Origin of the sequence: Priestia sp. YIM B13490 (assembly GCF_042787735.1) — a bacterium.
GTDB lineage: Bacteria > Bacillota > Bacilli > Bacillales > Bacillaceae_H > Priestia > Priestia megaterium.
Map to the genome: position 1 here is coordinate 1 of NZ_JBHZOT010000013.1, position 94541 is coordinate 94541.

The following is a 94541-nucleotide window of genomic DNA, read 5'->3' on the forward strand; positions in this document are numbered from 1 at the left end:
CGAACACGGAAGTTAAGCTCTTTAGCGCCAATGGTAGTTGGGACTTTGTCCCTGTGAGAGTAGGACGTTGCCAGGCAATGAATAAGACCCTTATGAGCCTCTTATAAAAGAGCATAGGGGTTTTTTATTTGAAATATTCTATTATAAGTAATGAAAATAACGCTTATCAAAGCGCTTATATAGATTTTTTTGGAGGATTAGCTCAGCTGGGAGAGCACCTGCCTTACAAGCAGGGGGTCGGCGGTTCGATCCCGTCATCCTCCACCAGTTTTTCGAGCCATTAGCTCAGTTGGTAGAGCATCTGACTTTTAATCAGAGGGTCGAAGGTTCGAGTCCTTCATGGCTCATTTTAAGAAGCGCCCGTAGCTCAATTGGATAGAGCGTTTGACTACGGATCAAAAGGTTAGGGGTTCGACTCCTCTCGGGCGCGCCATGAACGGGAAGTAGCTCAGCTTGGTAGAGCACTTGGTTTGGGACCAAGGGGTCGCAGGTTCGAATCCTGTCTTCCCGATCAGAAGTATCATAGGACCTTAGTTTAGTTGTTTAGAGTAGAAGGTTCATCAGTTATAATATCGGAGGAATACCCAAGTCCGGCTGAAGGGATCGGTCTTGAAAACCGACAGGGGTGTCAAAGCCCGCGGGGGTTCGAATCCCTCTTCCTCCTCCATTTATTTTTATCATCATCGCGGGTTCAATTTCCGTCATGACTGCTACTTTTTGTAGGGGCATAGTTTAAAGGTAGAACTACGGTCTCCAAAACCGTCAGTGTGGGTTCAATTCCTACTGCCCCTGCCAATTTAGATACATATGAGTATTAATTAGGGGCCTATAGCTCAGCTGGTTAGAGCGCACGCCTGATAAGCGTGAGGTCGGTGGTTCGAGTCCACTTAGGCCCACCAGTATAACAAACCGTTAAGTTAAACTTAAAAAACAATCACGGCCCGTTGGTCAAGTGGTTAAGACACCGCCCTTTCACGGCGGTAACACGGGTTCGAATCCCGTACGGGTCATCGAAAGAGCAGTTTGCAAATGCAAACTGCTCTTTTATTTATGTTAGATAACTACAGATTTTGATTGAGACTGTATAAAATTCTAATGTGAAAACTTCAAAATTTTTGAGTCTAATCTCTGAAATTTGAACATAACGATACTAGTACTTTAAGAATAACACTAGGATAACGTGCTATAATGGATAAAACTGAATACTAGGGGTAATGAATAATGGAGGAATTAAAGCGAAAAAACCAAGGTGCTGCGGAACTAGACGAAAAGGGATTTAAGTGGATGCGTTTCGTCAGCTTCTTTATGATTGTGAACCTCATTTTCACCGTAGCTTTAGTAGCAGTTGTTCTAATAGTTCCACAAATTCAAGAAACTTTTCAATGGGTAGCATTTGGTGTATATGGGTTTACAGTTCTTTATCTCATCTTTATGCGTGAAGTAGCCTTTAAAAAGACATATGGTTCTTTAGCAGTTTGGATGCGTACTGTATGGAATTTTAGTTTTATCGCTAGTGCGTTTGGGGCCATTAGCATGTTTATAGGGAACACTCACTGGACTTTATTTTAAAGGAATCTGTCTTCTTGTGTTGAAAGTGAAAGTAAGGGAGGAATTTATATGAATCCATATGAACAATTACAATTAAACAAAGAAGTAGAAGCGATTGCTAAACAACGAATTGAAATTCATAAACAGCGAATAAAGCTATCTGAAGAGTTAGAGCAAGACTTTGATAATACAGAGCTCCAAAATAAAATTATTGAGTTAGAAGAAGAAAGTCAAAAACTAAAGAAAAAGAGTGAAGCTTTACAAGCTAACTATTAAACATCCTCTCAGGGTGTTTTTTTAATCAATGTATTTTAAAAAAACTGTGATTTTATTGAAGCTATAAGCTTGATTATGAACAAACTGTTGAGTCACTTATTTTGTTAGGACGTCCAATAAAATTATGAAGCGAAGAAAACTTTACTTCCTTGCCTCGTATACTTTTACCTTATTGTAAAATGTCTCTTTCTTCATGACTACTTCTGATTTAAAAGAAAAAGTGGAAGATAAAATACAGTCCAAGACAGAGTAGCTGCATTCGAGTATGTAGTTTGGCTATGCTTTGAATGGGATTCACAATGCTAATTCTAAATAAGTTTGCTTTGATCCCCATGTAGACTACATTTAAAAGGGAAGCACCTATCAAGAATATGAGAGAAAACGTTGGAATAGCCAATAATGTTATAATAATAAACGAGTTGGTATAAAGGAGTTGGTACTATCACCATACAAAATCTTATTGACTCAAAAGATTTAGAATTGCCATTTGTTTTTTATTATGACGGGGATTTCGTACGTCAATCAATTAAAAATGGAACGAACATACTAGAAAGATATGATTACGTCGGAGAAGCTGAATTAGAATTACTTCAAGAAACTGGATTTATTGAAATTTGTATAGAGGGTTATGGTGGGATGAGAATAGGTGATAAAATTGATGTCTCTGTTGGTAATTTAGAAACTAAAAATGTTACCGAACCATTTGTTTTAGAAAAACTTGATAAGCGATTTTATTTTTTAATACCCTTTCATCCTTATTGGGTGAGTACAATGGAAGATGGGGGTATCCTCATCTCATATTCTATAAAAAGTGTACTAAATATGACTACTTATAGTTCTGAAACAGTACGTTTTCATAAAGATATTCTATCTAGCTCAACTGTATATTAAAATAAATATAGTAGCTTAATCGATTGCTTGTTAATATGCCGTTAGATATGTATCTTTTTAGAAAAAAATAAAATAACTTACTGAAATAGTCTTTATATAGAGCAGAACAAGCAGATTCTTAATTATTAAGAGCCTGCTTGTTTTACTTTATACCCAGCATTAGATTCTTTATTTAACAGCTTCTTTAAATTCTTTTCCTGGCTTAAAGGCTGGAGCCTTTGTAGCATCAATAAATTCAGCTTTATTCATATCTAAATACCTCATTCCTTACTGTGTATAGTCTGTGTAGACAAAAAATATATCATAGTTTCCTTATAAGGATCAAACCTATGTTCTTTTAAATGCATCTGCTAGAAAACTCTAAAAAAAGTTAACATTGCATGTTTTGTTTCCTTTTTGTTAGGGAAATGGAAATAAAAGAAAGATAAAAATGATTAAAAATGAGGAGAAGGAGTGTAAAAAAGTGGTATATAGTCAAGTAGTAAGAAAACCTGAGTTTCAACAAGCGGAATCGGAAGGGTTAAATGAAGCCATTCACGAGTACATAACTCGTCGTACACGTCACAATGCACCGGTTGTGGATGCGCTTCGATATATTATGACCATTGAACATAAACATGAACGCATGCAGGTAGCAGCAGAACTGTTCGGATCAGCTATTCAGCGTGTAAAAGATCAAGATATTATTCAATATCTAAAAAAATGCGGAAGCTACAAAAGGATTTCTGATACGATGGAATAAAAACGTTTTCTTTGAAAAAGCGCCTTTAATGAGAGGGGGCTTTTTTTGTTTCCGCCATTTAAAAGCGAGGGTAAATACATAGAATTCTTCCAATTTGTGCATAGTAAATGAAGCAGAATTAATTGAGGAAGAGACAGAGTTGTGTATCTGACTGCGGGGGCGAATGTTAAGGTCTAGAATAAAGTCTTCATTACAGATACCCACTCTTGAATAAATGAAGATTTACGTATGTATCCCTAGCAGGAGGTTTAGTGCATGAGTCAAGAAATACCGTTAAGTTCAAGTGAAATTGCTACTCTTTGGATGACCTATCAGCAAAAAACAATGACCCAAAGAATTTTGGAATATTTTATTGCACAGGCAGAAGATGACGGGGCAAAGGAAATTATGCAAGATACGCATAGGCAAGTGGTGAACTACATTGAAGATATCAAAACAATTTTACAGAATGAAGGGGCTTCCATACCAGTAGGATATACAGAAAAAGATGTAAATATAGGCGTTCCTAAGCTCTATGATAAGATGTTTGATATTATGTTTCTTCGCCTTTTAAAAGAAATTAGTATGGGGCTACATACGCTTCATTTAACCATGTCCTACAGAAAAGACATAATCTCTCTCTATAAAGAACTTACCGCTTTCACGCAAAGTGGCTATGACAAATGTGTAGATTATCTTCAGGAAAAAAACGTGCTTCCAAGGCCTCCAGCTGTTTCCGTACCTAAAAAAGCGAAGTTTGCTGAAGGTACAGATTACATGAATGGAATCCATTTATTTTCGAGTAAACGGGCATTAAATACTGTAGAGGTAGCACATATTTATTACGCAATTGAAAGCAACATTTTTGGCATGCAAATGATCACAGGGTTCGCTCAAGTAGCAAGTGAGCCTGAAGTGAAGAAGTACTTTGTAAAAGGAAAAGAGCTGGCTAAAAAAATTGTAAGTGATTATAGTAAAATTCTTTTGGAAAGCGATATTCAGACGCCTGCGACGTGGGGAGCGAAAGCGACCGAGTCAAAAGTAGCACCCTTTTCAGATAAACTAATGATGTACTGCGTGAGTTTATTCTGCAGTTTCGGACTAGGAAGCAACGCTTTAGGCACTGCGTTTAGTTTACGTGGAGATCTTCCTCTTACTCTTGTCAGTACCGCCAAAGACATTTTAACATACGGGCAAGACGGGGGAAAAATCATGGCTAAAAACGGATGGCTTGAAGAACCGCCAAGTATGGAAGACCGAAATGATTTGATTAAATAGAAAAGCATAATACATTACGAAAACTTCTTTTTTTGAAAGAAGTTTTTTCTTTTGCATAAAAAATGTCGTTATTTGTTCGTTTAACGGTTTGTTTTTTGAATAAAAAGGATATATAAACTATAAATTTACAATTTTATACTAAAAAAGGAGGGTGTTGCATATGAAGTGGTACATAAAAGTGTTGAAAAATTACGGGACGTTTTCGGGCAGAGCAAGCCGAACTGAATACTGGATGTTTGTATTGGTCAACTTTGTTATTTCATTTATTCTTTCTTTCATTCAGCTCGTTATTGATAAGCCTCTTTTTCTGCCGGTAATCTATTCGCTATTGATTGCAGTCCCTTCGTTAGCGGTAGGAGCAAGAAGACTCCACGATACGGGAAAAAGCGGATGGTGGCAGCTCATTACATTAGTTCCATTAATCGGAAGTATTTGGCTGATTATTTTATTCTGCCAGCCTAGCGATCCAAAAGAGAATCGTTTTGGTACAACGGCTAAAGCAGCATAAATAGAACTCCCCCTTACACAAGGGGGAGTTTATTAGTGCACAGGTTCTACTATAGCACCATCATACGCCGATTGGTAAATAGCTCGGATGTCTTTTTCAAGAAGAGGCAAAGGACTGCGAGCGAGAATTCGTTTTTGCTGGACGCCATCTTCTGTCAGCTTTTGAAGGGCACTTTCTGGAATATCAAATCCGCGAAGAGTTTGAGGAATGCCTACGTCTTTGACAAGTGACTGCAGCTGTTTTACACACTGATAAGAAGCTTCTTCTGTTGATAAAGAGTTAGCGTTTCCGCCCAGTGCTTCAAAAATATCCCGCATCTTTTCCACGCAGCTGCTGCGTATGTAACCCATCACATATGGAAGCAATACGGCGTTTGATTCACCGTGAGAAATATGAAACTGTCCACCTAACGGATAAGCAAGCGCATGAACACCAGCAACACCAGCGTTAAAAAAAGCAAGTCCCGCTAAATAGCTTCCGTAGCTCATCTGAGTTCGCGCTTCTTTATCTTTGCCATTTTCTACAGCTGTTCGTAAAGAAGAGCCAATCATGCGTATAGCCTTTAGTGCTAAGGCATCGGTTGCTGGATTTGCATTTACTGATACATAAGCTTCAACGGCATGAGTTAATGCATCAACCCCTGTAGCCGCCGTTACTTTAGAAGGCACGCTCAGCGTAAGCTCAGGATCTACAATCGCAGCGTCTGCAAGTAAATAGTCGTGGGTCACAACATCCTTGGTGCTTTCAAGAGATAATACAGAAATATTCGTTACTTCTGAGCCCGTGCCGGAAGTTGTGGGAATTAAAATTTTAGGAAAACCTTTTTTTGAAATTTGTTTTGTACCAGTTAAGTTCAAGTATTCTTCTACAGCGCCGTCGTGAACGGCTAAAACGGCCGTAAGTTTTGCTAAATCTAATGCGCTGCCGCCGCCAACCCCAATGACTAAATCAAATTTTCGGCTTTTTGCGTAGGATACGAGTTTTTCACCGAGTGCTAAAGGCGGTTCTGGTGCCGTATCTGCGTATACATCTACTTCGTATCCATTTTTAATGAGGGGAGAACTCACTTTATCCACAAGTCCAATGTCTTTTAAAACAGGATCTGTGACAATTAAAATATGAGCAGGGTGATATTTTTTTACTTCTGGAAGCAGTTGCTGAAGTGATCCCCATCCTGTATAGCTAAGAGGGGTAAAAACTAGTTTTGACACAGTCATTCTTTTATCCTCCTATAGGCACTGTTTTGTTGGCGGTTTCAAAGATGTGGTTTTGCTTCTACGTATATTATAATGAAGTATCGCAAATTTTTCATTGAATACAAATTAGCTGTCACGAAAAAATTGAGCTTTACTTCACAGAGGCAAAGGATGAGGAAATGTTGAGATACGTAACAAAAGAATTAGCTCAGAAAATTGTGTGTAGAACGATGGAGATTATTGATTGCAACATTAACGTGATGAACGAAAAAGGAGTCATTATTGGTTCGGGTGACAAAAAGCGAATGAATCAAATCCACGAAGGAGCGTTGATGGTATTAAAAAGCGGCAGTTCCTACGAAATTACTCAACAGCAGGCTGACTCGCTGCGCGGGGCCAAACCGGGCGTGAATTTCCCTATTTTCTTTAACGGAGAAATTGTTGGAGTCGTGGGATTAACAGGACTGCCAGAACAGATTCGTAATTACGGAAAACTCGTGCGCATGGCGGCTGAAATGATTTTTCAAGAAATGATTTTAATAGAGGAAATTCAATGGGATGAACGATTAAAAGAAGAGGTGGTTCATCAGCTTCTTCAACAAGAAGAGCCGTTTGACTCTTTATTTTTTGACCGAGCGAACCGCTTTGATATTAATTTATACCTTCCACGAGTGGCACTGATTGTTACAGCGGACAATCGCCATGAAGTTATGAAGCTTGTAAAGAAATATATAGCTAACAATGACCTATACGCTATGCTTCCAGACGGAGTGGTCATATTAAAATCTACAGATGCAGGCAGCGCTAGCAGCTATGCGGAACAGATGGAAAAACAGCTTCGGGCGTCTGGTATGGTGTGTAAGTTAGCGGCAGGATCTGTTCAAGCTGACTTTAAAGGCCTTCATGTATCTTATCAGCAGGCAAAAGATACGCTTGCTGTCGGCTCAAAGCTTCACCCAGAAGCTGTTTTCTACTGCTATTCGGATTATCAAATTCCCGTGCTGTTACGTCAAAGCGCCGGTTTTCAAGAAAATCATGATCTGTTGCATCACTATGAAAAGCTGAAGGAATACGATAAGAAAAAAGAACTTATCGAAACGTTAACGGTCTACATAGAAGAAAATGGCGAAGGAAGTACGGCAGCTAAAAAGCTTTTTATACATCGAAATACGCTAAGCTACCGTCTAGATAAAATCCAAAGCATTACGGGAAAAGATCCAAGAAAAGTCAAAGACCTTCTTGAACTGTATGTAGCGCTACTGCTATCTAAAATTTCATAACTGTGCACGTGCATAAAAGATCTTGCGATAGTGAGGTCTTTTTCTGTTGAAGTGACTAATGAAAGAATATAAGATAACGCTTACAATTAACATTAGGGACAGGAGAAATAAGAAAGGGGATGGCTTTATGGACGTTCAAGTAAGCGCGTTAGGCGCGATCTGTGCATTAGTAATTGCTATTATATTAATCTTAAAGAAAGTGGCTCCCGCATACGGAATGATAGCCGGAGCTTTAATTGGAGGATTGATTGGCGGAGTTAATATTGCTGATACCGTTAATTTAATGATTGAAGGGGCACAAGGCATCATTCCCGCAGTGCTGCGGATTCTTGCAGCTGGTATATTGGCCGGGGTATTAATAGAATCGGGTGCTGCAGCGGTTATAGCAGAAACCATTGTAAAAAAACTAGGGGAAACAAAAGCGCTTTTAGCTCTAGCGCTAGCCACACTCATTCTTACGACAGTAGGTGTGTTTGTTGATGTGGCTGTGATCACAGTGGCGCCTATTGCTTTAGCCATTGCTAAACGTACGGGTATGTCAAAGCCTGCTATTTTATTAGCAATGATTGGAGGAGGAAAGGCAGGAAATTTAATGTCTCCTAATCCTAACGCTATTGCTGCTTCGGATGCATTTAATATTCCGCTTACATCCGTGATGGCTGCAGGAATTATTCCCGCTGTATTTGGCGTAGCGGTCACTTATCTAGTAGCCAAACGATTAGTGAAAAAAGGAACAATGGTTCAAGCTGAAGAAATAGATACAGTGGATGCAAGCAGCTTGCCGCTGTTTTTAACAGCCATTATAGCACCCATTGTTACCATCGTGCTGCTGGCACTGCGACCGCTTTTTGACCTTAATATTGATCCAATGGTTGCGCTTCCTGCAGGAGGAATTGTTGGTGCTATTGTGATGAAAAAAGGAAAACAGCTTAATACATATGCTATTTCTGGATTAGGAAAAATGTCAGGTGTAGCCATTATGCTACTTGGAACGGGGACGCTAGCAGGTATTATTGCTAACTCTCAGCTAAAAGACGTTATTATTCAAGGCTTGTCTGCCATTGGATTGCCCGCTTATGTTTTAGCTCCGGTTTCTGGTATTTTTATGTCAGCGGCAACCGCTTCGACAACGGCAGGAACAGCAGTCGCAAGCCAAGTTTTTGGATCGACGATTTTAGAGCTAGGCGTTTCTGCTTTAGCCGGAGCTGCTATGGTTCATGCTGGGGCGACCGTACTTGATCACCTTCCGCACGGAAGCTTTTTCCACGCAACGGGCGGAAGTGTAAATATGAAAATAAAAGAACGTTTAAAATTAATCCCTTACGAATCGCTTATTGGACTCATTATGGCAATTGTATCCACGCTGATATTTGGTGTATTAAAGCTATATGGCTAAAAACTAAAAGGAGTGTTTACGCATGAAAATTGTGATTGCACCGGATTCATTTAAAGAAAGCTTAACAGCTCTGAACGTTTGTGAAGCGGTTGAAAAAGGAATAAGAACTCATTTTCCTAACGCGGAGATTAGTAAAGTACCTATGGCAGACGGAGGAGAAGGAACCGTTCAGTCGCTTGTGGACGCGACGGGCGGACAAATCATACAAGCTAAAGTAACGGGACCTTTAGGTAAAGAGGTGGAAGCTTTTTATGGAATTCTTGGAGACGGCAAAACGGCTGTTATTGAAATGGCAGCCGCTTCAGGCCTTCATCATGTTCCGGTGGATAAACGCAATCCGCTTATCACAACAACGCGAGGAACCGGTGAGCTCATTCTCAAAGCGTTAGATCATAAAGTGAAGCATATCATTATTGGCATCGGAGGAAGTGCTACAAATGATGGAGGAGCCGGTATGGCAAAAGCTTTAGGGGCAAAGCTTCTTGATGCTAACGGAGCAGAAATAAAAGAAGGAGGCGGCAGTTTAAACCAGTTAGCTGCTATTGCTCTGACAAACTTGGATTCCCGGCTTGCTGAAGTCAAAGTAGAAGTGGCTTGCGATGTAGACAATCCGTTAACGGGTGAAACCGGAGCATCCGCGGTATTTGGCCCTCAAAAAGGCGCAACTCCTGATATGGTTAAACAGCTTGACCGTAATCTAGCTCATTACGCAGCAGTTATTGAAAAAGAAATGGATATTCATATTCAGAACGTTCCTGGTGCTGGGGCGGCAGGAGGAATAGGAGGGGGCCTGCTGGCATTTTTATCTGCGGAGTTAAAGCCAGGTGTAGACATTGTCATTGAGGCAACTCAGCTAGAAAGTTATATTAAAGATGCTGACCTTGTCATTACCGGTGAAGGAAGAATAGATGGACAAACCATTTACGGAAAAACTCCCATTGGCGTAGCAAAAACAGCAAAAAAGCATAGCGTTCCCGTGATAGCGATAGCAGGGAGCATTGGAACGGGAAGCGAAGCTGTATATGAACACGGTATTTCTGCGTTATTCAGCGTCGTGCCCGGAGCGGTCGATCTATCAGAAGCACTGGAAAAAGCCGGTGAAAACATTGAAAGAACGGCTAAAAACGTAGCGTCAGTTATACGCTTATGCATCAAGTGAAGGAGTTACAGTTTTTATTGTTCTCTTTTTAATAAATGGTAAAAGGTCTCTTCCATCAGAAGAGGCCTTTTTTTCGTTTAGTGCTAAAGTAAGCTGCTATCATTCTTTTGAATTTTATATAGGAAATAGAACTAAACGTTTTCTGAAGCGTCATAGTAAGTAAGCAGTTACAAAGATTCGCTAGCATGGGCATCTGCTTGTTAAATGCTACTTACGGAAAGGAGAGGTAAACGTGCAAAAAAAGTTTAGGTTCTTGAGAATTTTACGAAACATGATAGTAGCTATGTTAGGGATATGTATCATTTGGATTGTAATGAATCAAGTTATAACGGCAGTAGAAAAGAAAAAGTACCCGCCTATTGGTCAATTAGTAGAGGTTGATGGCAGAGATATTCATGTATATACAAAAGGTAAAGGGGAAAATACAATTGTACTACTAAGCGGCTTGGGAACGACTGCGCCTGCACTCGATTTTGAACCTTTAGTAAATGAACTGTCGAAGGATAATAAAGTTGTGGTAGTAGAACCATTTGGATACGGATGGAGTGACATTACGAATAAAAAACGTACCGTAGAAAATAGTGTATTCTTCTAAATTTGTTAACATAAAAGCGGACCTCCGTGTAGACGCATTTTTACATAATTATAGCAAAAAAAGAGCTGAAACTATTTTCAGCTCTTTCTTTTTACAGCCCACTCCTCCACAATTTCCGTAAATTCACTTAGGTGTTCTTCAAATATTCGTTTTCGATGTCCGTTTGCTCCTGATGGATGTGGAAAGCCAAATAAATACGTATGCTGAGAAAGCGAAGATTCACTTGAAAGTTTTCTTAAAACATTTTCAACTGCTTTTCCTAGCGGAACGATTAAGCACGGATTCTTTATTTCGCTCAATTCATGTGGAAATACTTCAAAGGCATAGCGAGAAAGAAGCGCTGATCGTTCGATTGGTGGCTGATGTCCCGTGTAGTTTTTTCCTTTATAAAACACAGGATATTTCAGTACGGACGTTGTATGCAGCAAGTCTCTCTGTGAAGCAAATAGCTCAGCGGCACCGTTAATGCCCATGACTTTTGCAATTCCGCATTGATCTAACATGTCTATTAAATTGACTCTCATCGTTCCGCTAAAGCTAGCTGCTTTTTTTGTTTCGTACAGGACTTGTTCAAGCTGATGATGATGAGACAGGCTGGAAACGCATTGTGTAAAAGCAGTTTTCATTTGAAACCAGCCTGGTGTGATGCCGGCAATGATAATATGAGCATCTGGATTTATGTAATCGTTATGAGGCGAGTAGTACATGCTTAATTCCCGTTCTTGAGCGATTAAAAAGTCTTTTTGCAACAGCTGTTCTTTCGTAAAATTCATATTATGCAATTGTTGAATGGCATGCAGACATTGTTGAAAATAAGAATGTTGGCTAATCATAGGCTCTCTCTTTCCTTATCAGTATTTCTCCTTTTATTTTCCCCAACAAACCGTTTTATATCAAATATGAACAAATTCTTACGAAAATTAATGTTTACTAAAAGTTTACTTAAGTTTTAGTTCGGTGTGATAAAAATAAAGTAGTAATAGCGGCTTTTTTGTCATTTTAACGGCGGAACTAACAAAAGAAATGAAGGATTTTAGAGAATATTTTAATAAATTTACTGAAATTTTAAAATTATTTATTGAAAGCGTTTTATTAATGTGCTATTCTTCCAATATAAGAGATAAATATTTAGTAAAAATAGAAGATTATAATAGAGAGGTAAAAAGATGGCAACTTTAAAAGATATAGCGGCGTACGCTAAGGTTTCCAGTTCAACTGTATCCAGAGTACTAAATAATGATCATACGCTTTCTGTATCTGAGGTTACTCGTGAACGTATTCTCCATGCAGCCAAAGAGCTGCAATATACGCCCGTGAAGATACGAAAAGGAACGGCAAACGGAAAGGATATAGAAGCTCCTCGAATAGGTATTATTTTTGCTCAGTCCCTTGAAGAAGAGTTAGTAGACCCTTTTTTCTCTTCTATTCGCCATGGAATAGAGAGTGAATGCTCAGAAAAAGAAATTTTTACAGTAAAGTCATTTAGGCTAAAAGGCATGAAGCAAGAAGAGCTGCTGCAGGATCTTGATGGAGTGATTGTAGTGGGAAGAGTTAGTCCAGAAACGGTTCAAGAAGTGAGCAATCATTTAGATACTATTGTTTTTATTAATCACAAAGCGGATGAGGATTTGTACGATTCGGTCATGATTGATTTTGAGAAAGCTACTAAACACGCATTAAATCATTTATTTGACCTCGGTTATAAAAGAATCGGCTATATCGGAGGGACAGAAAGAGAACATTATATCAATGGAAGTTCTATTATTGAAGATCAGCGTCAAACGGTTTTTGAACGCGTTATGCATGAAAAAGGCCTGCTCGATTCTGAGAAAGTTTATATAGGAGAGTACTCAATGACTGAAGGCTATGAGCTGATGGGACAAGCGATTAAGCAAGGAAATCTTCCTGAGGCATTTTTTATCGCAAGTGATGCAATGGCGATAGGAGCAATGCGTGCCCTGCAGCAATCAAATATAAAGGTTCCTGAAGACGTAGCGATTGTAAGCTTTGATGATGTAGATATCGCAGCATTTGCGAGCACGCCGCTCACAACGGTTAAAGTATATACTGAAGAAATGGGAAGGCAGGCTGTTAAAATGCTAGTAGATCGGTTAAGCGGCAGATCCGTTCCTTTAAAAGTCATGGTGCCGACTAAATTAATTTATCGTGAAAGCTGCGGAGCCTTACTCAAAAAACAGTAGCCTAAAAGTTATAACTTGAAAGGGGGTGATAGAAAAGAAGAATTCATACATAAAGAGTGATAAGGGGGAAGAAAAATAGAAAAAACCATAGAAAAAGCAGGTTAAAAAGCCCTAGAAACTACATACTTATTGGCAGATAAGTATGTAAATGAAAAAACTTTTTCATCTCTAGGACTCTTTGAACCTTTGTAAAAGTATAGGATTAAATTATAAGTGACTTTATTTCGTTGTGCAATGAATTTGTCTATGTATAAATAACTGAATATTCAGTTATTTATGTCTTGATAGAGTATAAGGAGGAAAAAAGATAAATGAAAAAGCTTACGTATCTTTTCGTTCTATTACTAGTCTTTTCTGTTGTGGCAGCGGGCTGCGGAAATAAAGAAGCGGCAACAGGCGGAAATGGGAAAACAACGCTAACGCTTTTTTCTACGATGAGTAATAAAGGGGAGAGAAAAGCGCTTCAAAATGCGATTGCAGAATTTGAAAAACAAAATCCAGATATTAAAATTGATGCGAATTTTCCGGGTAACGGCTATGAAGATATGCTTCGTGTGAAAATGGGTGCAAATGATATGCCGGATTTATTTGATACGCACGGCTGGTCTCAGCTTCGCTACGGGGAATATGTAGCAGATTTAAAAGATATGGATTGGGTTCAGCATTTGGATCCAGCGCTAAATCAAATTTTAAAAGATAAAAGCGGCAAAGTGTATGCATATCCTTTAAATCAAGCAAAAGACGGAATTAGCTATAATGCGACGCTGTTAGAAAAATACGGAATAAAGCCTCCTAACACAATGGATGAATTTATAACAGCATTAGAAACAGTAAAAAAGAAGAGCGAAGGAGAAATAGCGCCTCTATGGATCCCAGGAGGGGAAAATGGCAATATTGCTCAAGTGTTTGATCAGCTGGCTACACCTCAGCTTATTACAGCAAAAAATAAGAACTACACTAAGCAGTTGGAAAAAGGAACATTTAATTGGTCAAACTACACGCCGCTAGCGGAAACAATGGCAGAAATGAAGAAGAAAGGGCTGCTGAATGAAGATGTATTAACCGCAAAAGTATCTCAAGCAACGGAATTAATGGCTCAAAATAAAATTGCTTTCACATTTGTGGGCGGATCTCTTGGACCGGATGCAACAGAATTAAATCCTGAAGTAAAAGTAGGAACAGTACCGGTGCCTGCTATTCATAAAGGCGGTACGCAAAGCTGGATCGGCGGAGAGCGCTTTACCCTTGCTGCGTGGAAAGATTCTAAGCACCTTAAAGAAGCCAAGAAATTTATTGAATTTGTGTCACAGCCGGAAGTTGCCAAAAAGATTGCCGAAGGAACGTCTTCAGCATCGGCTCTGAAAAACAATAAAACACAAAACTACTACTCTGAATACTACGATAAGTATAGCGATATTAAAGTTGAGCCATACTTCGACCGAAAGTATTTACCGAGCGGTATGTGGGCAGTGATGTCTTCTACAGGTCAAGAATTGCTAGCGGGAAGTTTAACGCCAAAGCAATTATCAAAAGAGATGGAAAAAGAGTACAAGCGTCTCAGTAAACAATAAAATAGTGTGCAAAAGTTCCTTGTTCGCCGAGAAGCAGGGAGATAGGCTTCTGCTTCTTTTCAACACAAGCTGAAATAGGAGTGAACACGATGAATGAATTAGTCCGGAAAGAGCCGGTTTCTGTAGTAAGAGATACGAAAAAACGAAAGAAAAAATTAAAAACAGAGTCCTCTTTATGGTGGATGTATCTTCCCGGCTTAGTAATTATCACCGTTTTTATTATCTATCCTTTTATTAACGGAATTAGACTTTCCTTTACTAATTGGAATGGATTTTCACAAACATATGATTGGATTGGGCTCCAGCAGTATAAACGTTTGCTTGCAGATCCAACGACTTGGCTTGTGATAAAAAATACGCTGCTCTACGGAATAGGCAGTACTATTTTTCAAAATATTATTGGCTTGTTATACGCTTTACTTCTGAATCAAAGCATTAAAATGAAAGCTGTAACAAGAACAATTGTCTACCTTCCGGTTATTATCAGCCCAATTATTATGGGGTATATCTGGTACTTCTTTTTTGCCTACCAAGGAGGCGCTTTAAATGACCTTCTTGTATTTTTAGGTTTTGAGAAGATTAATGCTTTGGGAACTCCAGAGCTTAACTCTTGGATTATCGTGTTCGTCAATACGTATCAATTCGTTGGAATTGCGATGATTATTTATTTAGCGGGGCTGCAAAGTATTTCAAAAGATTATTACGAGGCAGCGCAGCTTGACGGAGCATCTGCTCTTCAGCAGTTTAAAAACATCACGCTTCCATTGCTTATGCCTTCGATTACAATTAATGTCGTTTTAAATATTATCGGAGGTTTAAAACTGTTTGACGTAATTGTTGCGCTGACAGGAGGAGGGCCTGGAGATGCATCGCAGTCAATGTCTACTTTTATGTATGACTTATATTTTAGAAGACAGGACGCCGGCTATGCTGCAACTCAAGGTGTGTGCATGGCGCTCATTATCTTAGTCATTAGCTTATCAGCACTTGTGTACTTTAAGCGAAAGGAGACAGAAGCGTGATGGACTATACAAATAAACGGAAAAAGCGATTTTTTACCTTTCTAGCTCTTTGTATAACGCTCGTTCATATTGTCCCTTTTTATATTCTTGTTACGACTTCTTTAAAAGCAACCGGGGATTTTAGTTCCAAATGGGTATTTCCAAAAAGCATAAACCTTGAAAATTTCACAGCGGCTTGGGAGCAAGCGAATTTAGGCAGTTCTTTTATGAATACGTTTATCATTACGTGCGTTTCGGCGGTTCTGCTTATTTTTTTAGGATCAATGGCTGCGTATCCTCTAGCGCGCCGCCAAACGAAACTAAATAAGTACGTCTATTTTATCTTTATCGCCGTGATGGTAATACCGCCTTTAACAGCGTTAGTTCCGCTGTACAAAATGGTTGTGAATATGGGGATGATGAACACGTACCAAATTGCTATTTTAAATAATGTCGCAGCCTTTTTGCCGCTAACGATCTTTTTGTATGCGGGCTTCATTCGCTCCACTATTTCTAAAGAGCTCGAGGAAGCAGCAAGAATTGATGGGGCCGGCACGTTAACGATTTTCTTTAAAATCGTATTTCCACTGCTAAAGCCTGTCACTGCGTCTATTTTAATTATTGCGAGCGTCTATATTTGGAACGACTATCAGTTTGCAATTTTCTTCCTTCAAGATAAGGAAATGCATACATTAACCGTTACGTTAGCAAGCTTTTTTGCCGAAAATCAAAATAATCTTAGCTTAGTAGGAGCAGCTGCGATTATTGCGATGCTTCCAATGACCATTTTATTTTTAGTGCTACAAAAATACTTTATTGCAGGGATTTCATCAGGATCTGTAAAAGGATAAAACCAATACGAGGAAGGAAGATGACAATGTCTAAAATCACATTTATCGGAGCGGGAAGTACAGTTTTTGCAAAAAATATTTTAGGAGACTGCATGTTTGTGCCTGCTTTAGCTGGCTTTGAATTTGCGCTATACGATATAGATGCTGAGCGTTTAAGAGATTCGGAAAATATGCTAAACAATCTAAAAGAAAACTATAAAGTGAATATTACGGTTAAAGCCTATTTGAACCGCAGAGAAGCTTTAACAGGAGCGAAGTATGTGATTAACGCCATTCAAGTAGGCGGTTACAAACCAAGCACCGTCATTGATTTTGAAATTCCTAAAAAATACGGCTTGCGTCAGACGATTGGAGATACAGTAGGAATTGGAGGAATCTTCAGATCACTGCGCACGATTCCGGTCCTGTTTGATTTTGCAAAAGATATTGAAGAAGTATGTCCAGATGCGCTGTTTTTAAATTACACCAATCCAATGGCAACACTAACGGGTGCAATGCTGCGCTATACCAATGTAAAGACGGTAGGCCTTTGTCACAGTGTTCAAGTATGTACAAAAGATTTATTTGATTCTCTCGGAATGAATCATGAAGGAATACAAGAGAAAATCGCAGGCATCAACCATATGGCATGGCTGCTAGAAGTAAAAAGAGATGGGCAAGACTTATACCCAGAAATCAAGCGTCTGGCAAAAGAAAAACAAAAGACAAAGCATCACGATATGGTGCGTTTTGAGCTAATGGATAAGTTCGGTTATTATATTACCGAATCGTCTGAGCATAACGCAGAGTATCATCCATACTTTATTAAACATAAATATCCAAATCTTGTTGATCAGTTTAACATCCCTCTGGATGAATACCCGCGCCGATGCGAAGAGCAAATTAGCAATTGGGAATCAATGAGAGAAGAAATGGTTAACAACAGTCAGTTAACTCATACACGTTCACATGAGTACGGCTCTAGAATCATTGAAGCAATGGAGACAAACGTGCCGTTTAAATTTGCCGGTAACGTATTAAATACCGGGGGCTTAATTAGTAACCTGCCGACAAAAGCGTGCGTAGAAGTTCCATGTGTTGTAGACCGAAGCGGCATTATGCCGACTTATGTAGGAGACTTACCTGAGCAGCTTGCGGCGTTAAATCGTACGAATATTAATACGCAATTGCTAACAATTGAAGCAGCGGTCACTAGAAAAAGAGAGCACATCTATCAAGCAGCGATGCTAGATCCTCATACAAATGCGGAATTATCTATGGATGACATCATTCGTATGTGCGATGATTTAATTGAAGCCCACGGCGAGTGGCTGCCTGATTTTACAGGGAAAGTGAACCAATACGTGTAATAAAAGAATCCTCGGCTTTGATCGGCTGAGGATTTTTTTGTGAGTAGTAAAAGAAGGGAATATCATCCAAATGGATATTGACATTTAAAAAACTTCATCATACACTGTAAGAAGCAAGTCATTTTATACTAAGAAAGGAAAGGTACCGTAGACAATGGATAAGTAATCCTATTTTTTTAGACATTCTTTTAAAACTTTATTTTAAATGAACATTTGTCTAGATAGGATTAGTCTGTACATTTTTAGGTGCCATTTCTATATGTCTTATATGAAGTGATTTCTCCCTTTTTTTACTCTATAAAAAGGGTGCATATTTGCGTATGCCTAATTATGACCTCTAATCCTCTCTAGAAATCCTAGGGAGGTTTTTTTATGTTATTGTTAGAAGCTATAAATATTGAAAAAAGCTATGGAGATCGCCTGCTGTTTCAAGCAGAGAAACTTCAAGTACATCGCGGAGAGCGAATTGGAATTGTGGGGAAAAACGGAGAAGGCAAATCGACGTTGCTTCATATTTTAATGAAAAAAATGAGTCCAGATCAAGGGATTGTACAAACATATGGCCGTTCCTCACTGATTCCGCAGCTTGATGTTCAAGCTACAGGAGCTGTTTCTCCTGAGATGAAAAGTCAGTGGAGTGTGCCAACTGAAGCGGACTTTCTTAGCGGGGGAGAAGAAACAAGAAAAAAAATTGCAGCTGCTCTTTCATCAGGCGCAGAACTGCTTGCAGCCGATGAGCCAACGAGCCACTTAGATGTAAAAGGCGTAGAGAAGTTTGAAGAAGAAATGAAGTCTTTTACAGGCAGTCTGCTGCTGATTTCACATGACCGAGAATTATTAAACCGCCTTTGTACGTCTATTTGGGAAGTAGAAGACGGCAAAATTAACTGCTATGAAGGCAATTATCAAGAATATGTGACGCAAAAAAAACACGCAGTTGAAAGACAGCAGTTTGAATATGAACAGTATGTAAAAGAAAAGCAGCGGCTTGAACTGGCGTCTGAAGAAAAAAGCCAAAAATCAAAGTCGCTTAAAAAAGCGCCGAGCCGCATGGGCAACTCTGAAGCGAGACTTCATAAGCGAGCGGTCGGAAAACAAAAAGCGAAGCTAGACAGAAGCGCAAAAGCGATTGAAACAAGAATTGAAAAGCTGGAGAAAAAAGAAAAGCCAAAAGAAATGGAAGAAATTCATTTTGACCTATCGCAGTTTCATCAAGTGCACAGCAAGCAGGTACTAAGCTTTGACAAAGTCTCAGCATCAGCTGGTAATCATATCTTGTTTCAAAACCTAAAAGGCGGTGTGAAGCCGGGAGCGAAAGTAGCGATTGTCGGCAAAAACGGCGCCGGAAAATCTACGCTGCTGAATATGATTGAGCAGCGAGCAGAAGGCATCACGGTTGCGAAGCCTGTAAAACTCGGCTTTTTCCATCAGCGTCTTGAAAATCTAGATCCCGCTAAAAGCATTTTAGAAAACATTAAAGAAGACAGTCCGTACACCGAGCATTTTATTCGTACGGTACTATCGCGCTTACTTTTCAAACGTGAAGACGTGTATAAAAAAGTAGAGATGCTAAGCGGAGGAGAACGAGTCAAAACGGCATTAGCAAAAGTCTTTTTAGGAAATTATAACGTTCTTCTTTTAGATGAACCGACCAACTATCTTGATCTTCATACAAAAGAAGCGCTGCAGGAAGTATTAAAAGCTTATCCAGGGACGATTTTATTTGTGACGCACGACCGCTATTTTGTTAAAAAGCTTGCGACGCATGTTTTGACGTTAAAACAGTCTAAAGCGGAGCTCGCGGCGATTGAAGACACGGGTAAAAGCAAAAAAGCGTCACAGCAGCAAAATGAAGCGGAGAAACTTGCGCTTCAATTAGAATTAACAAAAGTGATTAGCGAGCTTTCTATCACGCCAGAAGGAAAAGACAAGCAGCGGCTTGAAAAAAGATATGAAGAGCTGTTAGAAGAAAGAAAACGATTAAATAGAAAGGAAGGATAATATCACTTCGCCTAACAATGAATACAATGATGTTACTGAACATCAAAAGCATATTGAAGGAAAAATAACGGATATGAATGTAAAAGGAACGCCCAAAAGAATAAAATGGATTGGGTATGGCATCATTATTTTCTTTGTGATCCTTATTTTAACGATGATCATCGGCGTATTTATCAATTAAAACAAAAAGCAGCCGCTTCAATGTTGAAGCAGCTGCTTTTTTAGTTGCCTACTTTTGTAACAATGGCATCTCCGTTTTTTCCAACTCGTACAGTAGCAAAACGAGCTTCGCTTTCCACTTTGCTGCCGGTTCCTTCTGGAATAAAGTAATGCTCAATTCCGTACTGAATTCCCCAGTCATGATAGCTGCCCGTAATGACAACGTCTTTCTTTTTAGAAGCATACGGCTTATTCCAGTCATCATCCGCTTGGTAGATTTTTGCGTATTTATACACGCCTTGTTTGTCAGGGCGAAGAACGAGCTTCACTTTTTCTCCGTCTTTTACATGAGGTAAGGTAACGTGCGCAATGTCGTAATTCAGCTCAACATAATCGCCTTGCAGCAGCGAGCGCGGATCGATCGGCTGTAAAGCGAGCTTAATTTCTTTTCCGTTTTGAAGAAGCACTTCGTTTTTAGTGAAAATGCCGCCCAGCATAATAAGCTGAATAAGAATGATGATCCATACAGCGGTTCGGCTGCGGTCAAGAAACGACGGCTGCGGCTGATCAGGCGTTGACAGGTCCCATTTCCTGCTTAGGAAAAGAAAGATCAGACCTAAAATAACGAGCACAAGTGATTTATTAAATAAATCCCACACAAAGTCGTAATATTTCATCGCTAAAAACACAAACCAGAAAATCATGCCGACAATAAAATCGTATTTTGGCTCTTTTCGTACCGTCACAAATAAAAAGACGGTCGAAATCACAAAAAACACCGTGCAGTAAATGATATTTAAAAAAGACGGTTCGCTTAATTCAGTCAGCGACAGTAAAAAGATAAAAGCAAGAAGCAGCGCTGCTTTTTTAAACGCGTGGTGTACGTTTATCGCGTACATAGCGGCATTTAATAGAAACAAAGCGAGCAGCACATAATCTATTTTGATAGTGTCATAGTAAGCAGTCGGAACTTTTATTAACAGAAGCCCTTGCACTAGCACAAAAAGCAACAGGCGAACGGGCGTATGCTTCGTGAATACTAAAAGCGCTACAAGTGAGATGACGTAGATAAAAAACAGAATGTCGTTCACAAAAAAAGAAGCGCCGCCGCTAATTAATACGCCCATCATTAAAAGCGTATATTTTACCGTTGGAATATCTGCTTTAATTAAATAACATGCCACAATCAGCAAAACGCCAATCACAAGCATTCCGTTTGTTGGGTACGTTCCTGTAATAAGTGTGACAAGTCCTCCTAAAGAGCTGCTGCCGATCACCGATGCAATGGCCGTAATCCCAATCACCGCTATTCGTTTGATTACGCGGAGCGAAGTTTTTTGTGCTGACGTGTTAGCAGTGAGCCATTTGACAAACCATACGCTTGCACCAATAAATACAATCACGAATCCTAAAGCTAAGAACAGTGACCATTCAGCGTAGTGTTTAAAAATAAAAGAGAAAAACTGTTCAATAACAAATAAAGCAAATGCCACAATGGAAATCCCTAAAAACGACCTTTGTGGCTTCACTTTTGAAAAATAAAAAAAGAAGCTTAGTAAAAACAGCAAATAAAAAATAATAAGACCAATCCGTAAGCTAGAGCTGCCTGTGAAATCCGGCAGGGAAACAGTTAAAAAAATGTAGTGAAACAAACAAAACGCTGCATACATGATCACAGGAGACGAGCGCTGTTTCTTTTTTATGATCCAAAAGATGAGTAAGTTCACAAACGCCATTCCTGCGTAAAGTAAAAGCGTCTCGTGTTCGCCTCGCTGTGAAACTGCGCCTGTTGGTGAAATAAAAAAAGCCATGGTGAATTGAAATAAAACAAACGATAACACGTAAAACGGCTGATACTTTGTAAAAAAGCTAAACAAAATAATCGGCACAAGCCAAATTAAAAACAGCCAGTACGATTCAGCGTGCGTGTTGTAAATTTGAGAAAGAAGCGCGATGCTTAATCCAAATGAAAGAGCCCCGGCCAAAAGCGTCCAGTGACTTAAAAACGCCTGCTGAGGAAGGAGCTTTCGCACTACAAACGCACTTCCGTAAAACAGCAGCATCAGCCCCACGCTCAGCGCAATTTTAATGTAGCGGTCAAAGCCTTGCCAGTTCGATGCGAAAAAATATAAAATGCCGGACAAAACAAGAGCCAATCCCAGTAAATAACCGAGTCTTACGAGCTTTTCTCTCATACTCAACCTCCTCTTTATATTATGTATATACTAGCGCATGTTTAAATATTTGGAAATAGAAAGAATGAATGCGTTTTAACAAAAAAATTGTGTAAAAAGGCCTTTTAGTGGCGCGGAAATAACAAGTGAAGTAGTCCAAAAATCTTGATAAATTGTCAATAGTAAGATAGTTTTGGTTATTTTATCCTGAAGAGTGGGTATTGAACTAAAAACCTACATTATTCCCAAAAAATATAAGAAAACGTGCCGATGTGCTCTCTTTCTTTATTTGATAAGCTGTAAAAGGGAATTAATGTTAGAAGATCCAAGAGATAGATATAAAGGAAGTGTCATCATATGAATGAGATGTTTGTTGCTCATCTGTATACCCAAGTGAAGCAGGCACATGAAGATATCCAGCAGCTTACGACTAGTAAAAACACGTTAACGGAAGTCAAAGGAGAGCTTGAACGTGCAAAGGAAAAGGTAAAAGAACCAGAGCTCACTTCCGCCACTTGGTCAGGCAGCCTTGCTGTTGGGTTTGAAGACATCCGCACCGCTATGTTAGACGAATACGATGATTTGCTGACCCGTCAGCTGACGGATGCCCTTACGACAATTGATGCAAAAATTACGGCGCTTCAATCAGATATACAAGGGATGGAACGCGCCATTAAAATGCAAGAAGACGAAGCAAAAGATAAGGTGTGATGCAATATGGCAGACGAAATTAAAGTAATAGATGGTGAAATTAATAGAACGCTTAGTGACCTAAGCGCTGCTGCGCAGCAGTTTCAGCCGCTTTTTCCGTTTCACGTAGGAAGTGGACAAGAACTAGCGGTGCTCGATGAATTAAACCAGTTGAACCAGCAGCTTCAAACGTTAATTGTGGACTACAAGCAAACGCTCCTCGATGATTTGAACGCCACTAAAAAATCCGTGCAGTCCATAAAAGAAGCAGATGAAAAAGCTGCAAACGCCGCTAAATAATGTTCATATTTTATATAAAGCTATCAAAAACAACCTTTCAACCAGCATAGATTTGGCATTCAAATAAAAAGGTTTTCTACATCGATACAGCTAGGAGGTTACAGGTTATTGAAAACACTTGATGTCGATGCTTTTCACGAAAATATTCAAGCTATCTTAGACTCTATTAAAAGTCAAAAAGAACAAATTCAGGGCCTGATTTCACAGGTTCAGGCATTTTCAAGCTTAGATGATGCGTTTAAAGGAAAAGGAGGAGAAGCGATTCGGTCTTTTTACGAAACGGGACATGCTTCTTTTTTAACGCTGTATCATTCATTACTCACTTCCTATGAAGCTCGACTAACTCAAATCACACATGCGCTGCGCTCATTCGAACCGAGCGAAGACGGCTACATCACGCAGCCCTTTCTGCAAGACACTATTCCCGCGCATTTAAATCAAACAAGAAATACAACCGTCTCGCTTGTCGATCAAGCGAATGCAGCGATTCAAAAAGTCAGTCACCTTGCTTCTGTTTCAGCGCTTAACGACCAAGGTTTTTTAACAGAAGTAGAACAAGCAAAAAACAAAGCGGACAAAACGATGAATGATTTAGTCCGTTTTGACGAACAGCAAACGCAAAGCCTTTCAGCCATTCAAGATCAGCTGACGTCTTTAAACTCGCTGCTTTCTAAAGTGAAAGCTGGGTTTCACAATGGTTCCATTCAGCCAGGCAATGTAAGTGAGCTGAGCGCGTTGGCGAAAAAAGCGATGACCGATTCAGGAGGCGTCTCGGTTTTTGAAAAAGGCATTCCAACAACCTTGACAAGAAAAGAAAAACAAGAGAAAGTGATAAAGGAAGTAGGTCTTGAAAAACTGATTCAGCTTCAGGCAATGACGCCTGCTGAACAGTTAAAAGAAATTCACAAGCTTGAAAAAACCTCGCCTTACATAAGAGAAGTGCTAACGCAAATTCAGCAGGATACAGCACCTGCTAACATGAAAAAACTAGCGGAACTGTCACCTGCAGAGCAAGCAGTGGAACTTGAAAAAAGCCCATACCTGCAGGCGCTCAACGATTCTTCAACTGTGGGCATGCTAGCGTCTCAACAGATTCTTCAAAACGCTACGGGCGTTGAGGGAATGCTTATGCAGTCGGTGGTGCGTCAGGGGCAGATTAGAGATGTGACACCTGAAAAAACTGCTGAATCCTTTGACTTTACAGAAATCTGCGAGAACCCTGCGGCTAAAAAAGAAGAAACTGGTATAAAAGCTGTAGTCAAGGACGTAGGAGAAGGTGCTATAACTTTAGCAAAAGGTACAGTTACGGGTACTAAAGGCGTAGCACAAGACGTTTGGGCCGGTATGGGAGAGAGAGCAGATAAACGGTACAACTCCTTGTATGACTTTGGAAACTATATAACGATGGGCGGATTTGATGGCGCTGTTTCCTTCAAAGAAGGCTTAATTGAGCGAGGAGAAAAATCGTTTGATTCACCGTATGACTTTGTCAATCACGCAACGATGGGACTCTTAGATGTAGGGCAGCAGGCACTTAATCCGGACAAACCTCTTTCAAAAGAGCACTGGGAAAACAGCATGTTTCTGTTTGCGAGCGTAATTGGAGGAGCGAAACCCGCAGGAGCCGTAAAATCCGTTCCAAAAGTAACAAACGTTCCGCGTGTACCTGCCCATAAAGCGACCAAAACACTAAGCGATATGCGAAATGTCGTCAGCCCAAAAGCAGCAAGCAATTGGTCGAAGAAGGTATATGAACCTGTTCAGAAGAAGCTTCAACCTTTATTAGATGCTGAGATACCGACTTTACGTCCTCAACCTCAACTGGTAGGGATAGGAGAGGCTTTGCCTGGAAAGACCTTTGGTGAAGCGTTAATTGGATTAACGACGTATAAGATGGGGAATGTTTCGAAAGGTCAGTCCAAAGCATTGGAGAAAGTGAAAGAGCCTGGTGGTAAGAGCAAGAGGGATGTTGAGGAGATCAATGATCAAAGGGCAGTGGTTAAGGGTAGAGGAAATGGTGAAAAAGATGATTACTTTATAGGAACGTTAAAAGGAGAGAAAATTCATTTAAATGGTGTAAAGGTAGAAGAAATCATTTATACTAAAAGACTTCCTGAAGAAACAGCTAAGCTTAGGAAGAAATTTAATAGTTCTATTAGGAAAAATTTCCTTAAAGAATTTGCTAACGACTCTGTAAGAGTTAAATATCTTAGAGAAGCTGGTCTGGGTGAAGGTGATATTGCTAGAATGAAAGATGGACTTAATCCTAAAGGATGGCAAGTGCATCACAATTTACCTTTAGATGATGGTGGTACAAATGCTTTTACTAACTTAGTATTAATAAAGAATGATCCTTATCATAAAGCGGTTACTAATCAACAAAACTCTTTAACAAGAGGTTTGGCACCAAAACAAAGTAAAACTATAGATTGGCCAATGTTTGAGGATGATGTTTATCCCCTAAAACCTTTTAAAAGAAGGGAAGAGTAGATATGCCCGAGTGGAAAGATTTGTTGAGGGAAATAGAAAAGGTTGAAGAAAAATACGGAAGTTCACTTAGAAGTCCAGCATCAGATAGAGATATTATGAAATTAAATCATAATATTCAAGAGAAATTAGGGAGTATGACATTACCCGAATCATATATTGAATTTTTGAAAAATGTAAATGGATTAGATTTTAATGGTTTAGTAATATATGGTGTTGATAAAGCTTTACTAGATAAGGAAGTAGATGAAGACATTTATGGTTTTATTGAAGCAAACGAGCTTTGGTACGAAAATGGTTGGCAAAAGCAATATATATTTTTGGGGGATTCTGATACAGCATGGTACTGTTATGATTTAACAGAGAGTTTATATGTTGAACTCGATAAACCTTCAGGAACTTTAATTCAGTCATTTGAAAATTTTGATTCCCTGTTAGGTGATGCATTTGAAACAGTTCTTTTGTGATGAAATCCTTAGTATGATTTTTTATAGTTCCGTATTATTGATTGAACTTACTGGACTGAAATCGCATCAGACTTTTACATGATGAATTTATAGAAACAAAAAATGATTTTTAAATTATTCCTTGATTGGCTATAGGCCTTTCAAGGTTTATTTGTTTTTTTATAAGTTTTTTTAAAATTTCTTTGTCATAAAAGTTAGCTGCATCACTTAAATCCCATATATAGTGAAATTAAAATTAAATAAGCATCTATTCATCTATTATAGATATATACGAATGATAAAAAGCCTGAAATTGCAAGAAGTGTATATGAGGAGGAAGCCAAAAAGCAACAAAAGGACGGTCTAGGAACTGTTTCTTTTGCATTAGATATGGTGCCTTTGATTTCCAATGTAAAAGGTGGATAGGAAGTAGGTACGACCCTGTTACTGGCGATGAACTCTCTCATTTTGACCATTCTGTTTCTGGAGCAGGAATTGTCTTTGGCGGCTTTGCGAGGGTGCCAGGGAAAGTGGTGAAATACGGAAGCGAAGGAGCAGAATACGTACTTCGTGTAAACAAAGCAGAAAAGACCGTAACCAAGCATAAGGTTAAAGATGTTTCCAAGGGTGAGTCAGAAGCTGTGGAGAAAGTGGAAAGGCCTGGTGGTAATGCGGGTGTTGAAGGGGGACATGATCAGGCGGCTGTTTCTAAGGGTACGGTTAAATTTGTCAACAATGCTGATGATGTTGTATTCAAACAAAGTTCAATAGATAAAGCTTTCAGTAAACACAGAAATGATTTTGGAAGTTATCCTGATGGTAGCAAATCTAGTGTGGAATTATTCAAAAACGATGTTTCAGAGCTGATTGATACTGGAGTTCAAAAACAAGGTAAATATAGAAACGTTGAAGGAACGCATATTTACAACGAAACTACTAAACAATGGACTTGTATTAACTTAGATGGAACTATGAATACAGTTTTCAAATTAAGTGATTCACAATACAAATATTTAATTGAGAAAGGAGTTGTAAAATAGTGAGGTTAGTTAATACCCTTCTCTCAGAACATGAATTAAAGAAAGAAGATATTGAAGTGATTTGCAATATATTTAAGAAACAATATGATAAAAATATAGAAGTAAATAGCTATAAATATGATGATCGTAAATATTATGAAACTGATTTTGATATAATTGACATAGAATTTCTAAAGGGAAATATATACATAGAAATTGATAAGTTGATTAAGATTCATGAAAAGGTTATTCAATTAGTTAACCAAAATGTGGAAATGATTGTAGCTAATGATGAAACAGATACGGAAATCCAAGTATTTGAAAAAAATTGTAACGATATATCAGGATTTGGATTGTTTATTACTTCAAGAAAAATTCGAGAACTTGAACCCTATTATACTTCTGATATTTGCAACGCATATTTGAATTTTGAAAATGTTAGTTTTGGTGTAATGTTTGAATAGTGTTAATTAGGAAGAGACGGTTCTTCCACTTTAGGATGGATGAATGATTTGCTGAAATTTTCATAAAAGAAAAAATTATGAAATTCATGCTGGGAAATGAGATTTTACGAACATAGACAAGAAAAATATTTATGTTAACATTTCTTATTACTACCTTGATTGGCTAAACGCCTTTCAAGGTTTTTTTATAAAGTTGGATTCGATAAAAAGGTATCCAAAGAAGAATAGATGTAGTGATCAAGAAGTAATGAGAGTAGCTAACTAGGAGTAAGCCTGGATTTAACTAACCTTGACAAGAAAAGAAAAACAAGTGAACGTAATAAATGAAGTAGGTCTTGAACAAATGATTTAGCGCACAAGCAGCAAGCAATTGGTCGAAGAAGGTGTATGAACCTGTTCAGAAGCAGCTTCAATCTTTACTAGATGCTGAGATACCGACTTTACGTCCTCAACCTCAACTGGTAGGGATAGGAAAGGCTTTACCTGGAAAGACCTTTGGTGAAGCGTTAAATGGGTTAACGACGTATAAGATTGGACGTGTTTCAAAAGGGCAGTCGAATGCGTTGGAGAAAGTGGAAAAGCCAGGTGGTAAGGGTAGGGGTAACCCTGAAAAATCAGATGGGAATTTTAAAGAATATAGAAATGCTAGTCTAAATGAAATAAAAAAACAGTTAGGTATACCAAGGACACAACACCCTATAAGTCAAAAGATGGTTCCTTTAACTGATGGAGCAGGAAATAGAATATTAAATGAGATGAAACAGCCTGTAATGACAAGAGAATTGACATACGAAATAAATGGTCAAACAGTAATAATACAGGATCATTCAGCAGGTCATAAGTTTGGAGAAGGGGGGATTGGTGATCAGCCATCTCATTACAATGTAAGGCCTCCAGAGAATACAAGAACTGGTAAAGTAGAAGGAATGGAGGATCATTATTATTTTAATAAAAGAAATAAAAAATAGGTTATATATTTCATGTAGATATGTATTGTATTTATATCAGAGATATAGTCTTGATTAATTATAAAGCGTGTAAGAGATAGACAACGTATTAATAGAAATAGAGGAGTGTATATATGATTAACTCGAGTAGGATAATGAACCCTCAAGCAGTTACAGGCATTTTTGGTAGGATGCCAATATTTAACAATTCTGAATTATTGAGTGTTCAAATAAAAAGAGATGGTCCGACATTATTTATTCAATTATCTACTAAAGAGATTGTAAAAAATAAGCCTAAACGGTGGGGGGAATGGGACATAGTATATATTGAAATGTCATTTTTGGGTGTGAAAGAATTGGAAATCAATTCATTTGGAACTATTAATGAAATTGAGGAATTCGAAATTGAAGATATTGGGGAAGGGGGATCTATAAAAATTCAATGTACTAATAGAATGTCTATTACGTGTTTATTTGACTGGGCAAGGATTGAACAAATAAATCCTGGTTTAATAGGTACACCATAAGAATTTATTAAAAAAGGCATAAGTATAAGAACAAAAAAACTTTGTATTTGCATTCAGAGCGCACGATAGATAGAATAATTTATTTAGATGAATATGGACAATGCCAAGGTTGTTTCTGGTGCCACAGAGAATCATTTGAACGGAAATATTTCACCAGGAGAAAAACAAAGCGGTATTGCAACGTTTGATATACCAAAAGAAGGCGATTTTAAGTTTGAATTTAGCGGTTTTAGTAAAAATCGTGGTGTTTGGACGTTTACACAAGATGATATTCAACCAGCTCAATAAGAATTAAAAATAAGTCACGTGCTAATCGTGGCTTATTTTAATTGAACTCAGCCACAACCATGGCTCATAAATAAAGTAATTAAACAAATTTAAAATAAAAGGAGCACGTAAATTACTGTTAAGTATGTCCTATGTAAAAGTCAACATACATGTTAGGTTTTATAACATAAATTTCTGAATAATCATTTACTTATTCACTTATTTCATGGTATGTTATATGACATAGATATTGTAACTTGCAATATGAGCTGAAAATTAGCCATTGCAATATATACTTATTTTTCTAAATATGCACCTGGACGAGCCGGTGCTCTATACATATATACGTCTACGTATAACTAGTCAAAAAGAATGAAGGCATTTCTAATTATAGTGCTGTTTGTTCTTTCAAATGAGTATAGTTATAGTAGGTGAAATTTTCAAGACAGTTATTTTGGTTTTTAAGCTGAATTTTTGGAATAGTTTGTTATTTTATTAATCAATGCTTTGCCACTTAGAAGTAGGTATAAAAGTTTACTAATAAAAGAAAATGCAGACGGAATTTAATAAGTTTTTTGGAATTTGTGGGCGATTTTCTCACTTTTTTATCATTTTTGAATAGTTTATAATCATCAGACAATTATACTGTGATATAGTTATAAGTGAGACAGAAAAAGGTGTGTTCTTAGGTCGCACCTGAATTTTTTTACTACGTAAGCAGGAGCGCCTACATCTTTTTACAAATATAGGGGATGAGGAAGGTTATAATGAGCAACGTACAGAAAAAAACAGACGTTATCTTAATTGGTGCCGGAGTCATGAGCGCAACTTTGGGATCATTACTCAAAGAGTTAGCACCTGAATGGGACATTAAAGTATTTGAAAAACTCGCAGACGCAGGGGAAGAAAGCTCGAACGAATGGAATAATGCAGGGACGGGCCATTCTGCGCTGTGCGAACTAAACTATACATCAGAAAAAGCTGATGGATCTATAGATATAACAAAAGCGATCCGAATTAACGAGCAGTTTCAGCTGTCAAGACAGTTTTGGTCTTATCTGGTAAGCAGCAAGTTGATTCGCAATCCGCAAGATTTTATCATGCCAATTCCGCATATGAGTTTGGTACAAGGGGAAAAAAATGTATCGTTTCTGAAAAAGCGTTTTGAAGCGCTGTCAAACAATCCGTTGTTTCAAGGAATGGAGTATTCCGACAGTCCTGACAAACTAAAAGAATGGCTTCCGCTAATCATGAAGGGGCGCACGTCAAATGAACCGATTGCCGCAACTAAAATTGATTCGGGAACAGACGTAAACTTCGGTGCTTTAACACGCATGTTGTTTGACCATCTGAAGAATAAAGGGGTTCACGTTCATTACAAACGAAGTGTAAAAGATATTAAACGTAAAAGTGACGGTATGTGGGAAGTAAAAGTCGCAGATGTAGACAGCGGCAAAGTTGAGTACCACACGGCAAAGTTTATCTTTATCGGAGGCGGAGGCGGAAGCTTGCCTTTACTTCAAAAAACAGGTATTCCTGAATCCAAGCATATTGGAGGCTTCCCGGTAAGCGGATTATTTATGGTATGCAATAACCCTGAAGTCATTGCGCAGCATCACGGGAAAGTATATGGAAAAGCCAAAGTCGGAGCTCCGCCAATGTCAGTTCCGCATCTTGATACACGCTATATCGATAACAAAAAGACGCTGTTGTTTGGCCCGTTTGCCGGCTTTTCACCAAAGTTCTTAAAAACAGGTTCAAACTTGGATTTAATCAGTTCTGTAAAACCGAATAATATTTTAACCATGCTAGCAGCAGGCGTCAAAGAAATGGCGTTAACGAAATACCTGATTCAGCAAGTGCTGTTATCAAATGAAAAACGTGTGGAAGAACTGCGTGAGTTTATCCCGAACGCTAAAAGCGAAGACTGGGATATCGTTGTAGCAGGCCAGCGTGTTCAGGTAATCAAAGACACGGAAGCCGGAGGAAAAGGAACGCTTCAGTTTGGTACAGAAGTTGTAAGTGCGGCTGATGGTTCTGTTGCTGCACTTCTTGGCGCTTCGCCTGGTGCATCAACGGCGGTTCACGTTATGCTTGAAGTATTGGAAAAATGCTTCCCAGAAAACATGAACAAGTGGGAGCCAAAAATAAAAGAAATGATTCCTTCCTATGGCATGTCATTAGTTGATCATCCAGACTTCTTTAACGAAATTCATGCGTCCACTTCACAGACGCTTGGTTTAATTAAAAAAGAGTCTGTTTATAGCTAAAGATTTTACGCCGTAACAAACAGCACATGCGTATGTGAAGAAATCTACAGGCGTGCACAAACACCACCTTTTCTTGAGGTGGTGTTTTAATGCTCTTTATTTATGTAGAGTTTGATTTAAGAGTGGTATTGATTGCTTCCAGGCTGAAGTTTCAAATGCTTCCACGCTACAATTGCATCATCGCGGCTTTTTCCTTTGTTTTTCGGATCGTTAAAAAAATCGCGAATAAAGCGGTTGTACTCAAACTGAGGCGCAATTTCTTTTTGATAAGAAGGCTGCTTTTTTCGTTCTTCTTCTTCATGCCACGCTTTTACCACATCTCGATAGGTTTTCCCTACATTTTCTTTAAGGTAGTTTTGAATATACGTGGAAAAATGAAACGTAGGATGAATGGCTTCTTTAAAAAAAGCCCGTACTTCTTGACTGCAGCGGTGGTTTTCCCCAATGACGGTATCTAATGTTAGCGGCGCTTGTGTTTTAGAGGACGAGCGTCTTTTAGAAGGTGCTCCTGAGTGTTGAGTGTCACCGGTTGTTAAAAACACTTCAATTCTTTTTGAAAGTTCCATGTTAGATCCAGAGGGGCTCATGTTGTTTTCACGGCAAAATTTCTGCAGCTCGGTTTTGAGCCAGTAAAAATCCGTGAAGTCATTGATAGATAAATTTTTTGTAAGTTCGGGTCTCATTGTTTTCACCTCCATATATTTACAAAGTAATCATAGAACGTTTGTTCTTGGTGGTCAATTGTTTTAGAGAATTATGAAGGGATGTCTTTATATTTCTTCCTATTTTATAAAGAAGAAAAAGCATCTAGGCAAGAGATCTCTTGCAAATTCCAAAATCAAACAATTACAATAAGAAAAAGGAGTTGATTGCATGACGCTACATAAAGAAGTCCTTTCTACGATTCTAGGAGGAGCTGTTGGAGACGCTTTAGGCGTTCCAGTTGAGTTTAAAAAACGCGATACATTTCGGATCACAACTATGACAGGCTACGGTACATACAACCAGCCTAAAGGAACGTGGTCAGATGATACATCTCTGACGATGTGCTTGATTGATAATCTACTAGACAAACAAGATGAATATGATTTGATGCAAAAGTTTGCGAGCTATTGGGCGAATGGCTACTGGACGCCGTACGGAGAAATGTTTGATATTGGCATTGCCACAAGCGAAGCGATTCGCCGCTATAAAAGCGGGCTTCCTAAAGAAGAGTGGGGAGGAAGTGCTGAATACGACAACGGAAACGGAGCGCTTATGCGTATTGCTCCGCTTGCGTTTACACTACGTCAGGAACCTAGCTTTATAAAAAGAAAAGAAGAAATAGAAAGAATTGCTCACGTCACGCACCGCCATGTGCGCTCTACGCTTGGCTGCATTATATACGTGGAGCTGCTTATTTGTCTTCTTGACGGCGACCAGCCTTTTGAAGCATATGAAAAAGCGGTAAATCTTTGTCAAAAGCAGTTAACAGGTACGGAGTATGAAGCAGAGTTCACTGCGTATGAACGAGTGTTAAACCTAAGCTTGCCGCACGCAGCGAGAAATGAAATCGGGTCAACTGGATACGTCGTCAGCTCGCTAGAAGCATCTCTTTGGTCTTTTCTGCAAAGCGATGACTACGAAGAAGCTGTACTTACTGCTGTGAATTTAGGAGAAGACACAGATACAATAGGCTTTATTACAGGTACTATGGCAGGAGCATATTATCAGCTGGATGGTATTCCTGAAGAGTGGGTTTGTCAGCTTGCTAAAAAGGAAGAGTTAGAGAAAGCGTGTAAGAAGTTTGCGGATATATGTTAATAGATCATAAAAATTACTTTAAAGAGCAGAGGAGATAAAATGAAATTTTCTATGAATTTTGGCGATACCAATTTTATTGGAGTGGCAAATGCAAAAGACTACCAATCATTTGTCGATGAGGACTGGGAGCTAGATCAGCTCCTGAACCATTTCGGCAGTGAAATGAAAAAGAGAAATATCCTAGTATGTCAAATGACAGAAGAAGGAATTGAACACTCTTGGAACGTAGAAGTGAAGATTGGAACAGAGTCGGATATAGATACATACTTTAGGAAAGCAACAGGTTATATAAATGTAACTAATCATCAGCTTTATCTCGTAGATTATGACTGCCTTACGATGGCCGCCCAGTTTGAAGATCAGTTAGTGCCTGATGAAAACTGTTCTAAGTATAAAATTGATATTAAAAACGGTATGTACAAGGTGGAGCTTATTCAATTTTATAATGTTGACAAAAATGAGTATACAGGAAATGACCGAACTGACCTTTTATTGAACTTTATTAAGGTGGAGCACGTTGAAGAAACGGTCGATGAGGTATTTTGGTGTACGTATTAAGTAGTAAACGTACCGTAGGCTACTAACTTAGAAATGGGGTGCGCCGTTCTAAGGCAACTATCTTATTTATATATTGACTGAAACCCTCTGGCTTTGCGTCAGAGGGTTTTTATGGGCAAAATTATTTATAGTATACTTTACATACAAACTAAACATCAAAGAAAGGTGATCACAGTGCCAAATACATGGGATGCAGAACAAATCGTATCAGCACCGCTTGCCAAAACGCTAACCGAGACGCAGTTTCCAGAACTTGCGCCCGCTAAAATTTCGCTGCTTGGCTACGGCTTTGACAATACGGTTTATCAAGTAAACGACCGCTTTGTTTTCAGGTTTCCAAGACGAGAACTCGCAGTAGGACTATTAAAAACAGAAAATCAGCTTTTACCAAGCCTTGCTTCTCAGCTGCCGCTATCCATTGCAGAGCCCATTTTTTTCGGTAAGCCGAATACAGCAGGCTATCCTTGGCCTTTTACGGGCTATCACTACGTGCAAGGAACTCCGCCTGCGAGATTAACAGAAGAGAAACGCATACAATCTGCTTCTGTATTGGCAAGGTTTCTTCGTACGCTACATCACTATCCGTATTCAAAAGCGCAAGAACTTTGTGTGCCGTTTGATGAATTAAATAGGCTGGATATGATGAAGCGAAAGCCGGCGTTAGAAAAGTATGTTAAGCAAATGAAAGAGCGTAACCTTTATTCTAACCAAGGGGTTCTTGAAGACTATGTAAATGACATACAAGAAATTCACTATCAAGAAAAAAACGTACTTGTTCACGGAGATCTTCATATTAAAAACATGATTGTTGATCAAAACAATATGGTCTCAGGCATCATTGACTGGGGAGATGTTCATATTGGTCATCCGGCAGTTGACCTAGCGATTGCCTACAGCTTTTTACCTCCTAAAGGAAGAGTACGTTTTTTTAAAGAATACGGAAAAGTAGACGAAGAAACACACAGACTGGCAAAATGGAAAGCTGTATTTACAACTGTAGTCTTAGTGGCAAACAGCTACGATCAAGGAGACAAACAAACACTAGAAGCGGCTCTTGAAAGCTTGAACCTGATTTTTCAAGAGTAATAAAACTGTAATAGAATTTTTGTTAAATTCCTGTATAGTTAAAAAAGGATAAAAATAAAAACAACAGGTGAAGCAAACAATGAATACAAGCCACTGGAATGAATCAGCAGCGCAGCTGCTAGAAGCATGGATACAGCTATATAAAGAAAAAACATCTCTTATTGGAGAAACGGAATCTTTAAACATGCTAAAAGAAGAAGTAGAGGGGATGGATAAAGAAAAATTTCTCTCCATAGTAGAACGTCATCTGCAGAAAGTGTATGACGAACTGGAAAAAGAACGTACAGAGTACAACATGAACAACAGTGAATATACAATGGTGACGTTTCTTTCAAGCGACTATCCCGAGTACATAAAAAAGCGTCAAAGCAATACGAGACAGATTGAACAATTAATAAGCATACATAGGAATGTGACAGAGCTTTTCGGAAAAGAACTTTTTTCTGAAGCGGATATGATAGCGTTTAGAAACGACTTTTTTCAACTAACAGAAAAACACGCTAACACGTCATGGTTAAAAGAAATGAAGGAAAGCTGGAATGCTTATTTGCCCGCGTTCGTTGACTTTCAAAAAAAGCATGAACATGTAAAACAAGCGATAGCCACAGTACTCGAAGAAGACAAGAGTTTAAAGCAAGAATGGCATCAGCTAAGTAAAAATAAAGTAGTGACCAAACAAAAAGCGACCGCTTTTCGCACAAAGCAGCATGAGCTAAATGAAATTATTCGAAAAGCCACGACTGCACAAAAACAGTTACTCGAACTTCACTGGCCTGATGTTCACAGTCAGTTTGATGCCTTGCAAGAAAAAATGAGTAAGCGTCTTTCTACTGTGCTGAAAGAAACGCAACGCAGTATGGAAGTCATTAGCCAAAACGATGCAAATGAACACGCCAAGTTAAAGCAATCGCTTAACGACCTACATGCCGTCCACAAAGTCGACGTTCATCAAACGTGGTTAGCGGCTTTTATTAAAAAATCACGACCATTTTTTAACGAACTGAGTGAGGATATAAAGGATACTAGGTGTCAGGAACTGTGGAATCGAATTTACGGCATGTATAAAGGAATAGCAGTAAACGAATTTATTGTTACCTACGAAGAATTTTTAGCACTTCAGCCGCTTGGGAGTGTAAAAAGCATGGAAATACCAAAGCCGTTAGCTCGGTTAAAGGTAGATATAGAGCCTGTTACACTGCCATCCTACGCAGACTTTCCCGTGCTCAAAAAGCAGCAATCATCACGACGCACTTTTCCTATTTTAATAGGAGGAGCTATCGTCCTTGTCTTATTACTGACGATTGTATATATGAATCGTGACCATCAAACGGCGGAAACAGACGCAGACGTAAAAGCTACGGCCAACACCAAGCCGTTAAAAAATGAAGAACCTAAGCCAGCTGACGTAAGCAAAACAGAGCTTGAAAACTTTTTTATCTCCTATAAAGCTGCTTACTTTTCAAGCTTAAACAGCGGAGACTTTAGTGGGATGGCACCCTATATCGACTCGGATCAGCCAGTGTATAAGCAGTTAAAAAGCTATATTACATCCTTAGCCGGAAAAAACGTATCGTTTGCTAACAATCAATTTTTAGTGACAAAAACAGAGTCACATGATGACCGAACCTACAGCATTTATACAAACGAAGTGTACACATTCACCGACTCATACGACGCGAGCACGCAGTTTAAAAAAGAACGAATTTATCATGTGAAAGTCGCTGGCAAGGACAAACTTCAAATTACTAAAATTGATACGTTAACAGATGAGCAGAAGCCGGTGGAAGAGTGAGCGGTTTCTGAGAGGTTATGAATAACCGTTAGTTCCTTTTGGGGACTAGCGGTTGTTGTGGTTGGAGTCGGTTTTTTCTTTTTTATAGAGTGGTAGGAACTATTTGTGAGTCTTTCATTGATTGTGTTCATGTTTCTTCTAGTAGAAGTATGGTAGTATCGAACGTGTATAAAATATAGGTCGTAACATAAGTAAAAGGAGGTACTATGCTGAAAAAACGTATCAAAACAGTTAGTGCAGTCATTGCTGGAGCTACTATTTTAATAGGAGGTATATGGATGATAAATGAAATCAGTTATCCAAACGTCCCCGCTTTTAATGATCACTTTACACGAGAATTCTTAGATAAAGGCAAAAAAGCAGATAACGAGTTTTACGAGTTTAAGTCAAAGACAGGGCAGTATACGATGTGGTTTCCAGAGGAGTATCAGTTAATTCATGAAAATAAAGAAGACTATGCTATCAACGGTCAGTTTTATGAGCGATGGGTGGCTTCTTCCGAAAATTTCTTTAATAATAAAAATGAAATTTCATACATGAACGTAGAACTGGCAGAGAAGGTAAAAGAAAATGAGGAGGTAAATGTAGAGAGTCTGTTCAAAAAGAACCTACATGTGAATCAACCAAAAAAGATAGAAACAGCGTATATCAGTATATATTACGATTCAGCATATACATATTTTAAAGGAACTGAAGAAAAAGTTGTAAAGAACAATATTAAGTATGTTCCAAATACCTACGTAGCATATATAGCAGATAAAAATACGGATAAAGTAATCGAGCTTTATTACAAATACACTGGAGATCATTTAACAGAGAAACAAGGGGAAAAACAAGAAAAATTCATTTTTAAAATGCTGAAAAGCGTAAAGTTCTAATATCTAATAGGGGAAGCAGGCAAAAATGAAGAAGGAATTTGTGTTCATAAAACAACAAATTCCATGTTTCAATCCTCTCCTTAAAAAATATTAGCAATTCCAGTTTTTTTCAATGAAATGAAACGCAGGCCGTAAATTCGTTTTATTAGCAATTGAAATAAGAGCGGGTACCACAGAAGGATCCGTTTTAGAGAAATTAGGAATCCGCGGATTTAACCGGAAAAACTGATCGCCTAAAAGCTCAGAGCTGACCATTGATTCATAATAGCTCGATCCACCAGAGATAATCTGAAGAAACGGCAGCAACGGTTCATTAGGCGATCGGTCTAAAAGCACTCCCCAATTTGGCGGCAGGTCCTCCATATCTTCAGGACGTATGTTATCAGCACTTACCATTCCCCATCCCTTTGTATCTCTTCTTAATTGAGTTGGCTGTTCACCTGTTCCGATGGATAATACGGAAATTTGATCCAGCGGCTGCTTTGCTTCTCCCACTGCAAACGCGATACTAGCTGTACTGGTGTTAGTTGCTACTGTATACCCATCCACGTAGTTTTGATAAGCTCTTTGTGTTGCGGGTGCAGCGCTGCTCCTAAGTATTACGTCACTTGCTTTTTCATTAAGATAGGGAGAACCAGGAAAATTATGAAATAACACAGGATTCCAACGATTCAGCTCCGGTGAAAATAAGTGAAAGGATGGCACAACAATTCGTTTCTCTAAGTCTCTAAGACGAAGGTCTCGGGGGAAAAACGTTCGTATGGCTTTAATAAAACCAGAATAGGGTAGTTGTTGGTTAAAAACAGGTCCGCCCGGTCGGGAAACGCTGAACGCCGGTAAGATGTAATCTTTGAAAAACTGAAACGTCTCTTCTGGTGATCTTCCGCTTGCTAACGCAAGAGCAGTGAATGAGCCAATGGAATTTCCTGAAAAAACATTGGTTTCACTAATTAACTTTGGATTTTGATGAGCTAATCTATTCAAAAGCTGTAAACTTAAAGCACCTAAAGTACCGCCTCCATCAAAGGTTATAATTCTATATTTTGTCAAAGGTTATTTCTCCTTTCGAATCCCAATAGAGGTATCATTCTGTATATGTTTATTTGATGTGTTGGAGAGGTATGAGTATCTCTTTTACTAATTATGTAGAAGTTAGGTTATAGAGGTGAGAATTGCCAAAAGGAACTTCATCAAGTATAAAAAAATACGAGAAAGACAGTTTTCGTTAATTTTCTGCAGTGTATAGTCAGAGTGTAACAAGCATTTCTAGAGTGAATATAGCTTTTTTGGTAGAATAATAGGATGGTATACTGTAAATTAGCTTTCGGATTAGAGGGGTTTGTAAGAAAGTAATTAGAAACAATGCGATCTAATGGTTAAGTAAGGTATTTTTGCTTAGCATTCAAACTGAAAATAAATATTTATACCTATGACTATTATCTTTTATTTTGAAGTTATATCCTTTTTAATGAATCAACTAGCTTACAAAAGGGATTATTATCCTATTTAGATAGTGTATTAGCAGTTTTATAATGGATAATAGAGGAAAAACTCAAACCAGAGATATATTAATCATAAAATAAAAGAGGGTATTTAATGGGAAAAGTATATGAAGACAGTACGCTTTTAGCTTATGCAAAAGACAGAGTGGAGGCTTACAAAGCATTTGATGAACAGCTAGATGTATTAAAAAAAGCCCTTCATGCCGTGGCTACACTCGATCATGAATTTCAAGGGAAAGGTGCCGACAGTATAAAAGACTTTTATGCATCACAAGTAGATATGGTTACGCATTGGAAAAGCCTTGTATCTTCACATCAATCCTATTTTAATAGTATTGCAGATTATGCGGAACAAGCTAAATTAAAAGGTGATACGGTTGTAGACGTATCATTTTTAGAGCAAGAGCTGGCTGTTGCTAATGATCGCTCTAAGCAAATGGTCGAACAGCAGCACACTGAACTTGAAGCGATTTTAAGCAATATTGAAGATATTATACATATTACACCCTTTCCCACAGAGGCCTTTGAAGATGAGTTAAGCGCTGCTGAGAAAAAAAGAACAGAAACTATTACCGCAGTAGAAGAACTGGATAATCAACTTTCAAGTGAATATGAAATGTTAAATTCTTTCTATGAATCCGTTCAATTTAGCGTAAATGGTTTAGAACAACTGACTTCTCAAGGTGGCAGCGCTTATCAGCTCACTTTTGATGCCAAAGCTTACAAACATAGTGAAGCATACAAAACACAGCAGCAAATTGATAAAGGCGCTTCAGGTTATGTAGAAGGAAAAGCTGAACAAAAACAAGAAATTAAAGAAAGAAAAGCAGCCATTGAAGCCGAAAGGCAACGACAAATTCAGGCCAATAAACCATGGTATGAAAAAGGACTGGACATTGCAGGAGAACTTACTGGATACTATGATTATAAGCGAGCCGTAGAGGGAGTCGATCCCGTTACGCATACAAAGCTTTCTACAACGCAGCGAGTGACGGCTGGAGCCATGGCAGCGGCTGGATTTATCCCGTTCGTAGGCTGGGCGGGACGAGCGGTAAAAGGAGCCAGTGTCGTCTACAAAACCGCAAAAAGCATGAGTGCCGCGCACCATGCGATGGCTCTTTATCAAACACCTAAAGCTTTCAAAGCGCTTGAACAAACAGAAAAAGGGCTGTACGGACTTGTATTAACGAATGGAATGTACGAGTATACAACAGGTAAAGATGTATTAGGAAATAAGCTTACAAAAAAGCAGCAACAGGCTAGTTTGTTTCAATCGTTTGGGATTGCGGCAGGTGGTGTACTCGCTTCAAAAGCATCCACTCAGCTTGTTGAAAAAGGTGCACAGACAGTCACGAAAAAGTTCAATGATATGCGCAACGTAGTTCGTACGACTAAAGTGACTAAATACGGAAAAGACATCCAGCGGGCAATGCGAAACATGCCGGCAGCTGGTGTTGATAAAGCCAAGAAAATGTATGATGCTGTATTAGATGCAAAAGTACCGAGGTTTTTACCGCAGGAAGCACCAGTGGGTGTGAGTGTAGACTTTGCGCAGCAAACTGTACGGGATGTGTTGAAGAGTACGGCTAAAGATACGATGCATTTTATAGGAAAAGAGTCCTTTGATGGAAAACGTTGGCGTGATGGTAATGGAAGGTTTATAAAGGAGCCGAATGGTGTTAGTAAGGTGGAGAAGAGAAAGGTTGATTCGTTTAAAAAATCAACGGTCGATCTGTCAGTAGATAAGCAACATCTTCATTTAGATAGATGTGTAACTAACAACAAGGAATCATTTGATATTCCTAGATGGAGTAATGATGGAAAATATGATCAAATTCGAGGATATAAAGGCAGAGATTTAACAGATTATGATATAGAATATTTAGTTGATCCTAGACTTGTAGTTGAAATGAATTTTAAAGGTAAAGGTAATGCAGGAACTAATGCTGCGGGATGGGAGAGAAATGCAAAAAAGTTTTTTAATACATTGCTTAAAAGTAATCCTGAATTTTGGAGTCCAGAAAATACAGCTATGATAAAAAGGGGGAGAGTTCCTGTGGTTGATAAACAATTCATAGAATATTTTCCTCAGTACGGTGATTATATAAAAGATTCTATGAGGCATCATCATATAGGAGAGGGTGGCCAAGCGGCAGCTTTACCGAAAAGCTTGCATCCAGGATATGGTGGTATTCATAATGTTGAAAAGGAGTGGGGAATTACTGGAATAGATGATAAAATTGCAAATAGATTGGAAACTTTTATAAATAATTCAGGAAGGTGAGAAAATGATTTTACCAGAAGAGTTTAATAAGAAATGGAATGTTGAAAAAGACGGGCCCCTAATAAAATTTGAATATGATGCTTTAGTAAACACAGGTTTTTCTGATGAAGTAAAACAGTTTTTATCTATAGGAGGTTTACCTGAAACTCCCGCACCGTATCTGGATTTTACTTCCTCACAAGGGGTATTAAATTCTATTACAAGTATATTCAGTATGCCAGAAGAGTTTCAAAACTATTGGTTTTTAGGGTCAACTGGTTCTGGTGATCCAATATGTATAATAAAAGAAACAGAAAATGTGGTGTTTCTTAATAATGGTAATGACTATAAAGAAGTATTTATTAATTCTTCCATAAATCAATTTGCCGAATGTTTATTAGTATATTCAAGAATGATTGATAAGGCAATTCAAATAAATGGTGAAGATGCTTTTATCGATAACGATATACCAGAATCCGTAATTAATTGGTTAAAAGAACAATTAAATAAAATTGACCCTAAATGTATGGGAAACGGGTATTTTTGGCCTATTGAAGTTGAGAATTTTTATGAATAAATCATGCTAAAAAACTTCATATAGAAAAGCGGTAAAGTATGTAGCTGGATGATTTAATACATTAAAAGGTTTATATTTTAAACTTTTTATAATTAAGGAAATACTTTTGGATTTTGTGCAAAAACATCACTTGAATTTCACGAGTGATGTTTTTTGTTTTAGAGAAATGGTTATTACAACTGAAAATTAGCAATAGTCGTTTTAGATTCGTTACATCTATGTAGTGTAAAGGGTTATGAAAAAAGGAAATTAAAGTGATGGAAAGATTAATGAAGGAGACTTAAGAAAGTAAAAGGTGCAATGACGAATTATTTTGAGAGATTACTAGATTATTGTAATGACAAATATAATGGAGTCCCAAAAGCTCCGTGGGATGGAGACATAAATCCGGTACTATATTTAAGTGAGCCTGACGAAGAAGAGTATATTTTTGGAAGCCAATAGAAAAAAGAGATGTTGAAGACTTTGACACAATTGAAAGTGTAAAATACGCTTGCATGAAACAATCAAAGAATATTTCAATAGTTATTTATTTTTAAGCTTAGAGGGTTTTTATCATTCAAATTATATATACCTTGAACCTGTTGAGCCAGATAAAGATTTATTGACTTATTTTAAAAACTTGAAGAGCTATGAAGAAAGCCGAGGCAATGAATTCAGATATATACAGATAGGTTTTATTTCTCCAGATGAGAGGGCAATTAACGTAGATAACGAGACAGGAAAAGTTTATATAGAGGATTACGAGACGAATGAATTGAATTTAGCGGCACATTCTCTTCAAGAATTAATAGAAGAAATAAAATTGAAGAATAAATAGAGGAGAAAACTATATGGAACTAAATAATGCCGTAGTTGAAGCGATAACATCTAATAATTGGCTAGAATACTGTGGAGTTGAAACTAATCTTCCAAAAGGAAGTAATTATTCTTATTTATCAAATAAAAAAGTAGTTAATAAGAATGTAAAAGGAGTGAAATGGGAAAATATTTGTCTTGAAGAGAGAAATAATTTAACGGGTTATTTAGCCAAGAATAAACCGGAGCTGTATAATAAAAATTGGAATGTATTAGTGAGAGAAGTTAAAACAGAGGTATTACCTAAAGTTGTTGATAAAATCGAAAACCAAGTAAGCATATTAGGGTTATCAAGTGATATAGTGAATTCTGTTAAATTTGATATTATCAACATCATTATGGTGCTTACATATGAGAAATATTATAATTCAGATTTTTATACTAGTATGTTAGACATCTATTTAAGTGGTCATATTCCTTGTGGATGGGATGGAGATTATCCAAATGGAAAGATATTAGTATATTAAGAGGAAAAAATGGAGCGTAATTTAGCATATTATAGCGAGATGAAAAAGGTGGTTAATCATTTTTTAGAAATATGTCAATTACCCCCGGAAAATTTAGATGAACAAGAAAAACAAGTTGTATCGACATTTTGTTTCGGTATGATAAACGGCTATTCTCTTAAAGAGAAAAAAGATGCTATACAGATTCAGGGAGCTACCATAAATATACTTATAGAAGTATTTTCTTATTCTCCCCCAGCTAGTGCAGAGTTTTTTGATTTTTTAATTGAGTGTACAGATAAGTCGTTTCATCCTACTATGAATGCTATTATTCATAGGGGAATTCAGGCATATCATCAGTATAAAGAGAATAGGAATCAAGAATTAAAAGAAAACATTCATAATATAATAGATATAATTAAAAGTGGTTCCTAAAGAACTTTTATCCATTAAATATTAGTAAGCTATAATCTGAAAAGAGCCTTAAGTTTTGAAGTGATCCCATAAAGTTAGACAGGTTATTTTGGCAGGCAACTTGCAGGGCATGAGTTCGGTATTGGACTGGACTCATGCCTTTTAATGTTGTTTTGATCCCTCTATGCTTATAGTAAGTACACTTCTTCAATTCCTTTTTAAAATGTTCAACACTTTCAAATTGCTTAAAAGGTTCAGACTTCATAATTCCAAAGAAGATTCGACTATACCATTGTCACAACAACTCCATTTTCGTGACATACTCTGTGTAATTCCTTGTTGATTTAGGGAATAGGGGATTTCTTTATTACTATATCATTAAATACGAAAGTGCTGAGGCTGTTACCGTAAGAAACACTAGCTGGGTTAAGTGTAGATTTTGATTAGCGGTTTATGATACATTGATAAATATGTTTAAGAATATAATACACTTTATTGGATAGTCTACTGCACTATATAGAGGTCTCAAAAGAACTTATTGTAGAGGATTTTAATGAGGAGAGAAATAATTTGAACCAAAAAGAAATCAGTGAATTTATTCAATTCAATTCTAAGATTAACGATTTTACTGGAGGAGTCTTAGACGAAATTATTAAAGAAGTTGAAAAAGCACTTAAAGTGAAATTTCCGGATAGTTATATCTGGTTTCTTGAAAATTATGGTTCTGGAGGACTGTTTGGAGTAGATATACTTGGCTGGGGGAAATCCGCAACTCCATCTGTAATAACAAACACTGAAAGATTTCGGAACATTGGATTGCCAATTCAATACGTAGTTGTTGAAAACTGTGAAGAGTTTGTATATTGTTTAGATACTGAAAACCTAATTGACGCTGAATGTGTAGTTGTGTCGTGGGACAGAATTGATGGATATAGTGGCAAAAGAGCAGATAACTTTTATGAGTTTTTAACAAATAGACTTCTTGATGCCAAAGAAAATTGGGACGAAGACTTTTAAAATTAATCTATATGGTTGTTAAGTTATTTACCCTTGATTGGCTCTATACCTTTCAAGGTTTTTTATTATGTTTAAATGTATAGAGGGATGTCTGAAACTTTAAAACCTATGGTATAAACAAGATGAACATTTCAAAAAGTTATTCTATTAATTATTAGAAAACGCCAAGAGAAAAACTTTAAGAGGAAATTAAAAGGAGAAATTGAGCAAATTTCAGTCGGTAAGTTTAAATAAAGGAGACTTAGGATGAGTATAAAAGGGATAATGACGGATTATTTTGAAAGACTGCTAGATTATTGGAATGAAAACGATAATACATTTCCAAAGGCACCGTGGGATGAAGAGATAAATCCAATGCTATATGTAAGTGAGCCTGATGAAGAAGAGTATGTTTTTTGGAAGCCAGTAGAAAAAAAGGCTGTTGAAAACTTTAGTATGATTGAAGCTGAAATTGAAATGCCTTTGCATCATTCAATTAAAGAGTATTTTAACAGTTATTTATTTTTAAGCTTAGAAGGTCTTTATCATTCGAAATATATATGCCTTGAGCCTGTTGAACCGGGTAAGGATGTACGAAGTTATTTTAAACATCTTGCGCATTATGATGAAAGTCAAGGAAAGGAATTTAGATACATACAGATAGGTTTTATTTCTCCGGACGAAATGGCCATTAACATAGATAATAAGACCGGAAAAGTTTATATAGAAGATTATGAAACGAACGAATTAACATTATTGGAGCATTCCCTTGAGGAATTAATAAGAAAAATAAAGCTGAAGAAATCATAATTTATCGAGAAGATGAGGAAAGGAATAGTAAATGTGAAACAAGCAACGGAAATATACTTTACCAAATTACTAAAAGAGTGGAAAGCTTTTAATGGTACGTTGCCTATGACTGAGTGGATGGAAGAAACAGAACAGTTTATTTTTGAAGGTGAAAAAGATGAAGAAGGCTATATAGCTTGGAAACCTTTGAAAAAAGAGGTGGACAGTAATTTTGAAGATGTAGAAAAGGAACTTAACGTTCAGCTGCATCCCGATATTAAGGCTGATTTTAATTCCTACTGGTTTTTAGAACTGGCTGGAACCTACAATGGATATGACTTAGTATTAAATCCTGTTGTACCGGGGGTAGAATTACAAGATTTCAAACAAGAAACAAAGCTTTATAAAGCAGCTCATCATCATCACCTCGTCAACATTCCTATAGGGATAGAATCTAACGGTTTGCTGTTAGTGGTAGACAATAAAAGCGGAGAGGTAAAGCTAGAAGATTATGAAAGAAAATCATTTAAAAGGATTAGTAGAAATCTCTCGGGGTTGATTAAGGGTTTATGATACAAGGCTTCATTCGGAAAAAAGAAAGAATCACAATTTGGAAAGGCGGCTCCATAAGTAATGAATAATGGTGGTAAGTTTAATACTTTAGTAGAAGAGGTCATTGAGCTATCAAAAAATTATGGCCAGGTTTCTCTAGAAAAAGAAGATGTAGATAAAATACAAGTAATATACGATTATGGTAAGGCTGAATATCTTGCATATGAAGAAGTATATGGTGAAGAAGAATACAGTTGGAAAGACATTAGAGAATTAAAAATGAGTGACGTATGGGAGGGATATTATGATTTAACGGACGCTGAAAAACCTCGTGAGTTAGAAGAAATAGTAAAAGTTATAGCTAAAAACTTACGACAGAGCCTAAAAGATTATGACGCCTTTTTTGAAGACATCGTAGCAGATTTAAACAATTGTGCAATTAGTAGAGCGGTTAATGGTACTAAAAATAACTTCTTTGAAAGCATATTTAAATTACATAGATCCGGGTATTTGCCTTGTGGATGGTGTGGGGATTATCCAGACGGTGGAATTATTGCATATAGAGGGCGACTTCAATAGCATCATGGAAGAATTAGAGGATGTTAGTGATGCTTTTGCTTTGTCTGATGAGGATTAAGTTAAGCAATGTGTAATGAGTGTACGTATGTGTAAGATCTAAAGGAGAGGAAATGATGAGGTACGACTTTGTCGCGGATCAAAAAGATAATCAATTTTACCCCGTATATGAAAGTGATATTAAAGAAGTAGAAGGAACGTTGGGCTTAAAGTTTCCTTTTGAGTTAAGCAAGTTTCTTTTAGAGGTGGGGTATGGCTTCCTTCAGGGTTCAGAATATAATGTAAACCTTATCATGGGGCCTTCTTCAATCAGGGACGCTAGATTAAAAGTAAACGATTTTGAATTTTACACTGATATCGAACTTTACGAAGATCTTGAAGCAGGCAAATTAATATTTTTTGAAGCAAATGAAAGTGCCTTGCTGTTGATAGAAATAAGTGAAGAACAGAACAATGCGATTTATTATGATGATATAAAAATTGCCGATTCTTTAGAAGAGTTTTTGAAGAAGATGGTGGAGGATGATAGGTACTATATTGATCTAGCAGGATACGATATCTGAATAATAGATAAAATAAAGAACCCTAAAAAACCGTTGGCTAAGCTCAATGGTTTTTTTAGCAGATATAATTAAGAAGTTTCATTTTTGGAAGGCGAATCATTCATTTAAAGAATATAAATTGCCCTATACTCAAATGGAAAAAATCTGTGATATAGCACTTTTAAATAATTTAATAGGAAATAAAAAGTACTTCAATTTATGCGGTTTACAACACCGCCAGGAAAGCTTTAATCTATAGCAAAGATTTGTTCAATTGAAAACTTATCTACAACAAGAGAGTTGATGCATCAAAAATAAATGAGCACACTTGTCCAGAACCTCTCCAGTAAGTTTTCTATTCTCTGTTTCCTCCCTTTAAACTGTGTGTCTTTTTTGAAGAAAATTCATAGGATAGAGCATCTTATCTGTATTATGTGAGAAAGGGGTTATATCGTGGAGGAAACAAAGCTTACTGGACGAATCGTTACACCTGATGATGCGGAATATGATCAGGCTAGAACAAATAATAATTTAGGTGTGCCTAAATTTCCAAGAATAATTGTATTTTGTCAGAATACAAACGATGTAGTAAATGCATTGAAGTGGGTAAAGGAAAATCATGTCCCATTTCGAATAAGAAGCGGTAGGCATAGCTATGAAAATTTTTCATTAGTAAACGGTGGATTAGTGATTGATGTCAGTGAAATGGATAGAATCACGTTCAACTCTAAAGACATGACAGCGAAAATAGAAGCAGGAGCTAATCTAGGGAAAGTATATAATGAATTATGGGAAAAAGGAACGACTGTCCCTGCAGGTACGGAAAGCAGTGTTGGTCTTGTAGGCCTTGTGCTTGGCGGAGGAATTGGGATGTTATCAAGGTTGTTTGGGCTTACCTGTGATAATTTGGTTGAAGTTGAAATGGCCATAGTAAATGAACAGAGAGAAGTTGAACTCATTAAGGCAAATAAAAATCACAACAGTGATCTCTTTTGGGCTTGTTGTGGAGGCGGAGGCGGAAACTTTGGTATTGTTACGTCCCTTACATTCAAAGTGCAGCCTATCTCAAAGGTGTCAATCTTCTCAATTACATGGGAATGGGAAGATTTCGAAGCTGCTTTTGATGCATGGCAGCACTGGGCCACAAATACCGATAAGCGTTTAACTTCGGAGATTGAGTTAAAATCCAAGGAAGCAAATCAGATTATCGCTCAAGGTGAATTCGTTGGTTCATCATTCAAGTTAAAGGAACTCCTGCAGCCTTTAATAGATGTTGGGTGTCCTAAAAAAGTAGTAATAAAGGAAGTTTCATATATTGAAGCTGTACAATTTTTTGACGATCCGAGCGGAAACCAACCTGCCCCTCGAAAAAGGTCAGGTTCTTTTCTTAATAAACCTTTTCCAAAAGACGCTATTTTAACAATGAAGCATTTTTTAGAAAATGCTCCGAATGAAAAATCTAGTATTTGGCACCAGTCTCTTGGAGGAGCAGTGGAGGAGGTTGGCTCTAATGAAACGGCCTTCTATTATAGAGATGCTATTATCGCACAGGAGTACCTTGCTACATGGAGCCATCCTTCAGAAGAGCGAGCAAACATTCGATGGATTGAAGAATTAAGAAATGCTTTATCGAGATATACAACTGGAGATTATGTGAACTGGCCGGACCGGTTCATCAGAGATTGGCCAACAGCTTATTATGGAGAGAATTTTAAAAAGCTTCGAGAAGTGAAACGAGCATATGATCCGTGCAATCTATTTCATTTCCCTCAGAGCATCCCGCCGTTTATTAACTGGTTTTAAAGATCATCTTTCAAGTGGTAGATGCAAATAATACCCACCCTGAATGAGGTGGTTTTTTGTGTACATTGCCTTTTCCTGAGAGCGCGAAAAAGGCAGCAAACAGTGGTAAGCAGTTATTTTATCAATAGACGGCTGTATTATAAGAAGAAACATACATAAATATCATAAACATTGACATTCCCTTCCAAAATGCATACAATAGCTACTAATAAAAGCACACAAATTCGTTGAAGAGAATCAGTACGCTGCAAGTTTGTTCCACAGAGAGCTGGTGATAGCTGAAAGCCGGTGTTCAAGCTGCAGGGGAATATCCTCTCTGAGAAGTCAAACTGAACGATAAGTAAGTTTGAACGGTAGTCTACCGTTAAAAAGAACGCGTATGATTGTACGTTGCTGAGTGCTATTGATGAACGGATCAATAGAAGCCAGGGTGGTACCGCGGTTAAAACCCGTCCCTAGTCATAGGGACGGGTTTCTTTGTGTGCTTTTAACTTTAAAAGGAGTGGTATCACATGAAAGAAGTGAATGTAAGGGAGTCTTCGCAAGAGCGCGAACAGCGTATCCAGCAGCAGTGGCAAAAAGGAAATGTGTTTCAGCAGTCGGTTCAAAACCGAGAAGGGCAGCCGTCGTTTGTATTTTATGAAGGACCTCCCACAGCAAACGGTTTGCCTCACGTGGGGCACGCGCTAGGCCGGACGATTAAAGACGTTGTGGCCCGTTATAAAACGATGACGGGGTATCAAGTAATTCGAAAAGCAGGCTGGGATACGCACGGACTTCCGGTTGAGCTCGGTGTTGAAAAGCAGCTCGGAATATCTGGGAAGCATGACATTGAAAAATACGGCGTAGAAGCTTTTATCAATAAGTGTAAGGAAAGTGTGTTTGTGTATGAAAAGCAGTGGCGCACGTTCACGGAGCAGCTTGGCTATTGGGTTGATATGGAAGACCCTTACATCACCTTGGAGAATTCATACATTGAAAGTGTATGGAACGTGCTTGGCACGATTCATGATAAAGGACTTCTTTATAAAGGCCACCGCGTATCACCTTACTGCCCGAGCTGTCAAACATCATTAAGTTCGCATGAAGTGGCGCAAGGGTATAAAGATGTAAAAGATTTAACGGTAACGGTGAAATTTAAAGTGAAAAACCGCGATAATGAGTATTTTTTAGGCTGGACTACAACGCCTTGGACGCTTCCGTCAAACGTGGCGCTCGCGGTGCATGAAGAGATGAGTTATGTCCGCGCTGAGCAAGTCGACAGCGTGTATATAGTGGCAGAAGCGCTCGCAGACAAAGTGTTAAAAGGAGAGTATACGGTTTTATCTCAACATAAAGGAAATGAGTTAAAAGGGATGTCGTATGAGCCGCCGTTTCATTTTGTAAAAGTGGAAAAAGGGCATGAAGTCGTAACGGCTGATTACGTAACGGATCAAAGCGGAACAGGAGTTGTTCATTTAGCACCTGCATACGGCGAAGATGATTACAGAGTTGTAAAAGAAAACGACTTTTCATTTGTGAACGTAGTGGATGAAAAAGGACAGTACACGTCTGAAGTGCCGCTTTTTCAAGGACGTTTCGTGAAAGACTGCGACGTTGATATCGTTCGTTATTTAGCCAATCAAGATGTGCTGTATCATAAAGAAAAGCATGAGCACAGCTATCCGTTTTGCTGGCGATGCGACTCGCCGCTTCTTTATTACGCAAATGAAAGCTGGTTTATCCAAACGACGGCGTTGAAGGAACAGTTTTTGAAAAACAATGAAAGCGTGACGTGGTACCCGGATCATATCAAGCACGGTCGCTTTGGCAATTTTTTAGAAAATATGGTGGACTGGAACATCAGCAGAAAGCGCTACTGGGGAACGCCCCTGAACGTGTGGGAATGCGGAGCATGCCAGCATCAAGTAGCGCCAAAAAGCATCAAAGAGCTTCAGGAACATGCGTCTCATTCCGTGGTTGACAGCATTGAACTTCATAAGCCGTATGTAGATGACGTGCAGTTGACGTGTCCGGTCTGCAGCGGAGAAATGAAGCGAACGCCGGAAGTGATTGACGTTTGGTTTGACAGCGGCTCGATGCCGTTTGCACAGTATCACTACCCGTTTGAAAACAGCGAACTGTTCCAAAAACAGTTTCCAGCAGACGTAATCGCAGAAGGAATCGATCAAACGCGCGGCTGGTTTTACAGCTTGATGGCAGTTTCAACGCTGTTTACAGGAAAAGCACCGTATAAGCGCGTTTTGTCTCTTGGTCACGTCTTAGATGAAAACGGTCAAAAGATGTCTAAAAGTAAAGGAAATGCGCTGGACCCTGTTGATCTTATTCATACATTTGGTGCCGATGCGCTTAGATGGGCGCTTTTAGCTGACAGTGCGCCTTGGAATCCGAAGAAATTTTCAGAGCGTGTCGTGCAAGAAGCGAAGTCAAAAGTGATTGATACACTCGTGAACGTGTACGGCTTTTACGTGCTGTACGCCAAGCTTGACGGCTATGACCCGAAGCAAACGTATGAATTGAAAAAAACAAAATTGGATGAATGGATTCTTTCGCGTTTGCACAGCACGGTCAAGCGTGTAACAGCACATCTTGAAGATTACGGGTTTACAAGCGGGGCTCGTGAAATCGCGGTATTCATTGAAGAGCTAAGCAACTGGTATGTGCGACGTTCCCGCGATCGTTTTTGGTCAGAAGGAATGGACGGAGAAAAAGCAGCGGCTTACGATACGCTTCATGAAGTACTAGTGACGTTAAGTCAGCTATTAGCGCCGTTTACGCCGTTTGTTGCGGATGATGTTCATGAAAATCTCACAGGGAAAAGCGTTCATTTAGCAGACTATCCTGTTTGTGATCAAACGAAAGTGAACGAAAAGCTGGAAAAAGAAATGGCAGCGGTGCTTCAAGTAGTGGAACTAGGCCGAAGCATCCGAAATACGCATTCGTTAAAAGTAAAGCAGCCTCTGCAAAGTCTTTCACTTGTGGTAACGGAAGAAGATGTAGAGTGGAAAGCATATCGTGATGTCATCAAAGATGAGCTTAATGTAAAGAACTTTAACGTGGAGCAAGACGACGACAAACTTGTTTCATACGTATTAAAACTTGATTTTAAACAGGCTGGACCAAAGTTTGGAAAACAAGTGAATGAGGTCAACCAAGCGCTGAAAAACCTTTCAGAAGAGAAAGGGAAAGAGTTTGTTGAGCAAGGTAAGCTAAGTGTTACGCTTGCTTCAGGAGAGAACCTAACGCTTGAAACGGAAGACGTACTTGTTGAAAAAGTGCCAAAAGAAGGTTTTGCGGTTGCATCAAACGGCACGTATACTGCGGTGTTGGATACGGCGTTAACCGAAGAACTCGTGCAGGAAGGAGTCGCTCGTGAAGTAATTCGAGCGGTTCAAGATTATCGCAAAAAGCTGGATTTACCCGTGAATTTACGTATTGATTTAGAGCTTAGCGGAGACAAAGAAGTGCAGAAAGCCGTGGCGAAGTTTGAAACGCTGCTTCAAGAAAATCTTCTGCTGCACAGTCTTCATGTGACAGAAACTATCGAAAACGGAGAGACGGTAAAGGTCGGAACAAAGCAAGTTACGCTTCGTGTTTTAAATCAGAGCTGATAAAGAGAGGCAAGGATAAGTTGAATTAATGTACGAACGGTTTATCTATTAACCGTTCGTTTTTTCTGTTTTTATAGTGAACGTAGCAGCTTCTAGCTGTGGATTGGAGGGCAAGACGAAGACTCCTGCGGGAAAAGCGGAACAGGTGAGACCCCGCAGGAGCGAAAGCGACGAGGAGGCTCACCGGCCGCCCGCGGAAAGCGAAGTCTTGCACGGAAATCAACAGCGGGGTAACAAACAATTCATACTAATCGTTCACCCGGTTTGCTCGTCTTTAGGTGAGATGAATTTCGGTATTTCTAACTCTCTCTTTTACCTTTAATCAAACTGCCCGAGAACGTTCTTAAGACTCGGCCAGACAATTTCAAAAGGAGCCGCTAACACATACTCTTTTCCGTTTTCATCTTTAAAGTGTTGAACAAAACGATATTTTCCTACTTTGTAGTTAGGAGTTGCGATATCTTGTTTGAAGGATTTCCCTGGCTTCAGCGTGACATTTTTATCAGGAAACTCTAATCCGTTTAGCATAACTTCGTACCACTTTCCGTCTTTTAAGTGATCCGCCGTATTTTCATAAGGAATCGTTAAGGTATGCGTCGAATTGTTTTGAATAACAAAAAAGCCAAACTGAGTTTTATCGTATTTTTTACTGACAGCAGATAGCGTAATGGTTCCTCCGTCAGTGTTAATGGAAGGTGGGATGTTTTTTTCTTGTTTGGCTCCTAGCTCCATTTTTTGACCGTTATAATCGATATAGCCAAAGATACAAAACAAGATAATAAAAATGCCTAGTATTAGTAAAAGTGTTCGTACTATTTTCAAAAGCTTTACACCACCTTTTTTTTACTCTTCCATTATACGGAAAACCATCTATTGAAAATAGTATGAATTTCCATTTTTCATATCACTTTTTTGAAAGGGAGAATTGAAATGAGACAAATTATAGCCATGGGCGGCGGAGGCTTTTCAATGGAGCCGGATAACCTGCTGCTGGATCAATACATACTTTCACAAGCTCATACGGACGTACCGAAGATCTGCTTTATCCCTACAGCAAGCGGAGATGCGGATAATTATATAGAAAGGTTTTATGAAGCGTTTGGGAAGTTGGAATGCAAACCGGCTCATTTATCGCTGTTTTCTCAAAACTTTATGAATTTAAAAGCATATGTGCTGCAGCAGGATATTTTGTATGTAGGCGGCGGTAATACAAGGAATATGCTTCTTTTATGGAAAGAATGGGGACTGGATACGATTTTAAAAGCGGCTTATAAAAAAGGAATTATTTTGGCAGGAATAAGCGCAGGTTCACTTTGCTGGTTTGAAGAAGGCGTCACTGATTCAATGAATAACAAACTGTCTAAACTAGATTGTTTAGGGTTTTTAACGGGGAGCAACTGTCCTCACTATGACGGAGAAAGCAATCGCAGACCCTCGTATCATGAATTAATTGCAAGCGGGGAAATGAAAGAAGGTTACGCTGTAGATGACGGAGTCGCGCTGCATTTTAAAGACGAAAAGCTGTCTGCATCACTTAGCTCAAGACCTACAGCAAAAGCGTATGTTGTTAATCGGAAAGAGGAAGACGTAATTGAACGTGAGCTTCCGGTGACCTATTTGGGTGATCGCAAGCAATAAATGGCCGCTTCTCATGTTTCTCTGTATAAATCTCTGTATAAAATGAAGCTTATTTGTACATACATAAGCAGAGATTCTATCTAGGAGGGTACTTCAGTGAGCTATAAACAATACTGGGGAAACATACATGAACAAAGCGATAAGCTGCAGGAGTTATTATCTTCGTATTGGCATCAGTATTCAGATTTTGGGAACTGGCAGTTTTGGGTGGTACTTGCTTCGCTCGTTCTTCCTCTTGTGTTGTTGTATTTTATCGCAGACCGAACACGGATCTTTGAGGTGTTTTTCTTTGGGTATACGGTGCATGTGCTTTGGGCATATATGGATATTGCACTGGGAAGAACCGGTTATTTAACACACACATTTTTCTTAACGCCGCAGCTTCCAAACGCAACGAATATTACAGCTTCTATTTTGCCAGTAGGTTTTCTCCTGCTTTATCAATATTGCACGAATCATCAAAAGAGCTTCTATCTGTATACCATTCTGTTGAGCGCTGTTTTTTCATTTGGATTGGCGCCTCTTGAAGACTATTTTGGGTTTATTGATTCAGGAAAAGGAATGAGTTTGTTTTATATTTTTCTTATTGATATAGGAATAACGCTAGTAGCGTACTGGTTTACAAGGCTGCTTGTAAAAGTAAAAGCCGCGGCCTATCGTAAAGCGGAAAAAGAACGTTGAAAAAATGTTTGAAGGTTATTAGTTAGGGGTATACATATATTTAAGATAAATTGAGGTGAAAAAATTGTATTACTACCGCATTTCAGAAGGACAAGATGAAACGTACTCTGAGACAATTGTTGTTCATGAAGAACAGTTTGATCAAGGTACATTTGAAAAAATGGTGAAAGAAGCGATGGTCGATAAGCCTGGCAAAATTGATCAAGTGGATATTGTGAAATATTTAATTGGACATTATCATTTCCAAGTTGCATATATTGAAGCAGCCTTTCATAGTACATATACAGACTAATAATGTTATGTATTCAACAAAAAACCGTTGCGTTGGCAGCGGTTTTTTTGTTTCTACCAGTACCGATAGTGATAGGGGCTTTGAGGGTGATAGTAGGGATTCTGAGGCGGAGGATACATATAAGGAGACGTGTGATAGTAGGCTGGGCCAACTTGTTTTTCCTTTTTATAGTGTTCTTTTTCTCCGCATTCGTCTGTTGGTCCAATCACGATGGTTTGATTTTTTAACGGAGCCAGCGTTTTCTTTAGTTGCTCCGGATCTAAGCAGTACGTGTGAGCAAGGACTTCAATAGGCGTCTTATTTAAAATGTCCGATCCAAAAATGTATTCCGGGTAAGGGGCGTCAAAAATGGCAAGTAAATGCGTATTGTCTTCAGACGCAATCTCCCAGTGCCACCAGCCTTGAGGGATATTGGCTACTTGACCGGGAGTAATTGGAATATTTGTGACTTCGTTGTTAAACGGATTGATTAATGAAACGACGGCTGAGCCTGAAATGCAGTAAACAAGCTCAGCGGCATTTTGATGATAGTGCGGTTCGACCACGCGGCTTTTGCTTAAGTAAATATCGAGTAACGATACGTTTCCAAGAGTATTTAGCACATCTCTTCCTAGCCGGTTAATATAGTTTTCATCATTGCGCGTATTAAGTCTGTTTTTGTTCAAATCGGAAAAGTATTGTACGTTTGGATTATTGTAATCCATATAAGACGTTGACAAGGGTCTTCAGCTCCGATCCTTGAATTTTTTATGATGCTGTATCGTATGTGAAGCGTTGTATTTCGTGACAGAAGCCTAGAAGGATATATAGGTAAGGGCCTCTTTTTGATAAGGTGTACAATCATTTGTCCACTGATTTTCATATACTGTAACAGGTTCTTTTTTTTAAAGAGACATGATCAATGTCCGACGCATACGACAGATCATTTTAAGGAAAGTGAGTTGCAGAGCTGTTGCTTGATCAATATGAAAAAATAACTAGTACGTATGAGAAGCTGGACGAACTTCAGCTGCCGTTTAATAAGCCCGTTTTAGTCGCGGTTGAGTGGAACGGAGTGCTGTTTGAGTTTTTAGTGAGATTAAAAAAAGAGTCTTCTCATTTGCTTGTGTTTGGTTCAGGAGGAGGGGCAAGTCAGGAAATGCCTGCAGGCCCTCCATATTTTCAGCGCCATTCGTGGATGAATGAATTCCAAGATTCCATTATTTATTACAACGACCCCACGCTTTATTTAGGAAAAGTGTCGCTTGCGTGGGGACAAGGGACAAGCGATCGTTTTTATTTAAAAGACATTGCGGTTGTAATTGAAAAGTTCATGAAAAAAGTACAGGTGAGTTCGTCTAATGTGCTATTTTACGGATCATCGGGCGGCGGCTTTATGTCGATGTTTTTAGCGGGGTACGTAAAAGGAGCAAAAGCGCTTGTCAACAATCCGCAGACTTGCTTGACCAAGTGGCTGAAAACGCCGGTTCGGCAAGTGTTTAATTTATCTTATCCGAACTTGACAGAAGATGAAGTGATAGCCTTATACGGTGAGCGAATTAACGTAGTGAAGTTTTTTCGCCATATTAACTATGTGCCGAAGGTGTATTACTTGCAAAACGGGGCGTTTGAATACGATATGAACAATCACTTGCTGCCATTTTTAATGGATTTGCAGGATATGCCAGATGACTGTGAAATCAATAATATAAAAGTCGAGCTCTATTATAATCCAAAGCTGAAGCACGCGGCTGTTAGCAAGCAAGAAACGATTGATTATGTAAATATGGCAAAGAAGATATAATAAAAAAGGCAAGAGTTCAAGCTTAAAGGAACTCTTGCCTTTTTTATGTCGAATTTTCCAACTCAATAGATACAAGTAGGAAGTTATGTTGCTTTTTCTTTTGAATATGATAGTGAAGATGAGGTGTAAGGAGGGAAAGTATGGCCGATCAAGATGAGAGAAAAAGATACTTGATGGAAGTTCAGACCTGGCTTGAACAAGTATGTGATCCTGTATTTGAAGAAGCCATTACAGAAGTAGATATAACGTCATATATAACGCGCACGCAAGAAGACGTTCTTGAATATTTAAGCGAAGAAGATGTCAACGAATATACGTTAGAAGAAATCAATAATGCAGTGCGACATATTGATAAAGTTTTAAAAGAGCGGCTTGGAGACGACGGAAGGGAGCGAGAATCAATAGCGCCAGGACAGCACGAGCTGCCGCCGCTTGGCTATAGCTATTCAGCTCTCGAACCGTATATTAACCGGGAGATCATGCGTCTTCATCACAGCAAGCATCATCAAAGCTATGTAGATGGATTAAATAAAGCAGAGCTCATGCTGCAGCAAGCCCGTAACACAAACAATTTTGACCTCATAAAACATTGGGAACGGGAAGCTTCTTTTCATGGCTCAGGTCATTACTTGCATACAATCTTTTGGGAAATTATGAGTCCAGAAGGAGGAGGGAGGCCGAAACGACAGCTGCTGCAGCAGCTTCAAAAAGACTTTGGCAGCTATGAGAAATTTATGATGCATTTTTCTCAAGCTGCAAAAAAAGTGGAAGGTGTGGGCTGGGCTATCTTAGTATGGTCGCCGCGTTCGCGAAAGCTTGAAGTCTTGCAAGCTGAGCGCCATCAGCTTCTCACGCAGTGGGATACGATTCCGCTGCTCGTATTAGACGTATGGGAACACGCCTATTATTTGCAGTACAAAAATGAACGTGATCCGTACGTTGATAATTGGTGGAAAATAGTTTACTGGCCCAATGTAGAAAAAAGGTTCGAGGCAGCTAAAATGCTTCAGTGGCAGCCATATTAACAAGGAATGCAGGCATTTTAATTTCAAATAAAAAGGCTATGATAAAAGTATTTTAGTTGAAGAAAGATCCGAACGATGAATTGAGATTCTTGATGGAGAATCCAACTCGTTCGGATTTTTTTATTGTTATGGCGATCATGTATGTATGCGTTTCTAGCAGTTAATTGGAGAGCAAGACGAAGATTCCTGAGGAAATAGTGGAATAGATGAGACCCCGCAGGAGCGCAAGCGACAAGGAGGCTCATCGGCCACCCGCCGAAAGCGAAGTCTTGCACGGAAATCAACAGCGGTGTAAAAAGTGATGTATATTAAGCTCCTTTAACGCATTTATTAATTTTAAATAAACTATGTTCTAAATAACCAATATAAAACAAAGTATAAGCCTCTAGAACCAGTGAAATGTTACAAATGAAATAATCCAGTGTAAATGTGTGTAAAAGCACCGTCATATACCTAAATATGTATGTTTTTGAAGAGTAAAGGTGATTAATTTACTAGTTTAAAAGGAAGAATCTTTATTTTTACTGTAACTAAACTATCAAACTATTGACATGATACTGAAATATAACTGTAATATTCATGTGTTATTTTTTATGTATTGGTAGATAAAGGGGAAATCAATTACATGAAAAAGGCAATGATTACGTTCAGTTTAGTTCTAATGTCACTGTTCGGAGTGGCAAGTGGTGCATCAGCTGCAACAAATACATATACAGTAAAAAGCGGAGATTCGCTATACAAAATTGCAAAGACATATAAAGTATCGGTTAGTCAGCTGAAACAGTGGAATAACTTAAAGTCAGACAGCATTCATCCGAAACAAGTATTAAAAGTATCTCAAGTAAAATCAAGCACGCCTGCTAAAGCAGCGCCTGCGAAGTCTTCAAACGTTGTGAAAGAATTTAAAGTAACAGCAACAGCGTACACAGCGAACTGCAAAGGCTGCAGCGGAAAAACAGCGATTGGAATTGACTTGAAAAAGAATCCAAATCAAAAAGTGATTTCTGTCGATCCAAAAGTGATTAAGCTTGGTTCAAAAGTATACGTAGAAGGTTATGGCACGGCAATCGCAGCTGATACGGGCGGTGCGATTAAAGGAAATAAAATTGACGTTCTTCTTCCTTCTCAAAAAGAAGCGTTAAAATGGGGAAGAAAAACAGTAAAAGTTCAAATCTTAAAATAAGTATTTCTTAAGGGAATGAGAGCCTTCGTTGAAGGGCTCTCATTTTTTTCTTCATTAAAGGGCATGCTACTTTATATATACTGATGGAAAAGTTTTACGAAAATGATCATATTTGTTGACAAATATTTCGGAAACGGATATATTTATCCGGTATATAATTAAGTTCATTAAATATTCGTGACATAAATTAATAGAATGAACACATAAAATATATTCTTAACCTGTTTGTCATCTGAAGATTTACATACAGATAATTTTAAAGGGAAAGGTCTTGTTAAAATGAATACACAAACACAACAGTCCGATCAAGCCCGAACTCGGTCTATTTTTGGCGTAATGATAATGGGAGCGCTCGTCGCTTTTTTAAATCAAACGCTGATTAACATTGCGCTTCCGCAAATGATGGATCATTTCCATGTAACGGCGGCTACGGGCAACTGGTTAACAACCATCTTTATGTTAGTAAACGGAATTGTTATTCCGATTACAGCATTTTTAATGAATCGATTTACTACAAGGCAGCTGTATATTACAGCAATGAGTCTGTTTACAGTAGGAACACTGCTTTGCGGTATTGCACCGACATTTTCCGTTATTTTAGTGGGACGCGTCGTGCAAGCAGCAGGAGCAGGGATTTTATTTCCGTTAATTACCAACGTTATCTTTACATTATTCCCGCCTGACCGACGCGGTTTTGCGATGGGGATTTTTGGTGTAGCGATGAACTTCGCACCGGCAGTAGGGCCGACGCTTTCTGGTTTAATAGTTGAGCACTACTCATGGCGCGTTTTATTCTTTATGATGTTTCCAATTGCACTTATTAACGTAATTGCGGCTATTATTTTAGTGAAAAACGTGACAGAAACAAGCCGACCTAAGCTAGATGTGCTTGGCGTTATTTTGTCAACAATTGGATTTGGCGGCTTGCTTTATGCGTTCGCTACGGGCGGTACAAAGGGCTGGACCAGCACTGAAGTATTAGCCATGTTCATTGTAGGCGGTATTTCAATTCTGTTCTTTATTTTCCGTCAGTTAAAAATCGATCAGCCGCTTCTTGAATTCCGTATTTTCCGTTACCGTATGTTCACATTAACAACAATCATTAACGTGATTGTGACAATGGCAATGTTTTCAGGTATGATTTTAATGCCGATTTATATGCAAAACGTACGCGGTTTTTCACCGTTTCTTTCAGGCTTGCTGTTACTGCCAGGGGGAATTGTAATGGGGATTATGTCTCCGATTACAGGACGTCTGTTTGATAAGTTTGGCGCAAGATGGCTTGCTGTTATTGGTTTAGCGATTACCGTTGTAACAACATATGAACTAACAAAACTTGAAACAACAACAACATTTATGTATGTAATGATTGTTTATACTGTTCGTATGTTTGGTATGTCGCTGCTCATGATGCCAATCTTTACAGCAGGATTAAATGAGCTTGCGCTTAGCTTAAATAAATACGGCACAGCGATGGTTAATACGCTTCGAATGGTTGCTGGAGCTGTAGGAATGGCGTTCTTTGTATCTATTATGATGAATCAAGGTGAAAAACACGTGAAAAACATCGTCACGAATCAGCAAATTTTGCCGACAGATAAAGGCAGTATGGCTGAAGCTGTGAATCAAGGTACGGCAATGGGTATTAACGATGCGTTTATGATTGCAACGATTTTAAGTGTGATCGCGTTTGTTTTAGCCTTCTTTATTCGTAAAACATCACCAAAAGAAGATACCATTACAAATCGTGTAAAAAAAGCAAGCTAATAAAAAATCCGTGCCTTTTGGTACGGATTTTTTTTATGAGTTAAATTTGTCTTTTTTATAGTCAATGTAAAGCGATCCGTCGGACTGAACCTCAGCGTAAAAGACGTCATCAATTGAGTTGACTCCCGCTTTTTCTAGCTGTTTATGCAGCCAATTATTATCTACATGCAGGTCCTTCAAGGCATCTTCATTCGCTTTTCCATCGTAAATAACGCCTGTTGAAGTGGGGAATAAAAGCGTTTTTGACCACGAGTTCGGCTTTTTATCTTGTTTTTGCATAACGGAAAGGTTTCCGTTGATTTCTAATATGGCGTATTCTACATCTTTTATGGAAAATACATTTTGCTGCCTCAGCATGCCTAAAAGAGATTCAATATCTAGCCGGACTTGTTTTAACGCCTTTTCCATCACTTTCCCTTGCTTAATCACAATTTTAGGCTCACCGGTAATAAGATGCCGCGCTTTTTTCGATTTCATTCCAAGATAGCCCATAGCGATCGTTAAAAATGTCCATCCTAGCAGAGAATACACTCCTTTATCAATCTCTACTCGCTTATCAGTGGAGAGGGAAGAAGCGATATTACCAATCGTAATCGCCGTAATGAATGTAAACACATTTAGCTGGCTGATTTCTGTTTTTCCCATGAGCCGCGTTAAAAGAAGCAGCACAAAAAATGAACAGGCGATTCGAAACGTCGATTCAGCATAGCCCATACATTTCACCCTTCCTTCATTTCATTGTTTTATGTTGTGAAAAAATAGAAATTTTATGCAGTTAAAAGGATAAATTCCATGCTTGTCTCCCAATCGCTTTTGCTTTTGCGCTACAATAAAGAAGCAGCGTGTTTAACTAGACAAAAGAAGGTGAAAAGATGAAACCGTTTAAAGCATCCGCATTATTAGATGTCATCAGTGAATTGTTCTCCGATGAAGCGTCGATTGCCGTTTCAGATCTAGAAACGTACGTGTATTACCGAGCAAGCAAACGAATTAACTTAAAAATCAGCCCTGGAGATCAAATAAAAAAAGGAACGATTACATATAAAGCATTAGAACGAAAGCAAAAAGTGTCGGAATTTATTCACCGAGACGTATTCGGCACACCTTACTATGGCATGGCCGTGCCTTTTTTAGATGAAGGAGAGGTTCAAGGGTGCGTGACGGCGATTTTTCCCGCGTTAACGAGCGGAAAGTCAGTTGTGACGTTAAAGGTGAACGAGGGATGGATACCGGTTCCTTTCTCAAAAATTATCTACGTAGAAGCGCGTGACCGAAAAACATATGTGTACGCACAGAAGTATACGGGTACGCATAAATACACGTTAAATGAATTTGATTATGTGCTTCCAAAAGAAGAGTTTGTGCGCTGTCATCGTTCTTTTATCGTCAATGTGACGCAAATTCAAGAAATTTATCCTGATACACATTCAACTTTTTTATTAGTGATGAACAACGGAGAAAAAATTCCGGTCAGTCAGTCGTACGCCAGCTATTTTCGAAAACTCCTTGGGTTTTAACCGTCATTTTGCTTAATTATCATCAAATATGCTGTTTTATCGCTATTTTTGTCCATTTCATTCCAAAAACTCTTGTGTACGCTCGCTTTACAGTAAAATGGTAAAAAAGAGCAAAAACAAGGAGTGAACAGAATGGAAAACGTTTGCAGTCGAATTAAGGATGAAGCACTAAAGAATCGAGTTGTCTCTGCTGAAGAAGCAGCGTCTTGGATTCAAGATGGAATGACTCTTGGTCTAAGCGGTTTTACACGCGCGGGGGATGTCAAAGCTGTCCCGTTTGCGCTAGCGAAACGAGCAGAAACAGAACCGATAAAAGTAAGCGTGTATACCGGTGCTTCACTTGGATCAGATGTGGATAAGCTATTTGCAGAAAAAGGCATGTTAAACAAGCGCCTGCCGTTTCAAGCGGACCCAACCATGCGTAAAAAAATTAATGAAGGTGAATTTCAGTTTATTGACCAGCATTTATCGCATACTTCTGAATGGGTGCGTTCAGGCGTGTTAGATTCAATAGATTTCGCTATTTTGGAAGCGGTTTCTATTACGGATGACGGAATAATGATTCCAACAACCTCAATCGGCAATTCGATGGTGTTTGCCGAGCATGCAAAATCTATTATTATTGAAATTAACACAGCGCAGCCAGAGCTGTTAGAAGGCATTCATGACCTATATGATCCGGGCGTTCAAGGACAAAGAGATGCAATTCCTTTGAAAAAATCTGATGATCGTATTGGTTCATTAGGCATACCAATTGATTTAGATAAAGTAAAGGGTATTGTGTTTACAAATCAGCTAGATTCACCGTCTACGATTGTAGCACCTGACGAAGAAACGGTTGTGATGGCTCAAAATCTGATTTCATTTTTACGTGAAGAAATTAAAGAAGGGCGATTAACTGAATCGCTTGCTCCTTTACAATCTGGAATTGGATCTGTGGCAAATGCCGTTTTCCACGGTTTGTTAGATTCAGAGTTTCATGATTTAGAAGTGTATTCAGAAGTATTGCAAGACGCCGTGTTTGATTTATTTGACGCAGGAAAAGTTACGTTTGCTTCCTGCTGCTCAATTACGCTTTCAGCGGATAAAATGAAACAAGTTTTCTCTAATTTTGAAGCCTATCGAGATAAGCTCATTCTTCGCCCGCAGGAAATTTCAAACCATCCAGAAATCATTCGTCGCTTAGGACTGATTTCTATTAACACTGCCCTAGAGCTAGACATTTACGGAAACGTCAATTCCACGCATGTGATGGGAACAAAAATGATGAACGGAATCGGAGGCTCAGGAGATTTTGCCCGAAATGCGCGTCTCGGTATTTTTGTAACAAAATCTATTGCCAAAAACGGCGATATTTCAAGTATAGTGCCGTTTGTTTCACACGTTGATCATACGGAACACGATGTGGATGTGATTGTAACAGAGCAAGGATACGCAGACCTGCGCGGACTCGCTCCAAGAGAACGAGCAAAACGAATCATTGAAAATTGTGCACATCCAATGTACCGCGACCAGCTTATGGCGTATTACGAAGAAGCGCTCACGCGAGGCGGACAAACACCGCACGTTCTTGAAAAAGCCTTTTCTTTTCATATGTCTTATCAAAAAAATGGAACGATGCGAGAAGTTGTAGAGCAAACAAAGTAAAAGAACGCTTTATCTCCTTAGGAGACAAAGCGTTTTTCCCTTGAGTCAGAAACTTGTGTTTGTTATCTCTTTGAATTACGATGAAAGGGAATACATAAAGAAAACGAGGTAACTTATATATGAAAGCATTAGTGTTTGAAAGATTTGGAGGACCTGACGTTCTCCACTATCAAGATATACCGAACCCCTCTATTGGTCCAACAGACGTATTAGTAAGAACAAAAGCAATTGGACTTAATTTTGCTGATGTGTACCGAAGAAAAGGGAACTACCACTTAACGGGTACACCTCCGTATATTTTAGGATATGAAGGAGCAGGTGTGGTAGAAGAAGTAGGAGCAGAAGTAAGTCACGTTAACGTAGGAGACCGTATTGCGTTTGCTGACGTCCCTTTTGCAAATGCAGAGCTTGTTGCCGTGCCACAAGATAAAATCATTGCCGTACCTGACGATATTTCGTTTGACGCAGCTGCTTCTGTGCTTTTACAAGGGTTAACGGCTCACTATTTAACACAAGACAGCTACAGCATTCAGCCCGGCGATTATGTACTTGTTCACGCAGCTGCTGGAGGTGTAGGTCAGCTTTTAGTTCAAATTGCCAAGCTATTAGGCGGACAAGTCATTGGCTTAACGTCATCTTCTGAAAAAGCAAAAGCAGCGGCTCAAGCAGGTGCTGACTATGTCTTTTTATACGAAGATAACTGGGTGGAACAAGTGAAAGAAGTAACGAAGCGAGGCGCAGATGTTGCCTATGAATCTGTAGGAGTTACACTAGAAAAAAGCTTTGAAGCCGTAAAAACAGGCGGAACCGTGGTATTTTACGGAATGGCAGGAGGCGATCCGGCCCCGGTCGACCCGCGTATGCTGATGGACACCTCTAAAACGCTTACAGGTGGAGACTTATGGAACGTGCTCGTATCTTATGAAGAACGTAAAGTACGTTCACAGCAGCTGTTTGAGTGGATCAGTAAAGATCAGCTTGTGTTAACTGATCCCGTGGTGTTCGATTTAAAAGACGGAGCAAAAGCGCATGAGCTGCTTGAAAGCCGGAAAAGTACAGGGAAAATTTTGTTAAGACCGTAAAAGAAAGGCCCTTTAGTCAAGGGCTTTTTTCTGTTAGTAAAGGATAAACTAAGGAGCTGTCTAATATATATAGTAGATAAGTAGAGTGAAAGAGGTGAAGGTAGATGAAACATGCATTGATTACAGCGGGTCATAAAGGTATTGGCAAGAAGGTAACAGAAAATTTTTTAAAAAAGCAGTATTCCGTTACCGTCCATTTTCGGAGTGATAAAAATAAAGTGCGAGAACTGCAAGAAGAATGGCATCAATATAAAGACAACGTACAGTTTGTAGAAGGGGATATAACGAATAAAGCAGATATTGAACACGTCGTTGCGCAGGCTATGGAGCGATTTGGACGTATTGATGTTTTAATTAATAATGCAGGTCCGTATGTATTTGAAAGAAAAAAATTAATAGAATACACAGACAGTGAATGGTATGAAATGCTGGAAGGAAATTTAAGCTCCGTTTTTCATTTTGTAAAAGCGGTTGTTCCAACTATGAAAAAGCAGCAGTTTGGAAGAATTATTACATACGGTTTTCAAGATGTAGAGCACACCCCTGGATGGATGTATCGCGCGGCTTTTAGTGCCGCTAAGTCAGGACTAGCTTCTCTGACCAAATCGCTTGCTCTAGAAGTAGCCGAATACGGGATTACGGTCAATATGGTCTGTCCCGGAGATATTGTAGGGGACATGAAAGAAAGTGACATTATAAAAGCAAGATTACTAGAAGACAAGGAAACGCCTGTCGGTCGATCAGGGACAGGAGAAGACATTGCGCGTATTATTGAGTTTCTTTGTGATGAAAACTCAGATATGATTACAGGCAGCATTATATCTGCTTCGGGCGGAGTAGATGTTGTTCATAAAAGTAAAAAAACAAGCCCCTGACGTTGACGCAGGGGCTTGTACGTTACAGCAGTGATTCTCCGCCGTCGATAAACATTTCACTTCCGGTAATATGTTTGGACGCGTCAGAAGCTAAAAAGAAGATTAACTCCGCTACTTCTTCGGGCTTAGCTGAGCGCTTAGCAAGCGGCTGATTGCCATTTGGATATTCAATTGGAATCGCCACTTCTTTTAATTTGTCTTCTTGACGGAATGTATTGCTTTCAATATTTGTATCAACTGCTCCTGGACAAATGACGTTTACCCGTATTCCGTATGTAGAAAGTTCAAGAGCTGCCATTTTGCCGAACGCCATTTGGCCAGCCTTTGAGGAACTGTATGCGCTCATGCCGATATTTGAAAATGTACGGTTGCCGTTAATTGAGCTAGTAATAATAATGCTTCCTCCCTGAGCTTTCAAATAAGGAATAGAATGCTTCACAGTTAAAAAAGTGCTTGTTAAATTTGTATCAATCGTTTTTGTCCAATCTTCTGGTGATAGTTCTTCAATAGAAGAGAACGTACCGTTGATGCCTGCGTTAATAGAAACAATATGTAATTGACTCCATAAGCTGCGGATCGTTTCGATACTCTCTTTTATACTTTCAGAGTCAGATACGTCTGTTTTAATGGCTATACACTCTCCGCCGCTCGACATGATGGTCTCTTTTACTTCATGTAATTTTTCTTCCTCTAAATCTAAAAGAGCAACGCGCGCTCCTTGTTCAGCTAGTGTAATGGCTGAAGCGCGTCCAATTCCAGACGCCGCTCCCGTCACAAGCGCAACTTTTCCAGTTAATGCAATCATTTGGAACCCCTCCATATAAAAATGTTGTTTCCTTTCTTTAGCCTATACGAAGGAAATAAAAACCTCTTTTAAAATATTTGTGTTTAAATTTTCTAAAAGATGCCAAAAGGAAAAGAGAAAACAGCGGCGAATTATTAATATGACGCCAGAACATGAAAAAGCTAATGTCAAATGGGCCTACTTGAGCAGCTAAAGATTATACCCTGTCTTTTCAGAAGAATGTTTATATAAAATTTTACATCAGAGGGACTTGCAAATCGTTCCTTGAAAGCTTACACTAGTAAAGCACAGAAAAAGGACGGTGTTTTATGAAGAAGAAAGATAATGTGATTCCATTCCCGCAAAGAAGGGAAGCGGCTGCTTATGTTCCCGCTTCTATTAGTTTAGATAAGGATATTGTGGAATTTTTAGAAATTATGAATTTTGAAGATCGCAATGATTTTTTAAATGAAATGATTGATTCATTTTTTAAATATGTAAAAGGTGAAGAAGACGAAGTAAGATAAAAGGTAACGTTAAAGACATCCAACGAGATGTTTTTTATTTTGTGGCCAATTGCTTAAAAGGCATGCTTAAGCCTCGTATAGTTATTTATGGTATAGTATACATTAGATACTATCTAGCAGGTGCAAATGCGAGGAGTGATAAGATGAGTGGATTTAAAAAAGACATTCGTGCCGGATTCGAAGAACCACACTCACTAGAACAATTAAAGCATGAAATGGAGCAAAGCCTGTGGAATTTAAGAAAAGATTTGCGAAATGAAAATCGCTCGGAAACGGAAATGGCAATGATTAAAATTTCGCTGCTGTCACTATTTGAGGAACAGGCAAATAAATTGAGTAAAACTGAGCTTTCTGACTACCTTGCTGATTACCACAAAAGAGTCGAGCAGTTATTCGACAGGTATAGCTATAAATAAGACAAGCATCCTTGCGGGGATGCTTGTTTTTATTTGAGCAAAATTCGCTTGTATTCATTGCGCTTCAGAGGTTTGGATACATACCCGTCGGCTTCTAGCTGATAAATAATGGTGGCAGCTGCATACACGCTAAAGGCATGATCAAGACCAAAGTAGTCTTGCAAAGCGGCGACGCTCACTTCCTCTTGAAAGATTTTACTGCGATTTGATAAGACAATAGGGTAGACGTTTTTAACGATTTGCTTTGAAATTTCGAGTGTTAACATATAAAATCCCTCCTGTGTGAGTGTACATAACTAAAGGTATTCAGCACGGTGTACATTCATGAAAAAGGGAGCGATTACATTTTTAAAAGATAAAGAAAAGAGGAGTAAATGCCCATAAAATCAAAGGTTTTATCTCTTTGTGGGGCATGTTTGAAAAACGCAGTATTTTTAGTTTATGACAAACATTTCCAAAAGTTCTATGGAATTATTAGGAGCAATTTAACTAAATCCACATATCTTAAAGTATAGCAAATGGAGGTGAAACACATGGGATACTACGGAGGTTACGGATACGGTTGTGGTTATGGCGGCGGTGGCTGCGGCGGCGGTTTCGCTTTAATCATTGTACTTTTCATCTTATTAATCATCATCGGCGCTTCTTGCTTCGGCGGCGGCTGGTGCTAATTATTAAAAAATGATGACGACGCAACATCCACACTTTATTTCTTCAACTATTTCTTCCACAAAAGGTCTCTTCGGGATGAAGAGACTTTTTTAGTTTATTATTTATAATAACGTGTACAAACTGCGCGTTAAAAAGGTTTTATGCGTGGTTCTACATAAAAAAAAGACTCTGAAATCAGAGTCTTTTTCTACTTATGCTTTTTGAACGTTAGCAGCTTGAGGTCCGCGTTGACCTTCTTCAACGTCGAATGTTACAGCTTGACCTTCGTCTAAAGATTTGAATCCTTCGCTTTGGATTGCTGAGAAATGTACGAATACATCGTCGCCGTTTTCGCGCTCGATAAATCCGAAACCTTTTTCTGCGTTAAACCATTTTACTGTACCTTTTTCCATGAATGTTGCCTCCTCGTGTGCTATGCACACATTGTATTACTATCCTTGCTCATGATCAAAATCTTTAAGACGAAAGTATTCACCTATCGATTGTTGCCGAACAAAAATAATTCTTCTTATAGAATAGCAAAAGTTAATGATAATTGCAAGGAATGAAGAAAATTTAACGAAGACGATCATTCATTTAATGAAAGAAAACGAAAATTATACGAGTGAAAATAAGTAAGAAAGAGCGTATCAGGTCACACTATCTCTATATATAAGAAGAAAGGGGTCAGTCATATGTTTAAACAAAAAGCAGGGGAAAAACTGATTGAACTGTTAATTGAATGGGGCGTTGATCATATTTACGGAATGCCAGGAGACTCCATTAATTCAATTATTGAACCGCTTCGCAAAGCCCAGGACAAAATTAAATTTATTCAAGTGAGGCATGAAGAAGCGGGAGCTCTCGCAGCGGCTGCATATGCAAAGCTAACGGGTAAAATCGGTGTATGCACGGCTATTGCCGGACCGGGAGCGATTCATTTATTGAATGGTTTGTATGATGCAAAGTTAGACAAAGCTCCCGTTTTAGCACTTACGGGGCAAGTGGAGTCTGATCTTATCGGAAGCGATGCGTTTCAAGAAATTAATTTAGAGCGAATGTTCGATGATGTGGCTGTATATAACCAGCGAATCATGTCCGCTGAACAGCTTCCCACTGTTGTCAATCAAGCGATTCGAACAGCTTATGCTAAAAAAGGTGTGGCTGTGTTAACCATTCCCGATGATATCCCTCGTTTTGAAGTCGGATCAGAGGCACGAGAAACATCAAGCATAATCGTTAAACAAGACGTCTTTCCTCACAGAGAAGACCTTGAAAAAGCAAAAGATTTGATTGGTAAAGCAGAAAGTCCGGTTATTTTAGCCGGTCGAGGCACACATGAAATGAGAGAAGAGCTGCTTGCGTTTGCCGAAAAGATCGCAGCACCTATTGTTCTTACGCTTCCTGGAAAAGGCGCAATACCGGATGAACATCCATATTGTCTCGGAGGACTTGGATTAATCGGTACAAAGCCAGCGTATGAAGCGATGCAAGAAGCGGATACGCTCATCATGATTGGAACGTCCTATCCGTTTACAGGATTTTTGCCAGACCATGCGAAAACGATTCATATTGATATTGATCCCGCACAAATTGGTAAAAGATATCCTGTAGATGCAGGGCTTGCAGGAGAAGCAAAAACAACCATTCAGTGGTTCTTAGAAAACGTTGGCCGCTCAGAACATCGCCAGTTTTTAGAGCAAAGTCAAGAACGTATGAAAAAGTGGTGGAGTCAGCTTGATACCCAAGAAGCAAAAGAAAGTCTACCTATCAAGCCACAGCGAGTGATTCGAGCGCTTCAGCACGTAGCGGCTGATAACGCGGTCTTGTCCGTAGATGTAGGAAACGTCACAGTATGGATGGCGCGTCATTTTCGTATGACAAATCAGCAGTTTGTGATTTCAAGCTGGCTAGCGACTCTTGGATGCGGGCTGCCGGGCGCACTTGCTGGAAAAATTGCTTATCCCGAGAAGCAGGTGTTTGCGGTCTGTGGAGACGGCGGCTTTGCGATGACGATGGCAGATTTTATTACAGCTGTTAAATACAATCTTCCGCTAGTTGTGGTGCTATTTAATAACCATAAAATCGGTATGATTAAATTTGAACAAGAAGTAATGGGAAATGCTGAATTCGGAACAGACTTAACAAATCCGAACTTTGCTAGATATGCAGATATTTGCGGAGGTGTTGGCTACCGAGTAGAAAAAGAAGAAGAGCTGCTGCCGGCTTTTGAAAGTGCTGTTAGGCAAAACAAGCCGTGTATTATCGATGTAATCGTTGATGCAAACGAAGCGCCTATGCCAGCTAAGATTACGCTAGGACAAGCAACGGGTTATGCCAAGCATATGGTGAAAGAATTGTTTCAAGAAGGCAAGCTAGATTTACCGCCTCTATAAAAAATAGGCTGTGACAAAAGTACTTTAGTAAAGATCCAAACGATGAATCGAGACTCTTAATAGAGAATCAACTTCGTTTGGATTTTTTTGTTGGAATGGTGAAGGTAATTTAATTAACTATAAAATTATTATGTAAATTTAAATGTCGGCAAGTAAAAAGAGGTGATATTATTTATTTTATAAAGTGGATGGGCAAAAAAACACCAAATTGGATGGTCTTTTTTTATAAAACTGCTTTAAGATAAGAGAGATAAAGGATAAACTACTAATAAGAAAGTTTAAACGTAAGGACTGACGCCGCATGAACTGGAGACCAGATCGCGCTAGCAAAAAAGCGATTTATAAACAAATTGCAGAATATATTGAAAGCTGTATTTCATCGGGAGCGTTTCCGCCGGATTCTATGCTGCCATCAGAACGAACGCTTGCTGCTGAGCTAAACGTGAACAGAAGCACGGTAGTAGCTGCTTATGAAGAACTGCAGGCACTTGGAATCGTAGAACGTAAAAAAGGAAGCGGCACGCGAGTTAGTTCGAGCATCTGGGGAATTTCCCGTAAACGTATTCCAAACTGGGGAAGATATGTAGAAGACGGTTCATTTTTGCCTAATTTACCGCTCGTACAGCGAATAAGAAGCGAAGCTTTGCGAACAGACTTTGTAAACTTAGCGAGCGGAGAATTAGCGCCTAGCTTATTTCCAAGTGAAGATTTTCAGCGAATATTAGCGGGCATGCCGTTTAATGAGCATTTAGGCTATGATCATCCTCACGGCAATGAACGTCTGCGTGACGCTATTGCTGCTCATGTTCATGAGTACCGGAAAATCTCCACCGATGCTAATTCCATTTTAATCACATCAGGTGCACAGCAAGCACTTCATTTGATTGTTCAGTGTTTGTTAAAACCAGGAGATGCAGTAGCGATTGAAGATCCGTCCTATAGCTATTCACTGCCGCTTTTTCAATCAGCAGGTTTACGAACGTTTTTGCTGCCTGTAGATAAAAATGGAGCCAACCCGGAGGACTTAGTAGAATTACATAAAAAGCATCGCATTCGTATGGTTTTTTTAAATCCGTATTATCAAAACCCGACTGGTATTGTGTTATCAGAAGCGCGTCGAAAGCGGTTTTTAGAGCTTTCTTCAGAATACGGCATTCCGCTTATTGAAGATGATCCTTATTCACTCACGGCATTTGACGGAAATGTACATCAAACGCTGAAATCGATGGACGAGAACGGAAATGTCCTCTATATCAGCTCGCTTTCTAAAATTGTGGCATCGGGCCTTCGAATTGGCTGGATAGTGGGGCCAGAGCAAGTGATTCAGCGCCTGGCAGACGCTAAGCAGCAAATTGACTTTGGCCACAGCATCTTTCCGCAGTGGATTGCTTATCAATTCTTAGATTCTCCTACGTTTTCTTCGCATATTGAAAAGCTTAGACAAGAGCTCAAAAAGCAGGAGTATGCCCTGTCGTCGAGTCTGAACGAATTGCTCGGATCAAAAGTATCTTTCGATTCGCCTCAAGGCGGGATTCACTTATGGTGCAAAGTGAATCAGCCGGTCGATGACTATCGTCTATTGGAAGAATCGCTTAAAAGAGGAGTGGCTTTTGTACCAGGAAGCGTGCTGAGTTCTCAAAGCGGAGCTATTCGCTTTACGTTTGGCAGAGGGGAAGAAGAGGTCATTCGAGAAGGAATTAAACGATTTGCGAGCGCCCTAGAGAGTCTGGAATAGCTATAATCATAGGTAAACGTACCGGATGAAAGTTTTATTTTATTATTTCGTATAGATTGTTATGATCTTGTGCTATACTAAGAGTACCATTAACTTTACTTCTGTATTTGTACCGACTGGCCCTGTTGAAAAACAGGGCTTTTTTTATGTTTGTACACAAAAAAACAGATCCTTTAAAGGATCTGTTTCTGATATGTTGTGTTTCTTATGCTTTTTGAACGTTAGCAGCTTGAGGTCCGCGTTGACCTTGTTCTACGTCAAATGTTACAGCTTGACCTTCGTCTAAAGATTTGAAGCCTTCGCTTTGGATTGCTGAGAAGTGTACGAATACATCGTCTCCACCTTCGCGCTCGATGAATCCAAAACCTTTTTCTGCGTTAAACCATTTTACTTTACCTTGTTCCATAATTGTTGCCTCCTCGTGCGGACTCGCACATTGTGGTACTATTCTTGCTCAAATCTAAAGACGAAAAGTGACAATACTCATACATCCCCACCGAACAAAAATAATTCTCTTACATCTTAGCAGAAATTTCCTATGTTTGCAAGCGCTTTATTTAAAAACCATTCGTATTTTTTAGACAAGTTTTTTATAAATCATGTCTAAAAAATGTCACATTTTGAACATTATAGAAAGGCTATTCTTTGTATTCGCTTTTACTGTAGTTATATAATAATGAAAATATGCTTTTTCTAAAGATAGACGACAAGCATAAGAAACGTACATACTGAGTGCTGAAATGGAGTGGTAAAGATGAAGGTGGGTTTAATTGGTTTAGGAAATATGGGATTACCGATGGCGGAAAATATGATAAAGGCGGGTCATGAACTTGTTATTTATAACCGCACTGCTTCGAAGGCGGAAAGTCTTGTGAAAAAAGGAGCAAAGGTTGTGGAGACACCTGCTCAAGCAGCACAAGAAGCGAATCTTGTCTTTACGATTCTTTCAAATGATGAGGCTTTAGAAGAAGTAACGCTTTCAGAAGCCGGTGTACTTGCAGGCCTTCAAGAAGGTGGTATTCACGTCTCTGTGAGTACTATTAGCGTAGATTTATCGGAAAAATTAACAAGCGCACATGCTGCATCAGGACAGCATTTTGTTGCAGCGACTGTTTTAGGTCGACCCGACGCAGCAGCAGCCGCGGCTCTCAAAGTAATAGTTGCAGGTAATAAAGAAGCAAGAGAGCACGTTTGGCCGCTGTTTGAAGCGATTGGTCAAACTATTTTCACTGTAGGAGACGAGCCTTACTTATCAAATGTAGCTAAGCTTGGCAATAATTTTTTATTAGTATCGATGTTAGAAGCTGTTTCTGAAGCAGTAGTCATGGTAGAACAGTATGGCATGCAAGCGGAGGAGTTTCTTGAAGTGGTTAATAGCTTATTTGCATCTCCTGTGTATAAAAATTACGGCAATTTAATTGCTAAAAGAGACTTTGATCCGGCCGGGTTCAAGCTGGAGCTTGGACTAAAGGATGTAAACCTGGCTATTGATGCAGCCAAAAAAGTGTCCGCTCCGCTTCCGTTAGGAGAGCTTGTGAAAGGTCATTATGAACAAGGAATCGAAAATGGCTGGGGTCATTTAGACTGGTCCGCTTTACTAAAAACAGTTGAAGCTCTAAAAAAAGATAACTAAAAAGATGAAAAGGAGTGCAGCCAGTGAAAGCGAAAGGAAAGTGGGTATGGATTGTATCCTTGATTTCGATTATTTCGTGTCTGCTGTTTGCAGCGGGGCTTGGAATGTCTATTTATGATTATGTTAGCGCCTCAAAAGCTACTGTAAAAGAAATGCCAAAGCCGAAGCAAGAAACAAGCAGCAGTAACAAAAGTACAAAGAATTATACGATTGTCGCTTTAGGTGATTCACTGACAAGGGGAACAGGAGACGCAGCGGGAAAAGGGTACGTTGGGTATTTAAAAGATAATCTTGAAGAAAAAACGAAGAAGAAAATTCTCTTAAGCAACTTTGGAATAAAAGGTCAAACGTCTTCGCAGCTGGCAAGTCAAGTAAAGCAGCAGGAAATTCAGCGGCAGGTTAAGTCGGCAGATACCGTGCTGATCACCATTGGAGGAAATGACTTATTTCAAGGCGGACAAACGCTGCAAAACTTAAATAAAAACAATATTCAAAAGCTAGAAAATGACTATTTAAAAAACGTAGACAGCATCTTAAAAAGCATCCGGTCGGCAAATAAAGACGCGACGATTTTTTTAATTGGTTTATATAATCCGTTTAGTAACCTGCAAGATGCAAAAACGACAACGGCTATTGTACGAGAATGGAATTACAAAAGCAGTGAATTAAGTGCTAATTATAAGCAAACTGTTTTTGTTCCGACCTTTGATTTGTTTCAGCTAAAGGTAGATGACTACTTATATACTGATAAGTTTCATCCTAATGCAAAAGGCTACAAGCTGATCGCAGAACGTGTAGCATCGCTTATTACGTGGTAAGGGAGGGAATGATATGAGTGAAGTAACGCTTTCAGTAAAAGGACTGAAAAAAGTAATAGGAAAACGAGAAATTATCAAAAATATTGATTTTGAACTAAAAAGAGGCGAAGTGTTCGGCTTTTTAGGACCCAATGGAGCCGGTAAAACGACAACGATTCGAATGCTTGTCGGCTTGATTCGCCCGACGGCTGGTTCCATTTATATTTGTGGATACAGCGTATCGAAGCAGTTTACAAAAGCGATGGAGCATATCGGCTGTATTGTTGAAAATCCTGAGCTGTATCCATACTTAAGCGGCTGGGAAAATCTGCAGCACTTTTCACGCATGATTCCTTCTATGACAGAAGAACGCATTCATGAAGTGGTGGAATTAGTTGGCTTGCAAGAGCGTATCCACGATTTAGTTCGCACGTATTCGTTAGGTATGAGGCAGCGTTTAGGAATTGCGCAAGCGCTTCTCGGAAAACCAAAAGTGCTTATTTTAGACGAGCCAACGAACGGACTAGACCCTTCTGGAATTCGGGATATGCGTAAATTTATTCGCTTTTTAGCTGAAAGTGAAGGTCTAAGCGTCTTAGTATCGAGTCATTTACTGAGCGAGATTCAGCTAATGTGTGACCGAGTAGCGATTATCGCAAAAGGAGAAGTTATTCACACAGAATCGGTGAAGACCCTGTTAACTCAGCAAGAGCGCTTACTGTGGAAGCTAGATCCGCAGCCTGCAGGAATAGACGTTTTAAAACAAGTGACGGACTTTGTGCAAGTGCAGGGGGAGTACGTCACGACGTTTTATGAAGAAGCTGAAGTGGGAGAGTGGAACAAACAGCTCATTCAAGCAGGAGTAACGGTAAAAGAAATGAATCGAAAGCTTCCAACTCTTGAAGATTTATTTATCGAAATGACAGGAGGCGAATCGATTGATTAGTTTGGTTCAAAATGAAATGATCAAGCTCGTTCGAAAAAAGCGCCTGTTAATCGTTACCCTTATTATGGGCGTTTTGATTTCTATGTTCACCTACGCTCAGCTTCGCGAAACACAGCGCCTTCAAGAAAAACTAGGAACGACCGATTGGCGCAGTACGCTGCAGCAAGAAATTATCGATACGCAAAACCGGCTGAGCGGAAGCCAAATTTCAGATGATTGGCGCAAGCAGCTTGAAATTCGCGTGGCGCAGCAACAGTATTATTTAGATAATGATATCAATCCTTCGGAACCAGGGGCACCAACGTTTGTGCGAGGGTTCATTGAAAACGCCATTCAGCTTTTGCTGCCGCTGATGATTATGATTATTGCAGCGGATTTAGTGTCTTCAGAGTACAGCTTGGGATCCATCAAGGTATTGTTGACGAGGCCTGTGAAACGGTGGAAAATCCTGCTTAGTAAATATATCACGCTCGTCATGTCCGTCTCGTTTTTAATTTTAATGTTTGGCGTTTTGTCGTACCTCATTTCTGGCGTTGTATTTGGATTTAAAGGCTGGACAGCCCCGATTCTTACGGGATTTAGCGTGCAGGGAAATGACTTAAATACAGCGGACGTTCATTTAATTTCGCAGTGGAGATATATTTTAATGGAGTTTGGTCTTGCTTGGTTTGTCTCACTTGTCGTTGGAACGCTTGCTTTTATGCTGTCTGTTTTAATTAAAAGTACAGCTGCGGGTATGGGCGTGATGCTTGCTTGTTTGATTGCAGGTACAATTTTAAGCAGCATGGTTTCTTCATGGCATTCGGCTAAGTATTTGTTTATGGTTAATTTAAACTTAACTTCTTATCTGCAAGGAACAGCTCCTCCGACTGAAGGAATGACATTAGGGTTTTCCTTGGGTGTTTTAACCATTTGGGGACTTGCCGGGCTGCTCGTGTCGTTTCTGGTATTTACCAAAAAAGACGTGTACTAATTCCGTATAAGTTGACGATAATCAGGAACGTGCGTTATGATTGTGTTAACAAAAAATGCTGTTTTGCTCAAAGGGGAGTAGCTCTTGCAGTAAAGTCGTCATTTCGAGATTATTATCTCCGGCTTTATTGACAATGCAAATTGTTAGCGAGACCTTTGCCAATGTTGCCATTGGTAAAGGTCTGGATACAAACACCTTTACCACATGTGGTAAAGGTGTTTTTTGTTATTTCAAAATGAGAGAGGAGCTTAAAAATGTCAAAACTATCGAGACTGTTAAAAAGCCCCGCTGTAAAAAAAGGAATAAAAAAAGCTGTACCCATTATTATGAAAGAGTTAAAGAAACGAAAATCGAAAAGAAGATAGCAGAAAAGAAAATAAGAAAGGTTGAGTGCTAAGTGAAAAAGTGGATGCTAGTCATATCAACTGCTGTTCTTTTTATGGTCGGCGGCTGTTCTTTTCTTGAAGATACAAGCAGTACGCTGAACTACGCAAACGATGCGAAAGATTACGTGAGTGAAGCACAAAAGTTTGCTGAAGAAATACCGCCTCTGGCGGAAAAAGCTGTTAATGACGACGAGGCAATAAAGAAGCTAGAGCAAAAGCTGCAGGAAATGAAAGGGAAAGCTGAAGAATTTAATCAAACAAAAGCTCCTGACATCGCTTCTGATGTGCACGATCAGCTTGTGCAACAAAACGAAAAAATCATTAGTGGAATTGAAGCGTATGAAGCCAATATAAAGAATGGCAGCTTCAATCCGGAAGCGCTAAAAAACAGTGAATTGTTTCAATCAATTCAAGATGTATCAAGTATTATGAAACAAATTAAAGAATTAGGTCAGTAAGAAAACGCGGCTGAGAAAAAAGTATGTTAACTAAAGAACATCCGAACGATGAATCAAGATTCTTGATGGAGAATCAACTTCGTTCGGATTTTTTTATTTGTAGGTGAACGTAGGTTTCATGTAGGTATGTCTTATGACTCAACCTCGTTTCCCTGTTGTAAATGTAAAATTATATAAATATATCTATTTATTAGAAGACAAAAACCTCCTCTTTCTTTTTTATATCTACGAAATTTTGTTAGAAGCTGTGACAAACTTAATGTCTGCTTTTCATATCCTATGTATAGTACATATATACACACCGCTTGAAATAAATTTTTTTTGAATGAAAAGAGGGCGTGGGAACGTTGATGTATTAGGTAATAAGACTCATTTTAAAAGGAGGGTTCATCCAATTAATAAAAACTATAGTCCTTGGTTTTGAAGAGAGAAACTAAAAAAAATTTTTCCGTTTACAAAAAGTTAATAAAACGCATACAAATGGTTTACTAAAAAATCAAAAAATTTACATCCTTTATAAATCTTTTCTGCTATACTATTTTTGAACAGTTGCTAGATTTATAGCGATGATAACTTACTTGAAAGGTGAATGGTAGATGAAAAAGAATACTCGCAGTAAAACGAAGAAAATCCTATCCACATCACTGGCACTTTCTCTATTATCTATGCCTCTTTTAACTACACAGGCAGGAGCGGAAGAACGTCATCCTGGACAAAGCTCACAGCAAAGCAAGCATCAAGGCCACAATAAAAAAGATGCGCTTGTGAACATACGCCTGATGGAAACAACCGACGTTCATACGAATCTATTAAACTATGATTATTTCAAAGACGCCCCTTATGAAAAAGTAGGTTTAGCTAAAACCGCTACCTTAATCAAAAATGCTCGAAAAGAAGTAAAAAACAGCTTATTAGTAGATAACGGAGACCTCATTCAAGGAACGCCTCTAGGCACGTATAAAGCCAAGATTAACCCGCTGAAAAAAGGTGAAGTTCATCCTGTATTTAAAGCAATGAATCAGCTGGATTACGATATTGCAACGCTTGGAAATCATGAGTTCAACTATGGATTAGACTTCTTAACAGAAGCGTACAACGATGCAAATTTCCCTTACATAAATGCCAATGTCTACGTTGATGATCATGACAACAACCCGAAAAATGATAAAAATAAATTTACGTCTTATAAAATTATGAATAAAAAAGTCGTCGATGAAAATGGAAAGAAACGAACGATTAAAGTTGGTTTCATTGGCTTTGTGCCTCCTCAAATTAACGATTGGGATAAAGCAAACCTTGATGGAAAAGTCATTACAAAAGGTATTGTAGAAACAGCCAACAAATATATTCCGGAAATGAAGAAAAAAGGTGCAGACGTAGTTGTTGCAATGGCTCACTCTGGATTTAGCAGCAACAAGCAAAACACGGAAGATGTCATTTACTCATTAAGTGAAGTAAAAGGCATTGACGCTATTACGTTTTCACACACGCATAAAGTCTTCCCTGCTAAAACGGAAGCTGCGCTAGACGGTTTGTTCCTTGGAGCAGATAAAAAGCCTCTTCCTGGCGTTGATAATGCAAAAGGAACGATCAACGGCGTTCCCGCTGTTCAAGCAGGTTACGGCGGAGGATCACTTGGCTTAATTGACTTAACGTTAAAAGAAGAAAAAGGAAAATGGAAAGTAGTAAGCTCTCAATCGTCCACGCGTGAAACGTATAAAGACGTAAAAGACGCGTCAGGGAAAACGGTTACGCAAAGTACGGTAGAACCGGATAAAGGTGTTATTAAAGCGGTTCAAAAAGATCACGATGCAACGGTTAAATACGTGAACACACCAATCGGTAAAACGACCGATGATATCCACAGCTATTTTTCTCTTGTGCAAGATGACCCGTCTATTCAAGTTGTGACAAACGCACAAAAAGATTACGTAGAAAAATACGTTTCTCAAAACAAGCCGGAATATAAAGACCTTCCGATTTTATCAGTGGGAGCGCCTTTTAAAGCAGGAAGAAACGGCGTTGATGAATATACGGAAATTAAAAAAGGTGACTTAACGATCCGAAGCGCTGGCGACCTGTATCTCTATGACAACACGTTAAAAGCGGTTAAAGTAAAAGGTTCTGTTGTAAAAGACTGGATTGATATGTCTGCCGGTAAATTTAATCAAATTACACTGAACAAAACAGAAGAGCAGGAATTATTAAACCCAAGCTTCCCTGTTTATAACTTCGACGTAATTGACGGCGTTCAATACCAAATCGACGTCACAAAACCAGCAAAATACGATGTGAATGGAAACGTGATTCACGGAGATTCAAGCCGCGTTGTTAACTTAACGTATAACGGCAAGCCGGTTGATCCGAACCAAGAGTTTATCGTTGTGACAAATAACTACCGAGCTGGCGGAGGCGGAAACTTCCCTGGTCTAAAAGGAAGCGAGCTCGTGGTGGATTCAGCGGATGAAAACCGTCAAATTCTAATGGACTACATCACCGAGCAAAAAGAAATTACACCAACAGCTGACGATAACTGGTCCATTGCACCAATTAACGGAACGGCTAACGTGACGTTCACAAGCTCACCGCGCGGAGAAAGCTATTTAACTGAAGGAAGCAACATTACGTATACAAATAAAACGGATGACAAAGGATTCGGCATTTACAAAATTAATTTAAACGGCGAATCAAAAGATAATACAAAGGTTCAGCTGTTAGGCATGAACGACCTGCACGGTCAGCTCGATACAGATACAAAAATCAATTCAAATGGCCAAGCGCTTTTAGCTGGAAATATGAAATATACAGCAGCAGCTATTCGTAAACAAGAAGCTGAAAATCCGAATACGCTTTTAGTTCATGCTGGAGATATGATTGGGGGAAGCCCGTTAGTTTCAGCGCTGTTTCAAGATGAGCCAACGGTTGAAGTGATGGAATCACTTGGATTTGATGTAGGTACGCTTGGAAATCATGAGTTTGATGAAGGCATTGCTGAGCTTCACCGTATGATTGAAGGCGGAGACCATCCAAAAGGCACAAAAGGATACGACGGCATGAATTTCCCGGTTGTAGCAGCAAATGCTTATGATACTTCAACTAATGAATTAATTACGGAGCCTTATGCAATAAAAGAAGTAGGCGGCAAGAAAATTGGCTTTATCGGCGTTGTCACACAAGAAACGCCAAGCATGATTGTTCGTAAAGGAAATGAAAACTTAAAAATTACGGACGAAGCAGAAGCGATTGATAAATACACGGCAGAGTTGAAAAAGCAAGGTATTAAAGCCATTGTAGTACTTGCTCATAATCCATCTAATCAAAATGGAACTTCTACCGAGTTTGATGCAGCAGATATCGCTAAAAAAGTTGACGATGAAGTTGACGTTATCTTTTCAGCTCACAATCACGTATACAACAACAAAGTAGTAGATAACAAACTAATTGTTCAAGCTTATTCATACGGCTCAGCGTTTTCTGACGTAGACGTTGAAATCGACAACACGGGTGACATCGTGAAAAAAGATGCAAAAATTGTAACCGTATATCAAAAAGACTATACGCCAGATCCTGAAGTTTCAAAGATTATGCAAAAATATGAAGACTTAGCGGCACCTATTAAAGCAGAAGTGGTTGGAAAGTCATCTACTGATTTAGCAAAAGGCTATCCGTCTAGCGGAGCAACAGGGGATATCGCACTTGGAAACTTAATTGCTGACGGCATGAAAGCAGAAATGAACGCAGATTTTGCTTTAATGAATGGCGGAGGCGTTCGTTCACAGCTTGATGCAGGTGACGTGACATACGGTGATTTGTTTGCGATTCAGCCGTTTGGCAACGTCTTAAATAAAGTAAAGCTAAGCGGAGCAGATTTAGAAACGGTGTTAAACAATCAAATTACATCATCCGGACTAGATTTCCATATTGCAGGCTTTAACTATACGTGGGACAGTAGTACGAATAAAGTAGTCGATATCACGCTTCCAGATGGAAGCAAAATTGATAAAGAAAAAGAATACACGGTAGTAGTCAATAACTACATGTACGGAAATGAAAAATATGGTATTGGTGCACTTTCTTCAGATATGGAAGTGGGACCGGAAGATTTACAAGCAACGGTAAACTATATTAAAACACTTAAGAGCCCGTTTGAATACAAAGCTGAAGGCCGTATTCAAAACGTGGCAGCTGCTAAAACAGCTGAACAGCAAGAACCTACTTTGAAAATAGCTCAATAAGCCAAAAAAGACTGTCTCATAACTCGGATTTCCAGTTTAGAGACAGTCTTTTTTTAATAGTTTAACTTAAATTTTAAACTCTCAGTCAATGAATTTACGTTATAAAACATAGCTTAATTTTTGAAACAATCACCAAATTGTGGTATTCTCTCCATAAGAAGACTTACGTAAACGTTAAAAATAGTATCAAAGATTTCACTATTTTTTCATTTATCTACGCTATTATGTAAAGTTATATAGAACCTGTAAAAGAACGTGTTCGCTATAGTAAAGGAGCAAATAAAAGTGGCTATTAATCTACAAAAAGGGCAGAAAATTGATTTAACAAAAGGAAGAGAAGGGTTATCTTCTATTACGGTTGGATTAGGATGGGATCCTGTAAAAAAACGCAGCTTTTTTGGTTTCGGAGGAAACGGACCAAGCATCGACTGCGATGCGTCTGTTCTTATGCTCAATTCGAACGATAAGCTTGTAAGTAACTCAGCCGTTGTGTATTTTGGGAATCGTCATAGTAACTGCGGGAGCGTTAAGCATTCAGGCGATAATCTTACCGGAGCAGGTGAAGGGGACGATGAACAAATTTTTGTTAATTTAAAAAATGTTCCCGGAAACGTACATAAACTTGTGTTTGTAGTCAACATCTATCAGTGTGTTGAGCGAAACCAAGATTTCGGTATGATTAAAAATGCTTTTATCCGCGTTGTGGACAGCGCTAAAAACGAAGAGCTTGTACACTTTAATCTATCTGAAGATCATTCAGGAGCAACAGCTTTATTTGCAGGTGAAATTTACCGAGACGGGAATGAATGGAAGTTTTCAGCAACTGGAGATGCAACGAGAGATACTGGATTAGGAGAAATTGCAAACAAATATACAAAATAAACAACTAGAAAAGAGGGAATAAAATGGCTATTAATCTTTCAAAAGGACAAAAAGTAGATTTAACAAAAACGAATCCAGGATTAACAAACGTAGTAGTAGGTCTTGGATGGGATGTAAATAAGTATGACGGTGGAAACGATTTTGATTTAGATTCATCTGTCTTTTTATTAAACGGAGCGGGAAAATGCGCTTCAGAATCTGATTTTATTTTTTACAACAATACGACGGGTGCAAACGGAGCGGTTGAGCATACAGGAGATAACCGTACAGGCGTAGGTGAAGGAGACGATGAGCAGGTTCAAGTAGATTTGAAAAATGTGCCTCAATCTATTGAACGTATCGCGTTCACCATTACGATTCATGAAGCGGAAGCGCGCGGTCAAAACTTTGGCCAAGTAAGCAATGCCTACGTTCGTATTTTAAATGCAACAAATGACGAAGAGTTAATTCGCTATGATTTAGGTGAAGACTTCTCGATCGAAACAGCCGTTGTAGTAGGAGAGCTGTACCGACACGGCGGAGAATGGAAGTTTAATGCTATTGGCAGCGGTTATCAAGGCGGCCTAGCGGCACTTGTAAACGACTTTGGTTTAAACGCCTAATCATTAAAGTAAGAAAACGTACGGAGGATGTTTTTATGTCAATTTCTTTATCAAAAGGTCAGCGCATTGACCTAACGAAAACCAACCCAGGATTAACAAAAGTAATAGTAGGCCTTGGATGGGATACAAACAAATATGCCGGATCTCAGGATTTCGATTTAGATGCATGTGCATTTTTAGCCAATAAATCAAGTCAGGTTGTAAATGACGAGGAGTTTGTTTTTTACAACAATTTAAAAAGTCCAAATGGCGCTGTGGAGCATAACGGTGACAACCGTACGGGTGCAGGAGATGGAGACGATGAGCAAATAGCCGTTGATTTTTCCCTTCTTCCTGACCACGTTGAAAAAATCGGAATTAGCGTCACGATTCACGACGCAGATGCTCGCGGACAAAACTTTGGACAAGTATCCAACGCGTTTGTTCGTCTGATTGATGCTGAAACAAATGAAGAAGTACTGCGATATGATTTAGGTGAAGATTTTTCAATCGAAACAGCTGTCGTTGTATGCGAGCTATACAAGCACGGAAACGACTGGAAGTTTAATGCCATTGGCAGCGGATTTTCCGGTGGCTTGGCCGACCTTTGCCGCAACTACGGATTATCCGTATAAAAAAGGCACGGAATAAATGAAAAAGAAAGGGTGCTTTAACGAGTACCCTTTCTTTTTAGCATGTATATGTCTGAAAAGAAAGGAGCTGTAAGGCGTGAGTAAACTAATTGATCCTCATATCATTAATCTTAACGAGCAAAATGGAACTTCTCTTTTTTCTCAAGATGTTTCTCTGCGAGGTGACTTTATACAAAATGAGCAGCAAATTTCCTACAAACAAGTGGCGGGAAGATATGTAGGCACCCATCTTGATGCGGACGAGTACGCATCTTTTCTTTATGAACTTGCGCATTCATCATCATCGATCCTTGTCCTGCACGATAAGCTTGATAAGTCCATTTCAAATGATAGATTAAAAGAAGTACAAACGATTCTTAAAATTAATCAAGAAGAACGCGGCCTTTCTGTCAATCGACTGTTTGCTTTTTTAGAAGGAAAAAAGCTGATCGTGAAGTCAGAAAATCCCGCTATACATAGAAGAATACGCGAAAAATTTATTGAAACCTTAACGTGTTTTAAAGAACAGCACGCAGAGGGCTTTATGGACGGGCATTTTCAACGCGTATTAATCGATTTAATAAAGTGGCAGTGGAATCATGTGAAGTCTTGGATGGTCGATCAAGCATTTCCTGAACACGCGCCTCGCATCATGTGGTATGGAGATGCGAATAAAAGCGAGCAGTATTTTCTCTATTATTTGATTTTACTAGGTTTTGACGTCCTTACCTTTCATCCAGAGGGAAAGGATCATTTAAAAGAAGTAGATAAGAATCAACATTTAACAACGGTTTATACGTTTCCTTCTACTAGCTCGCTTTTACCTTTTCCAACGGATAAGCCGGTTCGAAAAGGTACGGTAGCATTTCGAGCTTCTCAAGAAATTGAGCAAGTGCTTCATTCAGAGGAGTCTATGCTGTATAAACCGTGGCAATTTCGTTCGTATTTTCCAACTTCAGTTACTCTTAAAACGACGTATGATGAGATTTTTTTATTAATGAGAGAACGGGCGTTTATTCGTCCTAATTTTGAAGTGTCAAAGCCATATGTACACGTGCCGGTTCTGTTTTCAAAAGTGCTTGGCATTTCAAAAAACCGAAAAGAGTACTGGAGTAAAGTGCATGAGCTCATGCAAACAGAAAATGAGTTAGCTCTGACTGTTGATTCTGTTCCTTTTGCTAAAAAAATAGAAGGAAATAATCACTTTCACTACCAAGGCGCTCTCGGAAGTGATGGGACGCTCAGTCCTGATAAAATGATTGAAAGCAACTGGTGGCGCTATAAAGAACTGCCTATCGGGCTTCAGCAAGGGCTAGCTGCAGCTATTTCCAGATACTGTGCACATTCAAAGCTCCTTCGGTTGGATCATGAAGATGCGTATCAGCATCAAATGTACTTGTTTAATCAGTCTTTGAAGCTTCCAAACAACGTGCTTCGCATGCTTCAAAAATTTGATTATACGCAGCACGTCCCTCGGCTCATTATCTATCACGGAAATGAACATGAAACGTTTACGCGTGAAGATGCAGCTTTACTGCTTCTGTTAAATGAATTTGGCGTTGATATTGTTCTTTTTAATCCGACCGGTCAAATAGATATAGAAGCGTTTGTCGAAGAAAAATATTTCGATATACATTGGCTAGAAGATATTAGCTTTAATGAAGAATTCAAAGAGCCGTCGCTCATTCAAAAATGGTTAAAACGAATCTTTTAAAGAAAGAAGGGTTTTTAAATGGGAACAAACGAATTACAGTCTTTAGATGTAAACGAAGCCGAAGAAGTTTTAGAAACAAAGCCTAATGAAGTAAAAGCAAAACTGCGAGAAGAGCCGGAAGTACGTCGCTTAGCAGAACAAATTGATTATAAAAATCAGCTAGCTTTACTTGAGTATGGGAAAGAAACAGCCAATGAAATTTCCTCGTTTTCCGGAAAAGTGCTTAGTACAATTAAATCGTCTAGCATGGAAGAGTCAAGTCAATTATTAAAGCAGCTTGGAAAGATTATGGATAAATTTGATGCAAAGGATTTTGTTGAAGATAAAGGGTTTTTCTCTAAGCTTTTTAAACGCGGTCAAAAAATAGTGGATAAGCTGTTTCAAAAATATGAAACAATGGGCTCTGAAATTGATAAAGTATATGTAGAGATTACAAAATATGAAACTGAAATGAAGCATTCAACCACGACGCTTGAACAGCTTTACGAGCAAAACTATCAGTATTATATGGAGCTTGAAAAATACATTGTAGCGGGCGAAGTGAAAGTAGAAGAGTTAAAACAAGAGGTAAAGGTGCTTGAAGAAAGAGCGTCGAGTGGAAATCAGCTGGCGGCAATGGAGCTTCAAACCTTAAAAAATGCGGTTGAGCTGATGGAGCAGCGATTATATGATTTAGAAATGGCAAAACAAGTATCTTATCAATCCGCTCCTCAAATCCGTATGCTGCAGCGAGGAAATACAAAGCTGATCGGCAAAATCAATTCTGCGTTTATTACAACGATTCCTATTTTTAAAAATGGACTCATTAACGCAATCGCAGCAAAACGTCAAAATTTAGTAGCGGAGTCTATGAACGAATTAGACAAACGCACAAATGAGCTGCTCATTCGCAATGCAGAAAACATTTCACAGCAAAGCGTTAAAATTGCCAAAATGTCCGGTGCTCCTAGCGTAAAAGTAGAAACGATGGAACAAACGTGGAATATTATTATGAAAGGAATGCAGGAAACAAAAGCAATCGAAGAAGAAAACAAACGCCTTCGTGAAGAAGGACTTGTTCGCTTAGCGCAATTTCAAGAAAACTTCAAGGCGCTTGAACATAAGATGTAACGAAAAAGCGGGAATCTTTACGATTCCCGCTTTTTTTGCCTATACGTTTGCTAGAAGTCTGAACCGTAAGAGATTAGTGAAAAGCGTGAAAGGGTATCAGATATAAAAGGAGTATTATCCAAAATAAGATAGTTATTTCCAGAAAGCGTTTGTACACTTTTATGATTTTTTTCGAATTTGTTAAAAAAATCTTTTATAATTTAAGTTAAAAACTTAAAATAATTAAGCTTTTTAAGTTTTTTAGTGGTTTTTAGTTTTTCTTTGCGCTACAATTAGCTCATATCAAAGTAAAAAAGGAGGGTATTTCAATGTATCAAGAACAGCGCATGAGTGCGATTGTTGAATACCTTCATACACACCGTACGATTACGTTAGACGAAATTTGCGATATGTTTACCGTTTCAAAAGATACGGCGAGGCGTGATTTAGTCAAGCTTGAAGAAAACGGCGAGGTTATGAGAGTTAAAGGCGGAGCGACGCTATCGTCAAGTCATATCATTGATTACAGTGAACGGACGCCTACCAAAGCCAAAGAACAAATTGCTAAAGAAGCAGCTTTGTTAATGTCGGAGGGGTATGACGTGCTTTTAGATACGTCTTCTACCATCTCGCTGATGGCGAAGTATATGGATGTAAAGCATGTAACCGTTATTACGAATTCCATTGATAATGTGGATTTGCTCGATCAATATACAGCGTGTGATACGTTTTTGCTGCCGGGAAAGTTTAACGGGAAAAACCGTAACGTCACCGGGCCAAGAACGATTTCTACGTTGCAGGAATACAAAGTAGATCAGCTGTTTTTAGGTACGTGCGGGGTTGGTGCAGATGGTATTACATCTCCAAGTGAAGAAGAAGCATTTTTAAAAAGAAAGATGATTCAATGTGCAAGACAAGTTATTATGCTTGCGGATCATACGAAGTTTGAACGTGAATTTTTACATCGAGTATGTGATATGAGCGATATTGATATCTTAATCACAAATAAAGAGCCAGAAGCGGATGTAAAAGAAAAAATAGAACAAAATCAAGTGCGGCTTATCGTAACAGATTTTGATAAAGGAGAGGAAACACAATGAAGAAAATAAAAGTAGGATTAGTAGGGTACGGATTTTCAGCAACGGTCTTTCACACGCCGCTTTTAAGCGTGTTAGACGAATTTCATATTTCAAAAGTAATGAGCTCAAATTCTGAAAAAGTAAAGAGTGACTTAGAAGATGTTGAAGTAGTGAGCACTCTATCTGAACTTCTAGAAGATGACAGCATTGATTTAGTTATTATTACAACGCCTAGCGGCATGCACTATGAAATGGTGAAAGACGCACTACGCGCAGGCAAGCATGTAATTGTTGAAAAGCCAATGGTTGTATCAGAAAAAGAAGCAAATGAATTAATTCAATTAGCAAAAGAACAAGATGTTCAACTAAGCGTCTATCATAACCGCAGATGGGATAATGATTATTTGACGGTGAAACAGCTGATTGAAGAAGGGAAATTAGGCGACGTTAAAATGTATGAAGCGCATTTTGACCGCTATCGTCCAGCTGTTCGAGACCGCTGGAGAGAAAATGAAGGACCTGGGTCAGGAGCGCTTTACGATTTAGGCTCTCATTTAATAGACCAAGCCTTACACCTTTTTGGAATGCCTGAATTTGTTCAAGCTGATGTATTTGGTCAGCGAGATCATGCACGTACGGATGATTACTTCCACGTAGTGCTTGGATACGGTTCTCTTCGCGTTATTTTACATTCAAGTGCCATTGTGCCAAGCAACGGGCCGCGCTTTCAAGTTCACGGAACAAAAGCAAGCTATATTAAATACGGCATTGACGGCCAAGAAGATATGCTAAGAGCCGGTAAGAAGCCTGTGGACGATACGTGGGGAGCCGACAGCCCTGAACACTACGGGAAGCTGACAACTGGCGAAGGCGAAACGAAAGAAATTCAAACACTGCACGGTTCTTATGTGACGTATTATCAAAAAATTGCCGACAGCCTGCTTCGAGGAGAAGAGCTTCCGGTTTCAGCAGAAGAAGCTCGTGACGTAGTTAAAGTTATCGAAGCGGCATTTGAAAGCAGCAAAGAAAAACGAGCGGTTTATTTTAACTAAGGAGCGAGAAACAGTGAGTAATCATTCGGCAGAGAAACTGCTTGAAAAAGTAGTTCAGCAGGAAAAAGAACTGATCTTTCATCAATTTACAAATGACCAAGCGTTACAGATAGGAACAGCAATTATTAATGAAGCAAAAAATAAGGGGAAAGCCGTTACAGTAAGCATAAAACGAAATGGTCAAACTCTCTTTCAACATGCGATGGAAGGGGCCATTCCCGACCATGAAGAATGGATTAAACGAAAATCAAATACCGTTCTTCGCCACCATCACAGCTCGTATTATATGAAGCTGTACTGCGAGTTAAAAGATCGTTCTTACGCGCAGTTTTATGCAGCGAATCCTCAGGAATTCGAAGCGGTAGGCGGGTCATTTCCGGTTTCGGTTAAAAACGTTGGCGTAATTGGAACCATTACTGTATCAGGCATGTCGCAAGAAGAAGATCATGAACTTGTGACAGATACGATTCGTAGCTTTTTGCAATAAAAATAAGCGGACTTCGTTGGAAGTCCGCTTATTTCATTAAAGGATGAGTGGTGATAAGGCGTGTGTTTTTTCTACATAAATAAAAGCATCATATCGTTTTGACAAGCGAGAAGGAACATAATTTCCGTATTGTTCAATCTCTGGGTCGTAGACAACACCAATGGCGCGGTGGCCTATCGTTGAATGAAAAAATGTTCGGTTTTCCTCTGTGAACATGAGATATTGATCAAAAGCACCTGCTCGGTGAATGGCATCTTCCCAGCTTCCTTCTATAGCTGGAGGAACGGTTAATTCCTGATGACGATTACCCCAGCTATCAGAAGCAATGACCGTGCCGTGATGAGTTCCGAATCCGACGGCGTAAACATGCTTCTGTCCGTATTCTTCACGGGTAAGCTGACCTACATTCACCATGCCGCTGCTTTTCATGTCCGTTGCTCTTGCATCTCCGATGTGAGTGTTATGCTCCCATACAATTCCTTTAGCGCTATCTTTGTAGTAAGCTTGAATATATTTTAAAGCTTCTACCATATGACGATCGCGAATATTCCACGATTCATTGTCGTTGGTAATCATCGTATGATAATAAGCTTCAGCATTGCTTGCTACCAGCGCATTTACCTGCATACTAAGCGCAGCCTCAGGCTCATGAGTATAGGTATCTTTTTTTTGCTGAATGGTTTGTAAAAGCTCTAAGATTTCTACCATGCAGTTCTTTCCGTAAAGGGCAGAAGAAATTCCGTACATCTGTGCTTCGCGATGAAAAGGTTCAAAGCATTCAAAGGCTTTTTTCGCTTTCTTTGCATCAGGCGCGTGGTTGTTTTCTAAGTACTCAATAATAGCTTCCATCGATTCCCACAGGCTGTATACATCTAAGCCGTAAAAACCTACTTTTGGCTGATGTGCTGGCAAGTTGTTGTTATAATCACGAAGCCATTCAATCAAATCATTTATTTCTTGATTGGCCCACATCCATGAAGGCCAGCGGCTAAAAGATCTTAAGACATCTTCGGCATTCGCGTATTGAGTTGTATATCCTTTAATATAGCGATTAACTTCAAAACACGAAGGCCAGTCTCCTTCCACTGCTATAAAGGAAAAATCATGATGCTGAATTAATTCTTTCGTAATAGCTGCTCGAATTTCGTAAAATTCAGATGTGCCGTGAGAGGCTTCTCCGAGAAGTACGTATTGAGCGCGGCTTGCTGTGTTAATAAGGGGCAGTAAGTCATCGACATCAGCAAAAGGCATAGAATGTTTTTTAATGGCTTCTATCATTTGAATGGTTTTTAGCATAGGACCACCTTATGTTTAAGAAATGGATAGCAAGAGCTTGAGACAGCGAGTCTTGCTACCAGTTAACGCGTTTTTATTTTTATGAATTACCTGCTAAAGTGCTTAATGGCAGAATCATTTAAAGAAAAATCTTCTTTAGTAAGCGCCGTTTGATTCTGTGTTTCGCATTCTTTAGTAGGATGCTCTTCTTTTTTAGAAACAGCAGAAACTTCTTCGTTATTTTCATACGTGTGGTTTGTTGACATTATATTTCACCTCTTGTATCTAGTGTTTGAGATACAGAAAATAAAATAAGAAGAAATATCAGGAATACCTTGAAAAGAAAAGTATACGCTTTAAATTATTTGAACTCATGCAAGAAATTGTCTACACTAAACACTGATACATAAATCGAGTGAGGAGAACGTGAAGAGTTTATGAAGTTGATTTCGTGGAACGTAAATGGCATTCGCGCGTGTGTGCGAAAAGGATTTTTAGATTATTTTCAAGAAGTGAATGCGGATGTATTTTGTATTCAAGAGACGAAGCTGCAGGAAGGCCAAATTGATTTGCACCTAGAAGGATATTATCAGTACTGGAATTATGCCGTGAAAAAAGGGTATTCCGGAACGGCTGTTTTTACAAAGCAAAAGCCTTTATCCGTTTCATACGGCGTGGATAAAGAATCAGAAGACGAAGGACGTATTATCACGCTTGAGTTCGAACAATGCTATGTAGTAAATGTGTATACGCCAAATTCTAAAAGAGACTTAGCAAGGCTTGAAGAAAGGCTTCAATGGGAAGATGATCTGCTCGTGTACTTAAAAAAATTAAATAGCCGTAAAGCGGTAGTTTTATGCGGAGACCTAAATGTAGCACATGAAGAAATTGACTTGCGTAATCCGAAGCCAAACCGAGGAAATTCTGGTTTTACAATAGAAGAGCGAGGGAAAATGACGACGCTTCTTGCTAGCGGATTTCTTGATACATTTCGCTATTTATATCCGAATCAAGAAGGATCCTATACCTGGTGGTCATATATGAACAAAGTGCGAGAACGAAATATCGGGTGGCGCATTGATTATTTTATCGTATCGGAGAGAATGAAAGACGTTATTCAAGAAGCTGCTATTCATCCGCATGTAATGGGAAGCGACCACTGTCCTGTGATGCTAGAATTAAATGTACCCTATCTATGATATCTTTCTATATAATAGAAGAAAAACGGAAAAAAGGTTGGTTCACGCGAACGGTTGCGGTATAGTAAACATATTAAAAAGTACAGAATGTTTCATGAGATAAAGGGGGAGACAAAGGTGAAGCGAGACTCGCTGCAAACCATTGAGCACGAAATTGCGCTGCTTGTTCGTCTAACAACGACGCACAGTCCTAAGCTTGGAAGCTTGGACCGTTCTGAATATTTACTGTTAAGCGAGCTAGATCAGCGCAGTCCGCTCGGGATTAATGCATTAGCTGAAAATTTAAAGCTGAGCTTATCTACAGCTAGCCGGCAAGTATCTGCGCTTGAAACCAAACAGTTTGTTCGCCGCTTTCCAAGTCCAGAAAACGGGCGAATTAGTTTAATTGAAATGACGGATTCAGGAAAAGATATTTTGCAGCATGTACAAAACAAGCGTAAACAAGCCTATGCTGAAGTATTGGAAGACTGGTCGGAAGAAGAGATTTTAGCACTGGAAAAAAGCTTATCCCGCTTGAATCTCGATTTTAAAAAATGGCGCAGTAATGGATGTTAAAGCGAATACATATAGATGAACAAAAAGGCTATTGAAAAATAGTCTTTTTAAGTTGAAACAAAGAAGTTGATTTCTTCTTTAAAAGATGTATAATATGTAGTGCTGCTATAACTTGCATGATACAACTTGTACAATAAAATATGTAAGGAATTGTTAGTCATATGAAAAGAATTTAATAAAAGGAGGAATAAATATGAGTCAGAATAATCCAGCAGTAGCCTCCGACAAACAAGGTTTAAGCGTACCTAAATACTTGATTATGGCGATTTTAACGCTATTTTCAATTGGTCCTCAGTATTTTTTGAATTTATCTTACACGGTCAATCAAGTATTGATTCAAAATCGATTTGATGCGAGTACACAAAGCTTACTATTGCCATCTATTATTTCTAACTTGGCATTTGGACTTGGGGTACCGATTGGTCCGATGCTCACGAAAAAATATGGCGTGCGTAAAGCATACTTAACGTTCGTTTTGGTCTTTTTAGCGGGTTCAATTATCAATGTTTTTTCAGAAAACGTTGCGTTTTTATCCCTTGGTCGTCTGATTCAAGGCTTAAGTTCAGGAATGCTGTTTTTAACCATTATTCCAGCTGCGCTGATCTCGTTTCCGAATAAAATCCGAAACTTCTTTTTAGTGTTAGCAATCGGCGGACTGTTCGGTTCAACGGCGATTGGAGCCTTTTTAGGTGCTGTATCTCTTAGCATGGATAATTGGCGCTGGGTTTTTGTTTTAGGAATAATAGCTTCTCTTGTCTGTCTGTTTATTGGATATAAGGTATTACCTGCTCATGATCCAACTCAGCAAGAAGATCGACCAGTGGATAAGAAAAGTATCTTTATTCTTAGTCTTATTATGATTTTATTGGTGTATCCACTGTATGAACTAAGATACGAAGGATTTGCTTCTATTCAAGTGTGGCCGTTCTTACTAGCTGCAGCAGGATTAGTTGTCATTTTTGTCTTAGTTGATTTAGCGGCTGAAAATCCGTTAGTACCATTAAAATCGCTGCTAGCCGTAAAACCAGTTGCAGGTACAATTATGGCAATTGGCGGTCATATGGCGTATATTCTAGCCATTGCAGGTATTAATGGCGTCATGCAAAATGTGCAAAATGCATCGTACACCACGCTTTCTTATTTTTATTTATACTTTTTTGTTGGGGTACTGATTTCAGCGTTTGCAACGACATTCTTATATGACAAATTTGGTCCAGGTTACCTTGGAGCAATTGGATCACTTCTTATTGTCATTGTAGGATTTAGCTGGGTGAACGTATCAGCCGATACATCACTAGTAAGTTTATATGTTCACATTATGCTCTTTGGTATGGGTGTTAGTATGGCACTGGTATCCGGCGCGCTAGGAGCGGCACTAGCCGGAGATTTACATCAAGCTTCGATGCGTTCCATTTCACTGCACTCCATTCGAAATTTATTAGGAGCGATTGTAGCACCTGTGATTGGGTGGTTTGTTGTTCGACAAAATGCGATTTATTATGAAGATTTTCGAGGTCAAATTAGCTCAGTAGATCCTCAGGTGAAGCTGCAGTTATCTGAAATGATCAAACGCTATATGGGTATGGGAATGAGTCAAGCAGACGCAAAAACATCGGCCGTGACGGCTGTTGTAGCAGGCGCTAAAAAAGCGTCGATTTTACATGCGTATCATAACTTATTTTTCATGCTTGGTATTTTAGGCGTAATTATGCTCATTGCTTCACTAAGTAAAGCATGGAGCGGTGAAAATAGAATTCTTGTTCAAAAAGAAGAGGTTCAAGAAGAAGCTGAGCCGCAAGAAGAAAGAAAAATGCTGCCGGCACCTCAAACAGAAGAAACATCTGTATAATATACTAACTATAGAAAGAAGGAACTCCGATGAGTAAAAGTCGTTTATTGGTTACTAACATTGTTGGAATCATTGTGATTTTATTACTAGTAGGCTTTGGTG

General features: G+C 38.9%; 89 protein-coding genes, 8 tRNA genes, 1 rRNA gene, 3 pseudogenes and 1 other annotated feature. Of the genes and pseudogenes, 86 read left to right on the forward strand and 15 right to left on the reverse strand.

What is annotated here, in order from left to right; translation table 11 throughout:
- The 15 genes from rrf to ACFX4R_RS24640 all read left to right on the forward strand — a co-directional run.
- Positions 1 to 76, forward strand: a 5S ribosomal RNA gene (gene rrf / locus ACFX4R_RS29445); the annotation flags it as partial.
- Between the two features lie 115 nt (positions 77 to 191).
- Positions 192 to 267 (forward strand) — tRNA-Val (locus tag ACFX4R_RS24575).
- Positions 268 to 274: 7 nt separating this feature from the next.
- Positions 275 to 347, forward strand: a tRNA-Lys gene (locus tag ACFX4R_RS24580).
- 9 nt (positions 348 to 356) lie between these two features.
- Positions 357 to 433 (forward strand) — tRNA-Arg (locus tag ACFX4R_RS24585).
- A gap of 4 nt (positions 434 to 437) precedes the next feature.
- Positions 438 to 511, forward strand: a tRNA-Pro gene (locus tag ACFX4R_RS24590).
- A 63-nt stretch (positions 512 to 574) separates the two neighbouring features.
- Positions 575 to 667, forward strand: a tRNA-Ser gene (locus ACFX4R_RS24595).
- A gap of 54 nt (positions 668 to 721) precedes the next feature.
- Positions 722 to 795: transfer RNA gene (locus ACFX4R_RS24600), tRNA-Trp, on the forward strand.
- Between the two features lie 27 nt (positions 796 to 822).
- Positions 823 to 899, forward strand: a tRNA-Ile gene (locus ACFX4R_RS24605).
- A 39-nt stretch (positions 900 to 938) separates the two neighbouring features.
- Positions 939 to 1010: transfer RNA gene (locus ACFX4R_RS24610), tRNA-Glu, on the forward strand.
- A gap of 211 nt (positions 1011 to 1221) precedes the next feature.
- Positions 1222 to 1569, forward strand: a complete 348-nt coding sequence (locus tag ACFX4R_RS24615; protein WP_025753676.1) for a hypothetical protein — start codon at positions 1222 to 1224, stop codon at positions 1567 to 1569.
- Between the two features lie 48 nt (positions 1570 to 1617).
- A complete protein-coding gene (locus tag ACFX4R_RS24620; protein ID WP_016766132.1) occupies positions 1618 to 1824 on the forward strand; it encodes a hypothetical protein in 207 nt (68 codons plus the stop codon).
- Between the two features lie 480 nt (positions 1825 to 2304).
- A complete protein-coding gene (locus ACFX4R_RS24625; RefSeq protein ID WP_043983110.1) occupies positions 2305 to 2715 on the forward strand; it encodes a hypothetical protein in 411 nt (136 codons plus the stop codon).
- A gap of 463 nt (positions 2716 to 3178) precedes the next feature.
- Positions 3179 to 3457 (forward strand): hypothetical protein, encoded by a 279-nt coding sequence (locus ACFX4R_RS24630; RefSeq protein ID WP_028408159.1) that lies wholly within the window; start codon positions 3179 to 3181, stop codon positions 3455 to 3457.
- Positions 3458 to 3712: 255 nt separating this feature from the next.
- Positions 3713 to 4714: a DUF3231 family protein gene (locus tag ACFX4R_RS24635; RefSeq protein WP_237075029.1), complete on the forward strand. Its 1002-nt coding sequence runs from the start codon at positions 3713 to 3715 to the stop codon at positions 4712 to 4714.
- A gap of 160 nt (positions 4715 to 4874) precedes the next feature.
- The gene (locus tag ACFX4R_RS24640; protein ID WP_162214423.1) at positions 4875 to 5222 is read left to right on the forward strand and encodes a DUF805 domain-containing protein; all 348 of its coding nucleotides are present in this window, start codon (positions 4875 to 4877) and stop codon (positions 5220 to 5222) included.
- A gap of 32 nt (positions 5223 to 5254) precedes the next feature.
- Here the strand turns inward: ACFX4R_RS24640 and ACFX4R_RS24645 are convergent, their stop codons facing one another.
- The gene (locus tag ACFX4R_RS24645) at positions 5255 to 6439 is read right to left on the reverse strand and encodes an iron-containing alcohol dehydrogenase (protein WP_377570721.1); all 1185 of its coding nucleotides are present in this window, start codon (positions 6437 to 6439) and stop codon (positions 5255 to 5257) included.
- A 158-nt stretch (positions 6440 to 6597) separates the two neighbouring features.
- On the opposite strand from ACFX4R_RS24645, the gene ACFX4R_RS24650 reads away from it, so the two are divergent.
- The 4 genes and pseudogenes from ACFX4R_RS24650 to ACFX4R_RS24665 form a co-directional block, all read left to right on the forward strand.
- Positions 6598 to 7698, forward strand: a complete 1101-nt coding sequence (locus ACFX4R_RS24650) for a sugar diacid recognition domain-containing protein (RefSeq protein WP_377570723.1) — start codon at positions 6598 to 6600, stop codon at positions 7696 to 7698.
- Positions 7699 to 7825: 127 nt separating this feature from the next.
- The gene (locus ACFX4R_RS24655) at positions 7826 to 9094 is read left to right on the forward strand and encodes a GntP family permease (RefSeq protein WP_057235837.1); all 1269 of its coding nucleotides are present in this window, start codon (positions 7826 to 7828) and stop codon (positions 9092 to 9094) included.
- A gap of 22 nt (positions 9095 to 9116) precedes the next feature.
- Positions 9117 to 10253 carry a glycerate kinase gene (locus ACFX4R_RS24660; protein WP_377570727.1) on the forward strand — a complete coding sequence of 379 codons (1137 nt, stop codon included), beginning with the start codon at positions 9117 to 9119 and terminating at the stop codon, positions 10251 to 10253.
- Positions 10254 to 10566: 313 nt separating this feature from the next.
- Positions 10567 to 10839 (forward strand): annotated as a pseudogene (locus ACFX4R_RS24665) (alpha/beta fold hydrolase); the annotation flags it as partial.
- Between the two features lie 86 nt (positions 10840 to 10925).
- Here ACFX4R_RS24665 and ACFX4R_RS24670 read toward each other — a convergent pair.
- Complete coding sequence (locus ACFX4R_RS24670; protein ID WP_165575027.1) at positions 10926 to 11681, reverse strand: hypothetical protein; 756 nt, start codon at positions 11679 to 11681, stop codon at positions 10926 to 10928.
- A 333-nt stretch (positions 11682 to 12014) separates the two neighbouring features.
- Here ACFX4R_RS24670 and ACFX4R_RS24675 point away from each other — a divergent pair, with 333 nt between their 5' ends.
- The 6 genes from ACFX4R_RS24675 (at position 12015) to abc-f (ending at position 19822) form a co-directional block, all read left to right on the forward strand.
- Positions 12015 to 13049, forward strand: coding sequence for a LacI family DNA-binding transcriptional regulator (locus ACFX4R_RS24675; protein ID WP_043983093.1), 1035 nt, complete (start codon positions 12015 to 12017; stop codon positions 13047 to 13049).
- Positions 13050 to 13360: 311 nt separating this feature from the next.
- The gene (locus ACFX4R_RS24680) at positions 13361 to 14620 is read left to right on the forward strand and encodes an ABC transporter substrate-binding protein (RefSeq protein WP_377570729.1); all 1260 of its coding nucleotides are present in this window, start codon (positions 13361 to 13363) and stop codon (positions 14618 to 14620) included.
- A gap of 89 nt (positions 14621 to 14709) precedes the next feature.
- Entirely contained in the window at positions 14710 to 15642 is a 933-nt protein-coding gene (locus ACFX4R_RS24685; protein ID WP_013083531.1) for a carbohydrate ABC transporter permease, read from the forward strand.
- The gene (locus ACFX4R_RS24690) at positions 15642 to 16472 is read left to right on the forward strand and encodes a carbohydrate ABC transporter permease (protein ID WP_165575956.1); all 831 of its coding nucleotides are present in this window, start codon (positions 15642 to 15644) and stop codon (positions 16470 to 16472) included. Before ACFX4R_RS24685 ends, ACFX4R_RS24690 begins: the two co-directional genes overlap by 1 nt.
- A gap of 26 nt (positions 16473 to 16498) precedes the next feature.
- Positions 16499 to 17821, forward strand: coding sequence for an alpha-glucosidase/alpha-galactosidase (gene melA, locus ACFX4R_RS24695; RefSeq protein WP_162214415.1), 1323 nt, complete (start codon positions 16499 to 16501; stop codon positions 17819 to 17821).
- Between the two features lie 372 nt (positions 17822 to 18193).
- Positions 18194 to 19822: a ribosomal protection-like ABC-F family protein gene (abc-f, locus tag ACFX4R_RS24700; RefSeq protein ID WP_280559819.1), complete on the forward strand. Its 1629-nt coding sequence runs from the start codon at positions 18194 to 18196 to the stop codon at positions 19820 to 19822.
- A gap of 221 nt (positions 19823 to 20043) precedes the next feature.
- Here abc-f and ACFX4R_RS24705 read toward each other — a convergent pair whose 3' ends face one another.
- Positions 20044 to 22176 (reverse strand): GDYXXLXY domain-containing protein, encoded by a 2133-nt coding sequence (locus ACFX4R_RS24705; RefSeq protein WP_377570732.1) that lies wholly within the window; start codon positions 22174 to 22176, stop codon positions 20044 to 20046.
- A 336-nt stretch (positions 22177 to 22512) separates the two neighbouring features.
- Here ACFX4R_RS24705 and ACFX4R_RS24710 point away from each other — a divergent pair, with 336 nt between their 5' ends.
- The 11 genes and pseudogenes from ACFX4R_RS24710 to ACFX4R_RS24760 all read left to right on the forward strand — a co-directional run bounded on the left by ACFX4R_RS24710 (position 22513) and on the right by ACFX4R_RS24760 (position 31572).
- Positions 22513 to 22866 (forward strand): YwqH-like family protein, encoded by a 354-nt coding sequence (locus ACFX4R_RS24710; protein WP_071273738.1) that lies wholly within the window; start codon positions 22513 to 22515, stop codon positions 22864 to 22866.
- Between the two features lie 6 nt (positions 22867 to 22872).
- Positions 22873 to 23145 carry a DUF5344 family protein gene (locus ACFX4R_RS24715; protein WP_016764504.1) on the forward strand — a complete coding sequence of 91 codons (273 nt, stop codon included), beginning with the start codon at positions 22873 to 22875 and terminating at the stop codon, positions 23143 to 23145.
- Between the two features lie 108 nt (positions 23146 to 23253).
- Positions 23254 to 25635: a T7SS effector LXG polymorphic toxin gene (locus ACFX4R_RS24720; RefSeq protein ID WP_377570734.1), complete on the forward strand. Its 2382-nt coding sequence runs from the start codon at positions 23254 to 23256 to the stop codon at positions 25633 to 25635.
- A gap of 2 nt (positions 25636 to 25637) precedes the next feature.
- Entirely contained in the window at positions 25638 to 26099 is a 462-nt protein-coding gene (locus ACFX4R_RS24725; RefSeq protein ID WP_043983082.1) for a YrhA family protein, read from the forward strand.
- Between the two features lie 401 nt (positions 26100 to 26500).
- Positions 26501 to 26602 (forward strand): annotated as a pseudogene (locus tag ACFX4R_RS24730) (pre-toxin TG domain-containing protein); the annotation flags it as partial.
- A gap of 6 nt (positions 26603 to 26608) precedes the next feature.
- Entirely contained in the window at positions 26609 to 27118 is a 510-nt protein-coding gene (locus tag ACFX4R_RS24735) for a colicin D domain-containing protein (protein ID WP_043983079.1), read from the forward strand.
- Complete coding sequence (locus ACFX4R_RS24740; protein WP_377570737.1) at positions 27118 to 27561, forward strand: hypothetical protein; 444 nt, start codon at positions 27118 to 27120, stop codon at positions 27559 to 27561. The genes ACFX4R_RS24735 and ACFX4R_RS24740 overlap by 1 nt, the downstream gene beginning before the upstream one ends.
- A 383-nt stretch (positions 27562 to 27944) precedes the next feature.
- Entirely contained in the window at positions 27945 to 28529 is a 585-nt protein-coding gene (locus tag ACFX4R_RS24745) for an HNH/endonuclease VII fold putative polymorphic toxin (RefSeq protein WP_322552136.1), read from the forward strand.
- Positions 28530 to 28642: 113 nt separating this feature from the next.
- Positions 28643 to 29035, forward strand: a complete 393-nt coding sequence (locus tag ACFX4R_RS24750) for an immunity 50 family protein (RefSeq protein ID WP_322552135.1) — start codon at positions 28643 to 28645, stop codon at positions 29033 to 29035.
- A gap of 87 nt (positions 29036 to 29122) precedes the next feature.
- Entirely contained in the window at positions 29123 to 29323 is a 201-nt protein-coding gene (locus ACFX4R_RS24755) for a hypothetical protein (RefSeq protein ID WP_377570740.1), read from the forward strand.
- Positions 29324 to 30069: 746 nt separating this feature from the next.
- Complete coding sequence (locus ACFX4R_RS24760) at positions 30070 to 31572, forward strand: malate:quinone oxidoreductase (RefSeq protein WP_165575038.1); 1503 nt, start codon at positions 30070 to 30072, stop codon at positions 31570 to 31572.
- Positions 31573 to 31688: 116 nt separating this feature from the next.
- Here ACFX4R_RS24760 and ACFX4R_RS24765 read toward each other — a convergent pair whose 3' ends face one another.
- Positions 31689 to 32255: a DUF6434 domain-containing protein gene (locus ACFX4R_RS24765; RefSeq protein ID WP_043983073.1), complete on the reverse strand. Its 567-nt coding sequence runs from the start codon at positions 32253 to 32255 to the stop codon at positions 31689 to 31691.
- Between the two features lie 190 nt (positions 32256 to 32445).
- On the opposite strand from ACFX4R_RS24765, the gene ACFX4R_RS24770 reads away from it, so the two are divergent.
- From ACFX4R_RS24770 to ACFX4R_RS24790, 5 genes are all read left to right on the forward strand, one after another.
- The gene (locus ACFX4R_RS24770; RefSeq protein WP_165575039.1) at positions 32446 to 33375 is read left to right on the forward strand and encodes an ADP-ribosylglycohydrolase family protein; all 930 of its coding nucleotides are present in this window, start codon (positions 32446 to 32448) and stop codon (positions 33373 to 33375) included.
- A 51-nt stretch (positions 33376 to 33426) separates the two neighbouring features.
- A complete protein-coding gene (locus ACFX4R_RS24775) occupies positions 33427 to 33933 on the forward strand; it encodes a hypothetical protein (RefSeq protein ID WP_377570776.1) in 507 nt (168 codons plus the stop codon).
- A 174-nt stretch (positions 33934 to 34107) separates the two neighbouring features.
- Complete coding sequence (locus tag ACFX4R_RS24780) at positions 34108 to 35019, forward strand: phosphotransferase (RefSeq protein ID WP_377570743.1); 912 nt, start codon at positions 34108 to 34110, stop codon at positions 35017 to 35019.
- A 79-nt stretch (positions 35020 to 35098) separates the two neighbouring features.
- A complete protein-coding gene (locus tag ACFX4R_RS24785) occupies positions 35099 to 36811 on the forward strand; it encodes a TcaA NTF2-like domain-containing protein (protein ID WP_165575041.1) in 1713 nt (570 codons plus the stop codon).
- 206 nt (positions 36812 to 37017) lie between these two features.
- Positions 37018 to 37689: a hypothetical protein gene (locus ACFX4R_RS24790; RefSeq protein ID WP_377570745.1), complete on the forward strand. Its 672-nt coding sequence runs from the start codon at positions 37018 to 37020 to the stop codon at positions 37687 to 37689.
- A gap of 90 nt (positions 37690 to 37779) precedes the next feature.
- On the opposite strand, the gene ACFX4R_RS24795 is transcribed toward ACFX4R_RS24790, so the two are convergent.
- Entirely contained in the window at positions 37780 to 38739 is a 960-nt protein-coding gene (locus ACFX4R_RS24795) for a patatin-like phospholipase family protein (RefSeq protein ID WP_377570747.1), read from the reverse strand.
- Between the two features lie 546 nt (positions 38740 to 39285).
- Here ACFX4R_RS24795 and ACFX4R_RS24800 point away from each other — a divergent pair.
- The 5 genes from ACFX4R_RS24800 (at position 39286) to imm48 (ending at position 43770) form a co-directional block, all read left to right on the forward strand.
- Entirely contained in the window at positions 39286 to 41475 is a 2190-nt protein-coding gene (locus tag ACFX4R_RS24800; protein ID WP_377570749.1) for a T7SS effector LXG polymorphic toxin, read from the forward strand.
- Positions 41476 to 41479: 4 nt separating this feature from the next.
- Complete coding sequence (locus ACFX4R_RS24805) at positions 41480 to 42031, forward strand: SUKH-4 family immunity protein (RefSeq protein ID WP_098196604.1); 552 nt, start codon at positions 41480 to 41482, stop codon at positions 42029 to 42031.
- A gap of 493 nt (positions 42032 to 42524) precedes the next feature.
- A complete protein-coding gene (locus tag ACFX4R_RS24810) occupies positions 42525 to 42851 on the forward strand; it encodes a SecY-interacting protein Syd (protein WP_237075010.1) in 327 nt (108 codons plus the stop codon).
- A 13-nt stretch (positions 42852 to 42864) separates the two neighbouring features.
- On the forward strand, positions 42865 to 43356 hold the full coding sequence (locus tag ACFX4R_RS24815; RefSeq protein WP_377570753.1) for a hypothetical protein: 492 nt from the start codon (positions 42865 to 42867) through the stop codon (positions 43354 to 43356).
- A 9-nt stretch (positions 43357 to 43365) separates the two neighbouring features.
- Positions 43366 to 43770: an Imm48 family immunity protein gene (gene imm48, locus ACFX4R_RS24820; protein WP_162214400.1), complete on the forward strand. Its 405-nt coding sequence runs from the start codon at positions 43366 to 43368 to the stop codon at positions 43768 to 43770.
- 94 nt (positions 43771 to 43864) lie between these two features.
- Here the strand turns inward: imm48 and ACFX4R_RS24825 are convergent.
- Positions 43865 to 44124, reverse strand: a pseudogene (locus tag ACFX4R_RS24825) (IS3 family transposase); the annotation flags it as partial.
- 195 nt (positions 44125 to 44319) lie between these two features.
- On the opposite strand from ACFX4R_RS24825, the gene ACFX4R_RS24830 reads away from it, so the two are divergent.
- From ACFX4R_RS24830 to ileS, 7 genes are all read left to right on the forward strand, one after another.
- On the forward strand, positions 44320 to 44766 hold the full coding sequence (locus ACFX4R_RS24830) for an SMI1/KNR4 family protein (RefSeq protein WP_162214398.1): 447 nt from the start codon (positions 44320 to 44322) through the stop codon (positions 44764 to 44766).
- A 246-nt stretch (positions 44767 to 45012) separates the two neighbouring features.
- A complete protein-coding gene (locus ACFX4R_RS24835; protein ID WP_322552128.1) occupies positions 45013 to 45555 on the forward strand; it encodes a SecY-interacting protein Syd in 543 nt (180 codons plus the stop codon).
- A gap of 33 nt (positions 45556 to 45588) precedes the next feature.
- Positions 45589 to 46107, forward strand: coding sequence for a SecY-interacting protein Syd (locus tag ACFX4R_RS24840; RefSeq protein WP_377570757.1), 519 nt, complete (start codon positions 45589 to 45591; stop codon positions 46105 to 46107).
- Positions 46108 to 46167: 60 nt separating this feature from the next.
- Complete coding sequence (locus tag ACFX4R_RS24845) at positions 46168 to 46665, forward strand: hypothetical protein (protein WP_377570759.1); 498 nt, start codon at positions 46168 to 46170, stop codon at positions 46663 to 46665.
- Positions 46666 to 46778: 113 nt separating this feature from the next.
- Positions 46779 to 47225: an SMI1/KNR4 family protein gene (locus ACFX4R_RS24850; RefSeq protein WP_377570779.1), complete on the forward strand. Its 447-nt coding sequence runs from the start codon at positions 46779 to 46781 to the stop codon at positions 47223 to 47225.
- A gap of 432 nt (positions 47226 to 47657) precedes the next feature.
- Positions 47658 to 49007: an FAD-binding oxidoreductase gene (locus ACFX4R_RS24855; protein ID WP_322552125.1), complete on the forward strand. Its 1350-nt coding sequence runs from the start codon at positions 47658 to 47660 to the stop codon at positions 49005 to 49007.
- Positions 49008 to 49225: 218 nt separating this feature from the next.
- Positions 49226 to 49467 (forward strand) — a binding site (T-box leader).
- 52 nt (positions 49468 to 49519) lie between these two features.
- Entirely contained in the window at positions 49520 to 52618 is a 3099-nt protein-coding gene (gene ileS / locus ACFX4R_RS24860; protein ID WP_377570761.1) for an isoleucine--tRNA ligase, read from the forward strand.
- A 318-nt stretch (positions 52619 to 52936) separates the two neighbouring features.
- On the opposite strand, the gene ACFX4R_RS24865 is transcribed toward ileS, so the two are convergent.
- A complete protein-coding gene (locus tag ACFX4R_RS24865) occupies positions 52937 to 53440 on the reverse strand; it encodes an immunoglobulin-like domain-containing protein (protein ID WP_377570763.1) in 504 nt (167 codons plus the stop codon).
- Between the two features lie 108 nt (positions 53441 to 53548).
- Here ACFX4R_RS24865 and ACFX4R_RS24870 point away from each other — a divergent pair, with 108 nt between their 5' ends.
- The 3 genes from ACFX4R_RS24870 (at position 53549) to ACFX4R_RS24880 (ending at position 55229) form a co-directional block, all read left to right on the forward strand.
- A complete protein-coding gene (locus ACFX4R_RS24870; protein WP_377570765.1) occupies positions 53549 to 54256 on the forward strand; it encodes a Type 1 glutamine amidotransferase-like domain-containing protein in 708 nt (235 codons plus the stop codon).
- A 96-nt stretch (positions 54257 to 54352) separates the two neighbouring features.
- Positions 54353 to 54937 (forward strand): hypothetical protein, encoded by a 585-nt coding sequence (locus tag ACFX4R_RS24875; protein ID WP_377570768.1) that lies wholly within the window; start codon positions 54353 to 54355, stop codon positions 54935 to 54937.
- Between the two features lie 55 nt (positions 54938 to 54992).
- Positions 54993 to 55229, forward strand: a complete 237-nt coding sequence (locus ACFX4R_RS24880; protein WP_224357852.1) for a hypothetical protein — start codon at positions 54993 to 54995, stop codon at positions 55227 to 55229.
- Positions 55230 to 55282: 53 nt separating this feature from the next.
- On the opposite strand, the gene ACFX4R_RS24885 is transcribed toward ACFX4R_RS24880, so the two are convergent.
- On the reverse strand, positions 55283 to 55948 hold the full coding sequence (locus ACFX4R_RS24885) for a cupin domain-containing protein (protein WP_280559780.1): 666 nt from the start codon (positions 55946 to 55948) through the stop codon (positions 55283 to 55285).
- A 233-nt stretch (positions 55949 to 56181) separates the two neighbouring features.
- On the opposite strand from ACFX4R_RS24885, the gene ACFX4R_RS24890 reads away from it, so the two are divergent.
- The 4 genes from ACFX4R_RS24890 to ACFX4R_RS24905 all read left to right on the forward strand — a co-directional run bounded on the left by ACFX4R_RS24890 (position 56182) and on the right by ACFX4R_RS24905 (position 60987).
- Complete coding sequence (locus ACFX4R_RS24890) at positions 56182 to 57012, forward strand: glycosyl transferase family 2 (protein ID WP_230184230.1); 831 nt, start codon at positions 56182 to 56184, stop codon at positions 57010 to 57012.
- A 140-nt stretch (positions 57013 to 57152) separates the two neighbouring features.
- Positions 57153 to 58037, forward strand: a complete 885-nt coding sequence (locus tag ACFX4R_RS24895) for a superoxide dismutase (RefSeq protein WP_028408223.1) — start codon at positions 57153 to 57155, stop codon at positions 58035 to 58037.
- Between the two features lie 625 nt (positions 58038 to 58662).
- Positions 58663 to 59220, forward strand: coding sequence for a 3D domain-containing protein (locus ACFX4R_RS24900; RefSeq protein ID WP_162214390.1), 558 nt, complete (start codon positions 58663 to 58665; stop codon positions 59218 to 59220).
- A 279-nt stretch (positions 59221 to 59499) separates the two neighbouring features.
- Positions 59500 to 60987, forward strand: a complete 1488-nt coding sequence (locus ACFX4R_RS24905; RefSeq protein ID WP_043983032.1) for a DHA2 family efflux MFS transporter permease subunit — start codon at positions 59500 to 59502, stop codon at positions 60985 to 60987.
- 33 nt (positions 60988 to 61020) lie between these two features.
- On the opposite strand, the gene ACFX4R_RS24910 is transcribed toward ACFX4R_RS24905, so the two are convergent.
- A complete protein-coding gene (locus tag ACFX4R_RS24910) occupies positions 61021 to 61701 on the reverse strand; it encodes a DUF421 domain-containing protein (RefSeq protein ID WP_028408225.1) in 681 nt (226 codons plus the stop codon).
- Positions 61702 to 61859: 158 nt separating this feature from the next.
- On the opposite strand from ACFX4R_RS24910, the gene ACFX4R_RS24915 reads away from it, so the two are divergent.
- From ACFX4R_RS24915 to ACFX4R_RS24930, 4 genes are all read left to right on the forward strand, one after another.
- The gene (locus ACFX4R_RS24915) at positions 61860 to 62504 is read left to right on the forward strand and encodes a LytTR family DNA-binding domain-containing protein (protein ID WP_050690645.1); all 645 of its coding nucleotides are present in this window, start codon (positions 61860 to 61862) and stop codon (positions 62502 to 62504) included.
- Between the two features lie 132 nt (positions 62505 to 62636).
- Complete coding sequence (gene scpC, locus ACFX4R_RS24920; RefSeq protein WP_322552122.1) at positions 62637 to 64151, forward strand: succinyl-CoA:acetate CoA-transferase ScpC; 1515 nt, start codon at positions 62637 to 62639, stop codon at positions 64149 to 64151.
- 119 nt (positions 64152 to 64270) lie between these two features.
- Entirely contained in the window at positions 64271 to 65233 is a 963-nt protein-coding gene (locus tag ACFX4R_RS24925; protein ID WP_043983029.1) for a quinone oxidoreductase family protein, read from the forward strand.
- A gap of 104 nt (positions 65234 to 65337) precedes the next feature.
- Positions 65338 to 66108, forward strand: a complete 771-nt coding sequence (locus ACFX4R_RS24930) for an SDR family oxidoreductase (RefSeq protein ID WP_322552121.1) — start codon at positions 65338 to 65340, stop codon at positions 66106 to 66108.
- A 22-nt stretch (positions 66109 to 66130) separates the two neighbouring features.
- On the opposite strand, the gene ACFX4R_RS24935 is transcribed toward ACFX4R_RS24930, so the two are convergent.
- Positions 66131 to 66913 (reverse strand): SDR family oxidoreductase, encoded by a 783-nt coding sequence (locus tag ACFX4R_RS24935; RefSeq protein ID WP_043983024.1) that lies wholly within the window; start codon positions 66911 to 66913, stop codon positions 66131 to 66133.
- 308 nt (positions 66914 to 67221) lie between these two features.
- Here ACFX4R_RS24935 and ACFX4R_RS24940 point away from each other — a divergent pair, with 308 nt between their 5' ends.
- On the forward strand, positions 67222 to 67419 hold the full coding sequence (locus ACFX4R_RS24940) for a hypothetical protein (RefSeq protein ID WP_014459743.1): 198 nt from the start codon (positions 67222 to 67224) through the stop codon (positions 67417 to 67419).
- Positions 67420 to 67562: 143 nt separating this feature from the next.
- Complete coding sequence (locus tag ACFX4R_RS24945) at positions 67563 to 67835, forward strand: hypothetical protein (protein ID WP_043983023.1); 273 nt, start codon at positions 67563 to 67565, stop codon at positions 67833 to 67835.
- Positions 67836 to 67864: 29 nt separating this feature from the next.
- Here ACFX4R_RS24945 and ACFX4R_RS24950 read toward each other — a convergent pair whose 3' ends face one another.
- On the reverse strand, positions 67865 to 68101 hold the full coding sequence (locus ACFX4R_RS24950) for a hypothetical protein (RefSeq protein ID WP_013057410.1): 237 nt from the start codon (positions 68099 to 68101) through the stop codon (positions 67865 to 67867).
- Between the two features lie 267 nt (positions 68102 to 68368).
- Between ACFX4R_RS24950 and yjcZ the strand changes: the two genes are divergently transcribed.
- Positions 68369 to 68506 carry a sporulation protein YjcZ gene (yjcZ, locus tag ACFX4R_RS24955; RefSeq protein ID WP_013057409.1) on the forward strand — a complete coding sequence of 46 codons (138 nt, stop codon included), beginning with the start codon at positions 68369 to 68371 and terminating at the stop codon, positions 68504 to 68506.
- Positions 68507 to 68698: 192 nt separating this feature from the next.
- Here yjcZ and ACFX4R_RS24960 read toward each other — a convergent pair whose 3' ends face one another.
- Positions 68699 to 68899 (reverse strand): cold-shock protein, encoded by a 201-nt coding sequence (locus ACFX4R_RS24960; protein WP_013057408.1) that lies wholly within the window; start codon positions 68897 to 68899, stop codon positions 68699 to 68701.
- A gap of 282 nt (positions 68900 to 69181) precedes the next feature.
- On the opposite strand from ACFX4R_RS24960, the gene ACFX4R_RS24965 reads away from it, so the two are divergent.
- Together ACFX4R_RS24965 and pdxR are read left to right on the forward strand one after the other, a co-directional pair.
- A complete protein-coding gene (locus tag ACFX4R_RS24965; RefSeq protein ID WP_025751607.1) occupies positions 69182 to 70882 on the forward strand; it encodes a pyruvate oxidase in 1701 nt (566 codons plus the stop codon).
- 301 nt (positions 70883 to 71183) lie between these two features.
- Entirely contained in the window at positions 71184 to 72617 is a 1434-nt protein-coding gene (gene pdxR / locus ACFX4R_RS24970) for a MocR-like pyridoxine biosynthesis transcription factor PdxR (protein ID WP_034651371.1), read from the forward strand.
- 205 nt (positions 72618 to 72822) lie between these two features.
- Here pdxR and ACFX4R_RS24975 read toward each other — a convergent pair whose 3' ends face one another.
- Positions 72823 to 73023, reverse strand: a complete 201-nt coding sequence (locus tag ACFX4R_RS24975; protein WP_013057405.1) for a cold-shock protein — start codon at positions 73021 to 73023, stop codon at positions 72823 to 72825.
- Positions 73024 to 73371: 348 nt separating this feature from the next.
- Between ACFX4R_RS24975 and ACFX4R_RS24980 the strand changes: the two genes are divergently transcribed.
- The 14 genes from ACFX4R_RS24980 (at position 73372) to ACFX4R_RS25045 (ending at position 89561) form a co-directional block, all read left to right on the forward strand.
- The gene (locus ACFX4R_RS24980) at positions 73372 to 74250 is read left to right on the forward strand and encodes an NAD(P)-dependent oxidoreductase (protein ID WP_043983019.1); all 879 of its coding nucleotides are present in this window, start codon (positions 73372 to 73374) and stop codon (positions 74248 to 74250) included.
- A 23-nt stretch (positions 74251 to 74273) separates the two neighbouring features.
- Entirely contained in the window at positions 74274 to 75068 is a 795-nt protein-coding gene (locus tag ACFX4R_RS24985) for an SGNH/GDSL hydrolase family protein (RefSeq protein WP_028408234.1), read from the forward strand.
- A 13-nt stretch (positions 75069 to 75081) separates the two neighbouring features.
- Complete coding sequence (locus tag ACFX4R_RS24990; RefSeq protein ID WP_043983017.1) at positions 75082 to 75993, forward strand: ABC transporter ATP-binding protein; 912 nt, start codon at positions 75082 to 75084, stop codon at positions 75991 to 75993.
- Positions 75986 to 76966: an ABC transporter permease gene (locus ACFX4R_RS24995; protein WP_013057401.1), complete on the forward strand. Its 981-nt coding sequence runs from the start codon at positions 75986 to 75988 to the stop codon at positions 76964 to 76966. The genes ACFX4R_RS24990 and ACFX4R_RS24995 overlap by 8 nt, the downstream gene beginning before the upstream one ends.
- 397 nt (positions 76967 to 77363) lie before the next feature.
- Positions 77364 to 77810: a DUF6376 family protein gene (locus ACFX4R_RS25000; RefSeq protein ID WP_052500362.1), complete on the forward strand. Its 447-nt coding sequence runs from the start codon at positions 77364 to 77366 to the stop codon at positions 77808 to 77810.
- Positions 77811 to 78406: 596 nt separating this feature from the next.
- Positions 78407 to 82045: a multifunctional 2',3'-cyclic-nucleotide 2'-phosphodiesterase/3'-nucleotidase/5'-nucleotidase gene (locus ACFX4R_RS25005; protein ID WP_377570772.1), complete on the forward strand. Its 3639-nt coding sequence runs from the start codon at positions 78407 to 78409 to the stop codon at positions 82043 to 82045.
- Between the two features lie 285 nt (positions 82046 to 82330).
- Positions 82331 to 82927: a TerD family protein gene (locus ACFX4R_RS25010; RefSeq protein WP_043983012.1), complete on the forward strand. Its 597-nt coding sequence runs from the start codon at positions 82331 to 82333 to the stop codon at positions 82925 to 82927.
- A 23-nt stretch (positions 82928 to 82950) separates the two neighbouring features.
- Positions 82951 to 83529 carry a TerD family protein gene (locus tag ACFX4R_RS25015; protein ID WP_013057396.1) on the forward strand — a complete coding sequence of 193 codons (579 nt, stop codon included), beginning with the start codon at positions 82951 to 82953 and terminating at the stop codon, positions 83527 to 83529.
- A gap of 35 nt (positions 83530 to 83564) precedes the next feature.
- Positions 83565 to 84143, forward strand: coding sequence for a TerD family protein (locus ACFX4R_RS25020; protein WP_043983009.1), 579 nt, complete (start codon positions 83565 to 83567; stop codon positions 84141 to 84143).
- Positions 84144 to 84237: 94 nt separating this feature from the next.
- The gene (locus tag ACFX4R_RS25025) at positions 84238 to 85854 is read left to right on the forward strand and encodes a YceG family protein (protein ID WP_165575055.1); all 1617 of its coding nucleotides are present in this window, start codon (positions 84238 to 84240) and stop codon (positions 85852 to 85854) included.
- 18 nt (positions 85855 to 85872) lie between these two features.
- The gene (locus ACFX4R_RS25030) at positions 85873 to 86964 is read left to right on the forward strand and encodes a toxic anion resistance protein (RefSeq protein ID WP_043983004.1); all 1092 of its coding nucleotides are present in this window, start codon (positions 85873 to 85875) and stop codon (positions 86962 to 86964) included.
- A gap of 308 nt (positions 86965 to 87272) precedes the next feature.
- Positions 87273 to 88043: a DeoR/GlpR family DNA-binding transcription regulator gene (locus tag ACFX4R_RS25035; protein ID WP_043983002.1), complete on the forward strand. Its 771-nt coding sequence runs from the start codon at positions 87273 to 87275 to the stop codon at positions 88041 to 88043.
- Complete coding sequence (locus tag ACFX4R_RS25040; RefSeq protein WP_043983001.1) at positions 88040 to 89074, forward strand: oxidoreductase; 1035 nt, start codon at positions 88040 to 88042, stop codon at positions 89072 to 89074. Before ACFX4R_RS25035 ends, ACFX4R_RS25040 begins: the two co-directional genes overlap by 4 nt.
- Before the next feature lie 13 nt (positions 89075 to 89087).
- Positions 89088 to 89561 (forward strand): heme-degrading domain-containing protein, encoded by a 474-nt coding sequence (locus ACFX4R_RS25045; protein ID WP_043983000.1) that lies wholly within the window; start codon positions 89088 to 89090, stop codon positions 89559 to 89561.
- A 36-nt stretch (positions 89562 to 89597) separates the two neighbouring features.
- On the opposite strand, the gene ACFX4R_RS25050 is transcribed toward ACFX4R_RS25045, so the two are convergent.
- Together ACFX4R_RS25050 and ACFX4R_RS25055 are read right to left on the reverse strand one after the other, a co-directional pair.
- On the reverse strand, positions 89598 to 90857 hold the full coding sequence (locus tag ACFX4R_RS25050) for an erythromycin esterase family protein (protein ID WP_043982998.1): 1260 nt from the start codon (positions 90855 to 90857) through the stop codon (positions 89598 to 89600).
- Positions 90858 to 90943: 86 nt separating this feature from the next.
- A complete protein-coding gene (locus tag ACFX4R_RS25055; RefSeq protein WP_165802510.1) occupies positions 90944 to 91102 on the reverse strand; it encodes a hypothetical protein in 159 nt (52 codons plus the stop codon).
- A gap of 171 nt (positions 91103 to 91273) precedes the next feature.
- Between ACFX4R_RS25055 and ACFX4R_RS25060 the strand changes: the two genes are divergently transcribed.
- The 3 genes from ACFX4R_RS25060 to ACFX4R_RS25070 all read left to right on the forward strand — a co-directional run bounded on the left by ACFX4R_RS25060 (position 91274) and on the right by ACFX4R_RS25070 (position 94439).
- Entirely contained in the window at positions 91274 to 92035 is a 762-nt protein-coding gene (locus ACFX4R_RS25060; protein WP_322552116.1) for an exodeoxyribonuclease III, read from the forward strand.
- A 117-nt stretch (positions 92036 to 92152) separates the two neighbouring features.
- Positions 92153 to 92590: a MarR family winged helix-turn-helix transcriptional regulator gene (locus tag ACFX4R_RS25065; protein WP_043982995.1), complete on the forward strand. Its 438-nt coding sequence runs from the start codon at positions 92153 to 92155 to the stop codon at positions 92588 to 92590.
- Positions 92591 to 92783: 193 nt separating this feature from the next.
- Entirely contained in the window at positions 92784 to 94439 is a 1656-nt protein-coding gene (locus ACFX4R_RS25070) for an MFS transporter (protein WP_098999558.1), read from the forward strand.
- Positions 94440 to 94541: the final 102 nt, after the last annotated feature.

Coding starts and splice junctions, on each gene's coding strand:
- ACFX4R_RS24755 (WP_377570740.1), top strand. CDS start 29,123: ATGAATATGGACAATGCCAAGGTTGTTTCTGGTGCCACAGAGAATCAT.
- ACFX4R_RS24760 (WP_165575038.1), top strand. CDS start 30,070: ATGAGCAACGTACAGAAAAAAACAGACGTTATCTTAATTGGTGCCGGA.
- ACFX4R_RS24815 (WP_377570753.1), top strand. CDS start 42,865: ATGGAACTAAATAATGCCGTAGTTGAAGCGATAACATCTAATAATTGG.
- ileS (WP_377570761.1), top strand. CDS start 49,520: ATGAAAGAAGTGAATGTAAGGGAGTCTTCGCAAGAGCGCGAACAGCGT.
- ACFX4R_RS25035 (WP_043983002.1), top strand. CDS start 87,273: ATGTATCAAGAACAGCGCATGAGTGCGATTGTTGAATACCTTCATACA.
- ACFX4R_RS24655 (WP_057235837.1), top strand. CDS start 7,826: ATGGACGTTCAAGTAAGCGCGTTAGGCGCGATCTGTGCATTAGTAATT.
- ACFX4R_RS25060 (WP_322552116.1), top strand. CDS start 91,274: ATGAAGTTGATTTCGTGGAACGTAAATGGCATTCGCGCGTGTGTGCGA.
- ACFX4R_RS24765 (WP_043983073.1), bottom strand. CDS start 32,255: ATGAGACCCGAACTTACAAAAAATTTATCTATCAATGACTTCACGGAT.
- ACFX4R_RS24785 (WP_165575041.1), top strand. CDS start 35,099: ATGAATACAAGCCACTGGAATGAATCAGCAGCGCAGCTGCTAGAAGCA.
- ACFX4R_RS24935 (WP_043983024.1), bottom strand. CDS start 66,913: ATGATTGCATTAACTGGAAAAGTTGCGCTTGTGACGGGAGCGGCGTCT.
- ACFX4R_RS24915 (WP_050690645.1), top strand. CDS start 61,860: ATGAAACCGTTTAAAGCATCCGCATTATTAGATGTCATCAGTGAATTG.
- ACFX4R_RS24705 (WP_377570732.1), bottom strand. CDS start 22,176: ATGAGAGAAAAGCTCGTAAGACTCGGTTATTTACTGGGATTGGCTCTT.
- ACFX4R_RS24645 (WP_377570721.1), bottom strand. CDS start 6,439: ATGACTGTGTCAAAACTAGTTTTTACCCCTCTTAGCTATACAGGATGG.
- ACFX4R_RS24895 (WP_028408223.1), top strand. CDS start 57,153: ATGGCCGATCAAGATGAGAGAAAAAGATACTTGATGGAAGTTCAGACC.
- ACFX4R_RS24910 (WP_028408225.1), bottom strand. CDS start 61,701: ATGGGCTATGCTGAATCGACGTTTCGAATCGCCTGTTCATTTTTTGTG.
- ACFX4R_RS24750 (WP_322552135.1), top strand. CDS start 28,643: ATGATTAACTCGAGTAGGATAATGAACCCTCAAGCAGTTACAGGCATT.
- ACFX4R_RS24805 (WP_098196604.1), top strand. CDS start 41,480: ATGATTTTACCAGAAGAGTTTAATAAGAAATGGAATGTTGAAAAAGAC.
- ACFX4R_RS24900 (WP_162214390.1), top strand. CDS start 58,663: ATGAAAAAGGCAATGATTACGTTCAGTTTAGTTCTAATGTCACTGTTC.
- ACFX4R_RS24905 (WP_043983032.1), top strand. CDS start 59,500: ATGAATACACAAACACAACAGTCCGATCAAGCCCGAACTCGGTCTATT.
- ACFX4R_RS25055 (WP_165802510.1), bottom strand. CDS start 91,102: ATGTCAACAAACCACACGTATGAAAATAACGAAGAAGTTTCTGCTGTT.
- ACFX4R_RS25050 (WP_043982998.1), bottom strand. CDS start 90,857: ATGCTAAAAACCATTCAAATGATAGAAGCCATTAAAAAACATTCTATG.
- ACFX4R_RS24680 (WP_377570729.1), top strand. CDS start 13,361: ATGAAAAAGCTTACGTATCTTTTCGTTCTATTACTAGTCTTTTCTGTT.
- ACFX4R_RS24640 (WP_162214423.1), top strand. CDS start 4,875: ATGAAGTGGTACATAAAAGTGTTGAAAAATTACGGGACGTTTTCGGGC.
- ACFX4R_RS24775 (WP_377570776.1), top strand. CDS start 33,427: ATGAATTTTGGCGATACCAATTTTATTGGAGTGGCAAATGCAAAAGAC.
- ACFX4R_RS24635 (WP_237075029.1), top strand. CDS start 3,713: ATGAGTCAAGAAATACCGTTAAGTTCAAGTGAAATTGCTACTCTTTGG.
- ACFX4R_RS24670 (WP_165575027.1), bottom strand. CDS start 11,681: ATGATTAGCCAACATTCTTATTTTCAACAATGTCTGCATGCCATTCAA.
- melA (WP_162214415.1), top strand. CDS start 16,499: ATGTCTAAAATCACATTTATCGGAGCGGGAAGTACAGTTTTTGCAAAA.
- ACFX4R_RS24770 (WP_165575039.1), top strand. CDS start 32,446: ATGACGCTACATAAAGAAGTCCTTTCTACGATTCTAGGAGGAGCTGTT.
- ACFX4R_RS24790 (WP_377570745.1), top strand. CDS start 37,018: ATGCTGAAAAAACGTATCAAAACAGTTAGTGCAGTCATTGCTGGAGCT.
- ACFX4R_RS24690 (WP_165575956.1), top strand. CDS start 15,642: ATGGACTATACAAATAAACGGAAAAAGCGATTTTTTACCTTTCTAGCT.
- ACFX4R_RS24835 (WP_322552128.1), top strand. CDS start 45,013: ATGAGTATAAAAGGGATAATGACGGATTATTTTGAAAGACTGCTAGAT.
- ACFX4R_RS24710 (WP_071273738.1), top strand. CDS start 22,513: ATGAATGAGATGTTTGTTGCTCATCTGTATACCCAAGTGAAGCAGGCA.
- ACFX4R_RS24685 (WP_013083531.1), top strand. CDS start 14,710: ATGAATGAATTAGTCCGGAAAGAGCCGGTTTCTGTAGTAAGAGATACG.
- ACFX4R_RS25020 (WP_043983009.1), top strand. CDS start 83,565: ATGTCAATTTCTTTATCAAAAGGTCAGCGCATTGACCTAACGAAAACC.
- ACFX4R_RS24870 (WP_377570765.1), top strand. CDS start 53,549: ATGAGACAAATTATAGCCATGGGCGGCGGAGGCTTTTCAATGGAGCCG.
- pdxR (WP_034651371.1), top strand. CDS start 71,184: ATGAACTGGAGACCAGATCGCGCTAGCAAAAAAGCGATTTATAAACAA.
- ACFX4R_RS25070 (WP_098999558.1), top strand. CDS start 92,784: ATGAGTCAGAATAATCCAGCAGTAGCCTCCGACAAACAAGGTTTAAGC.
- ACFX4R_RS24850 (WP_377570779.1), top strand. CDS start 46,779: ATGAGGTACGACTTTGTCGCGGATCAAAAAGATAATCAATTTTACCCC.
- ACFX4R_RS25030 (WP_043983004.1), top strand. CDS start 85,873: ATGGGAACAAACGAATTACAGTCTTTAGATGTAAACGAAGCCGAAGAA.
- ACFX4R_RS24975 (WP_013057405.1), bottom strand. CDS start 73,023: ATGGAACAAGGTAAAGTAAAATGGTTTAACGCAGAAAAAGGTTTTGGA.
- ACFX4R_RS24800 (WP_377570749.1), top strand. CDS start 39,286: ATGGGAAAAGTATATGAAGACAGTACGCTTTTAGCTTATGCAAAAGAC.
- scpC (WP_322552122.1), top strand. CDS start 62,637: ATGGAAAACGTTTGCAGTCGAATTAAGGATGAAGCACTAAAGAATCGA.
- ACFX4R_RS24615 (WP_025753676.1), top strand. CDS start 1,222: ATGGAGGAATTAAAGCGAAAAAACCAAGGTGCTGCGGAACTAGACGAA.
- abc-f (WP_280559819.1), top strand. CDS start 18,194: ATGTTATTGTTAGAAGCTATAAATATTGAAAAAAGCTATGGAGATCGC.
- imm48 (WP_162214400.1), top strand. CDS start 43,366: ATGGAGCGTAATTTAGCATATTATAGCGAGATGAAAAAGGTGGTTAAT.
- ACFX4R_RS24940 (WP_014459743.1), top strand. CDS start 67,222: ATGAAGAAGAAAGATAATGTGATTCCATTCCCGCAAAGAAGGGAAGCG.
- ACFX4R_RS25040 (WP_043983001.1), top strand. CDS start 88,040: ATGAAGAAAATAAAAGTAGGATTAGTAGGGTACGGATTTTCAGCAACG.
- ACFX4R_RS24965 (WP_025751607.1), top strand. CDS start 69,182: ATGTTTAAACAAAAAGCAGGGGAAAAACTGATTGAACTGTTAATTGAA.
- ACFX4R_RS24980 (WP_043983019.1), top strand. CDS start 73,372: ATGAAGGTGGGTTTAATTGGTTTAGGAAATATGGGATTACCGATGGCG.
- ACFX4R_RS24930 (WP_322552121.1), top strand. CDS start 65,338: ATGAAACATGCATTGATTACAGCGGGTCATAAAGGTATTGGCAAGAAG.
- ACFX4R_RS24925 (WP_043983029.1), top strand. CDS start 64,271: ATGAAAGCATTAGTGTTTGAAAGATTTGGAGGACCTGACGTTCTCCAC.
- ACFX4R_RS24660 (WP_377570727.1), top strand. CDS start 9,117: ATGAAAATTGTGATTGCACCGGATTCATTTAAAGAAAGCTTAACAGCT.
- ACFX4R_RS24845 (WP_377570759.1), top strand. CDS start 46,168: ATGAATAATGGTGGTAAGTTTAATACTTTAGTAGAAGAGGTCATTGAG.
- ACFX4R_RS25005 (WP_377570772.1), top strand. CDS start 78,407: ATGAAAAAGAATACTCGCAGTAAAACGAAGAAAATCCTATCCACATCA.
- ACFX4R_RS24650 (WP_377570723.1), top strand. CDS start 6,598: ATGTTGAGATACGTAACAAAAGAATTAGCTCAGAAAATTGTGTGTAGA.
- ACFX4R_RS24990 (WP_043983017.1), top strand. CDS start 75,082: ATGAGTGAAGTAACGCTTTCAGTAAAAGGACTGAAAAAAGTAATAGGA.
- yjcZ (WP_013057409.1), top strand. CDS start 68,369: ATGGGATACTACGGAGGTTACGGATACGGTTGTGGTTATGGCGGCGGT.
- ACFX4R_RS25015 (WP_013057396.1), top strand. CDS start 82,951: ATGGCTATTAATCTTTCAAAAGGACAAAAAGTAGATTTAACAAAAACG.
- ACFX4R_RS24950 (WP_013057410.1), bottom strand. CDS start 68,101: ATGTTAACACTCGAAATTTCAAAGCAAATCGTTAAAAACGTCTACCCT.
- ACFX4R_RS24715 (WP_016764504.1), top strand. CDS start 22,873: ATGGCAGACGAAATTAAAGTAATAGATGGTGAAATTAATAGAACGCTT.
- ACFX4R_RS24675 (WP_043983093.1), top strand. CDS start 12,015: ATGGCAACTTTAAAAGATATAGCGGCGTACGCTAAGGTTTCCAGTTCA.
- ACFX4R_RS24725 (WP_043983082.1), top strand. CDS start 25,638: ATGCCCGAGTGGAAAGATTTGTTGAGGGAAATAGAAAAGGTTGAAGAA.
- ACFX4R_RS24945 (WP_043983023.1), top strand. CDS start 67,563: ATGAGTGGATTTAAAAAAGACATTCGTGCCGGATTCGAAGAACCACAC.
- ACFX4R_RS24960 (WP_013057408.1), bottom strand. CDS start 68,899: ATGGAAAAAGGTACAGTAAAATGGTTTAACGCAGAAAAAGGTTTCGGA.
- ACFX4R_RS24620 (WP_016766132.1), top strand. CDS start 1,618: ATGAATCCATATGAACAATTACAATTAAACAAAGAAGTAGAAGCGATT.